General features: G+C 67.8%; 104 protein-coding genes and 1 tRNA gene (1 of these 105 only partly in view). 57 read left to right on the top strand and 48 right to left on the bottom strand.

The window, feature by feature from the left end; genetic code table 11:
* Window positions 1-95: 95 nt before the first annotated feature.
* On the bottom strand, window positions 96-1,229 hold the full coding sequence (locus J2848_RS27050) for an ABC transporter permease (protein WP_149229734.1): 1,134 nt from the start codon (window positions 1,227-1,229) through the stop codon (window positions 96-98).
* 36 nt (window positions 1,230-1,265) lie between these two features.
* Window positions 1,266-3,059: an ABC transporter transmembrane domain-containing protein gene (locus J2848_RS27055; protein ID WP_170306977.1), complete on the bottom strand. Its 1,794-nt coding sequence runs from the start codon at window positions 3,057-3,059 to the stop codon at window positions 1,266-1,268.
* A gap of 233 nt (window positions 3,060-3,292) precedes the next feature.
* Here J2848_RS27055 and rpmE point away from each other — a divergent pair, with 233 nt between their 5' ends.
* Window positions 3,293-3,517: a 50S ribosomal protein L31 gene (gene rpmE, locus J2848_RS27060; RefSeq protein ID WP_012974887.1), complete on the top strand. Its 225-nt coding sequence runs from the start codon at window positions 3,293-3,295 to the stop codon at window positions 3,515-3,517.
* 90 nt (window positions 3,518-3,607) lie between these two features.
* Here rpmE and J2848_RS27065 read toward each other — a convergent pair whose 3' ends face one another.
* On the bottom strand, window positions 3,608-4,036 hold the full coding sequence (locus J2848_RS27065; RefSeq protein ID WP_098739216.1) for a DUF1465 family protein: 429 nt from the start codon (window positions 4,034-4,036) through the stop codon (window positions 3,608-3,610).
* Window positions 4,037-4,301: 265 nt separating this feature from the next.
* On the opposite strand from J2848_RS27065, the gene J2848_RS27070 reads away from it, so the two are divergent.
* The gene (locus J2848_RS27070; protein WP_149229732.1) at window positions 4,302-4,784 is read left to right on the top strand and encodes an Hsp20 family protein; all 483 of its coding nucleotides are present in this window, start codon (window positions 4,302-4,304) and stop codon (window positions 4,782-4,784) included.
* 102 nt (window positions 4,785-4,886) lie between these two features.
* On the opposite strand, the gene J2848_RS27075 is transcribed toward J2848_RS27070, so the two are convergent.
* The 3 genes from J2848_RS27075 to J2848_RS27085 all read right to left on the bottom strand — a co-directional run bounded on the left by J2848_RS27075 (window position 4,887) and on the right by J2848_RS27085 (window position 6,684).
* Window positions 4,887-5,420 (bottom strand): PDC sensor domain-containing protein, encoded by a 534-nt coding sequence (locus tag J2848_RS27075; protein WP_246193656.1) that lies wholly within the window; start codon window positions 5,418-5,420, stop codon window positions 4,887-4,889.
* Window positions 5,421-5,650: 230 nt separating this feature from the next.
* Complete coding sequence (locus J2848_RS27080) at window positions 5,651-6,313, bottom strand: hypothetical protein (RefSeq protein WP_149229730.1); 663 nt, start codon at window positions 6,311-6,313, stop codon at window positions 5,651-5,653.
* A gap of 281 nt (window positions 6,314-6,594) precedes the next feature.
* Window positions 6,595-6,684, bottom strand: a tRNA-Ser gene (locus tag J2848_RS27085).
* A 208-nt stretch (window positions 6,685-6,892) separates the two neighbouring features.
* On the opposite strand from J2848_RS27085, the gene rplU reads away from it, so the two are divergent.
* The 5 genes from rplU to J2848_RS27110 all read left to right on the top strand — a co-directional run bounded on the left by rplU (window position 6,893) and on the right by J2848_RS27110 (window position 10,797).
* On the top strand, window positions 6,893-7,210 hold the full coding sequence (gene rplU / locus J2848_RS27090; protein ID WP_012974890.1) for a 50S ribosomal protein L21: 318 nt from the start codon (window positions 6,893-6,895) through the stop codon (window positions 7,208-7,210).
* A 55-nt stretch (window positions 7,211-7,265) separates the two neighbouring features.
* Complete coding sequence (gene rpmA, locus J2848_RS27095) at window positions 7,266-7,553, top strand: 50S ribosomal protein L27 (protein ID WP_014248601.1); 288 nt, start codon at window positions 7,266-7,268, stop codon at window positions 7,551-7,553.
* A gap of 148 nt (window positions 7,554-7,701) precedes the next feature.
* Complete coding sequence (gene obgE / locus J2848_RS27100; protein WP_149229729.1) at window positions 7,702-9,009, top strand: GTPase ObgE; 1,308 nt, start codon at window positions 7,702-7,704, stop codon at window positions 9,007-9,009.
* Window positions 8,999-10,138, top strand: coding sequence for a glutamate 5-kinase (gene proB, locus J2848_RS27105; protein ID WP_149229728.1), 1,140 nt, complete (start codon window positions 8,999-9,001; stop codon window positions 10,136-10,138). Before obgE ends, proB begins: the two co-directional genes overlap by 11 nt.
* Window positions 10,135-10,797, top strand: coding sequence for an HAD family hydrolase (locus J2848_RS27110; RefSeq protein WP_149229727.1), 663 nt, complete (start codon window positions 10,135-10,137; stop codon window positions 10,795-10,797). Before proB ends, J2848_RS27110 begins: the two co-directional genes overlap by 4 nt.
* 22 nt (window positions 10,798-10,819) lie before the next feature.
* Here J2848_RS27110 and J2848_RS27115 read toward each other — a convergent pair whose 3' ends face one another.
* The 9 genes from J2848_RS27115 to J2848_RS27155 all read right to left on the bottom strand — a co-directional run bounded on the left by J2848_RS27115 (window position 10,820) and on the right by J2848_RS27155 (window position 20,397).
* Window positions 10,820-11,398 carry a hypothetical protein gene (locus J2848_RS27115; protein ID WP_149229726.1) on the bottom strand — a complete coding sequence of 193 codons (579 nt, stop codon included), beginning with the start codon at window positions 11,396-11,398 and terminating at the stop codon, window positions 10,820-10,822.
* A 121-nt stretch (window positions 11,399-11,519) separates the two neighbouring features.
* Complete coding sequence (locus tag J2848_RS27120; RefSeq protein ID WP_149229725.1) at window positions 11,520-12,695, bottom strand: divergent polysaccharide deacetylase family protein; 1,176 nt, start codon at window positions 12,693-12,695, stop codon at window positions 11,520-11,522.
* A 15-nt stretch (window positions 12,696-12,710) separates the two neighbouring features.
* On the bottom strand, window positions 12,711-14,147 hold the full coding sequence (locus J2848_RS27125) for a S41 family peptidase (RefSeq protein ID WP_149229724.1): 1,437 nt from the start codon (window positions 14,145-14,147) through the stop codon (window positions 12,711-12,713).
* Entirely contained in the window at window positions 14,148-15,542 is a 1,395-nt protein-coding gene (locus tag J2848_RS27130; protein WP_149229723.1) for a murein hydrolase activator EnvC family protein, read from the bottom strand.
* A 204-nt stretch (window positions 15,543-15,746) separates the two neighbouring features.
* Window positions 15,747-17,306 (bottom strand): 2,3-bisphosphoglycerate-independent phosphoglycerate mutase, encoded by a 1,560-nt coding sequence (gene gpmI, locus J2848_RS27135; RefSeq protein WP_149229722.1) that lies wholly within the window; start codon window positions 17,304-17,306, stop codon window positions 15,747-15,749.
* 90 nt (window positions 17,307-17,396) lie between these two features.
* Window positions 17,397-17,855, bottom strand: a complete 459-nt coding sequence (gene rlmH, locus J2848_RS27140; RefSeq protein ID WP_149229721.1) for a 23S rRNA (pseudouridine(1915)-N(3))-methyltransferase RlmH — start codon at window positions 17,853-17,855, stop codon at window positions 17,397-17,399.
* A 49-nt stretch (window positions 17,856-17,904) separates the two neighbouring features.
* Complete coding sequence (rsfS, locus tag J2848_RS27145; RefSeq protein ID WP_012974900.1) at window positions 17,905-18,351, bottom strand: ribosome silencing factor; 447 nt, start codon at window positions 18,349-18,351, stop codon at window positions 17,905-17,907.
* Window positions 18,348-19,052 (bottom strand): nicotinate-nucleotide adenylyltransferase, encoded by a 705-nt coding sequence (locus J2848_RS27150; protein WP_376992699.1) that lies wholly within the window; start codon window positions 19,050-19,052, stop codon window positions 18,348-18,350. The genes rsfS and J2848_RS27150 overlap by 4 nt, the downstream gene beginning before the upstream one ends.
* 70 nt (window positions 19,053-19,122) lie before the next feature.
* Window positions 19,123-20,397, bottom strand: a complete 1,275-nt coding sequence (locus tag J2848_RS27155; protein WP_149229720.1) for a glutamate-5-semialdehyde dehydrogenase — start codon at window positions 20,395-20,397, stop codon at window positions 19,123-19,125.
* A gap of 165 nt (window positions 20,398-20,562) precedes the next feature.
* Between J2848_RS27155 and J2848_RS27160 the strand changes: the two genes are divergently transcribed.
* The 15 genes from J2848_RS27160 (at window position 20,563) to J2848_RS27240 (ending at window position 35,798) form a co-directional block, all read left to right on the top strand.
* Window positions 20,563-21,306: a sulfite exporter TauE/SafE family protein gene (locus J2848_RS27160; protein WP_149229719.1), complete on the top strand. Its 744-nt coding sequence runs from the start codon at window positions 20,563-20,565 to the stop codon at window positions 21,304-21,306.
* 20 nt (window positions 21,307-21,326) lie between these two features.
* Entirely contained in the window at window positions 21,327-21,848 is a 522-nt protein-coding gene (locus tag J2848_RS27165) for an RNA pyrophosphohydrolase (protein WP_149229718.1), read from the top strand.
* Between the two features lie 185 nt (window positions 21,849-22,033).
* Window positions 22,034-22,348: an STAS domain-containing protein gene (locus J2848_RS27170; protein WP_149229717.1), complete on the top strand. Its 315-nt coding sequence runs from the start codon at window positions 22,034-22,036 to the stop codon at window positions 22,346-22,348.
* On the top strand, window positions 22,333-22,710 hold the full coding sequence (locus J2848_RS27175; RefSeq protein WP_149229716.1) for a response regulator: 378 nt from the start codon (window positions 22,333-22,335) through the stop codon (window positions 22,708-22,710). Before J2848_RS27170 ends, J2848_RS27175 begins: the two co-directional genes overlap by 16 nt.
* A 34-nt stretch (window positions 22,711-22,744) precedes the next feature.
* Window positions 22,745-25,063, top strand: a complete 2,319-nt coding sequence (locus J2848_RS27180; protein WP_149229715.1) for a chemotaxis protein CheA — start codon at window positions 22,745-22,747, stop codon at window positions 25,061-25,063.
* 9 nt (window positions 25,064-25,072) lie between these two features.
* Window positions 25,073-25,615 (top strand): chemotaxis protein CheW, encoded by a 543-nt coding sequence (locus J2848_RS27185; protein ID WP_149229714.1) that lies wholly within the window; start codon window positions 25,073-25,075, stop codon window positions 25,613-25,615.
* A 70-nt stretch (window positions 25,616-25,685) separates the two neighbouring features.
* Window positions 25,686-28,235 (top strand): methyl-accepting chemotaxis protein, encoded by a 2,550-nt coding sequence (locus J2848_RS36015; protein ID WP_149229713.1) that lies wholly within the window; start codon window positions 25,686-25,688, stop codon window positions 28,233-28,235.
* A gap of 19 nt (window positions 28,236-28,254) precedes the next feature.
* The gene (locus J2848_RS27200; RefSeq protein WP_149229712.1) at window positions 28,255-29,169 is read left to right on the top strand and encodes a CheR family methyltransferase; all 915 of its coding nucleotides are present in this window, start codon (window positions 28,255-28,257) and stop codon (window positions 29,167-29,169) included.
* 3 nt (window positions 29,170-29,172) lie between these two features.
* Window positions 29,173-29,835, top strand: a complete 663-nt coding sequence (locus J2848_RS27205) for a chemotaxis protein (RefSeq protein WP_149229711.1) — start codon at window positions 29,173-29,175, stop codon at window positions 29,833-29,835.
* Window positions 29,836-29,838: 3 nt separating this feature from the next.
* On the top strand, window positions 29,839-30,906 hold the full coding sequence (locus J2848_RS27210) for a protein-glutamate methylesterase/protein-glutamine glutaminase (RefSeq protein WP_149229710.1): 1,068 nt from the start codon (window positions 29,839-29,841) through the stop codon (window positions 30,904-30,906).
* Window positions 30,907-30,987: 81 nt separating this feature from the next.
* Entirely contained in the window at window positions 30,988-32,136 is a 1,149-nt protein-coding gene (locus tag J2848_RS27215) for a methyl-accepting chemotaxis protein (RefSeq protein ID WP_149229709.1), read from the top strand.
* A gap of 53 nt (window positions 32,137-32,189) precedes the next feature.
* Entirely contained in the window at window positions 32,190-32,495 is a 306-nt protein-coding gene (locus J2848_RS27220) for an STAS domain-containing protein (RefSeq protein ID WP_149229708.1), read from the top strand.
* Window positions 32,496-32,524: 29 nt separating this feature from the next.
* A complete protein-coding gene (locus tag J2848_RS27225) occupies window positions 32,525-33,310 on the top strand; it encodes an ATP-binding protein (protein WP_149230426.1) in 786 nt (261 codons plus the stop codon).
* Window positions 33,307-34,584: a response regulator gene (locus J2848_RS36020; RefSeq protein WP_281288533.1), complete on the top strand. Its 1,278-nt coding sequence runs from the start codon at window positions 33,307-33,309 to the stop codon at window positions 34,582-34,584. The genes J2848_RS27225 and J2848_RS36020 overlap by 4 nt, the downstream gene beginning before the upstream one ends.
* Entirely contained in the window at window positions 34,581-35,798 is a 1,218-nt protein-coding gene (locus tag J2848_RS27240; RefSeq protein WP_149229707.1) for a PP2C family protein-serine/threonine phosphatase, read from the top strand. The genes J2848_RS36020 and J2848_RS27240 overlap by 4 nt, the downstream gene beginning before the upstream one ends.
* 92 nt (window positions 35,799-35,890) lie before the next feature.
* Here the strand turns inward: J2848_RS27240 and rpsD are convergent, their stop codons facing one another.
* The gene (gene rpsD, locus J2848_RS27245; RefSeq protein ID WP_109443111.1) at window positions 35,891-36,505 is read right to left on the bottom strand and encodes a 30S ribosomal protein S4; all 615 of its coding nucleotides are present in this window, start codon (window positions 36,503-36,505) and stop codon (window positions 35,891-35,893) included.
* 238 nt (window positions 36,506-36,743) lie between these two features.
* On the opposite strand from rpsD, the gene J2848_RS27250 reads away from it, so the two are divergent.
* The 4 genes from J2848_RS27250 (at window position 36,744) to J2848_RS27265 (ending at window position 40,152) form a co-directional block, all read left to right on the top strand.
* Window positions 36,744-37,880, top strand: coding sequence for an NAD(P)/FAD-dependent oxidoreductase (locus tag J2848_RS27250; RefSeq protein WP_149229706.1), 1,137 nt, complete (start codon window positions 36,744-36,746; stop codon window positions 37,878-37,880).
* Between the two features lie 162 nt (window positions 37,881-38,042).
* On the top strand, window positions 38,043-38,519 hold the full coding sequence (locus tag J2848_RS27255; protein WP_149229705.1) for an Hsp20 family protein: 477 nt from the start codon (window positions 38,043-38,045) through the stop codon (window positions 38,517-38,519).
* An 84-nt stretch (window positions 38,520-38,603) separates the two neighbouring features.
* Entirely contained in the window at window positions 38,604-38,825 is a 222-nt protein-coding gene (locus J2848_RS27260; protein ID WP_149229704.1) for a DUF1150 family protein, read from the top strand.
* Between the two features lie 250 nt (window positions 38,826-39,075).
* A complete protein-coding gene (locus tag J2848_RS27265; protein WP_149229703.1) occupies window positions 39,076-40,152 on the top strand; it encodes a hypothetical protein in 1,077 nt (358 codons plus the stop codon).
* A 23-nt stretch (window positions 40,153-40,175) separates the two neighbouring features.
* Here J2848_RS27265 and J2848_RS27270 read toward each other — a convergent pair whose 3' ends face one another.
* From J2848_RS27270 to J2848_RS27285, 4 genes are all read right to left on the bottom strand, one after another.
* Window positions 40,176-40,376: a hypothetical protein gene (locus tag J2848_RS27270; RefSeq protein ID WP_246193655.1), complete on the bottom strand. Its 201-nt coding sequence runs from the start codon at window positions 40,374-40,376 to the stop codon at window positions 40,176-40,178.
* A gap of 105 nt (window positions 40,377-40,481) precedes the next feature.
* Entirely contained in the window at window positions 40,482-42,506 is a 2,025-nt protein-coding gene (locus tag J2848_RS27275) for a methyl-accepting chemotaxis protein (RefSeq protein ID WP_149229701.1), read from the bottom strand.
* A gap of 176 nt (window positions 42,507-42,682) precedes the next feature.
* Window positions 42,683-42,886 (bottom strand): hypothetical protein, encoded by a 204-nt coding sequence (locus J2848_RS27280; RefSeq protein ID WP_149229700.1) that lies wholly within the window; start codon window positions 42,884-42,886, stop codon window positions 42,683-42,685.
* An 80-nt stretch (window positions 42,887-42,966) separates the two neighbouring features.
* Complete coding sequence (locus J2848_RS27285; protein WP_246193654.1) at window positions 42,967-44,424, bottom strand: DNA recombination protein RmuC; 1,458 nt, start codon at window positions 44,422-44,424, stop codon at window positions 42,967-42,969.
* Between the two features lie 147 nt (window positions 44,425-44,571).
* On the opposite strand from J2848_RS27285, the gene J2848_RS27290 reads away from it, so the two are divergent.
* Entirely contained in the window at window positions 44,572-45,180 is a 609-nt protein-coding gene (locus J2848_RS27290; RefSeq protein WP_149229699.1) for an NUDIX hydrolase, read from the top strand.
* Window positions 45,181-45,189: 9 nt separating this feature from the next.
* Here J2848_RS27290 and J2848_RS27295 read toward each other — a convergent pair whose 3' ends face one another.
* Window positions 45,190-46,407 (bottom strand): ChaN family lipoprotein, encoded by a 1,218-nt coding sequence (locus J2848_RS27295; RefSeq protein WP_246193653.1) that lies wholly within the window; start codon window positions 46,405-46,407, stop codon window positions 45,190-45,192.
* 280 nt (window positions 46,408-46,687) lie between these two features.
* Here J2848_RS27295 and J2848_RS27300 point away from each other — a divergent pair, with 280 nt between their 5' ends.
* The gene (locus J2848_RS27300) at window positions 46,688-47,425 is read left to right on the top strand and encodes an SDR family NAD(P)-dependent oxidoreductase (RefSeq protein ID WP_098739178.1); all 738 of its coding nucleotides are present in this window, start codon (window positions 46,688-46,690) and stop codon (window positions 47,423-47,425) included.
* A gap of 48 nt (window positions 47,426-47,473) precedes the next feature.
* On the opposite strand, the gene J2848_RS27305 is transcribed toward J2848_RS27300, so the two are convergent.
* On the bottom strand, window positions 47,474-48,637 hold the full coding sequence (locus J2848_RS27305) for a pyridoxal phosphate-dependent aminotransferase (protein ID WP_149229698.1): 1,164 nt from the start codon (window positions 48,635-48,637) through the stop codon (window positions 47,474-47,476).
* A gap of 46 nt (window positions 48,638-48,683) precedes the next feature.
* A complete protein-coding gene (locus tag J2848_RS27310; RefSeq protein ID WP_246193652.1) occupies window positions 48,684-50,111 on the bottom strand; it encodes a gamma-glutamyltransferase in 1,428 nt (475 codons plus the stop codon).
* Here J2848_RS27310 and J2848_RS27315 point away from each other — a divergent pair.
* The 4 genes from J2848_RS27315 (at window position 50,110) to J2848_RS27330 (ending at window position 54,600) form a co-directional block, all read left to right on the top strand.
* Complete coding sequence (locus J2848_RS27315) at window positions 50,110-51,453, top strand: M48 family metalloprotease (RefSeq protein WP_246193651.1); 1,344 nt, start codon at window positions 50,110-50,112, stop codon at window positions 51,451-51,453. The genes J2848_RS27310 and J2848_RS27315 overlap by 2 nt on opposite strands.
* A gap of 172 nt (window positions 51,454-51,625) precedes the next feature.
* Window positions 51,626-53,071, top strand: coding sequence for an esterase-like activity of phytase family protein (locus tag J2848_RS27320; protein ID WP_149229696.1), 1,446 nt, complete (start codon window positions 51,626-51,628; stop codon window positions 53,069-53,071).
* Between the two features lie 127 nt (window positions 53,072-53,198).
* Window positions 53,199-53,966, top strand: coding sequence for a DsbA family protein (locus J2848_RS27325; protein ID WP_149229695.1), 768 nt, complete (start codon window positions 53,199-53,201; stop codon window positions 53,964-53,966).
* A gap of 13 nt (window positions 53,967-53,979) precedes the next feature.
* Complete coding sequence (locus J2848_RS27330) at window positions 53,980-54,600, top strand: HAD family hydrolase (RefSeq protein WP_149229694.1); 621 nt, start codon at window positions 53,980-53,982, stop codon at window positions 54,598-54,600.
* Window positions 54,601-54,609: 9 nt separating this feature from the next.
* Here the strand turns inward: J2848_RS27330 and J2848_RS27335 are convergent, their stop codons facing one another.
* The 5 genes from J2848_RS27335 to J2848_RS27360 form a co-directional block, all read right to left on the bottom strand.
* On the bottom strand, window positions 54,610-55,278 hold the full coding sequence (locus J2848_RS27335) for an MT-A70 family methyltransferase (RefSeq protein WP_149229693.1): 669 nt from the start codon (window positions 55,276-55,278) through the stop codon (window positions 54,610-54,612).
* Window positions 55,279-55,405: 127 nt separating this feature from the next.
* On the bottom strand, window positions 55,406-56,128 hold the full coding sequence (locus tag J2848_RS27340; RefSeq protein ID WP_246193648.1) for a Crp/Fnr family transcriptional regulator: 723 nt from the start codon (window positions 56,126-56,128) through the stop codon (window positions 55,406-55,408).
* Window positions 56,125-56,742 (bottom strand): YgjV family protein, encoded by a 618-nt coding sequence (locus J2848_RS27345; protein WP_149229692.1) that lies wholly within the window; start codon window positions 56,740-56,742, stop codon window positions 56,125-56,127. Before J2848_RS27345 ends, J2848_RS27340 begins: the two co-directional genes overlap by 4 nt.
* A 428-nt stretch (window positions 56,743-57,170) precedes the next feature.
* The gene (locus J2848_RS36025) at window positions 57,171-57,734 is read right to left on the bottom strand and encodes a cold-shock protein (RefSeq protein ID WP_042695755.1); all 564 of its coding nucleotides are present in this window, start codon (window positions 57,732-57,734) and stop codon (window positions 57,171-57,173) included.
* Between the two features lie 255 nt (window positions 57,735-57,989).
* Window positions 57,990-59,096, bottom strand: a complete 1,107-nt coding sequence (locus J2848_RS27360) for an alkene reductase (RefSeq protein ID WP_149229691.1) — start codon at window positions 59,094-59,096, stop codon at window positions 57,990-57,992.
* Window positions 59,097-59,294: 198 nt separating this feature from the next.
* Between J2848_RS27360 and J2848_RS27365 the strand changes: the two genes are divergently transcribed.
* Together J2848_RS27365 and J2848_RS27370 are read left to right on the top strand one after the other, a co-directional pair.
* Complete coding sequence (locus J2848_RS27365; protein WP_246193646.1) at window positions 59,295-60,074, top strand: histidine phosphatase family protein; 780 nt, start codon at window positions 59,295-59,297, stop codon at window positions 60,072-60,074.
* Window positions 60,075-60,084: 10 nt separating this feature from the next.
* Window positions 60,085-61,002 carry an NAD(P)H-hydrate dehydratase gene (locus J2848_RS27370; protein WP_246193645.1) on the top strand — a complete coding sequence of 306 codons (918 nt, stop codon included), beginning with the start codon at window positions 60,085-60,087 and terminating at the stop codon, window positions 61,000-61,002.
* 3 nt (window positions 61,003-61,005) lie between these two features.
* Here J2848_RS27370 and J2848_RS27375 read toward each other — a convergent pair whose 3' ends face one another.
* Window positions 61,006-61,746, bottom strand: a complete 741-nt coding sequence (locus tag J2848_RS27375) for a ribonuclease T2 family protein (RefSeq protein WP_149229690.1) — start codon at window positions 61,744-61,746, stop codon at window positions 61,006-61,008.
* A 165-nt stretch (window positions 61,747-61,911) separates the two neighbouring features.
* Here J2848_RS27375 and aat point away from each other — a divergent pair, with 165 nt between their 5' ends.
* Together aat and J2848_RS27385 are read left to right on the top strand one after the other, a co-directional pair.
* Window positions 61,912-62,565, top strand: coding sequence for a leucyl/phenylalanyl-tRNA--protein transferase (aat, locus tag J2848_RS27380; RefSeq protein ID WP_149230418.1), 654 nt, complete (start codon window positions 61,912-61,914; stop codon window positions 62,563-62,565).
* Between the two features lie 133 nt (window positions 62,566-62,698).
* Entirely contained in the window at window positions 62,699-64,255 is a 1,557-nt protein-coding gene (locus J2848_RS27385; RefSeq protein ID WP_149229689.1) for a hypothetical protein, read from the top strand.
* On the opposite strand, the gene J2848_RS27390 is transcribed toward J2848_RS27385, so the two are convergent.
* From J2848_RS27390 to J2848_RS27405, 4 genes are all read right to left on the bottom strand, one after another.
* A complete protein-coding gene (locus J2848_RS27390; RefSeq protein WP_149229688.1) occupies window positions 64,153-65,262 on the bottom strand; it encodes an anhydro-N-acetylmuramic acid kinase in 1,110 nt (369 codons plus the stop codon). The genes J2848_RS27385 and J2848_RS27390 overlap by 103 nt on opposite strands.
* 39 nt (window positions 65,263-65,301) lie before the next feature.
* Window positions 65,302-66,165 carry a phytanoyl-CoA dioxygenase family protein gene (locus tag J2848_RS27395; protein ID WP_149229687.1) on the bottom strand — a complete coding sequence of 288 codons (864 nt, stop codon included), beginning with the start codon at window positions 66,163-66,165 and terminating at the stop codon, window positions 65,302-65,304.
* 217 nt (window positions 66,166-66,382) lie between these two features.
* Window positions 66,383-66,847 carry a thioredoxin-dependent thiol peroxidase gene (gene bcp / locus J2848_RS27400; protein WP_149229686.1) on the bottom strand — a complete coding sequence of 155 codons (465 nt, stop codon included), beginning with the start codon at window positions 66,845-66,847 and terminating at the stop codon, window positions 66,383-66,385.
* A gap of 45 nt (window positions 66,848-66,892) precedes the next feature.
* The gene (locus J2848_RS27405) at window positions 66,893-69,913 is read right to left on the bottom strand and encodes a bifunctional [glutamine synthetase] adenylyltransferase/[glutamine synthetase]-adenylyl-L-tyrosine phosphorylase (protein ID WP_149229685.1); all 3,021 of its coding nucleotides are present in this window, start codon (window positions 69,911-69,913) and stop codon (window positions 66,893-66,895) included.
* A 99-nt stretch (window positions 69,914-70,012) separates the two neighbouring features.
* Here J2848_RS27405 and J2848_RS27410 point away from each other — a divergent pair, with 99 nt between their 5' ends.
* Window positions 70,013-73,741 carry a YhdP family protein gene (locus J2848_RS27410; RefSeq protein ID WP_149229684.1) on the top strand — a complete coding sequence of 1,243 codons (3,729 nt, stop codon included), beginning with the start codon at window positions 70,013-70,015 and terminating at the stop codon, window positions 73,739-73,741.
* Between the two features lie 35 nt (window positions 73,742-73,776).
* Here the strand turns inward: J2848_RS27410 and tyrS are convergent, their stop codons facing one another.
* Window positions 73,777-75,045: a tyrosine--tRNA ligase gene (gene tyrS / locus J2848_RS27415; protein WP_149229683.1), complete on the bottom strand. Its 1,269-nt coding sequence runs from the start codon at window positions 75,043-75,045 to the stop codon at window positions 73,777-73,779.
* A gap of 412 nt (window positions 75,046-75,457) precedes the next feature.
* On the opposite strand from tyrS, the gene bfr (J2848_RS27420) reads away from it, so the two are divergent.
* The gene (bfr, locus tag J2848_RS27420) at window positions 75,458-75,940 is read left to right on the top strand and encodes a bacterioferritin (RefSeq protein ID WP_149229682.1); all 483 of its coding nucleotides are present in this window, start codon (window positions 75,458-75,460) and stop codon (window positions 75,938-75,940) included.
* 14 nt (window positions 75,941-75,954) lie between these two features.
* Window positions 75,955-76,434, top strand: coding sequence for a bacterioferritin (gene bfr / locus J2848_RS27425; RefSeq protein ID WP_149229681.1), 480 nt, complete (start codon window positions 75,955-75,957; stop codon window positions 76,432-76,434).
* 36 nt (window positions 76,435-76,470) lie between these two features.
* Here bfr (J2848_RS27425) and parA read toward each other — a convergent pair whose 3' ends face one another.
* Window positions 76,471-77,115, bottom strand: coding sequence for a ParA family partition ATPase (gene parA, locus J2848_RS27430; protein WP_149229680.1), 645 nt, complete (start codon window positions 77,113-77,115; stop codon window positions 76,471-76,473).
* A gap of 114 nt (window positions 77,116-77,229) precedes the next feature.
* Here parA and J2848_RS27435 point away from each other — a divergent pair, with 114 nt between their 5' ends.
* The 4 genes from J2848_RS27435 to J2848_RS27450 all read left to right on the top strand — a co-directional run bounded on the left by J2848_RS27435 (window position 77,230) and on the right by J2848_RS27450 (window position 82,001).
* Window positions 77,230-78,225 carry an L-threonylcarbamoyladenylate synthase gene (locus J2848_RS27435; RefSeq protein ID WP_149229679.1) on the top strand — a complete coding sequence of 332 codons (996 nt, stop codon included), beginning with the start codon at window positions 77,230-77,232 and terminating at the stop codon, window positions 78,223-78,225.
* Window positions 78,226-78,332: 107 nt separating this feature from the next.
* Complete coding sequence (locus tag J2848_RS27440) at window positions 78,333-79,751, top strand: FAD-binding oxidoreductase (RefSeq protein WP_149229678.1); 1,419 nt, start codon at window positions 78,333-78,335, stop codon at window positions 79,749-79,751.
* Between the two features lie 153 nt (window positions 79,752-79,904).
* Window positions 79,905-81,311: a 3-isopropylmalate dehydratase large subunit gene (leuC, locus tag J2848_RS27445; protein WP_149229677.1), complete on the top strand. Its 1,407-nt coding sequence runs from the start codon at window positions 79,905-79,907 to the stop codon at window positions 81,309-81,311.
* Between the two features lie 135 nt (window positions 81,312-81,446).
* Window positions 81,447-82,001 carry an NADPH-dependent FMN reductase gene (locus J2848_RS27450; protein ID WP_149229676.1) on the top strand — a complete coding sequence of 185 codons (555 nt, stop codon included), beginning with the start codon at window positions 81,447-81,449 and terminating at the stop codon, window positions 81,999-82,001.
* A 21-nt stretch (window positions 82,002-82,022) separates the two neighbouring features.
* On the opposite strand, the gene J2848_RS27455 is transcribed toward J2848_RS27450, so the two are convergent.
* The gene (locus tag J2848_RS27455) at window positions 82,023-83,333 is read right to left on the bottom strand and encodes a branched-chain amino acid ABC transporter permease (protein WP_149229675.1); all 1,311 of its coding nucleotides are present in this window, start codon (window positions 83,331-83,333) and stop codon (window positions 82,023-82,025) included.
* 86 nt (window positions 83,334-83,419) lie between these two features.
* Window positions 83,420-84,439: an aspartate-semialdehyde dehydrogenase gene (locus J2848_RS27460; RefSeq protein ID WP_149229674.1), complete on the bottom strand. Its 1,020-nt coding sequence runs from the start codon at window positions 84,437-84,439 to the stop codon at window positions 83,420-83,422.
* Window positions 84,440-84,638: 199 nt separating this feature from the next.
* Between J2848_RS27460 and J2848_RS27465 the strand changes: the two genes are divergently transcribed.
* Entirely contained in the window at window positions 84,639-86,249 is a 1,611-nt protein-coding gene (locus J2848_RS27465) for an ABC transporter substrate-binding protein (protein ID WP_149229673.1), read from the top strand.
* Between the two features lie 33 nt (window positions 86,250-86,282).
* Here the strand turns inward: J2848_RS27465 and J2848_RS27470 are convergent, their stop codons facing one another.
* Complete coding sequence (locus J2848_RS27470) at window positions 86,283-86,888, bottom strand: cysteine hydrolase family protein (RefSeq protein ID WP_149229672.1); 606 nt, start codon at window positions 86,886-86,888, stop codon at window positions 86,283-86,285.
* An 85-nt stretch (window positions 86,889-86,973) separates the two neighbouring features.
* Here J2848_RS27470 and J2848_RS27475 point away from each other — a divergent pair, with 85 nt between their 5' ends.
* Together J2848_RS27475 and J2848_RS27480 are read left to right on the top strand one after the other, a co-directional pair.
* Complete coding sequence (locus J2848_RS27475) at window positions 86,974-87,846, top strand: LysR family transcriptional regulator (protein WP_149229671.1); 873 nt, start codon at window positions 86,974-86,976, stop codon at window positions 87,844-87,846.
* Between the two features lie 159 nt (window positions 87,847-88,005).
* Window positions 88,006-88,872 (top strand): alpha/beta hydrolase family protein, encoded by an 867-nt coding sequence (locus J2848_RS27480; protein WP_246193643.1) that lies wholly within the window; start codon window positions 88,006-88,008, stop codon window positions 88,870-88,872.
* Between the two features lie 6 nt (window positions 88,873-88,878).
* Here J2848_RS27480 and truA read toward each other — a convergent pair whose 3' ends face one another.
* From truA to def, 3 genes are read right to left on the bottom strand one after another with little or no spacing between them, the layout of a single operon-like run.
* Window positions 88,879-89,616 carry a tRNA pseudouridine(38-40) synthase TruA gene (truA, locus tag J2848_RS27485; protein WP_149229669.1) on the bottom strand — a complete coding sequence of 246 codons (738 nt, stop codon included), beginning with the start codon at window positions 89,614-89,616 and terminating at the stop codon, window positions 88,879-88,881.
* A gap of 5 nt (window positions 89,617-89,621) precedes the next feature.
* Window positions 89,622-90,569: a methionyl-tRNA formyltransferase gene (fmt, locus tag J2848_RS27490; protein WP_149229668.1), complete on the bottom strand. Its 948-nt coding sequence runs from the start codon at window positions 90,567-90,569 to the stop codon at window positions 89,622-89,624.
* A gap of 17 nt (window positions 90,570-90,586) precedes the next feature.
* A complete protein-coding gene (def, locus tag J2848_RS27495) occupies window positions 90,587-91,099 on the bottom strand; it encodes a peptide deformylase (protein WP_149229667.1) in 513 nt (170 codons plus the stop codon).
* Window positions 91,100-91,248: 149 nt separating this feature from the next.
* Between def and cobS the strand changes: the two genes are divergently transcribed.
* The 3 genes from cobS to J2848_RS27510 are packed head-to-tail and all read left to right on the top strand — an operon-like array spanning window position 91,249 to window position 93,279.
* On the top strand, window positions 91,249-92,049 hold the full coding sequence (cobS, locus tag J2848_RS27500) for an adenosylcobinamide-GDP ribazoletransferase (RefSeq protein ID WP_246193641.1): 801 nt from the start codon (window positions 91,249-91,251) through the stop codon (window positions 92,047-92,049).
* Entirely contained in the window at window positions 92,046-92,690 is a 645-nt protein-coding gene (locus J2848_RS27505) for a histidine phosphatase family protein (RefSeq protein WP_149229665.1), read from the top strand. Before cobS ends, J2848_RS27505 begins: the two co-directional genes overlap by 4 nt.
* 52 nt (window positions 92,691-92,742) lie before the next feature.
* Window positions 92,743-93,279: a pyridoxamine 5'-phosphate oxidase family protein gene (locus J2848_RS27510; protein ID WP_149229664.1), complete on the top strand. Its 537-nt coding sequence runs from the start codon at window positions 92,743-92,745 to the stop codon at window positions 93,277-93,279.
* Between the two features lie 109 nt (window positions 93,280-93,388).
* On the opposite strand, the gene J2848_RS27515 is transcribed toward J2848_RS27510, so the two are convergent.
* From J2848_RS27515 to mtgA, 3 genes are all read right to left on the bottom strand, one after another.
* Complete coding sequence (locus J2848_RS27515) at window positions 93,389-94,756, bottom strand: DEAD/DEAH box helicase (RefSeq protein WP_149229663.1); 1,368 nt, start codon at window positions 94,754-94,756, stop codon at window positions 93,389-93,391.
* Window positions 94,757-95,049: 293 nt separating this feature from the next.
* Window positions 95,050-95,574 (bottom strand): flagellar basal body-associated FliL family protein, encoded by a 525-nt coding sequence (locus tag J2848_RS27520; RefSeq protein WP_149229662.1) that lies wholly within the window; start codon window positions 95,572-95,574, stop codon window positions 95,050-95,052.
* A gap of 88 nt (window positions 95,575-95,662) precedes the next feature.
* Complete coding sequence (gene mtgA, locus J2848_RS27525; protein ID WP_149229661.1) at window positions 95,663-96,337, bottom strand: monofunctional biosynthetic peptidoglycan transglycosylase; 675 nt, start codon at window positions 96,335-96,337, stop codon at window positions 95,663-95,665.
* A gap of 111 nt (window positions 96,338-96,448) precedes the next feature.
* On the opposite strand from mtgA, the gene J2848_RS27530 reads away from it, so the two are divergent.
* Window positions 96,449-99,214 carry an ATP-dependent DNA helicase gene (locus J2848_RS27530; protein ID WP_149229660.1) on the top strand — a complete coding sequence of 922 codons (2,766 nt, stop codon included), beginning with the start codon at window positions 96,449-96,451 and terminating at the stop codon, window positions 99,212-99,214.
* A gap of 37 nt (window positions 99,215-99,251) precedes the next feature.
* Here the strand turns inward: J2848_RS27530 and J2848_RS27535 are convergent, their stop codons facing one another.
* The 3 genes from J2848_RS27535 to J2848_RS27545 all read right to left on the bottom strand — a co-directional run bounded on the left by J2848_RS27535 (window position 99,252) and on the right by J2848_RS27545 (window position 104,849).
* Window positions 99,252-100,805: a methyl-accepting chemotaxis protein gene (locus tag J2848_RS27535; RefSeq protein WP_246193639.1), complete on the bottom strand. Its 1,554-nt coding sequence runs from the start codon at window positions 100,803-100,805 to the stop codon at window positions 99,252-99,254.
* Between the two features lie 696 nt (window positions 100,806-101,501).
* On the bottom strand, window positions 101,502-103,637 hold the full coding sequence (locus J2848_RS27540; RefSeq protein ID WP_149229659.1) for a putative bifunctional diguanylate cyclase/phosphodiesterase: 2,136 nt from the start codon (window positions 103,635-103,637) through the stop codon (window positions 101,502-101,504).
* Between the two features lie 264 nt (window positions 103,638-103,901).
* Window positions 103,902-104,849: an AEC family transporter gene (locus tag J2848_RS27545; protein WP_149229658.1), complete on the bottom strand. Its 948-nt coding sequence runs from the start codon at window positions 104,847-104,849 to the stop codon at window positions 103,902-103,904.
* A 140-nt stretch (window positions 104,850-104,989) separates the two neighbouring features.
* On the opposite strand from J2848_RS27545, the gene J2848_RS27550 reads away from it, so the two are divergent.
* The 4 genes from J2848_RS27550 to cimA all read left to right on the top strand — a co-directional run bounded on the left by J2848_RS27550 (window position 104,990) and on the right by cimA (window position 109,930).
* On the top strand, window positions 104,990-105,415 hold the full coding sequence (locus J2848_RS27550) for a tellurite resistance TerB family protein (RefSeq protein ID WP_098739139.1): 426 nt from the start codon (window positions 104,990-104,992) through the stop codon (window positions 105,413-105,415).
* A 29-nt stretch (window positions 105,416-105,444) separates the two neighbouring features.
* Window positions 105,445-106,332, top strand: coding sequence for an NAD(P)-dependent oxidoreductase (locus J2848_RS27555; protein ID WP_149229657.1), 888 nt, complete (start codon window positions 105,445-105,447; stop codon window positions 106,330-106,332).
* 152 nt (window positions 106,333-106,484) lie between these two features.
* Entirely contained in the window at window positions 106,485-108,161 is a 1,677-nt protein-coding gene (locus J2848_RS27560) for a methyl-accepting chemotaxis protein (RefSeq protein ID WP_149229656.1), read from the top strand.
* A gap of 167 nt (window positions 108,162-108,328) precedes the next feature.
* Window positions 108,329-109,930 (top strand): citramalate synthase, encoded by a 1,602-nt coding sequence (gene cimA, locus J2848_RS27565; RefSeq protein ID WP_149229655.1) that lies wholly within the window; start codon window positions 108,329-108,331, stop codon window positions 109,928-109,930.
* A gap of 82 nt (window positions 109,931-110,012) precedes the next feature.
* Here the strand turns inward: cimA and hisN are convergent, their stop codons facing one another.
* Window positions 110,013-110,831 (bottom strand): histidinol-phosphatase, encoded by an 819-nt coding sequence (gene hisN, locus J2848_RS27570; protein WP_149229654.1) that lies wholly within the window; start codon window positions 110,829-110,831, stop codon window positions 110,013-110,015.
* Between the two features lie 175 nt (window positions 110,832-111,006).
* Between hisN and J2848_RS27575 the strand changes: the two genes are divergently transcribed.
* From J2848_RS27575 to J2848_RS27585, 3 genes are all read left to right on the top strand, one after another.
* Window positions 111,007-112,041, top strand: coding sequence for an ABC transporter substrate-binding protein (locus tag J2848_RS27575; protein ID WP_211103048.1), 1,035 nt, complete (start codon window positions 111,007-111,009; stop codon window positions 112,039-112,041).
* A gap of 117 nt (window positions 112,042-112,158) precedes the next feature.
* Window positions 112,159-113,166 (top strand): ABC transporter ATP-binding protein, encoded by a 1,008-nt coding sequence (locus J2848_RS27580; protein WP_149229653.1) that lies wholly within the window; start codon window positions 112,159-112,161, stop codon window positions 113,164-113,166.
* Window positions 113,163-114,021 carry the 5' portion of an ABC transporter permease subunit gene (locus tag J2848_RS27585; protein WP_149229652.1) on the top strand. 830 nt of this gene lie beyond the right edge of the window, so only the first 859 of its 1,689 coding nucleotides appear in the window; the start codon lies at window positions 113,163-113,165; its stop codon lies beyond the right edge, outside the window. Before J2848_RS27580 ends, J2848_RS27585 begins: the two co-directional genes overlap by 4 nt.

Raw genomic sequence — 114,021 nt, forward strand, 5'->3', positions numbered from 1 at the left:
AGGAGGCTGCCGGATGGTACAACCGGACGGACAGGCGCAGGCTTGGCCCATCCGGGCAATCCAATGGGGGGTGCGCCCCCGACGGTTCTTGCTGTTCAGTCCAGCGTCTGGCGATAGCGTTTCAGCGCCACCACCGTCACCACCGTCAGGAACAGCGCCAGCGCCAGCACCTCGGTCGCGATCTCCGCCAGCCCGTTCCCTTTCAGCAGAATGCCGCGGACGATGCGCAGGAAGTGGGTCAGCGGCAGGATCTCGCCCACCGCCTGCGCCCAGCCGGGCATGCCGCGGAAGGGGAACATGAAGCCGGACAGCAGCATCGACGGCAGGAAGAAGAAGAAGGACATCTGCATCGCCTGCAACTGGTTGCGCGCCAGCGTGGAGAAGGTGAAACCGACGGCCAGATTGGCGGCGATGAACAGGATCAGCACGGCGGACAGCAGGCCCAGGCTGCCGACGATCGGCACGTCGAACAGCAGCCGCGCCGCCACCACGATCAGCAGAACCTGGACATAGCCGACGACGACGAAGGGCACGATCTTGCCCAGCATGACCTCGAACGGCCGCACCGGCATGGCCAGCAGGTTCTCCATCGTCCCGCGCTCCCGCTCGCGGGTGACGGCCAGTGCGGTCATCATCACCATGGTCATGGTCAGCACCACGCCCATCAGCCCCGGCACCACATTGTACTGGGTGATGCCTTCCGGGTTGTAGCGGCGGTGGACGCGCAGTTCCACCGGGTCGGGACCGGTGCGCAAGCCCACCAGCGGCCCGGTCAGATCGGGGTTCAGCGCCTGCCGGGCGATGGCGGTCAGCGCCGACAGGGCGTTGCTGGTCGCCGCCGGATCGGTGGCGTCGGCCTCCACCAGCAGGACCGGGCGGGTGCCGCGCTGGAGGTCACGGGCGAAGCCGGTGGGGATGGTGACGGCAAATTGCACCTCGCCCTCCGCCAGCAGCCGGTCGATCTCACCCTCCGACCCCGCGGTGCGGGTGACGGCGAAATAGCGGGAATTCTCCATCGCCGCGACCAGCGTCCGGGCGAAGGGGCTGGAGTCGGCGACCAGAACCGCGGTCGGCAATGCCTTGGGGTCGGAATTGATGGCGAAGCCGAACAGGATCAGCTGCAGGATCGGCACCCCCACCATCATGGCGAAGGTCAGCCGGTCGCGCCGCATCTGGATGAATTCCTTCACCATCACCGCCATCAGGCGGCCTGCCGATATCCGCGCCATCGCACTGCCTCACAGGGCCGGGGTATGCGCAAGACTCTACGCCACCCCGTCCGCCCGGTCGAACTGCAACGCCGCCAGCCTTGCATAGAGCCCGCCCTGCGCCACCAGCTCGCCATGGGTGCCGGTCTCGACCACGCGGCCCTGGTCCATCACCACGATGCGGTCGGCGTTCAGCACCGTCGCCAGCCGGTGGGCAACGATCAGCGTGGTGCGGCCATGCATCAGCCGGTCGAGCGCGTCCTGCACCATGCGCTCGCTCTCGGCATCCAGCGCGCTGGTCGCCTCATCCAGCAGCAGCACCGGCGGGTCGCGCAGGATGGCGCGGGCGATGGCGAGCCGCTGGCGCTGGCCGCCCGACAGCCGCACGCCCTTCTCGCCGAGGAAGGTGCCGAACCCCTCCGGCAGCGCATCGAGGAAGTCCAACGCGTGGGCGGCCTCGGCGGCGGCGCGCACCTCGGCGTCCGACGCATCGGGCCGGCCGTAGCGGATATTCTCCCAGGCGTCGGCGGAGAAGACCACCGGGTCCTGCGCGACGAGGCCCAGGCGACGCCGCACCGCCACCGGATCGGCATCGCGGACATCAACGCCGTCGAGCCGCACCGAACCGGCCTGCGGGTCGTAATAACGCAGCAGAAGCTGGAACACCGTCGACTTGCCGGCCCCCGACGGACCGACCAGGGCCACCCGCTCGCCTGGCTTGACGTCCAGCGAGAATCCCTCCAGCGCCGCCCAGTCCGGGCGCGAGGGGTAGTGGAAGCGGACATCGTCGAAAGACAGCGCCCCCGCCGCCGGGCTGGGCAGCGACTTCGGCACGGCCGGCGCGCGGATCTCCGACTCGACAGCCAGCAGGCTGAACAGCCGTTCGGTGGCGCCAGCGGCGCGCTGGAGGTCGCCGATCACTTCGCTGATGGCGCCGACCGATCCGGCGACGACCACCGAATAGATGACGAAGGCCGACAGCTCACCCGGCGTGATGCGCCCCGCCACCACGTCATGACCGCCGATCCACAGGATGATGCCGACGGCGCCGAACACCAGGACGATGACGATCACGGTCATCACCGCCCGCACCCGTACCCGGCGGATGGCGACGTCGAAGGCTTCCTCCACCCGCTTGCCGAACAGGGCGCGGTCGATCGCCTCATGGGTGAAGGCCTGGACCGTGCGGATGGCGGCCAGCGTCTCCTCGACGAAGGAGCCGATGTCGGCGATGCGATCCTGGCTGTCGCGCGACAGTTTGCGCACCCGTCGGCCGAAAAAGATGATCGGCGCCACCACCAGCGGCACCACCAGCGCCACCAGCCCGGTCAGCTTGGGCGAGGTGATCAGCAGCATGCCGGTGCCGCCCAGGAACAGCAGCGCGTTGCGCAACGCAATGGAGGCTGACGAGCCGACGACCACCTGCAACAGCGTGGTGTCGGTGGTCAGGCGCGACAGGATCTCGCCGGTCTTGGTCGTCTCGAAGAAGCCGGGCGACAGGGTCAGCACATGGTCGTAGACGGCGCGCCGGATGTCGGCGACCACCCGCTCGCCGATCCAGCTGACCAGATAGAAGCGTCCATAGGTGGAGGCCGCCATCAATGCGATCACCCCCAGCAGCACCAGCAGCGCCCGGTCGAGCAGCGAGGTATCGCCACCGGCGAAGCCCTGGTCGATCAGCACCCGCATCCCCTGCCCCATCCCGAGCACGGTGCCGGCGGCCACGGTCAGTGCCACCATGGCACCCAGGATGCGCCATTTGTAAGGAAGCAGGAACGGCACCAGCCGGCGCAGGGGACCGAGGTCGCGGCGGCGGGCGTCCGCCTCGCCACGGGCGGAGGCGGCGATCATGTCGGGGGAGGGTTGGCGAGCCACGCGGTTCCCGCTTGTCTGTTGGGGTTATTGATGCGGATCGCTGGCATATAGCGCGGTGCGGTGACGCCAACAAGGCGACGGACAGGCGAAACTCCTCGTAAAATGGCCTTGGAACCCGTCGCAGACTCCCCGGATGAGCCTTGATTCCGGGGTTGCACCGGCAGAAGTGTTTTGGTATAGACGCCGCTCGCTTTGCAGGAACCCCGGCCATGAAGACTGACATCCATCCCGACTATCACGAGATCACCGTGGTCATGACCGACGGCAGCTCGTTCACGACCCGCTCCACCATGGGCAAGCCGGGCGACACGCTGCGCCTCGACATCGACCCGAAGTCGCACCCGGCCTGGACCGGCGTGCAGAAGCTGCTGGACACCGGCGGGCAGATCGCCAAGTTCAACAAGCGCTTCGCGAACTTCGGCCTCAAGAAGTAAGCGTTACCGCACTTCTATCCTGCCGATGCGAAAAGGGCGTCCGACTGGTTCGGACGCCCTTTTCGTTTGCGCGCACCCAGTGGCTGCCTTTTACCCCACCGCCGCCGCTGCGGCCTCGCGCTCCACATCGGCGCGGACCATGGCGTCGAGCCGGTGGACGCGCATGTACAGGCTGTGGCTGCGCTCCAGCAGGCTGCGCAGGCCGGACGGCAGCTCCTCGTTGTCGGGGCCGCTGGGGTCGGAACAGATCTCGCCGCCGGACAGGGCGAAATCCTCGCTTGCCGCCTGCTCCTTCGACATCTCGCCGGCATGCACGGCCTTCTGCGCCAGCAGCCACGCCATCACCTGGGTCAGACGGCTGGTCACCCGCATCGATTCGTAGGAGATTTGCAGACGAACCTGCGGCGGCAGCTTCCGGTGTTCGGCCGCATCATGATAGGCAATGTAATTCCGCGCCTCGATCAAGAGGGCCATGGTCTCGTCGTAGGGACCGTTGAAGAAGAAGGTGTGCGAAGTCATGGTCGTCGGCCCCCTCCCGCGGACTTACGGCCCTAGCGTGAGCCTTGCCGCAACTGATTAACAATTGGTGACTGGACGGTTGCCAGCAACCCCAGGCGGGGTCTCGCCGGGCTTCGTGCGGCCGCCCTCTTGAACAGGGAAAAGCGTCGATTATCTCTCGCTCGTCAGGCGGATGCCCATACGGGGTCCGCCTCCAACCCCACCCTTAGAGGACCGACCAGACCGTGGTCCTCGACGGCCGTATCGCTCTTTCGGAGGATATGTCATGCGTAGCTACGACCTTTCGCCGCTGTTCCGTTCCACCGTCGGTTTCGACCGCCTGTCGCGTCTGCTGGAGACCGCGACCACCGGTGACGAGGCGGCTTCCTACCCGCCCTACAACATCGAAAAGCTGAGCGAGGATTCGTACCGGATCACCATGGCCGTTGCCGGCTTTGGTCTGGACGACCTCAACATCGTCGCTCATCAGAACTCGTTGACCGTCACGGGTAAAGCTAAGAAGGACGAGCCGGCCGGCCAATTCCTCTACCGGGGTATCGCCGGCCGCGCGTTCGAGCGCCGCTTTCAGCTGGCCGATTTCATCAAGGTGACCAGCGCGTCTCTTCAGAATGGCCTTCTGCACATCGAGCTGGCGCGCGAGGTACCCGAAGCGATGAAGCCGCGGAGCATTCCGATCATCACCGCCGCCGGCAACCAGTCAGTGGAGGTCGAGGCGCCCGCTCCGGCTTTGACCCAGCAGGCGGCCTGATACCCTGACGCGGTCCGTCCGCTCCCGATGCGGACATGAGAACGGCGCCCCGGACCATCCGGGGCGCCGCCTCATTTGCCGAACCGCCGCTATGCGCGGCGCCTATTGGCCCAGCTTCGCGGCGTCCAGGACGATCATCGCGACGCCGATCTTCTGCTTGCCGGCCGGGTCCAGCACCGGAACACTGGCTTCGGTCAACATGGCGCCGGTCTTATCGTCCTTCTCCGGGTCGGTCAGGTAGAGATCGGCATTGCCGGTGAAGACCTTCTGCCATTTCGGCTCGTCGCCCTGCCAGAAGTCGGAGGTCCCCGCAGTCTGGCCGACATTCAGGCCGTGGTCGTCCATCAACAGGATTTCGACGATCCGGCCGTTGCTGTTCGCCACGATCTGCTTCAGCTGTTTGGACACCACATTGGACGAGACCTCGTCGAAGGCCGGATTGGCGCCTCCCGCCTTGGCCGCCGCCTTCCACTGGTTGTCCATCTCGTCGATCTTGGCCTGGGCGATGCCGGCATTCCTGGTGTTCTGCGATTTCACCGCCCCGACCACCGCCGGATCGGTCAGCCAGGGCTGGGCCTGCTGACTGACCGACTTGCGCACCGCTCCTTCTAATGCCGGGTCCGCGGCGGACGCCATGGAGAGCGTGCCCCCGCACAGAAGGGAAACTGCACAGCCGGCAAGCCAATATCGAGTCTGCGTCATGTGGTGTCCTCCCAGTCGTTTGGCCCATTCACGGGCGGGGCGATGGTCGGACTCCCGATGCCGGCGCCACAGCATCGGGCCTTGTTTTTCCGTCAAACGGAAGATCCGTAATGCGGATCAAATGCCGGATATCGGCTTGGTCGGCGTTTCGGCCCGGCAGAGCGTTATTGACGTGGAAAGCTGTCCGGCGGTGCCAGCACCCACTCGGCATAGCCGGCGCGCAGCAGCTCATAGGCAGCAACCAGCCCGGCCGCCCCGGCATAGGCGGTGACCAGCACCTGCTCCGGCGATACCTGCGCTCCCAAGACGATCAGCAGAGCGCCCAGAAAAGGCCCGCCCAGCAGGAACGCCGCCAGCCATAACGGTTCGGCCGACAGCCAGGCGTTGAGCACTGCGCGGGTCCGTTGCGACAGGCGCAGCAGCCCGCCGGCCTTGGCGTCGAGCGCTTCCAGGCTGCCGGCGCGCAGTTCCGCCAGTCGCCGGCCGCCGCCGTCGATGAAAACGACCTCCACCTTCATGCCATGGCGGCGGACCGACGCGCGCACCGAGTCGCCGAGTCGCGTTTCCAGCAGGATCGCGTTGCCACCCAAAGCCGGCAAGGCATCGCGCACCTCCTCCGGCGGTTCACCCCATTCGCGGAGCGCCGTCAGGATGACGCGGGGATCGTCGCAGGGAATCGCATCCATATGAATCACCCGCCCCTGCGGCGCCGTCACCCTCAGGATCAGCACCTGCTCCGCGGGATCATGGGTGCCTTCGACCCGCAGCCCGCCCTCGACGACATAGGAGAACCGTAGGCACCCGTCGTGGCGGCTGAGCGTGTTCATGGCGGCACCCCTCCGGTCGCATCCCTGGCGGATCGCTCCGAAGGGATTTGGGCGTTGGCATCGACATGACCAACAAGCCAGCCGGGGGAACGGCCATCGCGACGGGACGGAGAAAAAGGGGATGCCCAACCGGAAAAGGCGGGGCGGCCAAGACAGCGGTGTTAAAGACAGCTGCGCTCAAGACAGGAGCAGCCGGGACAAAAGCGGCCAGAAGGCGGATAAGAAAAAAGCGCCTAGCCGATCCGGCTGGCGCTTCCAATTTACTCTCCCGTGAGAGAGAATGGCGGATGGGGGGAGATTCGAACTCCCGATACCCGTGAGGGTATGCCGCATTTCGAGTGCGGTGCATTCAACCGCTCTGCCACCCATCCGCTGCCCCGTTTGGCGGGGTGGGCGGAACCTATATAAACGCCTCCGGCCGTGCAAGCCTTTTTTGCAGAAAAATGCGAAGCTTTTCGGCGGCATCCCTGTTGACTCTCGGGCCACCTTGAGTATAGATCGTCGCTCCCATGAACGGGCTTGCGCATCGAACGGTGGGCGAGAAGCCCGCCGTTTGTTTTGACATAGGCAGTGACGACAATGTTTGCAGTGATCCGCACCGGCGGCAAGCAGTACAAGGTCGCCAATGGCGACGTGATCCGTGTTGAGAAGCTCGAGGCCGATGCTGGCGCCTCCATCACGCTCGATGACGTGCTGATGGTCGGCGACGCAGGCAACACCACCATCGGCACCCCGACCGTGGCCGGCGCCTCGGTCGTCGCCGAGGTCGTCGCCCAGGATCGCGGCCCGAAGATCATCGTCTTCAAGAAGAAGCGCCGCCAGAACTATCGCCGCAAGAACGGCCACCGCCAGGACCTGACCGTCCTGCGCATCACTGGCATCAACGGCGCGGCCTGATCCGGGTCTTCCGGTCAGGCTTCCAGGCGCATCTTCAGTTTAGGAGCAACACCCCATGGCACACAAAAAGGCAGGCGGCTCGTCCCGCAACGGCCGTGACTCCGCCGGTCGCCGTCTCGGCGTGAAGCGTTTCGGTGGCGAGAACGTCATCTCCGGCAACATCATCGTCCGTCAGCGTGGCACGAAGTTCCACCCGGGCGAGAATGTCGGCATCGGCCGCGACCACACCCTGTTCGCGATGGCCGACGGCCAAGTTTACTTCAAGCACAGCTCGAACGGCCGCACCTTCGTGAACGTCGTTCCGGCCAACGACCAGGAAGTTCCGGCCGTCGCTGCCGAGTAACCTCTAAGGTCGTTGCGCGGCCTGTGTCGCAGGCCTGCACGCTTGTGGGATAAAGTCGGGGGGCCGGGCGACCGGCCCCCGATTTTCGTTTTGATTCCGGTGCTGTCCCGCTGCCGGTTTTTCTTCCGTTTACGGGCAGGGTTCCCCGATGAAGTTTCTCGATCAGGCCAAGGTGTTCTTGAAGAGCGGTGACGGCGGCCCCGGTGCCGTGGCGTTCCGCCGCGAGAAATTCATCGAGTTCGGCGGTCCGGACGGCGGCGACGGCGGCCGCGGCGGCGACGTGATCATCGAGGCGGCGGACGGCCTGAACACGCTGATCGACTATCGCTACAAGCAGCATTTCAAGGCGCAGCGCGGCCATCACGGCATGGGCAGCAACCGCAACGGCGCGCGCGGCGAGGATGTCGTCCTGCGTGTGCCGGTGGGGACCCAGATCCTCGACGAGACTCAGGAAACCGTGCTGTGCGACCTGACCGAGGCCGGTCAGCGCCGTGTCTTCCTGCGTGGCGGCGACGGCGGCCACGGCAACGCGCACTTCAAGACGCCGACCAACCGCGCCCCCCGCAAGTTCCATCCCGGCTGGCCGGGGCAGGAGCAGTGGGTATGGCTGCGGCTGAAGCTGATCGCCGACGCCGGCCTGCTGGGATTGCCCAATGCCGGCAAGTCGACCTTCCTGGCGGCGACCACCGCGGCCAAGCCGAAGATCGCCGATTACCCCTTCACCACGCTGGCCCCCAACCTGGGCGTCGTCCGCGCCGGTGACGAAGAGTTCGTCATCGCCGACATCCCCGGCCTGATCGAGGGCGCGCATGAAGGCCATGGGCTGGGCGACCGCTTCCTCGGCCATGTCGAACGCTCGCGTATCCTGCTGCACCTGATCGATGGCACCGCCGACGATGTCGTCGCCTCCTACCGCACGATCCGCAACGAGCTGGTGGCTTATGGTGGCAACCTTGCCGACAAGCTGGAGGTGATCGGGCTGAACAAGGCCGACGCCCTGCTCGACGAGGAGATCGAAGAGAAGAAGGCGGCATTGGAGGAGGCATCGGGCGCCGAGGTCATGGTGCTGTCCGGCGCCACCGGCCAGGGCGTGAAGCAGGTGCTGTATCGGCTGCTGACGGTCATCAAGGAATCCAAGGCGGAGGAACCGGAGGTCATCCACGCCCCCGCGACCCGGTCCATCCCGCGCCCGCCGGTCGGCCAGAAGCTGCCCGACGACGGCGAGATGCAGTGGGACGATGAAACCGGCGAGTGGGTCGGCGGCGAGGAAGACAATCTCGAGGCCGAGGACTTCGAGGAGGATGACCTCGAAGAAGCCAGCCTCGAAGAGGGTGAGGACCTGGACAGCGAAGAGCTGGACGGCGACTCGGACGAGGCTCTTGACGGCGATGAGCCGGAGGGCGAAGAGGACGGTTCGGACGACGATACGGACGGAACCTCCCGCCATGGCGCTTGACGCCCCTACCCTTCTCGAATCCCGCCGGCTGGTCGTGAAGATCGGCTCGGCCCTTCTGGTCGACGGGGAAACCCGGCAAATCCGCCGGGACTGGCTCGACGCGCTGGCCGACGATGTCGCCGCCTGCCGCAAGCGCGGGCAGGAGGTGGTGATCGTCACCTCCGGCGCCGTCGCCTGCGGGCGGGAGCATCTGGGCCTCGTCGGCCGGGCGCTGAAGCTGGAGGAGAAGCAGGCGGCCGCCGCCACCGGCCAGATCCGCCTTGCCCACGCCTACCAGGAAACGCTGGCCCGCCACGACGTCACCGTCGCCCAGGTGCTGGTGACGCTGGAGGACACGGAAGAGCGGCGGCGCCACCTGAACGCCCGCAACACCATCGACACCCTGCTGAAGCTGGGTGCGGTTCCCGTCATCAACGAGAACGACACGGTCGCCACCGCCGAAATCCGCTTCGGCGACAATGACCGACTGGCCGCCCGCGTGGCGCAGATGGTCAGCGCCGACACGCTGGTATTGCTGTCGGACATCGACGGCCTCTATACCGCCGACCCGCGCAAGGACCCGGACGCCCGCCACATCCCCACCGTGCGCGAACTGACGCCGGAGATTGAGGGCATGGCCGGCGAGCCCCCCCCCGGCTACAGCAGCGGCGGCATGGTGACCAAGATCGCAGCGGCGCGCGTCGCCCTGTCGGCCGGTTGCCGGATGGTCATCGCCAAGGGCAAGCGCATGAACCCGCTTGCGGCGCTGGAACGGCGGCCGGAGGATGGTGGAGCGCTCTGCACCTGGTTCCTGCCGTCGGCCGAGCCGACCAGCGCCCGCAAGGCATGGATTGCCGGCCATGTGAACGCCACCGGCGTGCTGCTAGTCGATGATGGCGCCATGCGGGCGCTGTCCCACGGCGCCAGCCTGCTGCCGGCCGGCGTCACCGCCGTGCAGGGCGAGTTTGACCGCGGCGACGTGGTGATCGTCCGCACCCAGGAGGGACGCGAGGTCGCCCGCGGCCTTGTCGCCTACAGCGCCGACGACGCCCGCAAGATCCTGCGTCACAAGAGCACCGAGATCCCGGAAATCCTGGGCTATCAGGGGCGGGACGAGATGATTCACCGCGACGATCTGGTGGTGCGGTGACCGCCATCCTTCCCCTTGACCGTCTCCCGATCCGCGCGATTCTATGGGACATCGACGGCACGCTGATGGACAGCGAGCCCTGGCACCAGCAGATCACCGTCGATGTCTGCCGCGGCTATGGCCATGAGCTGAGCGAGGAGGACTGCCGGCAGATGCACGGCGTCGCCTTCCGCGAAATTTACGCCGCCTTGCACGCCCGCCGCCCCTTCCCCATCGACCTGCACGCCTGGGCCGACGAGATCAACGCCCAATATGTCGCCCGCGTCGATCAGGTGCGCCCGCGTGAGGGCGCCTTCGCCCTGGTGGAGGCCTTCGCCGCCCGCGGGCTGGCGCAGGCCTGTGTGTCGAATGGGGGGCGCATGATCGTCGACGCCAACATGCGCGCCATGTCGATCCCACATTTCCGCTTCAGCATCGCCCGCGAGGATGTCGCCAACGGCAAGCCCCATCCGGAGCCCTATCTGCTGGCAGCGAAGATGCTGGGCCTGCCGCCGGAAGCCTGCGCGGTGATCGAGGACAGCCCCACCGGCGCCCGCAGCGCCAAGGCCGCCGGCATGCTGACCATCGCTTGGCCCCAGCACCCCGCTATTGTGTTCGACGCAGTCGACCATCTGGTGGAGGACCCGGGGGCGCTGGATTGGGATGCGCTTTGCGGGTGAGGAGGCGGCGCTGAATGCCCCTTCAGTCCCACGTCCACTTCGCCATCTGCGGGAACGGCGCCAGACCGTTATCGCCCATGTAGGCGAACATCCCGGCATAGCCTGTGAATCCCGCCTGCGCCAGATTGATCAGGCCGAAATGGGTCCCCTGCTCGATCCAGGCCTGCATCGGATGGGTCCCCTCATACTCGTGGTACTGGTAGGAGCCAGGGAAGAACAGGCATTCCTGCGGCAGGCCAAGATGCTGAACCGCCGCATAGGACCAGGCCTGCGACATGAACTCGCCCTGACGGGCGGCCCGGGTCAGAAGCGGGTCGGCGACGCCGTCGCGCGCGGTCTGTTCGGCAAGGATGTTATCGATGTCCGTCTGAACGTTGCGGTTCAGCAGCGGCCAGTACTGGCGCGGCATGACGATGATATGCCCGGCCTCGTGCAGCAGGTCGCCCGGCCCCTTGAGGGTCTCCGGATCTACATGGATCGCGCCGGCATGGATGTTCACGCCGGGCAGGAAGCCGTCGCGCCCGCCCTCGCCGTATTCCACCTGCATGCCGATGCCGCGCAGGAAGGCGACGATGGGGTCCAGCGCTTCGGGGTGATACATCCGCCCTCTCCACAATTTCGAAAGTTGGCGAAGATATTCTCGCAACGGACGCAGTCAGGCAAGGCGCACACGCACAGCCGCCCGACACGCGTTGTCGCATCCGACGTATCGGGCAGAGACGCTATTTCTGGATATTGACCACCGCCGACACCGGGGCCAGCGCAATGCCGCGGTCGGCCAGCGCCGTCAGCCAAAGATTGAGACGCTCGATCGTGGTCGGATAGGGAGAGGCGAAACCGACGGCCGCGCCGTTGGTCTTGGCAAGCTCTTCCAGCTCGCGCAGCTGGTCGTCGATGGCGCCGCGCGACAGGTCGCGGTCGATGACGCGGTCGCCCAGCGCCCGCGGCACTCCGGCTAGATTGGCGAGCGGACCGGCGACGCTCTTGGGATTGGCGCGGGCATCGACGAGAAGCAGGCCACGGGCTTTCAGCGCGTCGATCACCGGCTGCATCGCCGCCGGGTTGGCGGTGAATTTGCTGCCGGTGGTACTGGTGATCCCGACATAGCCCACCGCCTTGCCCAGCGACCATTCCAGCCGCTCGACGTTGCGGTCGGGCCCAAGCATGGTCAGCAGCGCATTGGGGCCGGGATCGTCGCGCGGGTAGTTCAACGGCTCCATCGGCACCGACAGCATCACCTCGTGCCCCTTGGTCCGGGCCCGCTCGACCCAGTCGTCCAGCCGCTCGGCATAGGGCAGGAAAGCCAGCGTGATGCCGGGCGGCAGCTTCGCCAGCGCATTGCCGGTGGTGACGCCGCTGAGCCCCAGGTCGGACATCACGATGGCGACGCGCGGCCGCTTGTCGGTCACCGGGAAAGGCCGGGCATAGACTTGCCACGGCTTGCGCCCGTCCTGGGCGATGCGTGGCAGCGGCCCGTTGCGGCTATCCTCGACCAAGCCCGGCACCGGCGCGGGGACCAGGGTCACCGCCGCAGCCTGGGCGCCCGGCAGCGGCAGCGGAGCAGCGTCGGTCGGCACCGGCGGCGGTACCGCCGGGGCGGCGAGCTTGGGCTCCGGCGGCGATGATGGCGGCAGCGGAGCAACCGCCACCGTCGTCGACGGAATCGACGCCTGCCAAGCCTCCCGCGTCGCAGCACCGTTCAGCGCCAGCCAACCTGCCAGCCCGGCATAGACGACCGTCACCAGGACGACGGCGCCCAGCAGGGGCTTGGAGAGCGGCTTGCGCGGTTCTCCCGCCGAATCGTCTCCGTTGCGGCGGAAACGGCGCAGCCAGCCGAATCCGGGGCGCAGGCCCCGGACGCCGAACCGCAGACGACCGAGCAGGGCAGGAGCCTTCACCGTCGATTGCTCCGGTCAGCGCGCCGCGGAGCGCTGCTGGAACAGGGCGACGCCGCGCAGCAGATCCAGCGCGCGGGCGAGCTGGAAGTCGAAGGGAGGTTCCGCCCCCTCCGCCGCAGCGCCCTCTGCCGGAGCGGGTGCTGCACCCGGCGCGGCCCCCGGAGCTGCACCGGGTGCAGCAGGAGCCGCACCGGCGCCCGGACCCGGAGCGGGAGCCGCGGGATTCGGGGCGGCCGGCGTGCCGGGAGCGGCCGGGTTGGTGGTGGCCGGACGCGGCGCCTTGTTGGCCGCGTCGGGGTTGACCAGCGCCCCCTTCAGATCGGCCTCGCGGCGGCGGACGACGTTCCTGTCCAGATCCTCCACCTTGGCGACATGCACCTCGATGTCCGGGGTGATGCCGAGCTGCTGGATCGAGCGGCCCGACGGCGTGTAGTAACGCGCCGTGGTCAGCCGCATGGCGCCATGGCCGGGCAGCGGGATGATGGTCTGTACCGATCCCTTGCCGAAGCTCTGGGTGCCCATGATGATCGCGCGCTTGTGGTCCTGCAGCGCGCCGGCGACGATTTCCGAGGCCGAGGCAGACCCGCCGTTGATCAGCACCACCAGCGGCATGCCCTTGATCAGGTCGCCCGGCTTGGCGTTGAAGCGGGTGCCCTCCTCGGCACGCCGGCCGCGGGTCGACACGATCTCGCCCTTCTCCAGGAAGGTGTCGGAGACCGAGACCGCCTGATCGAGCAGGCCGCCCGGGTTGTTGCGCAGATCGAGCACGAAGCCCTTCAGCTTGTCGCCCAGCTGCTGCTGGATCGAGGAGATCGCCTTCTCCAGCCCGCTCTGCGTCTGCTCGTTGAAGCTGGTGATGCGGACATAGCCGATGTCGCCTTCGGTGCGGAAGCGGACCGACTGCACCTTGATGACGGCGCGGGTCAGCGACACGGTGAAGGGCTCGCCCGCCTCGCCGCGGCGGACGGTGACCTTCAGCTCGCTGCCGACGGGGCCGCGCATCTTCTCCACCGCCTCGTTCAGGCTGAGGCCCATCACCGCCTCGCCGTTCAACTGGACGATCAGGTCGCCCGGCTGCAGGCCGGCGCGGAAGGCCGGGGTGTCGTCGATGGGCGACACGACCTTCACCAAGCCGTTCTCCATCGTCACCTCGATGCCCAGCCCGCCGAACTCGCCACGGGTCTGGACCTGCATGTCCTGGAAGCTTTTCTTGTTCAGATAGCTGGAATGCGGGTCGAGCGAGGTCAGCATCCCGTTGATCGCCGATTCGATCAGCTGTTCGTCGGTCACCGGCTCGACATACTCGGCGCGGACGCGCTCGAAGACGTCGCCGAACAAGTTCAGCTGCCGGTAGGTATCCGACGAATTGCTGGACTGCGCGGTGACGGTGGCGACGCCGGCGCCCAGAAACACCAGAGCTGCCGCCGTTGCGGCGCGCTTGAACATCCTCATCTACCCTTGTCCTTTCCCCTCCGGGGCGCCGAACCCGCGTTGCGGATTGATCGGCTGGCCGTTTCGTCGCAGCTCGAAATAGAGATCCGGATTGCCGTCCGGCGGCATGACCGCCAGCGGTTCCCCGCTGGCCACCTTACGCCCGACGGCCGTTTCGATCCGGCCCAAACCCGCAATCAAACTATGATATCCGTTGCCGTGTTCCACGATCAAGATGAGGCCATAGCCCTTGAACGGGCCGGCGAACACGATGGTGCCACCGCGCGGCGCCACCACGGCCGCTCCGGCACGGGTCTGGACCGTCACGCCACGGCTGGTCGCGCCATAGCGGTCGGCCTCGCCGAAGCGGGTCGTCAGCTTGCCGGCGGCCGGCAGCACCATGCCGGCGACTGCGGGAGGGCCATCGGGAGACTTCGCGGCCAGCTCACGCTCGCGCGCCGCCTCCCTGGCGGCCTCGTCCTTCGCCCGCTTTTCCTCGGCGGCCTTCTGTTCGGCGATCTTCTGCTCCGCCGCGCGCAGTTCGGCCAGCTTGCGTTCGGCCTCCTTGCGCTCGGCTTCCTTCTGGGCGGCGAGGCGGCGTTCGGCCTCGCGCTTTTCCGCTTCGCGGCGGGCAGCCTCCTTGCGCTCCGCCTCACGCCGTTCGGCTTCGCGACGGGCGGCGGCCTCGATGGCGGCACGGCGTTCGGCCTCGACCCGCTCCATCAGCTGGCGCAGGTCGGTGGCTTGACCCGACAGGTCCGCCATGCGCTGGCCGACCTGGACGCGCTCCTCCTCCGTCTGGCGCGACAGCTCCTCGCGCCGGGCGATCAGGCGGTTCATCTCGTCCTGCTTTTCGGTCAGCGCCACCCGCGCCGCCAGCGCTTTGGAGCGTTGGTCGACCAGCTTGCCGCGGGTGTCGGCCAAACCAGTCAGCGCCTGGGCCAACGCATCGGCCCGCGCCTTCAGCGCCGGCACGGCGTCACGCAGCAGCAGGGCGGAGCGCAACGTGTCGACCGGGCTTTCCGGCCGGGCCAGCGCAGCCTCGGGCGGGATGCGGGCCAGCCGCTGGAGAGCGGCAAGCAGGGTGGCGATCTGCTGGCGCTCGGCGTCGAGGCCAGCGGACCGCTCGCGCTCTTCCGCCTCGAGCGCGGTGAGCGACTCTTCCAGTTGATCGAGCGTCTGCTCCTGCCCGCGCGCCTGATCGGCCAGCGCAATCAGCCGGCCGCGCAGGGTGTCGAGTTCGGTCTGGAGCGCCTGGGACTGGCGCTCCAACTGCTGCTGGCGCTGCTTGCCGGTCTGAAGCTGCTGCTCGACGCGCTTGAGCGTGTCCTTGGGAGCTTCACTCTGGGCATTCGCCGGCTGGGCCAGGATCAGGCCGGCGATAACGACAAAGCCGGCGAGGATACCCTCTCCCATCCCGGATACCATTCCCCAGGCAGATACCCTCTCCCCCCCGGGGAGAGGGCTGAGTGAGGGGGATTTGTGGCGAGATGTAAGTCGATATGCAGGACCAAGCGCCGGAATTCCTGTGGCTCCACGCCACGCGCGCCCCTCACCCCGACCCTCTCCCCGGGGGGGAGAGGGGGCATCAAGGGCAAAGGGCACGCCCCACGCCATCCGTTACTCCGCCGCTGCGCGGGCGGCGGTGCGGACCAGCAGGTTGCGGCCGGTCATCTCGGCCGGCTTCGGTAGGCCCAGCAGATCGAGCAAGGTCGGAGCGATGTCGGCCAGCCGGCCGCTGTCGATCCGGGCGCCGGCCGGGCCGTTGACCAGCACCAGCGGCACCTTGTCCAGCGTGTGGGCGGTGTGCGGGCCGCCGGTCTCCGGGTCCTTCATCAGCTCGCAATTGCCGTGGTCGGCGGTGATCAGCATGGCGCCGCCGGCACGGCGCACCGCGGCCTCCACCTGACCGACGCTGGCGTCGACCGCCTGCACCGCCTTGATGGCGGCGTCGAGCATGCCGCTGTGGCCGACCATGTCGGGGTTGGCGAAGTTCACGACGATCAGGTCGTACTTGCCGGAATCGATGGCGCCGACCAGCTTGTCGGTCACCTCGCCGGCCGACATTTCCGGCTGGAGGTCGTAGGTGGCGACCTTCGGAGACGGCACCAGGATGCGGTCCTCGCCCTCATAGACCCGCTCCTCGCCGCCGTTGAAGAAGAAGGTGACGTGCGGATACTTCTCCGTCTCGGCGATGCGCAGCTGCTTCATTCCGGCCTCGGAAACCACCTCGCCCAGCACTTTGGTCAGGGTTTTGGGCGGAAAGATGGTGGTCATCAGCTTCGCCAGCGCCGACGAATATTCGACCATGCCGACCACAGCGGCCAGCTTCACCCCATCGACGGGGAAGCCGTCGAAATCCTTCTCGACATAGGCGGCCAGGATCTCGCGGGCGCGGTCGGCGCGGAAATTCGCCATCAGGATGGCGTCGCCGTCCTTCATGCCGGCATAGTCGCCGATCACCGTCGGCAGGATGAACTCGTCATGCTTGTCGGCGGCATAGCTCTGCTCGATCGCCTGGATCGGGTCGGCGGCATGCTCGCCCTCGGCCTTGGTCATCGCCGCATAAGCCTTGGCGACACGGTCCCAGCGCTTGTCGCGGTCCATCGCGTAATAACGGCCGATAACGGTCGCCACCTCGACCCCCGGCAATTCGAAGACATCGGCCATGAACTCAGCGACCTGATCCTTGGCGCTCTGCGGCGGCACGTCGCGGCCATCGGTGAAGGCGTGGACCGCCACCGGCACGCCTTCGCGCGACAGCACGCCGGCCAGCGCCGCGATGTGATCCTGGTGCGAGTGGACGCCACCGGGCGACAGCAGCCCCATCAGATGGACGCGCCCGCCGGTCTTGTGCATCTCCTTGACCAGATCGTTCAGCGCGGCGTTGCGCTCAAGCTCGCCCTCGACGATGGCGTGGTCGATCATCACGAGATCCTGCATGACGACCCGGCCGGCGCCGAGATTCATGTGCCCGACCTCGGAGTTGCCCATCTGGCCCTTCGGCAGGCCGACCTCCTCCTCGCTGGCGTCGAGGAAGGCCGTCGGTTCGGCCGACCACAGGCGGTCCCAGTTCGGGGTATCGCCCAGCGCGATCGCGTTGTCCGACCGCTCCTCGCGATAGCCCCAGCCGTCCAGGATGCAGAGGACGACGGGGCGGGGTCGGTTGGTCTCGGTCATCGCGCTTACCTTTCTCGAAAGGTTGTGGTCTCGGAGTTTTGTGTTTTTCGGCTCCGGCGCTTTTCCGCGCGCCGGATGCGACGCTCGGTATCAGGATCTGTGATAGGGGTGGCCGGCAAGAATTTGTTGGGCGCGATAGAGTTGCTCCGCAAGCATGCCGCGCACCAGCATGTGGGGCCAGGTCATCGGCCCGAAGGCGAGCAGCAAGTCGGCCCGCGCGCGCACCGCGTCGCCATGGCCGTCGGCACCGCCGATCAGGAAGGCAAGGTCGCCGGCGCCGCGGTCGCGCCAGTCGCCGATTTTGGCGGCGAAGGTCTCGCTGGGCAGCGCCTTGCCGCGTTCGTCCAGCGCCACCACGATGGCGCCGGCCGGCACGGCGGCGAGCAGCAACTCCGCCTCCTGCCGTTTCAATTCGTCGGAGGAGAGGCGTTTCTTCACCTCGACCTCCTTCAGGGTGAAGGGCCAGCTGAGCCGTCCGACATACTCGTCGAACAGGTCGCGGGTCGGTCCACCCCGCGACCGCCCGACAGCGGCGAGCCACAGACGCATGATGCGGCCCTCCGCCGTCGTTTCCGCCCTTGTTTCCGCCCTCTGCCCGTCAGGCGCTCAGCCGCGCCGTGCCCGACGGCGTCGGCAGCTCCAGACCCCACATCTTCTCGATGTTGTAGAAGGTCCGGACTTCCGGCTTGAACAGGTGGACGATCACGTCGCCGGCATCGACCAGCACCCAGTCGCACTGGGTCATGCCTTCCATCTCGACGCCGCGGACGCCGGCCTGCTTCAGCTTTTCGGCCAGCTTCATGGCCATGGCGGCGATGTGCCGCGTGTTGCGGCCCGACGCCACGATCATGTAATCGGCGAAGGTGGTTTTCCCGGCGAGATCGATGACGGTCACGTCATCCGCCTGGTCGGCGTCGAGCGACGCCTGGATGAGCGCCTTCAGGTCCTGCGGTTCCAGGATCTGGGGAACGGCGGCTGGCCGCGGAGCGGTCGCGGCCGTTTCGGTGTGCGTGGTGATGGCTCCAACCTCTTGCAACGGTTTCACGACCCGGCGGCCCGTGCCTGCCGGATCGCCGTCGCCGAGGCCGGGTGCAAGGGGTTGCGTAAGAACGCCCAGGCCGGCCGCCTGCGGCGCGCCAGCCCTTTGACCCCAGACACCGACACCCGCCGACGGGTGTAACGCTGGGCGGCCTTGCCGCTCAACGCACCAAGAGAATAGGTGGGGCGAGCGAAAACCGCAACGGCCACCGAGTCGAAGATTCGAGTCCAGTGCATCCAGCGCGGAATTTGCCGCAGATTGTCCGCCCCCATCAGCCAGACGAAGCGGGTCTTGGGGAAGCGGCGCTGAAGCTTGGCCAGCGTGTCGGCGGTGAAGCGGGTGCCGAGCGCCGTCTCGATCGCCGTCACCTCGATCCGCGGATGGGCGGCAACGGCCCGCGCCTCCTCCAGCCGCTCAGGCAGGGAGGCCATACCGGCGGCGGACTTCAACGGGTTCTGCGGACTGACCATCCACCAGACACGGTCGAGGCCGAGCGTCTTCAGCGCAAACAGGCTGATGTGACGATGCCCGGCATGGGCCGGATTGAACGACCCGCCGAGAATGCCGACGGTCAGCCCGGCATAGAGCGGACCGGAATAGAGGTGGGGGGCTTTTTCGAACCCGGACCTCAGCCCGAAGCGCTTCCCCTCTCCCCCCCGGGGAGAGGGTTGGGTGAGGGGGTTCCGTTTGCCGGACGATCCTCGCAATGCATCCCCCTCACCCTGCCCTCTCCCCGGGGGGGAGAGGGTTCCGGGTGGACGGGAGAGGGACTGATCCTTAAGGCCGCGTCTGGCCATCGCCGCGCACGACATACTTGTAGCTGGTCAGTTGTTCCGCACCCACCGGGCCGCGGGCGTGGAACTTGTCGGTGGAGATGCCGATCTCCGCCCCCATGCCGAATTCGCCGCCGTCGGCGAACTGGGTCGAGGCGTTCCACAGCACGATGCCGCTGTCCACCCGCGACAGGAACCGCTCCGCAGTCGCCGGATCCTCGGTCAGGATGGATTCGGTGTGGTGGGAGCTGTGGGCGTTGATGTGGTCGATTGCCGCATCCACCCCATCCACCACGCCACAGGCGATGATGGCGTCGAGATACTCGGTGTCCCAATCCTCCGGCGCCACCGCCGTCACCCGCGGATCGGCCGCCCGGGCCGCCGCATCGCCGCGCACGGCGCAGCCGGCATCCAGCAGATCCTTCACCAGAAGCGGCAAAGCCTTGTCGGCAATGGCGCGATCGACCAGCAGCGTCTCGGCGGCACCGCAGATGGAGGTGCGGCGCATCTTGGCGTTCAGCACCACCTTGCGCGCCTTCTCCAGGTCGGCGGCGGCATCGACATAGACGTGGCAGTTGCCGTCCAGATGCTTGATGACCGGCACCCGGCTCTCGTCGGCGATGCGCTGGATCAGCGATTTGCCGCCACGCGGAATGATGACGTCGATGTAGTCGCGCATCGTCAGCATGTGGCCGACGGCAGCGCGGTCGGTGGTCGGCACCAGTTGGATCGTCGCCTCCGGCAATCCGGCCTCGCGCAAGCCCTGGGCCAGACAGGAGGCAATGGCGCGCGACGAGCGGATGCTCTCCGACCCGCCGCGCAGGATGGCGGCGTTGCCCGACTTCAGGCAGATGCCGCCGGCATCTGCCGTCACGTTGGGCCGGCTTTCATAGATGATGCCGACGACGCCAAGCGGCACGCGGACGCGCTGGATGCGCAGGCCGTTGGGCCGTGTCCACTCCGCCAGCACGCCGCCGATGGGATCGGGGAAGTCGGCGATATCCTCCAGGCCCTTGGCCATCGCCTCGATGCGCTTGTCGTCCAGCATCAGCCGTTCGCGCAGGGGGCCGGACAGGTCGCGGGCGTTCGCCATGTCCTCGGCATTCGCGGCCTTGATCTCGGCGGCGCGGGCGCGGATGGCCGCCGCAGCCGCCCTCAGCGCCCGGTCCTTCGACGGTCCTGGCACGGTCGCCAGCGCGGCCGCGGCGGCGCGGGCGGCGCGGCCGAGGGCGATCATCTGGTCGTGCAGGGCGTCGGTGGTATCGAGCAGGGCGGACATGGAGGTCTCCGGACACTCTATCCGTTGAAGGGACGACGACCTTAACGAATTGTTCGGGGTTGCGAAAGCCGTGCGGTTGTGGGACTTCGGCGTTGCGGTATGGGCGGGCGTGTGCAAAACGCAATGCGCCGATCAAGCCGGGGCAAGGTTTTCGAGTAGGGTGACATGCTGACGCTGCTGCTGATCGTCTCCGCCTTTTTCGCGGGCGTGCTGAACGCCGTGGCCGGGGGCGGCAGCTTCCTGACCTTCCCGGCGCTGATCCTCGCCGGCGTGCCGCCGCTGAACGCCAACGCCACCAGCACCGTCGCGGTATCGCCCGGCGCGCTGGCCAGCGCCTTCGGCTACAGGCGGGAGTTGGGCCGCATCCGCGAGGTGCACCTGCCCTCCTTCCTCGGCATCAGCCTCGTCGGCGGCCTTCTGGGCGCGCTGCTGTTGCTATGGACGCCGCAGCGGACCTTCGAGGTCATCGTGCCGTGGCTTCTGCTGTTCGCGACGCTGCTGTTCGCCATCGGCCCAACCGCCTCGGCCTGGGTCCGGCGGAACTTCACCATCGGCCATGGCACGGTGCTGGCGGTCCAGTTCCTGATCGCGATCTATGGCGGCTATTTCGGCGGCGGCATCGGCATCCTGATCCTGGCGACGCTCGGCGTCTTCGGCCTGACCGACCTCCACGCGATGAACGGGCTGAAGTCGCTGGTCTCCGGCTGCCTGAACGCGGTGGCGGTGGCGGCCTTCGTCGCCGGCGGGGCCGTTTATTGGACGGAGGCGCTCATCATGCTGGTCGCCGCCATGGCCGGCGGCTATGCCGGCGCCTCGGTCGCCCGCCACATCCCGCCGCCGGTCCTGCGCAAGCTGGTGATCCTGGTGGGAGCCGCCATGACCGTCTATTTCTTCCTCACCAAGACCTGACCCCAACGGAGCCCACCGGCATGACCTCCACCATCGACCGCACCCCTATTGACCGCCCCTCTATTGATCGTGGGGCCCTGCCCTACCGCCCCTGCGTTGGGATCATGCTGCTGAACGACCGCGGCGAGGTGTTCGTCGCCAGGCGCTGCGGGTCGGAGGCCGACTGGCAGATGCCCCAGGGCGGCATCGACGAGGGCGAGGATGCCCGCAGCGCCGCCTTCCGCGAGCTGGAGGAGGAGATCGGCACCGCCAAGGCGGAGTTCATTGCCATGACCGCCGCCCCCCACCGCTACGACCTGCCCGACGAGCTGCTGGGGAAGGTGTGGAGGGGCCGCTGGCGCGGGCAGGAGCAGATGTGGATGCTGGCCCGCTTCACCGGCGCCGAATCCGACATCCGGCTCGATACCGGGCATCCGGAATTCGACGCCTGGAAATGGGTCGATGCGGAAGATCTGCCGGGCCTGATCGTCGCCTTCAAGCGCCCGGTCTATGAGTCCGTCCTGGCCGAGTTCCGCCCGCTGATCGCGCCCTCGAAGGGCTGACCGCTCCCGCCGGGCGCCAGCCAATCCGCCATGTCCCATTTTTGATTGCGGTTATCCCCAACTTACGGCCTCCACCCCCGCCGTCCGAAGCTTGCGGCTTAACGAATCCTTGAGACGCAGTCTGGCAACGTCGCTGCTGCAACCGCAATGCGCAAGAATGTGCCTGCCGTAGACGGAGGGGTGGCGTGTCGCTGATCAAATGGACGGAGGAGGAAGACGGCCGGATCCGCCTGGGCCTGCCGAGCGACCTCGACTTGCCCATGGCGCAACCTCTGCTGGACAGCCTGCGTGCCGCCTTCAAAGCCTCGGCGGACGTCATCGTTCAGGCCGACGCGGTGGAACGCATCAGCGCCGCCTGCATCCAGGCGCTGGTCGTCGCCGCCCGCGATGCGGCCGAGCGCGGGGTCGCCTTCGCCCTCGCCACCCCGTCCGAGATCCTGTCCGAAGCGTGCGAGGATCTGGGACTCGCCGCCTGGCTGAAGCAATGGAGCCGAGCGTGAAGAAGAAAGTGATGACGGTGGACGACTCGCGCACCATGCGCGACATGGTGTCCTTCACCCTGCGCGGCGCCGGCTATGACGTGGTGGAGGCCGCCGACGGCCAGCAGGCGATGAGCGCCATCGCCACCACCACGGTGGATCTGGTCATCACCGACCTGAACATGCCGGTGATGGATGGGCTGACCCTGATCCGCAAGCTGCGCGCCATCCCGGCCCACCGCACCCTGCCGATCCTGATGCTGACCACCGAAGCGGACGAAAGCAAGAAGTCCGAAGGCCGCGCCGCCGGCGCCACCGGCTGGATCGTGAAGCCCTTCAACCCCGACAAGCTGGTGTCGGTGGTGCAGAAGGTCTGCGGCTGACCGCAAGCCGCCAGAGTCAGGGAGGGGTGCAGCCGTGGACGATCTCAGCCGTTTCAAGCAGACCTACTTCGACGAAAGCGCCGAACTCCTGGCCGTCGCCGAGGCCGGGCTGCTGCGCCTCGCCCCCGGCGAGGTTGATATGGACGAGGTCAATGCGATCTTCCGCGCCGTCCACTCGATCAAGGGCGGCGGCGGCGCCTTCGGCTTCAACGACCTCGTCGCCTTCGCGCACGAGTTCGAAACGGTGATGGACGGCGTGCGCAACGCCGAAATCCCGGTCACCACGGAACTGGTCGACACGCTGATCCGCGCCAACGACGTGTTGGCCCGCCTGCTGGCCCACGCCGCCGACGAAACCGATGCACCGGCCGGCACCACCGACGAGTCCGTCGCGGCGCTGCGCCTCTTCCTGGACAAGGCCGGGGAGCCGGCAACGGACGAGGCCCCCGCCGCCCCATCGCCCGTCGTCTCGCCAGCCGCCACGCTCTACCCCGACGACGAGGATGACGAGGCCGGCATCTTCGGCGACGCGCTGGCCGCCATCCAGGCCGCGCGCGACGATCAGCCGGCACCCGCCTCCGGCGGCCCGATCCCCGAGGGGAAGGTCCGGTGGACGATCGTCTTCCGCCCGAAAGCCGAACTGCTGCTGTCGGGCAACGAGCCGACCTACATGCTGCGCGCCCTGCGCAGGCTGGGCGAGGCGGAGGTGGTCTGCCACCTCGACAAGCTGCCCTCGCTGCGCGATCTCGATGCCGAACTGCTGCACCTGTCCTGGACGGTGACGCTGCTGGCCGACCCGCAGGTCGACCGTGCCCAGATCGACGACGTGTTCGAATTCGTCGCCGACGACTGTGACATCCGCATCAGCGCCGAAGCCCCGCCACCCGCGATCATTCCCCCGGCGGCCCCCGTCCCGGTTCTTCAATCGTCCCCTGTCCCGACCGTCGCCCTGCCGGAACCCGTCGCCGCGTCGTCGCCAGCCACCCCGGTCGCCACCACGTCGGGCTCGGCGAAGCCCGGCGACGGCGCCAAGCGCACGAATGGCGGCGCCGCGGGCGGCGACCATACCGGCCCGACCACCCACACCATCCGCGTCGACCTCGACAAGATCGACCGGCTGGTCAACATGGTCGGCGAGATGGTCATCACTCAGGCGATGATCGCGGAACATCTGCGTGACCTGCCGCCCGGCCAGTTCCAGGAACTGCTGGAGGGGCTGGAAGGCCTCGCCCAGCACACCCGCGAACTGCGCGAGAGCGTGATGTCGATCCGCGCCCAGCCGGTCTCCAGCGTCTTCTCCCGCATGCCGCGGCTGGTGCGCGAATGTGCCGCCATGACCGGCAAGGAGGTGATGCTGATCACCTCGGGCGAGACGACGGAGGTCGACAAGACGGTGGTGGAGAACCTCGTCGACCCGCTGACCCACATGATCCGCAACTCCATCGACCATGGGCTGGAAAGCCCGGAGGAGCGGGAACGCGTCGGCAAGCCGCGCGCCGGCACCGTGCATCTGTCCGCCGCCCACCGGTCGGGCCGCATCGTGATCGAGGTGACCGACGACGGCCGGGGCATCAACCGTGCCAAGGTGCTGTCCAAGGCGATCGAAAAGGGGCTGGTGCAGCCCGGCGCCAGCCTGTCGGACGAGGAGATCGACAATTTGATCTTCCTGCCCGGCTTCTCCACCGCCGATCAGGTGTCGAATCTCTCCGGCCGCGGCGTCGGCATGGACGTGGTGCGGCGGAACATCTCCAGCCTGGGCGGGCGCATCGGCGTCTATTCGACGCCGGGTGAGGGTTCGCGCTTCGTCCTGTCGCTGCCGCTGACGCTGGCGGTGCTGGACGGCATGGTGATCTCGGTGGGAGAGGAGCGCTTCGTCCTGCCGCTAACCAACATCGTGGAAAGCCTGCGGCCGAAGCCGGCCGACCTGCACGGGCTGGTCAACAAGTGCGACGTCATGATGGCGCGCGGCGAATATGTCCGGCTCGTCCATCTGCACCGGCTGTTCGGCATTCCCAAGGCCATCGACGACGCCACCAAGGGGCTGGTCGTGCTGGTGGAGACGGAGGACGGCTCCCGCCTCGGCCTGGTGGTGGACGAGGTGCTGGGCCAGCAGCAGGTCGTCATCAAGAGCCTGGAAGCCAATTTCCGCCGGCTGGACGGCGTGGCCGCCGCCACCATCCTGGGCGACGGCCGGGTCGCCCTGATCCTCGACGTGGCGGGCCTGCGCGAAATGAGCCGCCACGGTGCCGCCACCGGCGGCAACACCCAGGGTGCCGGCAACAGCACTCCGCCCTCCCCGTCCCTGCCCGCCCCGACGGACAGGACCGGGCAGCGTCAACGCCAAACGGTTTGAGGTCCAGCGATGAGCAGTTCCACCGCAATCGCCCCCGTCGGCTCCCGCACCGATCTCCAGTCCGCCGGCGCCGCGAACGGGAGCGAGGAGCAATATGTCACCTTCACGGTCGGCAGCGAGGAGTATGGCGTCAACATCCTGGCCGTGCGCGAAATCCGCGGCTGGACGCCGGAAAGCCGCCTGCCGAACCTGCCCGACTATGTCCGCGGCGTCATCAACCTGCGCGGCATCATCATCCCGATCTTCGATCTGCGGGCCCGCTTCGGCGGCGGCCTGACCCAGGTGACGAAGCGCCATGTCGTGGTGGTGATGCAGGTGGGCGAGCGCACCCGCGGCATCCTGGTCGATGCCATTTCCGATATCCTGGCGATCGGCCATGACGCCATCAAGCCGCCGCCCGACGTCGACAGCGGCCTGATCGACGCCGAATATCTCAGCGGCCTCTACACCGCCGAGAACCGCATGGTGACCCTGCTGAACGTCGGCAAGCTGTTCGCGGGCGAACATGTCGACCAGGACCCCGCCGCCCGCACCGCGCTGGAGCCGACCTGATCCAGACCGGCGCAGGCCAACGGCAGGCAGACCGCACGAGAAGCCATAAAAATAAGAGGGAACGTCACCGATGGCCACCGACGGTACGATCGCCAAAGCCGGCACCTTCCTCAGCAACATGCGCATCGCCAAGCGGCTGTGGCTGGTCTTCGGCCTGCTGCTGATTCTGATCGCCACCCAGTCCGGCATCGGCATCTATGGCCTGGACGGGCTGGACCGCCGCATCGATAGCGTTATCGCATCAGGCGATCTCGCCGTCTTCGCCAAGGATCTGGAAAGCCGCCTGGGGGCGGAACGGCTGCAGAGCCGCGAATACATCAATCTCGGCTCGACCGAGGCACTAGACCGGCTGCGCGTCCTGCGCGGTGAGTTCGAAACGGCGATGGCGGAGCGGCAGGCCAGACTGAAGGCCTCCCCCCAGGCTGCCGCCTTCGCCGACCTAAACGGCCTGCACGGCGCCTACCACGAGAAGTTCGATGCGGTGCGCACCGTTCGTGACCGGGCCGACCGGACGCTGCACGAGCGCATGGATCCGCTGGGCGCCCAGGTGACCAAGCGGCTGGAAGAGGTGGTGGCCGCAGCCGACTCCTCCGGCGACAAGGACGTGGCCTCTAGCGCGCAGGAGGTGGAGAAGCGTTGGCTGCTGACCCGCTTCAACGCCAACCGCGCCATCGGCCTGCGTGATTCCGCCGCAACATCCCAGGTCGAGGCCGAAGGCAAGACGATGAGCGACGGCATCGCCCGGCTGTCCGTCCTGCTGCGCAGCAACGCCGGCCTGTCCCTGGCGTTGCGGGAGGTCGACGTCCGCGCCGCCGAATACCGCGCCGCCTTCCGCGAGGTCGTCGCCGCCAATGACGAGGCCAAGCGCCGCACCGACGACCTCGCCGCCGCCGCCACGGCGATCAACCGCGCCATCGACGGAATCGTTGCCGCCATCGCCGCCGGCTCCAGGGCGATCGAGGAGGAAGCGGGCCGCGAGGCCAGCTTCACCATCCGCCTGACGATCGGGCTGGGGCTGCTGTCGCTGGTGATCGGCATCGTCGCCGCCAACCGCATCGCCGCCTCGATCATCGGGCCGGTCACCGGCATCCGCCGGGTGATGGCCGAACTGACCGAGGGCAAGCTGTCGGTCAGCGTTCCCCACACCGGCCAGCAGGACGAGCTGGGCGACATGGCCCGCGCCGTCGCCGCCTTCAAGGACGAGGCGGTGGAAGCCCTGCGCTCCCGCATCGCGCTGGAACGGGTGTCAGCCAACATCATGATGGCCGACACCGACGGCCGCATCCTCTACGCCAACGACGCGATCATCGGCATGTTCCGCAATGCCGAGGCCGACCTGCGCATCTCGCTGCCCGGCTTCGATCCCAACAAGCTGGTCGGGCAGAATTTCGACGTCTTCCATCGCGATCCTACCCACCAGCGCCGCCTGCTGGCCGACCTGACCCAGACCCACCGCGGCTGGGCCAGGACCGGCCGCCGCAGCTTCCAGGTCATCGCCAACCCGGTGGTCAGCCGCCGGGGCGAACGGCTTGGCACCGTCGTCGAATGGCGCGACCTGACGGAGGAACTGGCGATCGAGAAGGAGATCGGCGCCATGGTGGAAAACGCCGTGCGCGGCGACTTCACCCATCGCATCGCGCTGGACGGCAAGACCGGTTTCTTCCGGCTGGTCAGCGAAGGCATCAACCGCCTGTCGGAGAACATCGCCGGCGTCACCGAGGAACTGGCTTCGGTGCTGGAGGCGCTGTCGCGCGGCGACCTGACCAGCCGCATCGACAAGCAGTATGAAGGCGTGTTCCAGCGGCTGAAGGACGATTTCAACGGCACGGTCGCCCGCCTGTCGGAGATCGTGCAGCGCATCGACCACGCCGCCGACTCCATCGCCGTCGCCAGCCGCGAGGTGGCGGAAGGCAGCATGGACCTGTCGGAACGGACCGAACAGCAGGCCTCCTCGCTGGAGGAGACCGCGGCCAGCATGGAACAACTCGCCGCCACCGTGCGCTCCAACGCCGACAACGCCCAGCAGGTCAACGGCTACGCCGCCGAGGCGCGCAGCGCGGCCTCGCGCGGCGGGCAGGTGGCGACCAGTGCGGTTGAGGCGATGCGCCGGATCGAGCAATCGTCGCAGAAGATCTCCGACATCATCGGTGTGATCGACGAGATCGCCTTCCAGACCAACCTGCTGGCGCTGAACGCAGCGGTCGAGGCGGCTCGCGCCGGCGACGCCGGGCGCGGCTTTGCCGTGGTGGCACAGGAGGTGCGGCAGCTCGCCCAGCGCTCCGCCCAGGCGTCGAAGGAGATCAAGTCGCTGATCCTCGACAGCGGCGGGCAGGTGCGCGATGGCGTCGACCTCGTGCGGTCGGCCGGCAGTTCCCTGACGGGGATCGTGTCGGGCATCGGTCGTGTCGCCGATCTGGTGTCGGAGATCGCGCGGGCGACCGCCGAACAGGCGTCGGGCCTGGACGAGGTCAACATCGCCATCGCCCAGATGGACGAGATGACCCAGAAGAACGCCGCCCTGGTGGAGGAAAGCACCGCCGCCGCCCGCTCGTTGGAGGAGCAGGCCGACCAGCTGCGCCACCAGATGACCTTCTTCACCCTCGATCGCAAATCCGCCTGACGATGCCACCGGTGCCGCGATGACCGACCGCTCCACCGCTCCGACGACCGAACCGGAGACACTGCGGCGCACCCTCCCGGCCGCGGTGTTCGGCGGCGCTCGCGAGTTCCATTTCGAGCGGCACCATTTCGACCTGATCGCCGGTCTGCTTTATCAACTGGCCGGCATCGCGCTGGCGCCGCACAAGGCCGAAATGGTCTATGCCCGGCTTGCCCGCCGGCTGCGCGAACTGCGGCTGCCCGACTTCGACGCCTATTGCGCCCTGCTGCAAAGTGACGATGTAACGGACGAGATCGGCTTCCTGGTCAATGCGCTGACCACCAACCTGACCAGCTTCTACCGTGAATCGCACCATTTCGACTTCCTCGCCTCCACCGTCCTGCCGGAGCTGCGGGCGCTGAACGCCCACCAACCGAAGCCACGGCTGCGGCTGTGGTCGGCCGGCTGCTCCTCGGGGCCGGAGCCCTACAGCATGGCGATGGTGCTGGTCTCGACCATGGGGGCGGAACTGCGCCGCTGGGATGCCCGCATCCTCGCCACCGACATCGACACCCACATGGTCGAGACCGCCCGGCGTGGCATCTACCCGCTGTCGGGCGCCACCGGCATCCCGCCACAGGTCCGCCAGCGCTTCACCACAGACACCCGGCTGGAGGGAGAGCCGGTGGTGGCGATGGGCGAGGAGCTGAAGCGCCTCGTCACCGTCAAGCCTCTGAACCTGCTGGAACATTGGCCGATGTCCGGCCCGTTCGACGCGATCTTTTGCCGCAATGTCCTGATTTATTTCGACCGCCGCGGCCGGATGCAGGTGATAGAAAACTTCGCCCGGATGCTCCGCCCTGGCGGGTATCTGTTCCTCGGTCACTCGGAGAGCCTGTATGGCGTGTCGAACCTGTTCCGTCAGGCCGGTCCGACCATCTACCGGAGGGATTGAGCGATGAACGCCTCTCCCCTCCCCCATGACGAGCCGGCCCCCGCCGGGTTCTCCCGCCGCATGGGCAGCGGGCGCTATTTCAACCGGGAATTCAACGCCGACACCATCAAGATCGGCCTCGGTCAGCAGGCGGTCAGCGACCGCCCCGACCTGATGATCGCGACGACGCTGGGCTCCTGCGTAGCGGCCTGCATCCATGATCCCGTCAGGAGGATCGGCGGCACGAACCATTTCATGCTGCCCGACCTGCCGGCGAGCGAGCTGGAAGGTGCGGGCATGGCCGCACGCTACGGCTCGGTCGCGATGGAACGGCTGATAAACGCGCTGCTGGCCGCCGGTGCAGAACGCCAGCGCCTTCAGGTCAAGCTGTTCGGCGGCGGCCGCGTCATCGAGTCGAGCTACGACATCGGTGGGCTGAACAGCCGCTTCGCGCTGGATTACGTGCGGACGGAGGGGCTGACGCTGGCCGGCCATGATCTGGGCGGCGGCTTTGCCCGGCGGCTGCATTATTTCCCGCACAGCGGCCGAGCACTGCGCCGCCTGCTGCGGCCGGAGGCGGCGGCCGACACCGTCAGGCGCGAGCAGCGTTTCATCCGCCTCCCGAGCCAGCTACCCGAGGAGGGCGAGGTCGAACTGTTCACGCCCACCGATCCGGGAGGGAGCTGACCGATGCCCAGGCCGATCCGTGTCGTCATCGTCGACGACAGCGCCCTGATGCGCGAAATGCTGAAGGACATCCTGACCCACGAGGCAGGGATGGAAGTGGCCGGCGTCGCCCGCGATGCGTTCGAGGCGCGCGAGGTCATCAAGGCCACCAACCCCGACGTCATCACGCTGGACGTCGAAATGCCGAAGATGGACGGCCTGTCCTTCCTGGAGAAGATCATGACCCTGCGGCCGACGCCGGTCATCATGGTCTCCTCCCTGACCAGCGAAGGGTCGGACGCCGCCATCCGCGCGCTGGAACTGGGGGCGGTGGACTGCGTCGCAAAGCCCGGCGGTTCCGATGGGCAGGGCTTCGAGGCGACCGCGATGGAGCTGGTCTCCAAGATCCGCGTCGCCGCCACCGCGAGGCTGACCATGCGCCGCCCGGCCGCCGCCCATGGCGTCCTGCCGACGCCGCGCCGGGCCGGGTCGGGCAAGCGGCTGATCGCCATCGGCGCCTCGACCGGCGGGGTGGAGCGCATCCGCGACGTGCTGGCCGCCATGCCGGCCGACTGTCCGCCCATCGTCGTCACCCAGCATATGGGGCCGAGCTACGTTCCCAGCTTCGCCGCCCGGCTCGACCGGCTGTCGGCCCCGACCGTGCGGGTGGCCGCCCATGGCGATCGGCCGGCCCAGGGGCTGGTGCTGATCGCCCCCGGCGACCGCCATCTCGCCATCATCCGCGACACCGCCGGCTTCGTCTGCCACATCCAGGACACCCCGCCGGTCAGCGGCCACCGCCCGTCGGTCGACGTGCTGTTCGCCTCCGTCGCCAAGGCGGCCGGCAGCAACGCCGTCGGCGTCATCCTGTCCGGCATGGGCCGCGACGGCGCCATCGGCATGAAGGCGATGCAGGAGGCCGGCGCCTTCACCATCGGTGAACAGGAGTCGAGTTGCGTCGTCTATGGAATGCCGCGTGCCGCCAGGGAGGCCGGTGCGGTCGCGGTCGAACTGCCGCTCGCCCAAATCCCCGCCGAAATGCTGCGCGCCTTCGACGCCGTCGGCGAACGCCCCCGCACCGCCCCGACCTGAGCGGGCATCCGAACCCAGTTTTCCCGGGCCCAGTTTTTCTGGGCAGAGTTTCCCCGGGCAGAGTTTCCAAGGAGCACCAGCATGTTTAACCCCGCTGCCCACGACGCCGTCCAGACCGGCCTTGCGATTGCCGCGCCCCAGGACGTCTCCGCGATGCCGGACGGCGCCGCCAAGGTCGCGGTCACCGCGGAGCTTCTGTCAACCTGGCTCGGCTTCGCCGACGTGCAGCGCCGCACGCTCGACGTCGTGCAGGGGGAGCTGACGCGCACCTCGGAGCATGTGGAGACCTCCACCCTCGATCTGTCGGAACGCTTCCGCGAACTGGCCCAGAAGGCGCTGGAGCAGTCGGAACGGGTGGCCCAGATCGTCGCCATGGCCGGGTCGGTCGATCTCGACGGCGAACGGGTGCCACTCGACACGCTCGTCGTCGGCATGCAGGACGTGATCACCGACATGGTGACCAACATCGTCACCCTGTCGCGCCATGCCATGAGCATGGTCTATCTGCTGGACGACGTGCAGAAGGACGTGGCAGAGCTGGAGAAGTCGATCGGCGACATCGACGGCATCAACCGGCAGACCAACTTCCTGGCGCTGAACGCCACCATCGAGGCCAGCCGTGCCGGCGAGGCCGGGCGTACCTTCGCCGTGGTGGCGCAGGAGGTGCGGCACCTTTCCCGCTCCACCGGCGAACTGGCCGAACGCATGCGCAGCAAGGTCACCGCAGTGGTGAAGGGCGTGCGTAACGGCCACGACATCCTGCGCCAGATCGCCAACACCGACATGTCGCCGCAGATGCTGGCCAAGGAGCGCGTCGACAAGACGATGGACAGCCTGGTGGCGCAGACCACCCATTTCCAAGCGGTGCTGGAGACGGCCGCCTCGGTGTCGTCGGACATGTCCTCCACCATCGCCCACGTCATCACCGGCATGCAGTTCCAGGATCTGACCAAGCAGCGGATTGAGGCGATCAACGACAGTCTCGCCATCATGAGCGCCGGACTGGGAGAACTGGAAACCCAAATCCGTGCCCAGGTGCCCGCCGGCATCGGCACACGCGAGCCGCAGGAATGGCTGAATCAGCTGATGGGACGTTTCACGTTGAGCGAGATGCGCGAGCGCTTCGTGCGCAGGCTATTGTTGGAAGGCACGGCACTGGATGAAAATGGCGTGCTGGACCTCGATGCCGCAGGGGGAGGCAGCGCCGGCGGTGATATTGAACTCTTCTAGCGCGGTACAGCCGCCGTCTGTACACTAAACCACCTTTGCGGAAAGACGGGCCTATGGATTACGGCATAGAAGTCCGCGATCAGGAAGCGGTCATTCGCCTGCGTGGTCGCCTGACCTTCAACGACCACGCGAAGTTGCGGATCCTGATCGGCGAGATGGGGCAGAACAAGCTCAAGCGTCAGGTGCTCGACCTGTCGTCGCTCGAATTCGTCGATTCCGCCGGCATCGGCATGCTGCTGATCGCGCGGGAGGAGATGGACCGTGCTGCCAAGCAGTTCGTCCTGCGCGGCGCCACCGGACAGGTCAAACGGGTGCTGACCGTGGCACAGATCGCCAAGATCGTCCCGATCGAGGACTGATCCCGGTGATCGACGGGACAGCCCAGCACATGGCCCAGGACACGGCCCGGCCCACCGGCTGCCGCATCCACTTCGCCGGTCTTCTGGCCCCGGGGCTGCCGGCCGAACAGCGGAACGAGCTGGCACAGGCGCTGCGGCTGTCCCCGACAGCGGCCCCCCCCTGTCCGGAGGATCGGCCGGCGCCGCTGGTCGCCCTGCTGACCGGAAGCGAGGCGGGCACCGGCCCGGACCTCGACGCACTGTGGCTTCCCCCCGTCGCCGCCTGGATCGAACCACCGGCCGGCACCGCCCTATCCGAACCTGTCATCCAATTGGCTGAAATGCTGGCGGAAGCGGCCGGCAACGACCTCTACCTGAACCTGACCACGGCCACCGCGCACGACCTCCAGCTTGGCGGTCGGCTGCTGGCCGCTTTGAACGCCCGCCATCCGCTGACCGGAGACCACCGCGACGACGTCGAACTGGCTCTGCACGAGGCGGTCAGCAACGCGCTGGTCCACGGCAACCTGGGCGTCGCCGGCATGAAGGAACTGAGCGCCCGGGAACTGGAGCGGTTTTCCCGCGATCTGGGCGCCCGTCTGGCCGACCCGGCGCTGGCGGCCCGGCGCATCGCCATCGCGATCCGGATAGACCCGGCGGAGGACAACCGGCCGCTGGCGACTGTGGAGATCAGCGACGAGGGCGCCGGTTTCACCCCAGGCCCGCGCACCAGCACCGGTGCATCGGGACGCGGCCTGGACCTGATCGCCGGCATCTCCGCAGGGTTGGAGATCGAGGATGGCGGCCGCCGCATCCGCATGAGGTTCCGGCTGTGAGCGCGGAAGGGTGGCATAGTCCCGACTGCCAAGCGGCATCCTCCCTGGCTGCCGGCCCTTCGGCTGCCGGGCTGGCCGATGTGCAGGGGTCCGATGGTCCCCCCTGTGAATGCCGGCTCCCCGACTGCACCGTCCTGGACTGCCCGATCCTGGTGGTGGACGACACCGCCTTCAACCGCGCTCTGATCGGTGCCATCCTGGCCGAGGCCGGCTTCCGCCGGGTATCCTTCGCCGCCGGGGGGCCGGAAGCGCTGGCGATGATCGAGGCCGCCCTCCCCGACCTGCTGATCCTGGACATCATGATGCCGGGAATGGACGGGTTCGAGGTCTGCCGCCGCCTGCGTGCCATGCCGGAGACGGCCGACCTGCCGATCCTGGTGCAGACTGCGTTGTCGTCGGGCGAGGACCGAAACCGTGCCTTCGCCGCCGGCACAACCGATCTGGTGTCCAAGCCGCTGGAACGCACGGAGCTGCTGGCCCGCGTGCGCGTCCATCTGGAAGACCGGCTGCTGATCCGCCGCCTGCAGACCTATCGCGCGCGGGTGGAAGCGGAGCTGTCCATCGCCCGGTCGATGCATGAGCATCTGCTGCCGACCCCGGCGCAAAGTGCCGTCGCGGCCGCCGCCGCCGGTTGCCGGCTGCGCGCCCACAGCGTGATCTCTCCCCATCTCGGTGGCGATCTGTGGGGGCTGCTGCCGCTGGGGCGGCGGCGTTTCGGCGTCTATCTGCTGAACGTCGCCGGCCGCGGCGTCTCGGCGGCGCTGAACGCCTTCCGGCTGCACACTCTTCTGCAGGAGTTGGGTCCCGTCCACGGCGAGGATGCCGCCGCTCTGCTGACCGCGCTGAACGACCGCGCCGCCGGGCTGTTGGCATTGGGGGAAAAGGCCACCATGACCTACGGTGTGGTGGACGGTGAAGCCGGACGCTTCATCCATGCCTCGGCCGACGGGGCGCCGCCAATGATCCTGGGCAATGACGGCGGACCGGCGTTCGGTTCGGCCACCGGCCTGCCGATCGGCATCGTGCCCGGCACCCGCTATCGCAGCGAAGCGATGACTCTGCCGCGGGGCGGCGTGCTGGCGCTCTACTCCGTCGCGGTGCTGGAGGCGCTGGACGCCGGCGGGACCGGGATCGGGCTCGGCTGGATGATCGCCCGCGCGGTGGCGGAGGGAGAAGGCTTCGACGCCGTGGTCCGCTCGCTGGGCTTTGCCCTCGGCCAAGTCAGCGGCGACGACCACACGCTGCTGTGGATCGAACGGGAGGCGGCAGGATGAGCGGATCCCCGCCGCCCGGCCTGCTGCCGATCGAGACGCGCGATGCCTTCGATGGGTTGGCCGGCGCCCGCGTGCTGATCGTCGACGACAACCGGATCAACCGGCACCTTCTGCTGGCTCTGCTGGAACGCGGCGGCATCACCCTGATCGAACAGGCGGAGGACGGGCAGGACGCGCTGGTCCGGATGGAACGCTTCAAGCCCGACCTCGTGCTGCTCGACCTGATGATGCCGCAGATGGACGGGTTCGAGATGTGCCGGCGTCTGCGCACCGACCCGCGCTGGAAATCACTGCCGGTTCTGGTGCAGTCCAGCCTGAACCGGGCGGAGGATCGCGCCCGCGCCTTCGCCGCCGGCGCGACCGACTATGTCACCAAACCGGTCAACGCGGTGGAACTGCTGGCACGCGTGCGCATCCACCTGCGCAAGCGCGCCATGCTGCGCGACCTGGAGCAGTATCACAGCCGCACGGAAAGCGAGCTGAAGCTGGCCCGCGCCATGCAGGCAAGGATGCTGCCCGGCCCCGACCGGCTAACGGAGCTGGAGACCGCCAGCGGCATCGCCGTGCAGGCCCACTTCGCGCCCTCCTCCGAACTGGGTGGCGACTTCTGGGGAATCGAACGGCTGCCCGACGGCCGGGTCGCCGTCTATCTGGTCGATTTCTCCGGCCATGGCGTCGGCGCCGCGCTGAACACCTTCCGGCTGGATGCCATCTGCCGCCAGATCGGCAGCACCGACCTGAGCCCGGCGGAATTCCTGGGGGCGGTGAACCGCCGGCTGTGCGGGCTGCTACCCTGCGGCCAGTTCGCCACCATGCTGACCGGCCTGATCGACCCGATGGCCGGAATGTTCCACTATGCCTCCGCCGGATCGACGGCACCGATGATGTGGTGTCCCGGAGACGAGGCGCCACGATTGGGCGACGGCAGCGGCCTGCCGCTCGGCCTGCTGTCGTCGGCCAGTTACGACAGCCGCAAGCTGCCGATGCCACCCGGCGCCCGGCTGTTCCTCTATTCCGACGCCGCCATCGAAATCCCGATCGGCGGCCGGGAGAGCCATGAGGTTCTCGACGAATACGGCCTCGCCACCCTGCTCGCCCGCCACCTGCACGAATCCGACGACGCTGGCCTGCTGTCCGGCCTGCTCGACGATCTGGCAGCGACGGGCCCCATCGACGACGACCTGACGGCACTGCTGCTGACGCGGCGGCGGTAGCGGCGGTCCGATACATCTGATAATCGGCACCCCGAAAGCAAAAAGGCCGCCCCCGAGGGGGCGGCCTTTCGCGTTCGGCAGGAGCCGACCGATCAGCGCGAGTAGAACTCGATGACCAGGTTCGGTTCCATCTGGACCGGATACGGAACGTCGGCCAGCAGCGGGGCGCGGACGAAGCGGCCCTTCAGGGCGCTACCGTCGACTTCCAGGTAGTCGGGGATGTCACGCTCGCCGGAAGCGGAAGCTTCCAGGATCAGCGCCATCTGCTTGGACTTGGCGCGCACCTCGACGGTGTCGTTGTCCTTGATGCGGGCCGAAGCGATGTTCAGGCGGCGGCCGTTGACCAGGATGTGGCCGTGGTTGATCAGCTGACGCGCGGCGAACGGCGTCGGCGCAAACTTCATGCGGTAGACCACGGCGTCCAGACGGCGCTCCAGCAGGCCGATCAGGTTCTCGCCGGTGTCGCCCTTGCGGCGGACGGCCTCGGCATAGATGCGGCGGAACTGCTTCTCGCCGATGTTGCCGTAGTAGCCCTTCAGCTTCTGCTTGGCCATCAGCTGCAGACCGTAGTCCGACGGCTTCTTGCGGCGCTGGCCGTGCTGACCCGGGCCATACTCGCGCTTGTTCAGCGGGCTCTTGGCGCGGCCCCACAGGTTGACGCCAAGGCGGCGGTCGATCTTATACTTGGACTCTTGACGCTTGCTCATAACTCTCACGCCTCGTTGGACACGAGTTGATGTTGTCCCGGTAGTTCCGTCCGCCCTGTTCAGGCGGCGGACGGGGCGTCAAAGATTGCGCGCGCCCGCTTTCCCAGGAGGTGAAGGCGCGCACAATACCCATTGGCGCGGCCGAGTCAAGAGCGACGGCATGTCCGGAACCCCTTGCGCGCTTCACCCTATTGCGCTCCCCTTCCCGGCACCGCAAGCGGCAGGCAGGAATGACGCGATGGAACGGGTGGAGTGCGTGGTCGTCGGGGCGGGCGTGGTCGGTCTGGCGGTGGCGCGCCGGCTGGCGCAGGCCGGGCGCGAGGTGATCGTGCTGGAGGCGGCGGACGCCATCGGCACCGGCACCAGCTCGCGCAACTCCGAAGTCATCCATGCCGGCATCTATTATCCCACCGGCAGCCTGCGCGCCCGCCTGTGCGTGCCCGGCCGCGACGCGCTCTATGATTACTGCGCCGCCCACGGGGTGGAGCATCGCCGCATCGGCAAGCTGATCGTCGCGACGGAGGAGGCCCAGCTGCCGAAGCTGGCGGCCATCCGCGCCCAGGCCGCCGCCAACGGCGTCACCGACCTGACGGAGATCGATGCCGCCACCGCGCAGGCGTGGGAACCCAACCTGCGCACCGTCGGCGCCCTCCTGTCGCCCTCCACCGGCATCATCGACAGCCACGGGCTGATGCTGGCCCTGCTGGGCGACGCGGAGGAGGCCGGGACGATGCTGGCCCTGCTCAGCCCGCTGCTGCGTTCCCACCGCACCGCGGGCGGCTTCGAGCTGGAGGTCGGCGGGGCGGAGCCGATGCGCATCGCCTGCACCACGCTGGTCAACGCCGCCGGGCTGGGCGCCTGGGCCGTCGCCCGCGGGCTCGAGGGGCTGGACGCCACCCATGTGCCCCCGCGTGTGCTGGCAAAGGGCAACTACTATGCGCTGGCCGCCGGCCGCTCGCCCTTCTCGCGGCTGGTCTATCCGGTGCCGGTGGAAGGCGGTCTGGGTGTCCACCTGACGCTGGACCTCGCCGGACAGGCCCGGTTCGGCCCCGACGTGGAATGGCTGGGCGATCTGAAGGGTGCTGTCGATTACGCCGTCGATCCCGCCCGTGCCGACTCCTTCTACGGCGCGGTGCGCGCCTACTGGCCGGGGCTGCCGGATGGCGCGCTGGTCCCGGCCTATTCCGGCGTGCGCCCGAAGCTGAGCGGGCCGGGGCAGCCGCAGGCCGACTTCCTCATCCAGGGGCCGGGTATCCACGGGGTGGACGGTCTGGTCAACCTGTTCGGCATCGAATCGCCCGGCCTGACCTCCTGCCTCGCCATCGCCGACGCGGTGGCCGTGGAGCTTGGCGAGACGCCCGAGATATTCGCCTGAGATCGTTAACCATTCCCGAGGCGCACAGGGTTCTTGACCGCGACCGCGGCTCTCCCAATCTATAGGCATGGCGGCGCCGGCGGATGCTGGGCCGCCGATCCGCCGGGCGCCGGAAACGGGCCCATCTTCCGCAACTCGCTCCCGTCGTGAGGAGGATGCGTCGTGACGACTCGCCTTTCGCTCTTCAACAGCCCGCTGCTGCTCGGCTTTGACCAGTTCGAGCGGACGCTCGACCGGATCGCCAAAAATTCGGCCGAGGGCTATCCCCCCTACAACATCGAGCAGATCGGCGACGATGGCCTGCGCATCACGCTCGCCGTGGCCGGCTTCACCTCCGAGGACCTGTCGGTCCAGATCGAGGACAACCAGCTCGTCATCCGCGGCCGCCAGACCGACGACAAATCGCGCGTCTACCTGCACCGCGGCATCGCAGCGCGGCAGTTCCAGCGCAGTTTTGTCCTGGCCGAAGGGATCGAAGTGGTGGGCTGCTCGCTCGACAATGGGCTGCTGAACATCGACCTGACCCGCCCAATGCCGGAGCCCAAGGTCCGCACCATCAAGATCGAACAGCCGAAGAAGAGCGCCGGCGGTGCCATGCCCCGCACCATCGACGTGTCCGCCGACGGCCGGGACGACTGATCCCTCCCTTCCCTTCTTGCCTGCCCCCCCGAGACTCTGCACGCGCGGCCGCCCATGACGGGGAGCCGCCGGGAGACCATGACCATGATGAACGATACCCACAGCCAGCTGCGCCAGCTGTCGACCCAGGATTTCGCCAGCTTCGGCCTGGGCGACGTCGCCTATGTCCGCCCGGTGGAGATGGACGGCACCGCCGCCTTCGCCATCCACGCCGCCGACGGCACGCCGCTGAGCGTCGTCGCCGACCGCGAACTGGCCTTCGCCGCCATCGTGCAGAACGACATGGAGCCGGTCAGCGTCCACTGACGCGCCCATTCCCTTGCCCCGGAGCCCGGACGGCCATGGCTCCGGGGCAAGAGAGTTCGGAAGCCGTCGGGCATCACCGGAATCGGCATATCCGGTTGCACTGGAGCAGTTTCAATCTCTGGTTCCGTTTTGTCACTTTTCCGTTGCAGCGCGCGGCATCTCGATCCTTGTCAGCCCTGACTCCTGTTGTAAGGTGCGCTCTGCGATAATCATGGACGCAAGACGCGACAAGGCATCGGGAGACGGTCGGGTGGACGGCGGGGCAAGCGATACGGCGGTGGACACAAAGACCGCCGCCGAGACGGAACAGCGCAAGGCGTGGGACGATGAGGCCCGCGATTCCCTTCACATCCTGCCGCTATCGTCGATCCCGCTAGAAACCCCAGGCCTGCAGCATGCCCGTCTGATCAAGAATGTCCGGCTGCAGACCGTTGTGGAAATGTTCCGTGACGCCCAGACCGGCAGCGGACAGGTATCCCCCCGCCACATCCCGGCTTACTTCGAATCCTACAAGGACGAGGTCGAGCGCGATCTGGTGAAGCTGGAGAAGATCGGCGCGGCCTCCAGCTTCGACGTTTATTCCTCGCGGATCGAGCTGAGGCGGTTGAATATCGACGTCAACAACGTCGAATCGCTGACGCTGTCCGACCGCAAGAAAGCCGAACTGACCAGCTACATGCGGGTCTTCACCCGCCCGCTGATGGAATATGTCTATGGCACGGAGGAGCTTCAGGTCGCCGACGTGACCGACATCATCCAGCTGTTCGCCAACCCAAACCGGGATGAGGCCCTGCGCAACCTGCGCATGATGGCCGATCGGCTGGACATCGGCCTGACCGATATTCCGAAATTCCTCGAGGAGTATGGCGACATCTTCCTGTCGCTGGCCTATTTCCGCAAATGCCTGGACGAGATCGTGCCGGAGGTCCAGCGTTTCGTCGGCTGGATGGGCGAAATCCGCAGCTCGGCCGAGGTCAAGCGCGATTCCCGCCAGATGCGCATGCTCGACGAGATCGCCCGCGACCTGACCGACATCGCAACCTCCATCACCGGCCGGTTCGAGAGCTTCGACAACCGGTCGAAGGATTTCTGGAGCGACATCAACGCTGACACCTTCCGGTCGATCCGCGAGCTGATCTCCTCCCACCATGTCACCATCGGCGGGGTGCTGTGCGGTCTGGCGGTGAAGATGAATTTGTGGAAGCACCGCTTCGCCCGCGGCGGCGGCGGTCCCAACCGCCGCATGGAGTTCGTGAAGTCGGAGATCCTGCCCGGCCTGTCGCACATCAAGGCGCTGGAGCAATCGGCGCGGACGGGACACCTGTAGACGCCCTGGCTGTCCCCACGCGTTCAATCCATCGACAGCATTTTCCCCACGCCATTGTCCAACAGGATGGTGGCGAACAGCGTCAGGATCGGGACCAGGAACATCAGCCCGATGACACAGCGTACGACCAGATCCTTGCGCCGGGCGGAACGGCAGAGCGGACAGTCGTTGGGGCCATGCCCGTAATCGGACCCGCAATAGGGACAGACGGTGGTGTCGACCATGGCAGACGGGCTTTCAGAACGGGCCGGCGGCCCAGGAACCGACGCCATTCTGCCCCCGGCCGCAGCCGAACCGTCATGAAATCCCTGTCATTGTTAAGGCTTTTCTTACGCAGCCCTCTCCAGCGGAACCAGACCCGCGACGCTGCGGCCGAACTGCGCGGCGAAGCGGTCGCGGTCGGCACCGGCCAGGGTGAAGGTGACATGCAGGCGGCCGGCACCGCTGCGGTCCAGCGCTCGCACGACAGCGGGGACAGGCTCCAGCCCCGGCAGGGCGATGCGTAGCGCAGTCTCTTCCGCCAGTCCGGCCCATGCCTCCTGCGGCAACCCGCTGAGTTGGGCGCCACCTTCGGAGGCATTGTCGACCGTCACCGGCAGATCGCGCCCGCCGACCGTCAGCCGGCCGGGACGGTTCAGCGGATAACGAGGAGCGGACCGACGGTTCACCTCCGGCGTCGCCGTGCGGATCGCCTCGATCAGCACACGGCGGAGCTGGTCGATGCTGGTGGCGACGCGGGTAGACAGGGCGTTGACCTCGCTGGCGCGTTCGCCGGTGGAGGTCGCTTCCTGGGAGACGGCGGCGATGCGGGTCGCCACCTCCTGCGCGGCGTTGGAGGTCTGGACGACGTTGCGGGCGATTTCGCCGGTCGCCGCCTCCTGCTCCTCGATGGCGGCGGCGACGGTGGCCGACACGGTTTCGACGCCACGCACCCGCTCGGCGATGGCGCGCACTGCGTTCACCGCCTCGGCCGTGGTCGCCTGGATGGCGGCGATCTGGCTTTCGATCTCGTCGGTGGCCCGCGCGGTCTGGCCGGCCAGTTGCTTCACCTCGCTGGCGACGACGGCGAAGCCCTTGCCGGCCTCCCCGGCCCGGGCCGCCTCGATGGTGGCGTTCAGTGCCAACAGGTTGGTCTGTCCGGCGACGTCGTTGATGAGGTTGGTCACCTCGCCGATGCGGGTCACCGCCTCGGCAAGGCGCTGGATGGTCTCTTCCGCCCGGACCGAGGCGCCGACGGCGTCGCCGGTCATCGTCGTGGCGGTGCCGATCTGGGTCGCGATCTCGCGGATGGAGGCGCTGAGCTGTTCCGACGCGGCAGCAACGGTCTGGGCGTTCGACAGCGCCTGAGTCGCGGCGGCGGCGACATTCTGGCTGTTGTCGCTGACCGCACGGGCCGATTCGGCCATGCGGGTGGCGTTGCCAGCCATCTGGCTGGTCTGGCTGGCCACCACGTCGACGGCGTTCGATGCCTCGGTCTCCACGGTTTCGGCCATGCGCAGCAGGGCTGCCTGTTTTTCGCGTTCCGACCGCTCGCGCTCTTCCTCGCGCAGGCGGCGCAGGCGCTCGGCCTCCTCCGCATTGTCCTTGAAGACCCGCAAAGCCTGAGCCATCGCGCCGATCTCGTCGCCGCGGTCGGCACCGGGGATGGCGACGGTCAGGTCGCCCTGCGCCAGGGTCCGCATCGCCACCGTCAGTTCGCCCACCGGCCGGACCACCCGGCGCCGGATGCCGAAGACGCCCAGCACCACGACCGCCAGCACCAGGGCGGAGACACCCCACACCGCGGCCATGAACAGGTCTTCACGGCCGGCGGCATAGACCTCCGTCTCGCTGTTGTAGCGGTTGGTCTCCTCGACGATCCGATCGACGACGGCACGGTGGGCGGCATAGGCCTCGGCGATGATCGCGTAGGAGGCGCGGGCCGCCGCTTCGTCCTTGCGGGCCAAAGCCGGCAGGAACTTCGTCTCGACCTCGGTCCAGAAACGCATCACCGGGGCATGCGAGGTCCGGGTCAGTTGATCGAGCAGGGACGGCTCGAAGCTCTCCTTCAGCCAATACTCGTGCCGCTCGTCATAATCCTTGCGCAGTTGCGCCAGCCGCGCCCGGCGCTGATCGACCAACGCCGGGTCGTTCATCGCCAGCGTCGCCTCCAGATAGGCTTCGATCACATATTCGGGCGGCGGCAGGATGTCGGCGATCAGATCCTTGCCCAGCACGATGCGCTGGTAGATCGGCCCGCCCACCTTCAACTCGCGGATCGCCAGTGCACCGGTAACGACCACCGCCAGGAAACCCAGCGTGACCACCACCCCGAACAGGTTGGTAAGCGCGGCAATCCGGAGGTTTTTCAGCATGATGCAACCCCTGCGCAAAGACGACAGCATAAGGTTGCTTCTCAAAATAAGCCTAATATGACAAGTAAAAAAATTGCTCTGCTATAGAGTGTTACAGAAATGATATTTCTCTGTGCGCTTTGCACGTGGATTGTGCAGAGCCTGCGTAAGGACCGACCAAGGTGCTGGAAACAATCTTAGGTCAAGACCAAGGTGCCGACCCAGCCGACCAGGGCCAAAATCACCAGCATCACCAGCAGCGCCACGATGACGGCATTGGTGCGGCGAATCGACCGGCAGCGCGGGCATCCCTCCTCGTCGGCGGAATAGCGGTGGGCGCAGCGGTCGCAACGCATGGTTTGATCGGTCGTAGTCTGGCCGGTTGCTGTATGGTCAGTCATCGGCGGTTTCCATGGTTCGGAGGCTGTAAGGCCGCATGGATAGCACGCTGGCGCCCCTGCATCCATCGATCGACGACCGGTCAATCCGCCGCAGTCGTCTCGACCGGCGGCACCGCGCGCAGTTCCGTCGCCTGTAGGCGACGCGGGCTGTGGTCCAGCGGTTCCAGCAGCGGCATCTCCGCCCCGTCCGGTGCGGCATGCAGGTCGCGGAAACGGCGCGCGCTGACCAGCACCCGCGATTCCAGCGTCCCGACTGCGTTGTTGTAGCAGCCGACGGCCTTGTCCAGCTGCCCGCCCAACCGTTCCATATGGCTGCCAAGATCGGACAGCCGTTTGTACAGCTCGGCGCCCAACGCGCTGATTTCGCGGGCATTGTCGGCCAGCCGCTCCTGCCGCCAGCCATAGGCGACGGCGCGCAGCAGCGCGATCAGTGTCGTTGGTGTGGCAAGGATCACGCGATGGTCGATACCGGCCTCGATCAGCGCCGGGTCCTGCTCCAGCGCCGCGGAGAAGAAGTTCTCGCCGGGCAGGAACAGCACGACGAATTCCGGGCTGTCGTCGAACTGGTCCCAGTAACCCTTGGTGCCGAGCTGCTTCATATGGTCGCGCACATGGCGGGCATGGCGGGTCATGCCGTCGCGCCGGGCTCCGTCGTCAGCCGCCTGGATGCCGTCCAGATAGCCTTCCAGCGGTGTCTTGGCATCGACCACGATGGTTTTGCCGCCGGGGAGCGTGACGATCAGGTCGGGACGCAGGCGTCCGGCATCCACCGACACCTGTTCGACGAAGTCGCAATGGTCGAGCATTCCCGCCATCTCGCAGACCCGGCGCAGCTGGATTTCGCCCCAGCGCCCGCGCGCCGCCGGTGTGCGCAGCGCCCGGACGAGGTTGCCGGTCTCCGCCCTGAGCGCGCTTTGGGTCTCCACCAGCGACAGCACCTGCTGCTTCAGCCCTTCATAGGCGCCGGCCCGCGTGCTCTCCAACTCGCGGATCTGGCGGTCCATGGCTTCCAGCGTCTGCCGCACCGGATCGACGATGGCGGCGATGGCGGTCTGGCGTTTGTCCAGATCGCCCTTCGCCTGCTCCTGGAAGCCGGCCAGCGTCTCCCGCGCCAGATCGAGGAAGCTGCGGTTGTTCTGGTGCAGCGCCTCCGCCGACAGGGCCTTGAAGCTGTCGGCCAGCGCCGCCTGGGCGCGTTCCAGCAGCGCCATCTTCTCCGCCGCCGCGGTCCGTTCGGCTTCCAGCCGGGTGGAGAGCTGGGCATGACGTTCGCGGGCGTCGGCGACCTCGCCATGCAGGCGGGCGATCTGATGGTCGCGCGCCTCGATCTCCTCACGCAGGTCGTCTTCGCTCCGTTCGGCAAGGTCGAGACGGGTGGCGAACTCGGCATGCAGCGCGGCTGCCGCCGCTTCGGTCCGGCCGGCGGCGGCGCGCAGCACCGCCCAGGCGACGGCGGCGCCCAGCAGCAGACCGACCGCCAGCCCGATCGCCAGCGATACGCCGTCCACCACCATCCCGTTGACCAGGAACTGCGTCACCCCAAATCCCCTCACCACTGGAATGGGAGCAGCCTATCGGAACGAATCGCGAATTGGAACAGGGCGCGAACGCGTGGTGGATCACGCCGGTCCGGCTTTCGCTTTCTCCGCTTGCCCAACCAAGGATACGGCGCCATATCGGAAGCCATGCCGAACGATACGCTCCCCAACCATACGCCCCCCGACGACAAGTCCCCCGATTGCGGCCCAAATTGCGGCGGCCCGCGCGTCCGAGCCATCCCGCCCGGCGAGGACCGCGAACGGCTGATGTGCCCCGATTGCGGTTATATCGCCTATCAGAACCCGCTGATCGTGGTGGGGGCGGTGGCGACCTGGGAGGATGGCCGCATCCTGCTCTGCCGCCGCGCCATCGAGCCGCGCAAGGGTTACTGGACCCTGCCCGCCGGCTATATGGAGGAGCGTGAGAGCACCCGCGAGGGCGCCGCCCGCGAAGCCTGGGAGGAGGCGCGGGCCCGCATCGACATCGACCACCTGCTGGCAATCTACGACATCCCGCGCATCAGCCAGGTCCAAATGATCTTCCGCGCCCGCCTGCTGTCCCCCGACGTGGAACCCGGCCCGGAAAGCCTGGAGGTCGGCCTGTTCGAGTGGAAGGACATTCCCTGGGCCGAACTCGCCTTCCCCACCGTCATCTGGGCCTTGCGCGAGCATCATGAGCGCCTCGGCCGGTCAGACTGCGCCCCGGCGCTCAACCCCACACCGGATGCGCTGGCCCGGTGGGAGAAGATGCTGTAGGGGCAGGGTCTACTTCCCCTCCACCGGAAACTTCGCCACCAGTTCATGCTCCGCCCCGTCGCGCCGGATGGTCAGCGGCAGCCAGGTGCCCGGCGCCTGACGGCGGATCACCGCGACCAGATCGGCAGGCGCGCGCACCGGCATGCCGGCGGCGATCAGGATGCGGTCGCCACTGCGCAGGCCCGCCGCCGCGGCCACGCTGCCGCTGCTGACCGATCCCACCATGATTCCCTCCGGCCCCGGGTCCAGTTGCACACCAAGCTTCGGCCGCTGCGGCTCCGCATCCTCCCGTTCCGGTCCCAGACCGAACACCGCGTCGGCGATACGGCCGTCCAACTCGTCGCAATCGCGGTCGGCGTCCCAGGGCAGCAGCACGGCGGAGTCGCCGATGCCGAGGTCCGCCAACTGGTGCGGAACGCCGTCGCGGCGGGCAACATGCCCCTCCCCCAGGATGCCGACCACGCTGCGACCGGTGGTCCCGCGGGTTTCGGCGATCTTCTCCGCCATCGCGCGGTCCCAGACACCCTGCGCCTCGATGAAGCGCTTGGCCGCACTGTCTGGCGCATCGGCCGGGGCGGCGGAGCGGGCCTCCGACCGATCATGCGCCGCCAGCGTCTCGGTCAGGCGGCTGCGGTAGGCCTCCGTCGGGGCGGCAGGCGTGCCGACACCCTCACGCTCCGCCTCCGGGATGGTGGACCAGCCGTTGCGGGCGGTGCGGCCGATCAGCGACCGCTCCACATTCAGCGCCACCACCGGCAGCCGGTGCAGGCGGGCGAATTGCAGGATCGGCAGGTAGAATTGCGGGTCGAAGCCCCAGACCGTGCGCCAGTCCGTCGCCTTCAGGAACTCGCCCTCCGTCATCTCTCCCGCCACCCAGCGGTCGAGCACCGGTTGCAACCGGCGCGGCAGCATCTCCATCCCTATCGCAAGGTCGGGATTCAACGCGTGCAGCCCGGCCAGGGTGTGGAGTTGCCAGCGATGGTGGTCCGCCTTGTCATGCTGCTCCCCCAGCAGGACCACCGGCGCCTCGGCAAGGCGGCGCAGCAGCGGGACCGGCTCCACCGCCGCGCCGGTGCCGTCGGCCCAGACGCCGGGGGATACGCAGGCCACCCGCGCGGCCTCCGCGGCCCAGCTGACCGAAGCGGCCAGGGACAGTGCGGCAACGGTCAGCAGGGCGATGCGGCGGCGAAGACGCGACGCGAAGGGACGGAAGGGCTGGCGCGACAAGGGCTGGCTCCGTCGGTGCGGGGATTCGCCAAGGTTGGCGCTGCCGGGCGCAACGTCAATGGACAAGGCCGGCTGTTGCGTCGTTCGGCCGCGCCTGACGCAAGCCAGAAGCCCGGCATACTGCCGGATGACAGGCGGTGCAGCGGCGGGTAGGATCGCCGCAGGCGGTGGACCACCGGCGGATGAGGGACCCTCGATGCCCCCATCCGGAACTCCCAAGGCCGTTCCCAGGGCGTCCGCTTTCCCCGCTGACCGCAATCATTCGTGAAGCGCAGCCCCCATGCCGCACCGCAAAGTCGTCATTCTCACCGGCGCCAGCCGTGGTATCGGACACGCCACCGTCACCCGCTTCAGCAACGAAGGCTGGCGCGTGATCTCCTGCTCGCGCGAGGACGTGCCGGCCCATTGCCGCCGCGATCCCAACTGGACCCACCACATCCCGGCCGACCTGTCGGACCCCGCCAGCCGCGCCGCCTTCGTGGAGGAGGCGAACAAGGCGCTGGACGGCGCACCGCTGCACGCCCTGATCAACAACGCCGGCATCTCGCCCAAGACGCCGATCAAGGAGCGGCTCGGCTGCCTGAACGGCTCGATCGAGGGCTGGCACCGGGTCTTCGAACTGAACTTCTTCGCCGCCCTGGTTCTGGCGCGCGGCTTTGCCGCCCCGCTGTCGCGGGCGAAGGGGGCGATCGTCAACGTCACCTCCATCGCCGGCCATTCGGTGCATCCCTTCGCCGGCTCGGCCTATTCGACCTCGAAGGCGGCGCTGTCCGGCCTGACCCGCGAAATGGCGGTGGAGTTCGCCGAGATCGGCGTCCGCGTCAACGCCGTCGCCCCCGGCGAGATCGAAACCGCTATGACCGGCCCGGAATATGACGTGCTGATCCCGCGCATCCCGCTGAAGCGCATGGGCACGCCGGAGGATGTCGCCGCGGTGATCTTCTACCTGTGCGGCCCGGACTCGGCCTATGTAACGGGGACGGAAACCTTTATCACCGGCGGTCAGCATCTGTTCTGAAGAAAATCGGGAGCGGGATACTGCAACGCCCCGCTCCCGATCGCCTAATTACCTCCCCGCCCGCCAGTCGATCAGCCGCCGCGCCGCCTCGGCGATGGTCGCCTCCGACCCGGCGAAGCTGAAGCGCAGGAAACGGCGGCCGCGGGCGGTGTCGAAATCGATGCCGGGGGTGCAGGCGATACCCGTCTCCTCCAGGATCCGCTTCGCCAGCGCCTCGCTGTCGTCGGTCATATCCGACACGTCGGCATAGATGTAGAAGGCGCCGTCGGCCGGGGCCATCTTGGTGAAGCCGGCCTTCGGCAGTTCCTCCAGCAGCAGCGCACGGTTGCGGGCATAGCGGGCGACATGGCCGTCCAGCTCCTCCGTGCAGTCGAAGGCGGCGACCGCCGAGACCTGACTGAGGGTCGGCGCCGAAATGAACAGGTTCTGTGCCAGACATTCGACCGACCGCAGCAGGTCGTCCGGCACGATCATCCAACCCAGCCGCCAGCCGGTCATCGAGAAATATTTGGAGAAGCTGTTGACCACCAGCGCCTGATCATTCACTTCCGCCGCGGTGACCGCGTCGGTCCCATAGGTCAGGCCATGGTAGATCTCGTCCGACACCATGCGCACGCCGTTGGCACGGCACCAGTTGGAGAGCGCGGTCAGCTCCTCCCGGCTCAGCATCGTGCCGGTCGGGTTGGCCGGGCTGGCGACGATCAGCCCCTGCACCGGCTCGTCCAGCGCTTCCAGCAACTCGATGGTCGGCTGGAAGCGATGCTCCAGCCCGGTCGGCAGCTCGACCGGGATCACGCCGGCCGCGGTCAGGGTATGGCGGTAGGCCGGATAGCTGGGCGAGGCCATCGCCACCCGGTCGCCCGGATCGAACGCGGCGAGGAAGCCGAGCTGGAAGGCGCCCGACGAGCCGGTGGTGACGACCACGCGGCACTCCGGCACCTCGACGCCGTAGCGGTCCTTGTACCATTTGGCGATGGCCGCGCGCAGCGGCGGGATGCCGAGCGCGCCGGTGTAGCCCAGCGGGTCCGTTCCGACCACCGCAGTGGCGGCCGCCTGCACCACGCCCTTCGGCGCACCGCTGGAGGGCTGCCCCACCTCCATATGCAGGACCTCCAGGCCGGCGGCCTCACGCTCGGCGGCGGCGCGCATCACCTCCATCACGAAGAAGGGCGGGATGGCTCCCCGCTTGGAAACCTTGGGCTGCTTGCTCATGATCGTCCGTCTCTGATTCTTTTGGGCGGGCCGTTTTCCTGCGGCATCAGTCCCGCTTGCGTTCGCTTTCCACCGTCAGCGCAAGGCTGCCGGCACGCGGGTCGTTCGCCGCCTGGCAATAGCGGATCCCGTTCTCGGTCGACACCCGGCAGCCGACGAAGCTGACCCGGCCGGGGATGGATTGCGGACGGGCCGCCTGGATCTGCGGGGCGGTGGAGGTCTCCTCCAGACCCGACGGCAGGGCGACCGACAGCAGCGCCGCCGGGCCGGCAGCCGGACCGTCGTCACCGTTGGCGGTGCCGACCCCGGCGAACAGGGTGCGGCCGATGATGGAGTTGGCGATCAGCGCCGGCGCGCCGAAGTCGCCGCGGTCCACGCCCTGGGCCACCAGCATGCCGGTGCCGGGGATGCCGCGGCCGGTGCCGAAGGGTGCCCCCTGGGTGAAGGCGCAGGCGGCACCGTTCTCGTCCGGATCGATCACCATCACCCCGGCCCCTGCGGCGACCGGGCCTTTGCCGGTGACACCCAGCAGTTGGGCAGCTCGGGTGGCGCGTTCGGCCGGCGGCAGCGAGGCCACTGCCTTCCAGGCCTGAACCAGGGCGGTACCGGTTTCCGGCTCGCTCATGTCGGGCACATGCAGGTCGGTGATGTCGAAGGGCACGGTCAGCGTGCCGCCGACGCGCGGCTGGTAGGCGCGCAGCTGCGCCGGGTCGATGCCGGCGCCCTGGGCGACCGTCGCGGCGAGCGGCCCGTTGTAGAAGGCGCCCACTCCCTGGCGGCGCAGGACCGACAGGGTCGCGGCCAGTTCCGGCTGGCCGACCACCGCGCCGACGGCGGGGGTGCCGCCGCCAAGGAAACGGCGGCGCACGTCCGAGTCGGCAGCGAGCCGCCCGCCGAAGGCACCAAGATCCTGCACCAGGGCGCGGCTGAGGCCGGGGGAGAACTGAGCCAGCTGTTCGGCCGGGGCGACGACCTGCTCCCACCGCATCGAACCGGACGCTGCCTGGACCGCATACAGGCCGCGCGCCATCGTCGGCATGGCAACACCGCCGGCTCCCACCGGACGCGGCAGGAAATCGACGGTGCGGGCCTTCTTCGACGCGGCATCGAACAGCACGCAGACGCCGCCGCCGGCCAGCCCGACGCGCGACGGCAGGCTGGCGGCCATCGCCAGCGCCATCGCCGCCACCGCGTCGCCGGCCTTGCCGCCCTGGGCGATGATGTCGCGCCCCACGCCGGCGGCATAGGGTTCGTCGGCGACGACGAAGCTCTGCACGGTGGCGTCGGTCTTGAACTTGGTATTGACGCAGCCCGCCAGCAGTGATGCAGCTATGGCAACCGCGCCCAACCGTTGCCAGATTTGCAAGCGAGTGTGTCGCGGACTCCGCCGGTCGCGCGCGGGGGTCCGCTGTTCCAAGCCGGAGGTCGTCACGGTGCGCAAGCCCAGCAGGCTGGTTTCGGTCGTCGCCATCATGTCCGTATGTCTGATGTCGCTGGTGTGGGGAGCGCCACCGGCGAGCGCGCAGCGCCGGTCGGAGATGCAAATCCTCAGCGACGCCGAGACGGACCATATCATCCGCAAGATGGCCCGGCCAATCTTCCAGGCAGCCGGCATCGATCCGGAATCGGTACAGATCCTGCTGATCAACGACCCGACGGTGAACGCCTTCGTCGCCGGCGGGCAGAACATCTTCATCCACACCGGGCTGCTGCTGGACGTCGACAACGCCGACCAGCTGCTGGGTGTCATCGCGCACGAGACCGGCCACATCGCCGGCGGCCATCTGGTGCGTGGGGCGGAGGCGATGGACAATGCCTTCCTCGCCTCGCTGCTCGGCATGGGGCTGGGCATCGCCGGCGGTCTGGCCTCGCGCAATGCCGGTGCCGGGGCGGCCGGCGTCATGCTGGGCCAGCATCTGGCGGAGCGGAACTACCTGTCCTTCTCCCGCACGCAGGAGGCCTCGGCCGATCAGGCCGGCCTGTCCTTCCTGGAACAGTCGGGTATCTCCGCCAAGGGGATGGAGACCTTCCTGGAGAAGCTGGGCGTCAACGATCCGCTGATGAACGACCGTGATGCCGGCTATCGCCTGACCCACCCGCTGACGCGCGAGCGCATCGACGCGGTGAAGGCTTTCGTCTCCCGCTCCCGCTACAGCAATGCCCAGTTGCCGGCGGCGACGGAGGCCGATCTGCGACGGGTCCAGGCCAAGCTGTACGGCTATCTCGATCCGCGCGGTGCCTTGCAGCGCTACAAGGCGAACGACCCGTCGCCCGCCGCCCGCTATGGCCGCGCCTATGCCTATTTCCGCCAGGGCGACATCAAACAGGCGACGCCGCTGGTCGATGGGCTGATCGCCGACGAGCCGAAGAACCCCTACCTCTACGAGATGAAGGGCGACCTGATGCTGCAGACAGGCCGGGCGCCGGATGCGGTGGCCCCCTATCGAAAAGCGGTGGAGATGGCTGGTTCCGATGCCGGAACGATCCGCGTCTCCCTCGCCCACGCCCTGCTGGAGCAGCATGACCCCCGTCTGGCCGACGAGGCGCTGAAGAATCTCCAGATCGCCTCCAAGGGCAAGGCGCAGTCGGCCTTCCTGTGGCGGCTGACCGCGCAAGCCTGGAGCATGAAGAAGAACGACGGCATGGTCGCCTACGCCACGGCGGAGGAAGCGCTTGCCCGCGGCGACATGCCGATGGCCAAGGCCCAGGCGGAGCGGGCGGAAAAGCTGCTTCCCACCGGATCGCCCGGCTGGCTGCGCGCACAGGACATCCGCGGCCAGACCGGCGGTGCCGGTGGCGACAAGCCAGAGCGCTGAGTGGCCGGAGCGCTAAGTGGCCGGCGCTTTGATCATATGACTAAAGCATCCTTCTGGTAACGCAACGGTCATCGAACCGTCCCGGCCACGTCATCGCCGCTTGCTATTCCGCGGACATCGAGCGCGCTTATCCTCAAACGGGCGCGCAGGTTCCGTCCACGGAGTACACCGCATGCCGTCCGCCCGTCTCCTGTCCTGGCACCTGAAGTCCCGGCGTCTGCCATCGGGGCGCAGCGCCCTGCTCGCCACTGCAGCGCTTCTGTCCGCCAGCCTGACCATTGGTGCGGCCCACGCGCAGGACCAGCAGGCCAAGCGCTATCCCGCCACGCTCGCCGGCCATGCCGTTCTGCCAGCCAACACGCTCGTGCAGGCGCCGGCCGAGGCCGGTCCGCTGTTCGCCACCGCCGGCAAGTTCACCAATGCCGACCGCAAGCGCGTGGACGCCGTGGGCACCATCCGCGCCACCTCCTTCGTCGCCGACCCCAAGGCCCCGCGCGAGACGGAGATCATGCTGCCGGTCGCGGGGCAGGCGGTGCAGGGCTTCTCCGCCGTCGTGCCGCAGCCCAATGGCGAGTTCCTGGCGCTGACCGACAATGGCTTCGGCAGCAAGGTGAACTCGGTCGATGCGCTGCTGATGGTCCATCGCGTCAAGCCGGACTGGCAGAGCGGCGCCATGCAGCGGCTGGAAACGATCTTCCTGCGCGATCCCGACCGCAAGATCCCCTTCGCCATCGTCAACGAGAACACCACCAGCCGCTATCTGACCGGCGCCGACTTCGACCCCGAATCACTGGTAATCCAGCCCGACCGCCTGTTCATCGGCGATGAGTTCGGCCCTTATATCCTGGAGCTGAGCCGCGACGGCGTGGTGATCGCGGTGCATGAGACGGTGATCGACGGCAAGCCGGCCCGCTCGCCCGACCATTACCGCAACAACGGCCTGCCGGCGGTGCCGGGTGCGGTCAGCTTCGAGGTCCGCCGCTCCCGCGGGTTCGAACCGATGGGCGTGTCGCCGGACGGCAAGACGCTGTACCCGTCGCTGGAAGGCCCACTGTGGAATGCGGCCGCCAACGCCTTCGAGAACAAGGACGGCCGCGTGTACACCCGCATCCTGGAATTCGACGTCGCCAATCGCACGTACACCGGCAAGTCGTGGAAGTACAGGCTGGAGGACAACGCCAACGTCGTCGCCGACATGGCGATGATCGACGCCGGCAGCGCCCTGGTGATCGAGCGCGACGACACCACCGAAGGGGCGAAGACCCAGGCCTGCCAGGGCGAGGCCAAGCTCGACTGCTTCAACGCCCCGGCCGCCTTCAAGCGCATCTACAAGATCGACATCGCCGGGGCCGACGCCGAGGGCTTCGTCCGCAAGGTCGGCTACATCGACCTGACCGACATCGCCGATCCCGACCACAAAGCCCGCGCCGGTCAGGCGCCGGAAGGCCGCTTCGTCATGCCCCATCTCGGGCCGGAGGGGGTGAACATCGTCGATGCCGATCATATCGTCGTCGTCAACGACAACAACCTGCCCTATTCCACCGGCCGGACGATCGGCAAGGCCGATGGCGACGAGATGGCGCTGCTGTCGGTGGGCGAGCTGCTGCACGCCCGCTGATCACGTGGCCCAGCGATCACGTGAAGGTGAGGTCCGGACAAGCGCTTTGCACTTGTCCGGACCGGATTGTCGGTCCAGTGTGGGCGGCCTTCGGCCCAATGTCCTTCGTGTTTCGGAGACCGTCCACATGCGCCCCGCCCTGCCGTTCCTGCGTTCCGCCCTGCTCGCCCTGCCCGTCGCGGCGCTGGTGCTGTCCGCCGCCGCCCCGGCCCATGCGCAATCGGCCAGCTTCGACAGCAGCCAGAAGGCCGCGATCGAGAAGATCGTCCGCGACTATCTGATGGAGCATCCGGAGGTGATCCTCCAGGCCGTCGAGGCCATGCAGGAACGCCAGAAGACCGCCGAGGCCGAACAGGCCCGCAAAGCCCTGGCGGAGAATAAGCAGGAGCTGCTCCGCAACCCCGCCGACGTGGTTATCGGCAACCCGCAGGGCGACGTCACGGTCGTCGAGTTCTTCGATTACCAGTGCGGCTACTGCAAGGCGGTGCAAGCCGACACCCAGTCACTGATCAAAGGCGATCCCAAGCTGCGCTTCGTGCTGAAGGAATTCCCGATCCTGGGGCCGGCGTCCCTGATCGCCTCCAAGGCGGCGCTCGCGTCCCGTGGGCAGGGCAAATATGTCGAATTCCACAATGCCCTGATGGCCCAGCGCGGCCAGTTGGACGAGGCCGTCATCATGCGGTTGGCCAAGTCGGTCGGGCTCGACACCGACCGGCTGAAGAAGGACATGGAGTCGCCAGACGTACTGAAGGTGATCGCCGCCAACCAGGCGCTGGCGGAGAAGCTGAACATCCACGGCACCCCCGCCTTCGTCTTTGGCGACGAACTGGTGCCAGGCGCCATCAAGCTGGACGACATGAAGCGGCTGACCGACGCCGCCCGCGCCAAGGGCTGAGGCAGATTGTTTGATGACCGGAACGACTGAGCCGTCCGTCGTCGTCTTCGATGTCGGGCAGGTGCTGATCGAATGGGATCCGCGGCATCTCTACCGCGAACTGTTCGACGGCTATGAAGACCTGATGGAGGATTTCCTCGACCGGGTCTGCACCCCGGCCTGGAACCTGGAGCAGGACCGCGGCCGTCCCTGGAAGGACGCGGTCGCCCTGCTGACCGAGGAACATCCGGACTGCGCCGAACTGATCCGCGCCTATGACGACATGTGGGAACGCATGGTCCCCGGCCCGATCCCCGGCACGCCGGAGATCCTGGCGGAGCTGAAGGCCCGCGGTGTTCCCGTCTATGCCATCACCAACTTCTCGGTCGACAAGTTCGAACTGACGCGCAAGCGTTTCGACTTCCTGAACGGCTTCGACGGGATCATCGTTTCGGGTCAGGAACAGCTGGTGAAGCCCGATCCGGCGATCTACCGGCTGCTGATGGACCGTTACGGTCTCGAACCGAAAGACTGCTACTTCATCGACGACAACCCTGACAATGTCGAGGCGGCCAAGTCTGTTGGCATGTCGGCGCACCTGTTCCTGGGCGCCGAGGCCCTGCGGCGCGATCTGGAAGCGCTGGAGTTGCTGTGACGCGGTCCCCTATTCCGCCGCCGCCTCGCGGTCAGTGGCGGAGTTGAAGGCGTAGGTCTTCCAGGTCGGCTCATAGCTGTCGTCGGCCTGGTTGCCCCAGACCGACCAGTTGGGCCGGGCGCCGCGGGCAAACATCTCCAGATAGGGGCCAGGGCTGCAGGACTCGATCAGTTCATACTGTTCGTCGGGCTTGCGGCTGTGCTCGCGCTTGCGGCTCTCGATCAGGTTGACCTGGGTGCGGCCGGGCGGCAGCGTCCGGGCCTTCTTGCCACGGACGCCAAACAGGATCAGTTCGGTCACATTGCGGAAGTAGAACCCCACTCCACGCCCGTCGGACCCGCCATCCTTGCGCACCTTGTGCCAGATCAGGTTGGTCTTGTACTCGAAGCCCCAGCTGCGCATCACCTGCAAGCCTTCCGGCAGCAGGGCGTTGGGAACCCAGAGATAGAGGTGGGCGGTCGGGGCAACGATGTCGGCCACCGGCAGGGCGCAGATGTCCTCCACGGTCATAGTGCCATAGCGCGACAGGCGGCGATGCTCCGGCGCCATCTTGCCGGTGCGGTTGACGAAGCGCCAGGGCGGGTCCGCCATCACGGTGGCGAAGCGCCGGTCACCGGCGAAAGCCACCAGATCCTGCGCCGGATCCGATGCCGTCGCCACCGTCTTGCTGTCGCCCATCACTGCCTCGAAATCCTGAACAAATAGGGTACCGGGAGGGGTGCAAACTCGCACGGGGGGACAGCGCCGTCAATCCGGTCTGAACCGCAGAGCTGATGCTGTCACAGGCGCCGGTGATGCGATCCCGTCACTCCTCCTCGCCGGCTTCGGCCATGGCGCGCAGGGAGGCGCGCTCGGCGACGCTGACGGTCAGGCCTTGGGTTTCCACCCCTACTGCCCGCAGCTTGGCCAGCGCCCGCGACAGGGTTTCCGGCTGCATGCCCAGGCGGCGCGCGATCAGCGCCTTGTCGAAGGGAAGCTGGAACTGCGCCGGGCCGTCGCCCGGCGGGCAGACGCGCATCAGGAAGGCGGCGACCCGCTGTGGCGCCGGCTGGACCTGAAGCTGTTCGATCTGCGTCACCAGATGGCGCAGGCGGACCGACAGCGACCCCAGCATGCCGAAGGCGATGCGGTCGTCCTCGCGCAGGCAGCGGGCGAATCCGTCGGCGGTCAGGGTCAGGACGCGGGCGTCGGTCACCGCCTCCGCACAGACCGGGAACTTGCCGTCGGCGAACATGGCGGCCTCGGCGAAGCTCTCCGCCGGGCCGATGACATGCACGACCGCCTCCGTCCCGTCGCGGGTCAGGCGGTACAGCTTCACCCAGCCGTCGAGCAGGACGAAGAAGCGGTCGGCAGGCTCGTCCTGAAGGAACAGGGTGGTGCCGCGCGACACCGGCCGTACGATGGCGACACCGCCCAGCAGGGACACCGCACGGTCGGTCAGCTTGGCGAACAGCGGGATCGCGCGCAGTGCGGTGGCGTCTTCCGACGACAGATTCGAATGCGACAGGTTCGAATGGTTGACGGTCATGACAGCTTCGCCTCCCCGCTCGCCGACGGAATTGATGTTGCCAGAGGTGCTGGTTGAGGCGGTGCCATCCCGGTACCGCGCAGCAGCATCCAGGCATTGACGACGATCCCCGTCACGTCCGAGATCATCCCCGGCACCGATCCCACCAGACTGTTGTGCACGAACCAACAGGGCAAAGCCACCAGCATGGTGCCGCGGAAGCGCGCAACCTGCGTTTGATAGCGGGCAAGGCTGATCAGCGCCATTCCCGCCGCGGCGAAGGCCGACGGCAGACCGGTCCAGGTGACGGCCATCACCGCGGCGATCACTGGCAGGATCAGCAGATAGACGATGCGGAAGGCCGGCCGGCCACCAACCGCCAGCGCCGCCACCACCTGAAGCGCAGCCAGCCCATTCAGCGCCGCCGCGGTCGGGGCGCCCACCATGGCGAAATGCAGGGCGAAACACACGCAAGGTACCAGCTGCATCAGCAGCATGGCGGTGCGACTGCGGAAGAACGGCCAGAGCATGCCGCCGAGCGTGCCGCAAAAGCCGAGCAGCTGCGCCACGGACCATCCATCACCCTGAACCACGCCCTCAACCGCCGAAAGCAGGTCGGTCAGCAGCTCGCTCATACCGGATCGCGCCTTCGACAGCGTGGGACAGCGGACAGGAAAACAGGAAGCCGGGTTGGAAAAACCGGCTTATTTAACGGCATTGGGAACAGCGCCGGCCGCCCCGGAGGGCGGCGCCAAGGAGCAGGCATAGCGCAAGAAAACAGAGCGGAAGACACACGCAACGAACAGCCGGGCCATGCTGGAGCCACAGCCGGATCACTCACGAGCCAGGACCGCAAATGCAGTAGAACTAAAGACAGGAACGCACGGCGCACCCCCGGGAAGGGATGCACCGTGCGCTGAAAGTCCGGACTCTCACCGGGAAGCCCGGAGCCGACGCGGCTCGGGGCTTCGTCAGGCTTTCCAGCCAAGCGGAGCCAGCCGGTGCGGCGTGCGTCCGGAGAGGACGAACGCCTTGCGGCCGAGGCCCGGGTAAACCCGGAACCTTACAGGTACTCGACCTTGCCCGCTTCCGGACCCTTCTGGCCCTGGCGAACGGTGACGCGCACCTGATCGCCTTCCTGAAGGGTCTGCATGCCCGAACGGCGCAGCACGTTGACGTGGACGAAGACGTCCTTGCCACCAGTGCTGGGCGTGATGAAGCCAAAGCCCTTGTCGGCATTGAACCACTTCACGGTGCCGTCGACTTCTTCGCCACCGGCACCGCCGGCATCGTAGCCGCCGCGGTCATAGCCGCCACGGTCGAAGCCGCCGGTCGTCCGCGGACGGGCCGAACGCTGAGCGGTCGACGTATCGACCGTGTGGATGGAGGCCACCTGCGGACCCTTCGGCCCACGGGCCAGGTCACAGGTGATGGTGGTGCCTTCGTCCAGCGCGTCGTAGCCGGCGGCCTGAACCGCGGAGACGTGCAGGAAGGCGTCGGGCGAACCGTCCTCAGGCGACACGAAGCCGAACCCCTTGGTGGGGTTGAACCACTTCACGGTGGCGGTGACGTTGGACTTGGTGATCTCGGGAGCGCGGAAGCCCTGGCGGGGCGGGCGGTCGAACATGTGTCTTCAAGCTCATAGAGTGTGCCGAATGTCTTTTGTCACAGGGATCCGGTCCCAGGTCAAGCCTTCCAAAGGAAAGATGGCCGAATCGCCGTTAATTGCCTCACCCCTGGCTCACGCTTCCCTGCCTGCCGGCGTCCCGATCGAGCGGAAGCGGCACCGAAGTGCCGCTCCACCCACTGCTTCCGGCACCCCCGTACCGCTTCCGCCCGCGCGACTCGGAAGGTTTTTGCACGCCCCCCGTGCGGCGGCGCCTCAGGCTGCCGACTGGCTCAACGTGGGATAGTCGGTGTAGCCGTGACGATCACCACCATAGAAGGTCTTCTGGTCCGGCTCGGCCAGCGGGGCGTCGATGCGCAGCCGTTCCACCAGATCGGGGTTGGCGATGAAGGGCCGGCCGAAGGCGATCACGTCGGCATGGCCGCCGGCTGCCGCCTGGATCGCCATGGCGCGGTCATAGACGTTGTTGGCCATGTAGCGGCCCTTGTAGAGCCCGCGCAGTTCGGCGAGATCGCCGCCGAATCCGGGATGCGGGCCGCGGGTCACCCCCTCGATCATGTGCAGATAGGCAAGCCCGTAGTCGTTCAGCTGCCGGATCACCGGGCTGAAGGTGCCAATCGGGTCGCTTTCCTGGGCGTCGTTGGCCGGGCTCAGCGGCGACAGGCGGATGCCGACACGGTCGACCCCCGCCTCCGCCACCACGGCATCCAGCACCTCGAACAGGAAACGCGCGCGATTCTCGACCGGGCCGCCATAGGCGTCGGTGCGCTTGTTGGTGCCGTCGCGCAGAAACTGGTCGATCAGGTAGCCGTTGGCAGCATGCACCTCCACCATGTCGAAGCCGGCAGCCAGCGCGTTTCGGGTGGCACGGCGGTAATCCTCGACGATGCCCGGCAGTTCCGAGGCGTCGAGCGCCCGCGGAGTCGGGATGTCCTTGAAGCCGTCGACGGTGAAGGCCTTCACGTCCGGCTTCACCGCCGACGGGGCCACCGGCAGGGCGCCGCCGGGTTGCAGGTCGGGGTGGGAGATGCGGCCGACATGCCAGAGCTGGAGGCACATATGCCCGCCCTTGGCATGGACGGCATCGGTGACCAGTCTCCAGCCCGCCACCTGCTCGGCGCTGTGGATGCCGGGGGTATAGGCATAGCCCTTGCCCTGCGGCGAGATCTGCGTCGCCTCGGCGATGATCAGGCCGGCGCTGGCGCGCTGGGCATAATATTCGGCATTCATCGCGGTCGGCACGCCGGTGGCGTTGTCGGTGCGGCTGCGGGTCAGCGGCGCCATGGCGATGCGGTTGGGCAGGGTGTAGCGCCCGATCGTCACCGGCTGGAACAGGGGGGCCGCGTCCTGGCTGTCCGTCATGTCCGATCCATTCTGTATGGGTGAGAACTGGACAGGAAAGAGTGGCCCGCCATAAGCACCCGGCAAGGCTTCGTTGCACCGCAGCAACCGGATGAGAAGCATGGCTGCCATACCGTGCCCGGCGTCCCGGCGGGACCTTTCCGGGCCTCCGGCGGTTATTCCCGACACAATCCTCCACCGGAAAAAGCGGGATCGCCGATGCAGCACGCGCCGATGCAGCACCCTTGGCCCGAGCGCCTCTGGATCGTCCGCCATGGCGAGAGTGCCGGGAACGTCGCCCGCGACGCCGCGCATGCCGCCGGACTCGGCAGGATCGACATCGCCGAGCGCGACGTGGACGTTCCGCTCAGCCCGCTGGGCGAGCGGCAGTCCGACGCTCTCGGCCGCTGGTTCGCCGCCATGCCGGCGGTGGAACGGCCCGACGTGGTGCTGACCTCACCCTACCGGCGGGCAATGCGGACGGCGGAACGGCTGCACCAGTCGGGCGGGCTGCCGGTCCATCCTAACGACTTCGTCATCGACGAGCGGCTGCGTGAGAAGGAGTTCGGCGTGCTCGACCGGCTGACCACCGCCGGCATCCGCCAGGAATTCCCCGAACAGGCCGAATTCCGCCGCCTGCTGGGCAAGTTCTATCACCGCCCGCCGGGGGGTGAGAGCTGGTGCGACGTGATCCTGCGGCTGCGCAGCGCGCTCGACACCGTCAGCCTGCATCATGGCGGCCGGCGGGTGCTGATCGTCGGGCATCAAGTGGTGGTGCTGTGCCTGCGCTATCTGCTGGAGAACCTGACGGAGGAGGAGATCCTCGCCATCGACGCGGCCGGCGACGTCGCCAACTGCTCCGTCACCGAATACCGTTTCGACGCCCAGGCCGGGCCACGCGGCGGGCTGCTGCTGCACCGCTACAACTTCGTCGCCCCGCTGGAGGAGGCCGGCGCCCCGGTCACCGCCGAGCCGGACGCGGCCGTCGCCGCCCGCTGAGGAGACGCGATTGGACGCCGAGGAAATTCCCGTCACCGCCGAGCTTCTGCGCGGCATGCCCCTGCCCCAGCCGGACGGCGACGGCGACAAGGAAACCCGTGGCCGGGTGCTGGTGCTGGCCGGCAGCGTTCCGGTTCCGGGCGGTGCGCTGCTGGCCGGGATCGGTGTGTTGCGGGCCGGCGCCGGCAAGCTGCAGGTCGCCACCGCCGCCAGCATCGCCCCGCACCTGGGCCTCGCCCTGCCGGAAGCCCTCGTCGCCGGCCTGCCCGAGACCGCCGATGGCGGGATCGCGCCCGAGTCGGCCGAGGCACTGGCCGAGCGCGCTTCGCGCTGCGATACCGTGCTGATCGGCCCGGGCATGATGGACGAAGCGGCGGTCGCCAACCTGACCGCGGCGCTGCTGACCCGCCTGGAGGCGGGACAGGAGGGGCCACGGTTCGTGCTGGACGCCGGTGCGCTGGCCGGGCTGGGGCACGACCCGGTGCCACTGCACCGGCATGAGGGCCGTCTGGTCATCACTCCCCATGCCGGCGAGATGGCCGGGCTGCTGGGCTGCTCCCGCGACCGGGTGGACGCCGACCCGCTCGGCTGTGCGCGGCAGGCGGCAGAACGGCTGAAGGCGGTGGTGGCGCTCAAGGGAAGCTGCACCCGCATCGTCGCCCCGGACGGACGGGCCTGGGCCTATCGCGGCGGCACGGTGGGGCTGGCGACCTCCGGTTCCGGCGACACTCTGGCCGGGATCGTCGCCGGCCTGCTGGCCCGCGGCGCCAGCCCGGAGCAGGCCGCCATCTGGGGCGTCTACCTGCACGGCGAAGCCGGCAACCGCCTGACCCGCCGCATCGGCCCACTGGGTTTCCTCGCCCGCGAACTCCTGGCGGAAATCCCTGCAGTGATGGCGGCACTGGCGAGCGAGGCGGACGACCGCTGAAGCTCACCGCACCGGAGCACTTACAGGGGCAGGGGCAGGGGCAGGCGGCAGCGCCGGGGCGGCCGGGGGTGTTGCGGCACGGCGCGGCTGCGACGGGGCCACATCCGCCGACAGCGCGGCATCGCGGTCGCGGCAGCGGTCGACCACCTTCTGGCCGCAGGCGACGAAGCCCAGGTCCTTGTTGAGGCAGACCCGCACCTCCGACACGTCGCGGCGGGAGCAGACGACCGCCACCCCTTCCGCGGTCAGACCGGGATTGGCATCCAGGAACAGCCGCTCCACCTGCGTCGCCGGTACGGTCGGGCCGGGCGCCTTCAACGACTCAGGAATCGCCACCTTTGCCGCGGCACCGCGCAGCTTGGCAAAATAGTCGGTGGCGTTCAGGCCGGAGCAGGTCCCGTGCTTGCGCCATTCATGCATCATCAGCCCGACGCTCGGCATCACCGGCATGGTCTGGTCCACCACCGTCTTGGGCAGGTTGCGGTCGCGGGTACAGGTGGCGGGATAGCTGCCGTCATTGTATTGCGGCCACAAGCCATGGACGACGAAGCCGTATTTCCGGTCGCCGCACTGATCGGGATCGGGTCCGTTCTTGTCGCGGGCGCAATAGGTCGGCGTCCAGGACAGCGACAGGATGTAATAGTCGAAGTTGCCCGGCTCCGCCCGCCTCTGCGCCCAGGAGGGGCTTGCGGTGAACAGTCCGGCAACCAGAGCGGACAGGATGGCGACGGCGGCGCTTCGCATGACGGTCTTCCCCCAGGGCTATGCTTCCCTGCGTTGCATACCATGGAAGGATGTTTCTGTCGCGGGGTCTCGACACCGGTACCACCCGGTCAGATATCACTTGGCCGAAACTCCTTCTGCCGAACCTTTGCGCGTTCCGTTCCTCCAGAGGGTATAGTGACCGGCATGTTCACCCTGTCCGCCCCGATTCTGCTGCGCGCCTATGCCGCCGGCATCTTCCCGATGGCCGAGAGCGCCGAATCGCGGGAGCTTCACTGGTTCGACCCGGAACGCCGCGGCATCCTGCCGCTGGACGGCTTCCACGTGGCGCGCAGCCTGCGCAAGACGCTGCGCCGCTGCCCGTTCGAGCTGCGGTTCGACACCGCCTTCCGCGCGGTGATCGAAGGCTGCGCCGAAGCGACGGAGGACCGGCCGAAGACCTGGATCAACGACGACATCGTCCGCCTCTATGGCGATCTGTTCGACACCGGATACGCCCACAGCGTGGAATGCTGGCGCGACGGCCGGCTGGTCGGCGGGCTCTATGGAGTGTCGATCGGCGGCGCCTATTTCGGCGAGAGCATGTTCAGCCGCGAGACCGGGGCCAGCAAGGTGGCGCTGGTCCATCTGGTTGCCCGGCTGCGCGCCGCCGGCTTCGCCCTGCTCGACACCCAGTTCGTGACAGAACATCTGAGCCGATTCGGCGCCATCGAGATCCCACGCACCGAGTACCGCCGCCGCCTTGCCGCCGCAATGGAGCGCAAGACCGATTTCCGCGGCGTCGACCAGCAGGCGGCGCTGGCCGACCTGCTGGAGACGGCCGGCACGCCGCCTGCCTGAACGGACATCCTGCCGCCGGGGGGTATGCCGGAAGCGTCGCCCCGCGCTCCCCCTCTACCACACCCGATCCATTGTGCGTTGCAGCGACGGCGGCCATCCTCCGCGCATCCACCGCCATGGCTGGAAGGCGCCCATGCGCTTTTGGAACAATTCCCGGGTTCTACCCACCCTTACCATCATGCTGGCGGGAGCCCTGATCGGCGCACCGCTGTTGATGCTGAACGGCTTCCCACTGACCTTCGACGACACGCCGGGCTATCTGGAGCCGGCCTTCAACATCCTGCACCATGCCGCCCAGCCGGCCTGGACGACCCCACCGGACCTGTCACCGCACGGCCCCTCCTCGGCCAACATCTTCTTCCTGCGGCCCTTCGGCTACATGCTGTTCCTGCTGCCCTTCGTCGGTGGCTGGGGCGGCTGGGGCGTGTGGCTGATCCCGCTGGGCCAAGGTATCCTGGCGGCGGCGGTCCTGCGGGCGGCCCTGACCACGGCGGGTGCGCCGGAGCGGCCTGGGCTGTTCCTCGGCATCGCCGCGGTGCTGGGGCTGACCACCAGCCTGTCGCTGCACGTCGCGACAATCATGCCGGACTTCCTCACCGGATTGGTGATCCTGCTGGTCTATGTCGTCGTCATGCGCTGGCTTGCCTTCACCGTCATGCAACGGCTGCTGACCGTCGCGGCGCTCACCGGCATGATCGTCTGCCACCTCAGCCATCTGGCAATCCTGGGCGGGATGGTCGTCCTGCTCGGGCTCTGGGCGCTGTGGCACGACCGCGCGATGCTACGGTCGCTGGCCTGGGGGGTGCTGTTGCCGATGGTGCTGGCGGTCGGGCTGCTGACCGGCTCCAACCTGCTGACCGCCGGCCGGCCGGTGCTGTCCGAAAGCTCCCCCGTCTTCCTGCTGGCCCGTCTGATCGGTGACGGTCCGGCGCGCGACTATCTGGCGGAGGCCTGCCGCAGCCGCGATTACCTGCTGTGCGGCAGCCTGGACAGTCTGGACCGCAGCGCGCCGGGCTATGTCACCTCCGACTATTTCCTCTGGCACCCCGACGGCGCCCGCCGCCGCTTCGGCGACCAGCCGCGCTTCGTGGCCGAGGCGGCGGAGATCGCCCACGACACCATCGCCAGCCGTCCGGCCGCGGTTGCCGAACATGGGCTGACGAATGCCGCCGGCCAGTTCGTCGAGGTCCAACCGGACGACACCCTGAACGATCCCGTCAAGCCGCTGACCCGCCGCCTGTTCAGCCGCTTCCCCGCTGCGGTCTATGCCGCCTTCGACCAATCGCTGCAAACGCAGGGGCGTTTCCCCCGCGACGGGCTGGCCCTGGTCCAGGACCTATCGCTGTCGCTCGGCGTGCTGGGGCTCGCCACGCTGGGGCTGGGGCGCTGGCGGCGGGTCGACGGGCGGGTACGGATGCTACTCCTGGTGATCGGGCTTGGGCTGACGCTGAACGCCGTCGTCACCGGCGGGCTGTCGGCCGTCCATGACCGCTATCAGAACCGCGTGATCTGGCTGGTGCCCTTCGCCGCCTTGGTCCTGCTGACGACGGCCCGCAGCCGAGACGCTCTGCCTGCCGGCCGGAAAAATCAGGCGACGGGATGGAACAGGCCGCCGCGCATGGGCACCGGCACCCCGGTGGTCGCCGGCAGGCTAAGCGGCAATCCCAGCCTGCTGCGCACGGCGAGATAGCCAAAGGCCTGCGCCTCCAACGCATCGCCATCCCAGCCGACGAGGTCGGCCGGCTCGACCGGCACGCCCAGCCGATCTGCCAGCATCGCCATCAGCGTGGCGTTGTGCCTCCCGCCGCCGCAGACCAGCCAGCGCACCGGCGGGGCCGGCAGGTGGGAGACGACACGGGCAACCGACTCGGCGGTGAAGGCGGTCAGGGTGGCCGCACCGTCCTGCGGCGACAAGGCAGCCACCGGGGCCGGGTCGAAGGCGTCGCGGTCCAGCGACTTGGGCGCCGGGCGATCGAAATAGGGATGGGCCGTCAGGGCGGCCAGAGCCACAGCATCGACTCGGCCGCTTGCCGCCAGCGCACCGCCGGCGTCGAAGCGGCCGAGCCCGTGGCGCAGCACCCAGTCGTCGATCAGGGCATTGCCCGGCCCGGTGTCGCAAGCGACGACCTCCGCCTCCCCCTCCGCCGATCCCGGACCGATCCAGCTCACATTGGCGACGCCACCGATGTTGAGGACGGCGAGCGGACGCGGCAGGTCATGGGCCAGTGCGCGGTGAAACAGCGGGACCAGCGGCGCCCCCTGTCCGCCCACGGCCACATCGGCGCTACGGAAGTCGTTGACCACGGCGATGCCGGTCACGGCAGCCAGCCGGGCGCCGTCGCCGATCTGGCAAGTCAGGCGCCGGTCCGGGTCGTGGTGGATGGTGTGGCCGTGGAAGCCGATCAGCTCGACCGCCGCCGCCGCGAGGCCCGCCTTGTCCAGCAGGCGGCGCACCGCACCGGCATGGGCATCGGTCAGATCGCGCTCGACCGCCGCCACCGGTCCGGACCGGTCCGCCCCGCCAAGGCAGCCGCGCAGCCGGGTCCGGAAGCCGTCATCATAAGGGATGGTCAGGAAGTCCAGCGCCTCCACCCGGTCGCGCCCGTCGGTGCGCAGCAGGGCAGCGTCGATGCCGTCCATCGACGTGCCGCTCATCAGGCCGACGACCGTGCGCAGCCCTTCCTTCGCTTCCATCATCCGTTCCGCATCCCCTGTGACGATGCGGTCCACTCTAGCTCAGCTGATCCAGAGCTGCAGCATCAGCCGCTCGCGGCTGGCCGGCGGGGTGGCGCGATGGTAGCAGGAAGTGTCCTCGATGAAGCCTGTGCCGGCCGGCCCCTCCACCACCAGGATGCGGTCGCGGGCAAAGTGGGTGAACAGCTGCTCGTCGCGGGCGTTGGCCGATCCCATCAGCATGCGCAGCGACTTGCCATGATGGCTGCCGCGGACCAGCGCATGCTCCCCGGCGCCCGGTCCGACATCGGTCAGGTAGAACTGGGCCGAACAGAAATGGAAGTCGTGGACGTCGAAATGCCAGTCGATGGTCTGCCCCAACTGGCGGCGCTCGTCATCGGTGGCGTCGGTGACGAAGCTCCAGAACAGGCGCGGGATGATCTTGGTGGCGGGAAAGCCCAGGAAAGCCCCGGCACACTCCATCAGCAGCGGATCGCGGCAGACCCGGCGCACTGCCGGGCAGTCCAGCGGATCGGGGACGATGCCCATCACCGCGGGCGACCCGTCCTCCAGCCGGCCCTTGCGGACATTGTGGCGATAGAACATGCGGTCGTCGCGCAGCCGCCGCTGCAGGGGGGAGTGGGTGGCGAACTCCACCATCTCCTCCACCATCGACCAGGGCAGGTCGAAGCCGAGCGCGATCGAGTCGCGCCGCAGGTCGGCCAGAGCGCGGTCCACCGTCTGACCGGCGAACAGGGTGGCCGGCAACGGCGGCAAGGCGATGGGCGGTCCGGCCGGCGCCCGCTGGCGCGACCGCGGCGACAGGCGGCGCAGGGCACTGTAGCCGCGCCGCACCGTTTCGAACCGGCCCAGCGCATAGTGAAGTTCACCGGCGACGAGGCGCCGGGCAATGTTCGCAACGTTCATGGCGTGTGCATCCCTGGAGGCAGCCGAAGGACCAAAACCGCGGTGGGTTGCGCGGCCTCTGGTGCCGGAATGCACGAAGTGTAGGCAGGTTTGGGGCGATTCTAAAAATACCCTTCGGGCGTACGCCCACACGCCGGGGGAATAGCCGGGCAGGCAGAGCGTCTTTCCCCTACGGTCCATGCCGGGAGAAAAAGGCGCCCCACCCTCCCGTTCAAGGTTACAGCGCCTGCACGGCCTTCAGCACCGCGGCGACATGGCCGGTGACCTTCACCTTGCGCCAGACGTTGCGCACCACGCCGTCCTTGTCGATCAGGAAGGTGGCGCGGTCGATGCCCATGTACTTGCGGCCGTACATGCTCTTCTCGACCCAGGTGCCATAGGCCTCGCAGACGGCGCCGTCGGTGTCCGACGCCAGCGTGAAGGTCAGCTCGTGCTTCGCCTTGAACTTGTCGTGGCTGGCGACGCTGTCCTTGGAGACACCGATCACCACCGCATCGACGGCGGAGAAGTCGGGCAGCTGGTCACGGAAGCCGCAGGCCTCCGACGTACAGCCCGACGTGTCGTCCTTCGGGTAGAAATACAGGACCACCGGCTTGCCGCGCAGGGCCGACAGCGTGACGCTGCCCCCACCATCGGTCGGCATGGTGAAATCCGGGGCGGGCGTTCCGACGTCTACGGTCATGGCTGCTCGAATGTCCTTCTACTTGCCGGCAGGGGAAACGAGTCCTCAGGCCGGGGGCGTGGTGGTGGGTGGGGCCAGACGGCTTGCCGGCTCCTCGACCAAGGCCTTGAAATGACCATGGGCGCGGGCGGCGACGGCACGGATTCTGTGGTCCAGCTCCGGGAAGTCAACACCGCCAGGCTCACGCTCGTCAGGAAAGGCTGCGCGGACCAGCCCGGCCAGCAGGCTGGGCGACACCTGGTTGGGGTCCAGCACCCCGGCGGTGGTCAGCCGCAGGAAGCCCTGCACCCGCCGCCACAGCCGCAGCGTCGCTTCCAGGTCCTCCGCCACGTCGCCAGCCAGCGCCCCGGTCCGGGCAGCGCATCCCAGCGCCTTGGCGGTGCCGATGTGCAGGATGTCCGGACGCTCGTGACCATGGCGCAGTTGCAGGTACTGGGCGATGAACTCGATGTCGATCAGGCCGCCGCGGGCGTATTTGACGTTCCAGACATTGGTCGTCCCGAACTCCTTCTCGATTCGCCGCCGCATGTCGGCGACATCCCACAGCAGCCGGTCGGCATCGCGCGGCGCGGTCAGGACGGAACGGATCGCCGCCGACACCCGCCCGGCCAGTTCCACGTCGCCGCCGATCACCCGGGCACGGGTCAGGGCCATATGCTCCCAGGTCCAGGCGTCGGTGGCCTGATACTTGGCGAAGGCGTCCAGCGAGGTGGCGAGCGGCCCGGCATTGCCCGACGGGCGAAGCCGCATGTCGACCTCGTAGAGCCGTCCGTCGCCCATCGGGGCGGTGATGGCGTTGGTCAGGCGCTGGGTCAGCTTGATGTAATACTCGTTGGGCGACAGCGGCTTGGCGCCGTCGGACAGGAGAGGGCCGGACAGGCGCGGGCCGTCGCCGGGCGCCACGTCATAAATGACGATCAGGTCGATGTCGGACGTGATGGTCAGCTGCCGGCTGCCCAGCTTGCCCATCGCCACCACCACCCAGGAGCCTCCGGGGATATGGCCGTGGCGCTGGGCGAACTCCTCCTCCACCCGGCGGGCGAGGTCGGGAACGACGATGTCGGCCAGATCGGCCAGGAAGGCACCGCAACGGTCGCCGTCGGTGATGCCACGCAGGATGTGGACCCCGGCGCGGAAGCGCTGGTCGTTGGTCCAGCGCCGTGACAAGGTCAGGGCATCCTCGAAATCGCGGGCCGCCGCCATCACCCGGGCATGGTCGTCGGCCAGCCCGTCCTCCTTGCCCGGCAGCGTATCGAAGAAATCGGGCGACAGCACGGCGTCGAGCAGCGACGGGTTGCGCGACAGGGTGTGCGCCATCTGCGGCGCAATGCCCATGATCTCCGCCACCAGTTCCAGCAGCCAGGGATTGGCGACGAACAGGGAGAACAGCCCGACGCCGGCCGGCAGCTTGCCGAGGAAATCGTCGAAGTTCATCAGCGCCGAATCGGGCGCCGGGGTCTTTACCAGCGCGTTCAGCAAGGCGGGGGTCAGCTCCGTCAGCAACTCCCGCGCCCGGCCGGACCGTGTGGCGCGGTAGCGGCCGCGATGCCAGGCCGACACCACGCTGATGACGCGGGCCGGGTCGGCGAAGCCCATGCCCTTCAGCGTCTCCACCGTGCCGGGATCGGGGTCGGTGCCGGTGAAGACCAGATTGCCGGGACCCGACAGCGACGGCGCCTCCTCGAACAGTTCGGCATAGCGGTCCTCGACCTGCCCCAGCGTCGCCAGCAGCTCCGCCCGGAAGGCGGCGGGGTCGTCATAGCCGAGGAAGGTCGCCAGATGCGCCACGCCGGCATCGTCGGCGGGAATACGGTGGGTCTGCTGGTCGTCGATCATCTGGATACGATGTTCGACACGGCGCAGGAAATGATAGGCCCCGGCAAGCTCCTCCACCGTCTGCGGCGGCACCCGGCCGACGTCGCGCAGCGCCTCGTTCGCCATCAGCGTCGGAGCGATGCGCACGCGCGGGTCGCGCCCGCCGAAGATCAGCTGCTGGGTCTGGGCGAAAAACTCGATCTCACGGATGCCGCCGCGGCCGACCTTGATGTCGTGGCCGTTGACCGTCACCTCGCGGTGGCCCTTGTGGGCGTTGATCTGGCGCTTGATCGAATGGATGTCCTGGATGGCGGCGAAATCCAGGTTGCGGCGCCAGACGAAGGGCTCCAGGAAGCGGAGGAAGGAGGCCCCCGCCTCGGGATCGCCGGCGATCGGGCGGGCCTTGATCATCGCCGCGCGTTCCCAGTTCTGGCCGACACTGCCGTAATAAATTTCGGCCGCGGAGACGGAAACCGCCAGCGGCGTGGCGCCCGGATCCGGCCTAAGCCGAAGGTCGGTACGGAAGACGTAGCCGTCCTTGGTCCGTTCATCCATAATGCGGACAAGATCGCGTGCGAGCCTGATGAAGGTTCGCGCGAGGTTGTCCGGCTGGGGCGTCTGCACAACAGCGTCGTCGTACAGGACGATCAGGTCGATGTCGCTGGAATAGTTGAGTTCGCGCCCGCCAAGCTTACCCATGCCCAAAACGATCAGGCCCGAACCGACCCACGGTCGCTGCGGATCCGGCAGCGTCAGCGTCCCCGCCTCCCCGGCGCGGCGCAGCAGGAAATTCGCGGCCAGCTGGACCCCCGTCTCCGCCAGTTCCGACAGGGCGCCGGTGACGCGGAACAGCGGCCACGCCCCCACGATGTCGGCCAGCGCGATCAGCAGCGCTGCCCGCCGCTTCGCCACCCGCAGGCCGGCCATCAGCCGGTCCATCGATTTCTCCTCGCCATGCTCGGCGTGGAGCGAGGCGATCAGCGCGGCGAAGGTGGCGTCGAACCCGTCCTGCATTGTCCGGGCGACGAAAGGCAGTTCCCGCGTCAGGCCGTGGCCGAGATACGGGCTGTTGCCGCACACTGCCTCGATCAGCGCCCGGCCTGTTTCCGAATCGGCGAAGGCTTCCGCCCAGGCGCGGGTCTCCGGCTCCGCCGCGGCAGCCTGCTGGCGCCAACGATCCATCCCCAGCGCCGCCTGCGCGCTGTCGAAAGGCTTCGGCAAGGGGCTTGAGAACGCGATGGTGCTCGGCATGACGGCGGTCTTTCCTGCTCAAAACATGTGCAGAAAGCTGCACGTGTCGGACAGGAAGGTCAATCGGGCCGATTCTGCCACTCTCCAGGCCAGTGCCCGATGATCCGGCGCACCGCGAAGATTCTCGGCCTGACGCTGACCGGGATCGGCGCCGTAGCGCTGGCGGCCGGCGGGCTGTTCGCGTGGCGGCTGTCGCAGGGGCCGGTGGCACTCGATCCGCTGATCCCCTATGTCGAACGGGCGCTGAGCGACCGCGACGGCCGGTTCAACGTCGACATCGGCGAGCTGGTGCTGTCGCTGGAGGAGGAGGACGGGCTGGAGACCGCCGGCCGCCGTCTTGACCTGCGCGCCCGCCGGGTGCAGGCATTGAACGCCGACGGGGCGGAACTGGCCGCGGTGCCGGAAATGGGCATAGGCTTCTCTATCCCGGCGCTGTTCCGCGGCACGCTGTCGCCGACCCGCCTGGATCTGGTCCGGCCGCGACTGTCCATCCTGCGCCGGGCTGACGGCAGCCTCGCCTTCGACGTGCGGTCCGACGCCGGGTCCGCGCGCAAGTCCGATGATGGCGGCCCCGACCTGATGGACGAGGCGCTGGACAGCCTGCGCCGCCCGCCCGACATCGACCGGCCGTTAGGGCTGCTGCGTCGGCTGTCGGTGACGGGCGCCGACCTGCGGGTCGAGAACCGCATGCTCGACCTCGCTTGGCACGCCACGCGCGCCGACGTGGTGCTGACCCGCGACGCCCAGGGCGCCCAGGGCCGTGCCCGCGTGACTCTGGACCTCGGCAACACCGGAGGAGCGGCACCACAGCGGGCCGTGACCATCTCCGCCGCCGGCCGCTACAACATCGCCGACACCACCAGCGACCTGACGATGTCCGTCGACGGGCTGGAGCCGGCGGCGCTGGCGGAGTTCGGCCCGGCCCTGGCGCCACTGTCGGCGGTAAAGCTGCCGCTGTCCGGCACGGTCTCGGCGCGGCTCGATGACCGCTTCGAACCCCTGAATGTCGACTTGAACCTACGCGCCGGCGCCGGCACCGTCGCCCTGCCCGCCCTGCGGCCGGAGCCGGTCGCCGTACAGAGCCTCGCACTACGCGGCGCGTTGGATGTGCCGGGCCGGCGTCTGCGGGTCGAGGATCTGTCGCTGAAGGCGGTGTCCCCGGACGGCAGCGAGCCTCTGGCGCTGAGCGGCCAGGGCCAGCTGGCCGATACCGACCGGGGCCGCGACCTCCAGGCCCGCCTGTCGCTGACCGCCGGCGGACGCACCGCCGGGCTGGAGTTGTCTGGGCAGCAGGGGCCGGGCGGGGATGGCCGGGCGACCGCAAGGCTGACCGGCTTCACCCCCGCCGCCATCGCCAACCTCGCCCCGCTGCTGGAGCCGCTGAAAACGGCGGAGCTGCCGCTGTCGGGAACGGTGGAGCTGGCTTTCGATCCGTCGCTCCAGCCGACCGCCGGCAAGGCCGACATCGTGGCCGACCGCGGCCGGTTGCTGCGGCCCGACCTGTTCGAAGGGCCGGTTCCGGTGGAATCGGCCCTGCTGCGCCTGCATGGCAACCGCGACCGCATCGAGCTAGACGGCTTCAGCGCCGTTCTCGGCGAGGCTGGCGGGCCGCAGCCGCGGCTTGAGGCCACCGCCACCGCCCAGCGCCAGGGCGACCGCATGGTGGTGGAGACGCAGGCGACCGCCCGCGGCGTCGCGCTGGACGAGTTGCGTCGCTATTGGCCCATCGTCGCCGGTCCAAACGCGCGCGAGTGGGTGACCCGAAACCTGTCGCATGGAGCAGTGACACAGGCGCGAGCGGAAGCGGCGCTCTCCGTGCCGCTCGACGGGCAAGGGCAACCGTCGGGAGAGCCGGAGACGACGCGCTTCCTCGCCACCATCGCCGGCGAGGACATCAGCGTCCGCTATTTCCACAACCTGACGCCGGTCACCGGTGCCGCGGTGGAGGCGACGACCGACGGCAAGACCTTCACCGTGCTGACCAAGGGGGGCCGGATCGCCGATGCGAAATCGGGTGACATCGAGGTCGGCGACGGCAAGGTGGTGATCGGCGGGCTCGACATCGGCAAGGAGACGATGGACATCCGCCTGCCGGTCCAGGGGCCGGTGCGTTCCATCCTGACCCTGATCGACATGCCACCGTTGGGCTATCCCACCAAGTTGGAGATGGACCCGAAGCGCACCCAGGGCACGGCCGAGGCGCAGCTGCATTTCGCCTTCCCGCTGCTGGCAGACCTGAAAGTGGAGCAACTCGACCTCGACGTGACCGGCAAGCTGCACAAGGTGGGGGTGGAGAAGGTGGCGGCCGGGCTGAACGCCACCGACGGCGAGCTGTCGCTGGCGCTCGACCTGAAGGCGATGCAGATCAAGGGCGCCACCAAGCTGGACGGCATTCCCGTCACCATTGATTGGAACGAGTCCTTCGACAGTGCCGCCAAGGGCCCGCGCACCCGCATCGCGGTGAAGGGCGACGCCACCGCCGACGACCTGCGCGCCCACGGCATCGATCTGGAAGACCGGGTGCAGGGTCCTTTCGGCGCCGATATCCTGTTCACGGTCGACCGCAAGCACAAGCTGCTGCTGACCGGCAACCTGAACCTGGAGAAGACCAGGCTGTCCATCGGGGAACTCGGCTGGGCCAAGCCCGCCGGCAAGCCCGGTACCGGCAAGCTGACTCTGGAATTCGACAAGGACCGGCCCACCCGCATCAGCAACCTGACGGTCGATGCCGGGGGGCTGAAGTCTGTCACCAATCTGGAACTGGCCGACGGCGGCAAGCGGGTGGCGCGGGTGCAGACCCCCAGCTTCAAGCTGGGCCAGACCGACCTGCGTGCAGACCTGACCGTGCTGCCGCCCGCCAAGCCCGGCGGCCCGGCCGGCGGTTATGCCGGCACCATCACCGGCACCAGCCTGGACGCCCGCGGCCTGACCGGCAAGACGCCGTCGGGCGAAGGCGCGGTGACGCCGCCGCCGAAACAGCCGCCGTCTGCCGCCGACGACAGCCGCAAGACTCCGCTGGACGTCGCCATCAAGTTCGACTCGGTGGTGTTCGGCGACGGCCGGCGGTTGCGGCAGGTTGGGGGAACCATGCGGCGGGACGCCACCGCCTGGACCCTGCTGGACCTCACCGGCCGCAGCGAGGGCGGTGGCGTGTCGCTGAAATGGCGGCCGGGGCCGCAGGGTGTCTACGACCTCGCGATCACCGCCGAGGATCTGGGTTCGGCCCTGCAGGCGATGGACCTGAACGATCGCATGCGCGGCGGCCGGCTGACCCTGACCGGCCGGTCGGCGGAGCCGCGGGCCGATGCCGCCATCGTCGGCAAGGCGGAAATCCGCGACTACACGCTGATCGACGTCCCGGCATTGGCGCGCATCCTGAACGCCATCTCGCCATCCGGTTTCGCCGAGCTGCTGGGCGGCGGCAAGGGCATCAATTTCGGCCGCATGTCAGCGGATTTCCGCAAGGAGGGTCGCCTGCTGACACTGAAGGATCTGCGCACGTCCGGCTCGGCGCTCGGCCTGACGCTGGAGGGGCAGATCGACCTGGAGACGGAAACCGCCAACCTCCAGGGCACCATCGTCCCGGTCTATGGCCTGAACCGCCTGATCGGTCAGATCCCGCTGCTGGGCGACGTGCTGAGCGGCGGCGAGGGCCAGGGCATCTTCTCCGCCACCTGGCATGTCCAGGGACCGCTGTCGGATCCCGACGTGTCGGTCAACCCATTGGCCGTGCTGGCCCCCGGCTTCCTGCGCAACCTGTTCTTCCTGGGCGGCGACGGCACGCCGATGCCGGACACCAAGGCACCGCCGGAAGCGCACACGCGGTAAGGGGGCGCATTTCCGGCGCCCCGCTCACCTCTTCCTCACCCCACCTTCACCAGCGCATGCCGCTTCTTGCCGGCGCTGAGCTTCACCACGCCGTCTGCGTTCAGATCCGCCACGGTCGCCTTGGCCGTCTCGTCAGCGATCGGACCGTCGTTCAGCTTGGCCCCACCGCCCTTGATCAGGCGGCGCGCCTCACCCTTCGACACGGCCAGACCGGCCGACACCAGCAGGTCGACCACCGGCAGGCCGGCTTCCAGATCGGCGCGGGCGACCTCGATGCTGGGCAGCCCCTCGGCGGCCGCCCCTTCCTCGAAGGCGCGGCGCGCGGTCTCGGCCGCCTCCAGCGCCGCCGCCTCGCCGTGGGCGAGCTTGGTCACCTCGTTGGCCAGGATCTTCTTGGCCTCGTTGATCTCCGCACCCTGGAGGCTTTCCAGCCGGGCGACCTCGTCCAGCGGCAGTTCGGTGTAGAGGCGCAGGAAGCGGCCGACGTCGGCATCCTCGGTGTTGCGCCAGTACTGCCAGAAATCATAGCTGCTGAGCTTGTCGGCGGTCAGCCACACCGCACCCGCCGCCGTCTTGCCCATCTTGGCACCCGACGAGGTGGTCAGCAGCGGCGTGGTCAGGCCGAACAGCTCCGCCCCATCGGTGCGGCGGCCGAGTTCGACGCCGTTGACGATGTTGCCCCACTGGTCCGACCCGCCCATCTGCAAGCTGCAGCCGTGGCGCCGCTTCAGCTCCACGAAGTCATAGGCCTGGAGGATCATGTAATTGAATTCCAGGAAGGTCAGCGGCTGCTCGCGCTCCAGCCGCAGCTTGACCGACTCGAAGGTCATCATGCGGTTGATGGTGAAGTGCCGGCCGATGTCGCGCAGCAGCGGGATGTATTTCAGCTCGTCCAGCCAGTCGGCGTTGTTCACCATCACCGCGTCGGTCGGGCCGTCCCCGAAGGTCAGGTAGCGGCCGAAGATGCGCTTGATGCCCGCCATGTTGTTGGCGATGACCTCGTCGGTCAGCAGCTGGCGCGCCTCGTCCTTGCCCGACGGATCGCCGATCTTGGTGGTGCCGCCGCCCATCAGGACGATCGGCTTGTGGCCGGTCTTCTGCAGCCAGCGCAGCATCATGATCGGCAACAGGCTGCCGACATGCAGGCTGTCGGCGGTGCAGTCGAAGCCGATATAGGCGACGATCGGCCCCTTCTGCGCACGCTCGTCCAGCGTGGCGAGATCGGTGCACTGGTGGATGAACCCGCGATCCTGAAGAGTGCGCAGGAACTCCGAGGAGGGGGCCGAGGGGGTGGTCGTCGTCATGGCCGCAATCCGGCTGTCGTTGGAAAGAAGGGCGAGGCCCACCGGGTGGTGAGGGCGGAGAAATCCCGCGGTCTGTTACCACGGAACGGCCCCTGCCTCAATGCGGCGGCCCCGATTGCCATGGCTGGAACCAGGGCGCGGACCGGCCTGTTCTGCTGCTCAAGCATCGCTGCGCCGCCGCAAGTCAAAACCCGCAACGCCAACCGGGGAATTCACCGGAATCCTCCCTTATCGCAATTGACATTGATTCGCAAAACAGGGATCCGGCCCTGGCTGTATTTTAGGCAGCCATCATCCGTCCCAACTGATAGTGACTATCAACTACATCTTTGTTTCAATTGGAGATTTTTATTGTGCGAGTCCTTCGGCTGTGCCAAGGTGCGACAAATCGTCTATTTCGGAGTATCGCACCATGCAAGGCGATCAAGGGGTACTGGACCGTTTGAACAAGCTGCTCACCGGTGAACTCAGTGCCGCCGACCAGTATCTGTCCCATGCACGCAGCATGGAGGACATGGGCCTCAAGGCACTGAGCGAACGCATCTCGCACGAGCGGGTCGAAGAGCTGGAGCATGCCGACAAGCTGATCCGCCGCATCCTGTTCCTGGAAGGCACGCCCGACGTCGCCAGCCGCGACCCGCTGCACATCGGCAAGACCGTGCCGGACATGCTGCGCAACGACCTGAACCTGGAATATGAGGTGGTGGCCGCCCTGAAGGAGGCAATCGCCTATTGCGAGCAGGTGAAGGATTACGACACCCGCCGCATTCTGCTGGAACTGCTGGTCGACACCGAGGAAGACCACGCCCACTGGCTGGAACAGCAGCTTGGCCTGATCGACATGCTCGGCGTGCAGAATTACCTGCAGTCGGCCATGGGCGGCTTCCCGAGCTGAGAGGAGGACGGATCATGAAGGGTAACAGCGACGTCATCACCCAGCTTCAGATCGTCCTGAAGGACCAGCTGACGCAGATCAACCAGTATTTCCTGCACGCCCGCATGTTGAAGAACTGGGGCGTCAAGGCGCTGGGCAAGTGGGAATATCACGCCTCCATCGAGGTGATGAAGAGCGCGGACGAGATCATCGAACGCATCCTCTTCATCGAGGCGATCCCCAACCTCCAGGATTTGGGCAAGCTGCACATCGGCGAGGATGTGCCGGAGATCCTGTCCAGCGACCTCAGCGCCGAGCGCGAGGCCCGCGACCGCATCGCCCATGCCATCGCCGTGTGCGAGGAAAAGGCCGATTACGTGTCGCGCGACGAGCTGTCCGAGCTGCTGGAAGAGTCGGAGGAGCGCATCGACTATCTGGAAACCCAGCTGAGCCTGATCGACGACATCGGTCTGCCCAACTACATCCAGTCGGCGATGGGCGAGTTCAAGGACTGAGGTCGGGGGGCAAGCTCTTCTTGCCCCCCGCCCCCCTCAGACCCGCCCCAGAATCTCCTCCGCCAGCGCCTGCATCTCCGCCGCCGCCTGGGTTTTGCGCGCGGCCTCCGTCACCGACAGGCCGGTCATCAGCGTGCCGGCATAGGCGGTGCGGTTGCCGACCTGGGCCGACGCCAGCTCCACCGCCGGCGGGGCGACCAGTTCATGCACCTTGGCAACCAGTTCGTCGGCGATGCGGGCGCGCGGCGGCACGCGGTTCAGCACCAGCAGCAGCCGGCGCTTCTCCTGTGCCGCCAGATCGATGGTCGGATGCACCGCCCACAGATCCATCGGGCTCGGCTGCACCGGCGCCACCACCAGCGTGGCGGCGCGCACCGCGATGCGGGCTTCGGTCTGGGCATGGGGCGGGCTGTCGACCACCACGATGTCGTGACTGCGCGCCAGTTTCTCCACCTCCGCCTGGGTACGCCAGCCGGTGATCTGCACATGGGTGAAGCCGGGCTGGCCGCCGGTGGCCTCCGCACGGACGGCATGCCAACGGGTCAGGCTGCCCTGCGGGTCGATGTCGACGGTGGCGACCTTGTGGCCGAGCTGTGCCCAGGCGATGGCAAGATGGGCCGCCAGCGTGGTCTTGCCGGCGCCGCCTTTCTGCTGCGCCACGGTGAAGACCTTGCCCGTCATGCCCGCACCCATCATGTTGTGTTCGGTGATTGCGCATCCCCCTCATAACCTTGGGCATGGCACCGGTGCAACCGCGCGAATTGACACCGGAGCCGCACGGGCTAGAAAGACGCCGTGACCGACCATTCCGCACCCGACACCGGTGAAAAGCGCCCGGCGCTGATCCCGACCACCCCCGCCGGCATCGCGCAGGCGGGCGAACTGCTGCGCGCAGGCCGTCTGGTCGCCTTTCCGACCGAGACGGTCTATGGGTTGGGCGCCGACGCCACCGACGACCGCGCCGTGGCCGCCATCTTCGCCGCCAAGGGCCGGCCGCAGTTCAACCCGCTGATCGCCCACGTTCCGGACCTCGCGTCCGCCCAGTCCTGGGGCCTGTTCGACGACCGCGCCCACGATCTGGCGACACAGTTCTGGCCGGGTCCGCTGACGATGGTCGTGCCGCGCCCGGCGAATTCCGCCCTGTCGCTGCTGGTCAGCGCAGGGCTGGACAGCATCGCCATCCGCGTGCCCGGCCATCCAGTGGCCCAGGCCATCCTGCGCACCGCCGGCAAGCCGATTGCAGCTCCCAGCGCCAACCGCTCCGGCGCCGTCAGCCCGACCACGCCGCACCATGTGCTGGAAAGCCTGGGTGACCGGGTTGACGCCATCGTCACCGGCGGCAAATGCATGGTCGGTCTGGAATCCACCGTCATCGACCTGACCGGCCCCGAAGCCGTGCTTCTGCGTCCCGGCGCCGTGCTGCCCGACGAGATGGAACGGCTGATCGGTCCGGTCCGCCTGTCGGCCGGCGACCCGACCGCGCCGAAATCGCCCGGCCAGCTGGAAAGCCACTACGCCCCCAACGCCGCGGTGCGCCTGAACGCCTCCTCGGCCGAGGAGGACGAGGCGTTCCTGACCTTCGGTCCCGACCGCTTCGTCTTCGGCGGCACCACGCGGCTGAACCTGAGCCTGGAAGGCGACCTCAACGAGGCAGCCGCCAACCTGTTCTCCCACCTGCGCAGCCTGGACCAGAGCGGCACCCGGCGCATCGCCGTGATGCCGATCCCGGAGGTGGGGCTGGGGCTGGCGATCAACGACCGCCTGCGCCGCGCCGCCGCCCCGCGCAGCTAAATCCTGGGGTGGCGGCTGGTCTGCGCAACAGGTGCATGGAAATGGGGGCGGCTAGATTGTAGAAGTGTCGCGCTTCACTGCGCCAACCTTCTGCCGGACTCCGCGCCATGACCACCATCGCCGCTGCCCTCGACCAGATCCGCGCCATCGTCGGCCCGTCCGGCATCCTCACCGACGCCGCCGACATGGCCCCCTACCTTGCGGAGTGGCGCGGGCGCTTCAAGGGCAACAGCCCGGCGGTGGTCCGCCCCGCCAGCACCGGGGAAGTGGCGGCGGTCGTCAAAATCTGCGCCGATGCCGGCATCCCCATCGTGCCCCAGGGCGGCAACACCAGCCTCGTCGGCGGCTCGATCCCCTATGAGGAGGGGCGCGAGATCGTTCTCAGCCTGTCGCGCATGAACCGAATCCGCGACATCGACACGCTGAACTACACCATGACGGTGGAGGCCGGCGTGGTGCTGACCAGCATCCAGGAGGCCGCGGCCGACGCCGACCGCCTGTTCCCGCTCAGCCTGGGGGCGGAGGGCACGGCGCAGATCGGCGGCCTGATCTCCACCAATGCCGGCGGCATCAACGTCCTGCGCTATGGCAACACCCGCGATCTGGTGCTGGGGCTTGAGGTGGTTCTGGCCGACGGCCGCGTCTGGGACGGCATGCGCCGGCTGCGCAAGAACAACACCGGCTACGACCTGAAGAACCTGTTCATCGGCGCCGAGGGCACGCTGGGCATCGTCACTGCCGCGGTGCTGAAGCTGTTCCCGCGGCCGCGCCAGTCGATCACCGCCTTCGTCGCCGTGCCCAGCCCGGCCGCCGCCATCGAGCTGCTGGCCCGCCTGCGCGCCGCCTCGGGCGACGCCGTCTCGGCTTTCGAGCTGATGTCGCGCCGTTGCCTGGACTTCGCGCTTCGCCATGTCACCGGCACCATCGACCCGCTGTCGGAGCCTTCGCCCTGGTATGTCCTGACCGAACTGACCGCCGGCACGCAGTCCGACGCCTTCCAGGAGACGGTTGAAACCGCACTTGGCGAGGCGTTCGAGGCCGAACTGGCGACCGACGCCACGCTGGCCCAGTCGGACGCCCAGGCCAAGCAGTTGTGGTTCATCCGCGAGGCGATCGTCGAAGCGCAGAAGTTCGAAGGCGGCTCGATCAAGAACGACGTGTCTATCCCGGTGTCCCGCGTCGCCGAGTTCATCGAACTGGCCGAGGCGGCGGTGGCGCAGGCCTGCCCCGGCATCCGTCCGACCCCCTTCGGCCATGTCGGCGACGGCAACATCCACTTCAACCTCAGCCAGCCCGAGGGTGCCGATACCAAGGCCTATCTCGACCGCTGGGACGAGATCTGCCACGTGGTGAACGAGGTGATCTTCAAGCTCGACGGCTCGATCTCCGCCGAGCATGGCGTCGGCCGCTTCAAGAAGGACGAGATGCCGGCCATCAAGGGTCCGGTCGAGTTCGACATGCTGCGTGCCATCAAGGCGACGCTCGACCCCAAGGGCCTGCTGAACCCCGGCAAGATGCTGCCCTGACCACCCCCTCACCGGCCGGCCGCGTCATAATATTGCGGGGGACAGGCTTGCGGCGACAGACGTAGCGCGATGCTTGTCCCCGGCACGACACAAGGCTATGGTGCGGCCTCCGTTTCTTCTGCGCCTGTCGTACCGCGAGAGAGAGTTTTTCCGATGTCCAAGCCGCGCACTCTGTTCGACAAGATCTGGGACAGCCACGTCGTGCATCGCCAGGACGACGGCACCTGCATCCTCTACATCGACCGCCATCTGGTCCATGAAGTGACCAGCCCGCAGGCGTTCGAAGGACTGCGCGTCGCCGGCCGCAAGGTACGGCGTCCGGAAGCCACTCTCGCCGTGCCCGACCACAACGTCCCCACCACCGACCGCTCCAAGGGCATCACCGAAGAGGAGAGCCGGATCCAGGTGGAGACGCTGGACAAGAACGCCCGCGACTTCGGCGTCCGCTATTTCCCGATGGACGACGTCCGCCAGGGCATCGTCCACATCGTCGGTCCGGAACAGGGCTTCACCCTGCCCGGCGCCACCATCGTCTGCGGCGACAGCCACACCGCCACCCACGGCGCCTTCGGTGCGCTGGCCTTCGGCATCGGCACGTCGGAGGTTGAACATGTGCTGGCCACCCAGACCCTGCTGCAGAAGCCGGCCAAGAACATGCTGATCCGCGTGGACGGCAAGGTGAACCCGGGCGTCACCGCCAAGGACATCGTGCTGGCCATCATCGGCAAGATCGGTACCGCCGGCGGCACCGGTTATGTCATCGAATTCGCTGGCGAAGCCATCCGCGACCTGTCGATGGAAGGCCGCATGACCGTCTGCAACATGGCGATCGAAGGCGGCGCCCGCGCCGGCCTGATCGCCCCGGACGAGAAGACCTTCGAGTATGTGAAGGGCCGCGCCCTGGCTCCGAAGGCCGGCGCCTGGGAGCAGGCCGTCCAGTACTGGAAGACGCTGCCGTCGGACGAGGGCGCGGTCTATGACGCCACCGTCGTGCTGAACGCCGCCGACATCGCCCCGCAGGTCACCTGGGGTACCAGCCCGGAAGACGTGCTGCCGATCACCGCGACCGTGCCGAACCCGGCCGAGATCGCCGATGCCGGCAAGCGCGCCGCCGTCGAGCGCTCGCTCGCCTACATGGGCCTGACCCCCGGCCAGCCGCTGACCGAGGTGAAGGTGGACACCGTGTTCATCGGCTCCTGCACCAACGGCCGCATCGAAGATCTGCGTGCCGCCGCCGAGGTCGCCAAGGGCCGCAAGGTCGCCGAGGGCGTGCGCGCCCTGGTGGTTCCCGGTTCGGGTCTGGTCAAGGAGCAGGCCGAGGAAGAGGGTCTGGACAAGGTCTTCACCGAGGCCGGTTTCGAGTGGCGCGAGCCCGGCTGCTCCATGTGCCTGGCGATGAACGCCGACCGTCTGGCTCCGGGCGAGCGTAGCGCATCGACCTCCAACCGCAACTTCGAAGGCCGCCAGGGCCGCGGCGGCCGCACCCACCTCGTCAGCCCGGCGATGGCCGTGGCGGCGGCGGTGACCGGCCATCTGGCCGACGTGCGCGCTCTGGCCTAAGCGGACAGGGTCTATCAAACGACATGTAGTCGTTATGCGGGCGGGAGTGCTGACACTCCCGCCCGTTTTTCGTTCGGCCTCGACCCGCCGTGAAGACAGCGAGCGTAAGGTCAAGTGAAGGAGACGAGCCGAATCATGCGGGTGCTTGCGATCTCCGGCAGCCTGCGCGCCGCCTCCACCAACAGCGCGTTGCTGCGGGCCGCCGCCGCTGCGGCATCCGAAGGTGTGACCGTCACGGTCTTTGCCGGGCTCGACGGATATGGTGTCGGCAGCCTGCCACCGTTCAACCCGGACGAGGACGGCGACCCTGCCCTGCCGGCGGTAAAGGCCTTTCGTGAGGCACTGACCGCGGCCGATGCAGTGGTGATCGCTTGCCCGGAATACGCCCATGGTGTTCCCGGAGCCTTGAAGAACGCCTTGGATTGGGTGGTGGCCAGTGGGGAGATGGTGGACAAGCCGGTTGCACTGCTGCACGCCTCGCCGCGCTCGACCTACGCACGGGAGGCATTGACCGAGATTCTGACGGTCATTTCAGCCCGATTGATCAGTGAAGCCAGCGTCACGGTCCCTCTGATGGGGAAAACCTTGGACGAAGCCGCAGCGACTCTCGCACGCCCCGAGAGCGTTGCGGTGTTGCGGAACGCTCTTGCCGCCATCGAAGTCGCCGTAGCTGCCGGCACAGCGCATTAGGAATTACCCGTTTCAGGCCGTTCAATCCCCCCTCCCCCGTGCCTGCCCCATTAGCCCCTGCGGCCGATAAATCAGGAACATCGTCAGCAGCCCGAACGCCACGATGTCCTTGTAGGCGAGTGCGAAATAGGCCGACCAGAAGGTCTCCACCAGTCCCAGCAGAGCACCACCGAGCATTGCCCCCGGCACCGAGCCGATGCCGCCGACCACCGCCGCGGCCAGCGCCTTGAAGCCGATCAGGTAGCCGGTGAAGAAGTTCACCCCGCCGTAATAGAGCGCGATCACCGCACCCGCCGCCGCGGCCAGCCCGCCGCCGATGGCGAAGGTCGCCGCCACCGTGCGGTTGACGTCCACCCCCACCAGTTCCGCCGCCGCGATGTCGTCGGTGCAGGCGCGATGCGCCCGGCCGAAGGCGGTGCGCTGCATGATCCCCCACAAGGCCGCATAGAGTCCGCCGGTCAGTGCCAGGATCGCCAATTGCGCCATCAGCGCGGTGACGGTGAAGGCGCCGTCGCTCAACAGGGTGAAGCGCTCGGTCAGCACCGGCGCCGGCCACCAGTCGCGGGCGCCGTGCAGCAGCCGCACCCCCTCCTGATAGGCGATGGACAGCCCGACCGCGACGATCAGCGGCGTGTGGCTGCGCACCCTGCGCAGGCGGCGGAAGACCAGCCGGTCCATGGTCCAGCCCTGCACCGCAGTGAAGCCGATCACCAGCACCAGCACACCGAGCAGGGCCGGCGGCCATGTCGCCCAGCCGGCCATGCCCAGCCCGGCCGCCGCCATCGCCGTCAGCATGGCGCCGACCATCGTCAGTTCCCCCATTGCCAGATTGATCTGGCCGAGGATGGCATAGACCAGCGTGTAACCAAGGGCGAGCAACCCATAGACGCAGGCGACGGTGGCGGCGTTGATGATTTGCTGGACCAGGAACAGGACCGGCGTCCAGCGTGTCGGCTGCAGCCTTTCGGCCTCCACCACGCCGCCGATGGCGTCGCGCGGCGGCTTGATGCGCAGCCATTGCTGCAACATCGCGAAGCGGATGTCGGTCAGCCAGCCGTTGCGGTCGGTCGCCACCGCCGCCAGGGTCCGCCGCCCCTCCTCCATCGAGGTGCCGGCGAAGCGGCAGGCGATCCAGTGGGGCTGGCTGCCGCTGCGGTAATCGACGCGCAGCACCCGCTTGTCCTCGGCGTAAGAGCGGGTGGACAGGTCGGTGACGGGACCGGAGTCGAAGGCAGGAATCAGTTTCCGGCAGAGCATGTCCTGGTCGGCATCGACGCCGCACCCGGTGAGCATCAGCAGGACAAGGCACAACAGCGGCAGGATGCGCAGCACGGAACCGCCCGGTCAGGTGGGATGGTTCAGCCTACCGACAATTTGGAAGGGTGGGAAGCGCCGCCGATCCGCCCCCACCCGTTCCCTCACTCCACCATGTAATCACGCACCAGCAGCTCGGCGATCTGCACGGCGTTCAGCGCGGCACCCTTGCGCAGGTTGTCGGCGACGCACCAGAAGGACAGGCCGTTCTCCACCGTGATGTCGTCGCGGATGCGGCTGACGAAGACCGGGTTGTCGCCGGCGATTTCCACCGGAGTGACATAGCCGTCGCCGGTCTGCTGGTCGACGACCGAGACGCCGGGGGCGGCACGCAGGACGACGCGCGCCTCCTCGGCGCTGATCGACTCCTCCGTCTCGATGTTGACCGACAGGGCATGGCCGATAAAGGTGGGTACACGGACGCAGGTGGCTGCGACCTTGATCTTGGGATCGAGGATCTTCTTGGTCTCCACCGTCATCTTCCACTCTTCCTTGGTGGAGCCGTCCTCCATGAAGGCGTCGATGTGAGGGATGACGTTGAAGGCGATCTGCTTGGGGAAGACGCTCTTGGCGACGGGATCGTTGACGAAGATGGCGCGGGTCTGGGTGAACAGCTCGTCCATCGCCTCCTTCCCGGCGCCCGACACCGACTGGTAGGTCGAGACCACGACACGGCGGACCTTGAAGCGCTCGTGCAGCGGCTTCAACGCCACCACCATCTGGATGGTGGCACCGTTGGGGTTGGCGATGATGCCGCGCTTGCGATAGCCGATGACCGCCTCCGGGTTCACCTCCGGTACCACCAGCGGTACATCTGGATCCATGCGGAACTGAGAGGTGTTGTCGATCACCACGGCCCCGGCCGCCGCCGCGCGAGGCACATGGACGGCCGACACCTTGGCGCCGGGAGACGACAGCACGATGTCCACGCCATGGAAGTCGAACTTGTTGAGATCCTGGACCTTGAGGATGTCATCCTCGCCATAGGACACCTCCTGGCCGATCGACTTTTCGGAGGCCAGAGCGATGACCTTGTCGGCCGGGAACTTCCGCTCGGCCAGCGTTTGCAGGATCTCGCGCCCGACATTGCCGGTGGCGCCGATGACCGCGACGGTATAGCCCATGACGGTGGTTTCCTTCTGCCGAATGTCCGCGAAGACAAGAATGGTGCCGGGGGGCGATAGGAGCTAGGCGCTTTCCCTGCGAATTGCAACCCGTCCCACATAAAACCTGCCCTCCGGCCGGGTTGACATACCAGGGAAGGCGGCGGGAAGATTCCAGGCCTCAACAGTGCCCGAACGGGCCTCCAGGGAGACTTCACGGATGACCAGCTTCAAGCGCGGCCTCATTGCGCAGACGGTTCTTGGTGCCGCCGCTCTCGCCCTCGCCGGTTTCGCCGCCCCCGTCCTCGCCGACACGCCGAAGGACGCTCTGGTGATGGCGTGGCAGTTCGACGACATCGTCAGCCTCGACCCCGGCGAGATCTTCGAGCTGTCGGGGGCCGAGTACAGCGCCCAGGTCTATGATCGGCTGGTTCATTTCGACGTCAACGACGTCAGCAAGATCGAGGGCGAGGCGGCCGAAAGCTGGACCCTGTCGCCCGACGGAAAGACCTTTACCTTCAAGATGCGCGACGGCATCGCCTTCCATTCCGGCAATCCGATGACGGCCGAGGATGTGGCGTGGTCCTTCTCCCGCGCGGTGAAGATGAACAAGGGTCCGGCCTTCATCCTGACCCAGTTCGGCCTGACGCCCGAGAATGTCGACCAGATGGTGCGCGCCACCGACCCGAAGACGCTGGTCTTCACCACCGACAAGGTCTATGCGCCGACCTTCGTGCTCTACTGCCTGACCGCCGACATCGGGTCGATCGTCGATTCGAAGCTGGTGAAGAGCAAGGAGAAGGACGGCGATTTCGGCGCCAACTGGCTGAAGACCAACTCCGCCGGCTCCGGCCCCTTCATCCTGAAGCAGTGGAAGGCCAGCGAGCTGCTGACCTTCGACGCGAACCCGAAATACTGGCGCGGCGCGCCGAAGCTGAAGCGCGTGCTGATCCGCCACATCCCGGAACCGGCGACCCAGCGCCTGCTGCTGGAGAAGGGCGACGTCGATATCGCGCGCAACCTGAAGCCGGAGCAGTTCGAACCGCTCAAGTCCAGCGACACCGTCCGTCTGGTCCAGGCGCCGAAGGGCACGCTGTGGTATCTCAGCCTGAACCAGAAGAACGCCGCCCTGGCCAAGCCGGAGGTGCGCGAAGCCTTCAAGTATCTGGTCGACTATGACGCCATGGCCGGGACCATCATGAACGGCATCGGCGCCGTCCATCAGGCCTTCCTGCCCAAGGGCTTCCTGGGTGCGGTCAACGACAACCCGTACAAGTACGATCCGGCCAAGGCGAAGGAACTGCTGACGAAGGCCGGCTATCCCGACGGCTTCACCGTCAGCATGGATGTGCGCAACACCAACCCGACCCAGGACATGGCTCAGGCGATCCAGGCCAGCGCCGCCAAGGCCGGCGTGAAGATCGAGATCATCCCCGGCGACGGCAAGCAGGTGCTGACCAAGTACCGCGCCCGCAACCACGAGCTGATGATCCAGCAATGGGGGGCCGATTACCAGGACCCGCATTCCAACGCGGAGACCTTCGCCTCCAACCTCGACAACAGCGACAATGCCAAGTCCAAGCCGCTGGCCTGGCGCAATGCCTGGGACATTCCGGAGCTGACCAAGAAGACCGCCGCTGCGGTCGAGGAACGCGACGCCACGAAGCGCGCCCAGATCTACCAGGAGCTGCAACGCTCGGTCCTGGCCGATTCGCCCTTCGTCATCATGTTCCAGCAGACCGAGATGATCGCCGAGCGCAAGAGCATCAACGGCCTCGTCTGGGGTCCGAGCTTCGACACCAACTTCTACTGGAAGGCCGAGAAGAAGTAAGGGCGCGGGGGGCGTTCGCCGCCCCCTCCCCGGTCATCCCCAGGTGCGCGCATCCTCCACCACCATGGCGAGGCTGTCCGACAGGCCGGTCAGCACGCCACGCTGGATCTCGGTCGCCGGCACCACGCCGCCCTTGCCGTCCGGCAGGTCGCGGGTGGCGGTGGCCGAGGCCACGACCGTCACCCGCCAGCCATGATCCACCGCCGACCGGGCGGTGCTGCTGATGCAGTTGTGGGTCATGAAGCCGGCGATGATCATCTCGCTCCGCCCGCTGTCGCGCGCCACCGCCTGCAAGTCTGTCCCGGCAAAGGCGTTGGCGAGCTTCTTCACGATCACCGGCTCGCCATCGCGTGGGGCGACCGCCGCAATGATCTCCGCCATCAGCCCGGTGGGGTCGAACACCGGCGCGCCCGCCGCGGTGTGATGCACAATATGGATCACCGGCACGCCATTGGTCCGGGCCAGGACCAGCAGTTCCGTCGCCCGCTCCACCGCCGTATCGACGCCAGACAGGCGCAGGGCGCCGTCGGTGTATTCCCGCTGAAAATCGATCAGAACCAGCACCGCCTTGTCCAAGGGGGCGGGAGTGGTCGGCACGCCGACGATCTGGCGCAATGTCCGGGCAGGAAGAGTCGTCATCACTGGATGCTCCGCTGTCGCTGAAGGTTGATGAAGACCATCCTCTCCCGTTCACCGATGCGCAGCCATCCGCTATGCTTGCACGATGACTGTTCAAAAATTCACAGGCTCGCTCGATTGGGACGACCTGCGCGTCTTTTTGGAACTGGCGCGGGCCGGCAGTCTGTCGGCGGCGGCGCGTGCCCTGCGGCTGAGCCATGCCACGGTCGGGCGCCGGCTGGCTGCGCTGGAGAGCGCACTCGGCCACAGCCTGATGGAGCGGCGGCCCGACGGCTATGTCCTGACCGAGGAAGGTGAGAGCGTCCGCGCGCTCGCCGAGGCGATGGACGAGGGGGCGCAGGCGATCCGCCGCCGTGAAGGCGATTCCGCCGGCCTCAGCGGCACCGTGCGTCTGACCATGACCCAGGCTCTGGCCGACGTCTTCCTAATCCCCCGGCTGGCACCGCTACGTGCGGCCAATCCGGCACTCGATCTGGAGATCATTGTCGATAACCGCACCCTCAGCCTCGCCCGGCGGGAAGCCGATCTGGCGATCCGGCTGGCCCGGCCACAGCGCGGCGATCTGGTCGGGCGGCGGCTGGCGACGCTGGGCTACGGGCTCTATGCCGCGCCGGACGCGCCCGACACGCTGATCGCCTATGACGAGTCGATGGCGGAACTGCCGGAGGCCTTGTGGCTGGACCGCCATGGCGGCGGCCGGCGCGTCGCCTTCCGGTCCAACAGCGTGCAGGGCCAGCTTGCGGCGGCGGTCGCCGGCTTCGGCATCGCCTTCCTGCCCTGCATGCTGGCGGACGGCGTGCCAGGACTGAAACGACACCCGCTGCCCGGCCCGCCGCTGACGCGCGAGGCGTGGCTGCTGGTCCACCGCGACCGCCGCGAAGTCCCGCGGGTGCGGGCGGTGATCGAGCATCTGGTGGCGGTCTTCACCGTTGAACGGGTGCGGCTGGAGGGCCATTGACGAGGCTTTGCAACCCGAGCGGCATTTCATCAATCGTCACTGCAACGGTTTTTCCCCGCGATGTCACTCCGCCATCTGTGTCTGGCCGGCTTCGCCATAGCGGCGGCGCTTCCCGCACACGCTCAATCCCGCCCCAATGAAGAATATTTTACCAATAAGGTGGTCGCCGCTGGGAAAGCCATCACCCGTAACCAATGCGCCGAACTGGAGGCGCTGGAAACCGCCAGTTGGGTGGAGGTGAACGGCCGGGGCGAATGCCTGCGCTATTATGCGGCCGGTCTGAAGTCGGGCACCAACCCGATTGTCGCAGCCTGGATGCATGGCGACGTCATGGGCTCCAAGCCGGAGCAGATCGGCCATCAGGAGGGGCTGAGCGTCGCCGGCATGATCGAACAGGAGCGGGCACTGTCGGAGCACTTCGGCGTGCCCTTCATCTTCCTGGCCCGTCCGGGAGCCTATGGCAGTTCCGGCAAATTCTGGACCACGCGCCATACCCCGCGTGAGGCGGCCCTGATGAACGCCCATATCGACCTGCTCAAGAAGCGCTATGGCATCGGGCAATGGTCGCTCGGCGGAAGCAGTGCCGGAGGCACGCTGACGGCCGAGTTCCTGGCCCGCCGCAGCGACCTGAAATGCGCCGTCATCTCATCGGGAGCCTCCGCTTACGAAGCCTATCTCCAGGCGCATGGCGTCAAAACCCGTTTGGCCAAGCCGGAGACATGGTTCGACCCCTACCGCTCGCTCGAACGGGTCCCCAAGGACCCGGCGCGCCGAATCTTCGTCATCGGCGACCCGCGGGAAACGAACGTGCTGTTCCACACCCAGCGCCTTTATTTCGACGGCTTGGCGGCACGCGGGCACAAGGCTTGGCTGGTCCCTCTCGAACGGGCCCGGCCGCCCCGCTTCCACAGCTTGGTGGATTTCGGCGAAACCGCCACCGGTCTCTGTGCTCAGGGTGTCGAGACGGACAAGCTGTTGCAGACGCTCCAATCCATGCCCGAGCAGCCGGAGCGGATCAGCAACTGACCCGCTTCAGTAACGCGCCGCCATGAAATAGAGCCCGTCCGGCGGGCAGGTCGGCCCGGCCTTGGCCCGGTCGCGGGCTTCCAGCGCACGGCGGACGTCGTCAACGCCCCATTTGCCGGCGCCCACCAATTCCAGCGTCCCCACCATGTTGCGGACCTGATGGTGCAGGAAGGAGCGCGCGGCGGCATGGACGCGGATTTCGTCGCCCTGGCGTTCCACAGCCAGCCGGTCGAGCGTCTTCACCGGCGACTTGGCTTGGCACAGCGCCGCGCGGAAGCTGGAGAAATCATGCTGTCCGACCAGGACCTGCGCCGCTGTGTGCATCGCCTCCGCATCCAGCGGGCGGGTGACGTGCCAAGCACGGCCGGATTCCAGCGCCAGCGGCGCCCGGCGGTTGACGATGCGATAGACATAGGCGCGGCCGGTCGAGGTCAGGCGGGCGTGGAAGTCCTCGCCCACCGCCTCCACCTCCAGCACCGCGATCGGCGCCGGCTTCAGGTGGAAGTTCAGGGCGTCGCGCAGCTTCAGCCCGGTGAAGGGCTTTTCCAGGTCGAAATGGCAGACCTGCCCCAGCGCATGCACCCCGGCATCGGTGCGGCCGGAGCCATGGACCCGCACCACCTCGCCCGACAGGCGCTGCACCGCCTCCTCCAGGCTCTGCTGGACGGAGGGGCCGTTGTCCTGGCGCTGCCAGCCGACGAAGGGACGGCCGTCATACTCGACGGTCAGTTTCCAGCGCTGCACGGCGGTCAATCCGCAACGGCTTCAGAGGAAACGGGCTGCCCGACGGCCAGCGCGAAGCCGCGCAGGAAAGCCGCCCCATCGACCGGCGCCTTGCCCGGACGCTGCACCTTGGTCAGCCGAACGGCCCCGTCGGCGCAGGCGACCGTCAGCCGGTCGTCCAGCAAGGTGCCGGGGGCGCCCGCGCCGGTCGCCGGTTCGGCGGCCAGAACCTTGATCCGCTCGCCATTGGCGGCGTCGAACCAGCAGCCGGGCCAGGGCGTCAGCGCGCGGACCTGCCGCTCGACATAGGCGGCAGGCTTCGTCCAGTCGAGCCGGCCGTCCTCGCGCGTCAGCTTGGCGGCGTAGGTGACACCCTCTTCCGGCTGCGGCATGGCAGTGAGGGTGCCGGCGGCCAGACCTTCCAGCGCCGGGACGATCATGCGGGCGCCGAGCACGGCCAACTCGTCATGCAGGCCGGTGGCGGTGGTGGCGGGGGTGATCGCCACCGCCTCTTTCGACAGCATGGCGCCGGTGTCGAGCCCGATGTCCATCTGCATGATGGTGATCCCGGTCTCGGCATCGCCGGCCAGAATGGAGCGCTGGATCGGCGCCGCCCCGCGCCAGCGCGGCAGCAGCGAGCCATGCACGTTGACGCAGCCCAGCCGCGGCGCGTCGAGGATCGGCTGCGGCAGGATCAGGCCATAGGCGGCGACCACCGCGGCATCGGCCTTGAGGTCGGCGAACTCCGCCTGGGCCTCGGCATTGCGCAGGCTTTTCGGCGTGCGCACGGGAATGCCGTGCTCCTCGGCGAAACGGTGGACGGGCGATTTCTGCACCTGCTGGCCGCGGCCGGCCGGGCGCGGCGGCTGGCTGTAGGCGCAGACGAGCTGATGCCCCGCCTCGATCAGCGCGGCAAGGCTGGGCACGGCGAAATCCGGCGTACCCATGAAGACGAGACGGAGCGGGGTGGTCATCTTTGAATCGAGGCGGGTCAGGCCGTCGCCTTCTGCATCTTCTGGACCTTCTTCAGCAGGATGTTCCGCTTTAGCATAGACAGATAGTCGACGAACAGGACACCGTTCAGATGATCGATCTCATGCTGGATGCAGGTGGCGAGCATCCCGTCGGCCTCGATCTCCTGCGGCTGGTTCTTTTCGTCCAGATAGCGGACGCGGATGCGCTGGGGACGGGTGACCTCGGCATACTGCTCCGGCACCGACAGGCAACCCTCCTCGCACACCGCCTTCTCATCGGAAGACCAGACGATTTCCGGGTTGGCGAGGCGGATCGGGTTCGGCGGCTCGCCCTTCTCATGGACGTCGACGACGATGACGCGGTCGAGCACGCCGACCTGCGGAGCGGCCAGACCGATGCCGTTGGCGTCGTACATGGTCTCCACCATGTCGTCCATCAGCTTGACGACGCGCGCATCCACTTCGGCGACGGGTTGCGCCTTGCGCTTCAGGATCGGATGCGGGGCGACGAGGATCGGAAGACGGGCCATGGGTGCTCGATGCTGGTAGGGGGAGTTCAAACGGACAAAGTAGGCGGGCCGGGTGTTCCGGTCAAGGAATCGGACCTGTGCGAACGGTATGGAACCGCCCGCCTTGCAGGGTTGCGCCGGACGCCGGTTGGGCGTAGTCGATGCCGATCATGCGTGACGCGACCACAGCCCCCACCCCTTCCCCCCGCTGGACCCAGGATGCCGCCCTGGCCCTGGTGTTCCTGACCCGCCTGCCCTTTCCACCCCTTGGTCCGCTCAACGGGCCGCTCGCCGAAGGCACGTCAGCGCGGGCAATGGGGTGGTTTCCGCTGGTCGGCGCGCTGGTCGGACTGGTGGGTGGCGCGGTGTTCGCCGCCGCCGCCGCTCTGCACCTGCCACCGTTGGCGGGTGCGCTGCTGGCGCTGGCGGCAACGGTCCGGATGACCGGCGGCCTGCATGAGGATGGCGCGGCCGATGTCGCCGACGGCTTCGGCGGCGGACGCGATCCGGCACGCAAGCTGGAGATCATGCGCGACAGCCGCGTCGGCAGCTATGGCGTGCTGGCACTGGTCTTCTCGGTCGGCATCCGTGCGGCGGCGCTGGCAGCCCTGCCGGTGCCGGCGGCGGTCGCGGCGATGGTCGCGGCAGGCGCCCTGTCGCGCTGCGGGCTGGCGGCGATGGCGCGCGTCCTGTCCCCGGCCCGGCGCGACGGGCTGGCTGCGGCACAGGGCAAGCCGGCGATGACGACGGTGCTGCTGGCGCTGGTGTTCGGCATCGCCGTGGCTGCGGCAGTCCTTGGCGGGCTGGCCTTGCCCACGCTGGCGGCCTCGCTTCTGGCGGTGGCCGCGGTGGCGACACTCGCCCGAAAACAGATCGGCGGGCAGACCGGCGACGTCTTCGGCGCGGCCCAGCAGGTGGCGGAGGCCGCGGTGCTGCTGACCCTCTCCGCCCTAAATGGAGCAGCGGCATGAGTGCGGTGAGCCTCACCCCCCTGACCGTCACCCGCTGGTGGCTGATCCGCCATGCGCCGGTCCACAATCCGGACAATGTCATCTGCGGGTCGAGCGACCGCGAGGCCGATACCGGCAACCGCGCCGCCGCGGCGGCACTGGCGGCCAACCTGCCCGCCGACGCCCTGTGGCTGACCAGCCCTCTACGCCGCAGCCGCCAGACCGCCCAGGCGCTGTGGAGCCGGAACCCCCGCCTTGCCGACACAGCCGTGGTGGAGCCGGCTTTAGCGGAGCAGGATTTCGGCGCGTGGGAAGGCGTCAGCCACGACACCGCCGCCCTGCGTGACGCCGAGACCGCTGCCCGCTTCTGGCGCGACCCGGCCCGCCACGCCCCACCCAGGGGCGAGAGCTTCGCCACGGTGATGGAGCGCACGGCAAAGGCGCTTCGGCGGCTGACGGAACTCCACGCCGGACGCGACGTGGTTGCGGTGATCCATGCCGGCACCATCCGCAGCGCGCTGGCGCTGGCGCTGGATCTGACACCGGAAGCGGCGCTGCGCCTGCGGATCGACCCCTGGTCGCTGACCCGGATCGACCACTACCACGCCGGGACAGGGTCCTGGTCTGTCGGGGGAGTGAATCAGCAGTCCGGAACTTTCTGACCGCTTCGGGCGTTCCCCAGTCTCCGTTGGGCTACCGAACGAGAGGCAGACCATGGTCCATAGCACCACCGCCGGCCACAGCCCCGACCAGGGCCCCGATAAGGGTGAAGTCAAGAAGCTCTGGGAGATGATGAAGGGCGTTCAGGTCGCGATGATGACGACGCTGGACGACAACGGCCGGCTGAACTCCCGTCCGATGGCGACGCTGTCCCATGCGGGGTTCGAAGACGGCACTCTGTGGTTCTTCACCCACGCCCATTCCGAAAAGGTGGCGGAGATCGACCGCCACTGGCGCGTCAACCTCGCCTACTCCAATCCCGACAAGCAGGATTACGTATCCGTCTCCGGCATCGCCGAGGTCGTGCGCGACCGCGACAAGATTCGCTTCCTGTGGCGCGACATCATGACCACCTGGTTCCCCCAGGGTCCGGACGACCCGGAGGTCGCGCTGCTGAAGGTGTCGGTCGATCAGGCCGAATATTGGGACAGCCCGTCCAGCACCATGGTCTACGCCTACGGCTATGTGAAGGCGAAGCTGACCGGCCAGTCGCCCGATCCCGGCGACAATGCCAAGATCGCGTTCCAGTAAGGCGCATCCGAAAAATGCGGGCTTGAAATGAAACGCCCTCCCTGCCGACCGCAAGGCCGGCAGGGAGGGCGTTTCATTCAAGGCGTAGAAGCGTCAGGGGCGCTGCTTGTTACCAGCTCTTCGCCCGGGCCGCCGGCTTGCCGTTGCCGTGGGCTTCACGGCGGGCATGGCCATGGTCCGGACGGGCGTCGCCGCGGTGGTTGTCGTTGCGGGCATAGTCCGGACGCGGGCCGCGCGGGGCGTGCGGACCCTTGGACTCGCCGTTGCGGTGCCACGGCTTGCCGCCGCCGCCCGGACGACCGTTGCGACCGGCCGGACGGCCGGCGCCGCCGGTGGTGAAGGGGCGCGTCGGCTCCAGGCCGGGCACCACATGCACCTCAAGCGTCGCCTTCGTGTAGCGCTCGATGCGGACCAGGGTCTCGCGGTCGGCGCGGGCGGCGAAGGAGATCGCGACGCCCGAAGCGCCGGCGCGGCCGGTACGGCCGATGCGGTGGACATAGTCCTCCGCCGAGCGCGGCAGGTCGAAGTTGATGACGTGGGTGATGTCGCGCACGTCGATGCCGCGGGCGGCGACGTCGGTGGCGACCAGCAGGCGGACCTGGCCGGTGCGCAGGCGCTGGAGCGTACGGTTGCGCTTGGTCTGGTCCATGTCGCCGTGCAGGGCGGCGGCAGCATGGCCGGCGGCGCTCAGCTCCTCGGCCAGCGTGTCGGCATCACGCTTGGTGGCGGCGAAGATGATCGCCTTGCCGACCTCTTCCTGGGCGGCGAAATGCTGCAGCAGGCGGCGCTTGTGGTCGAGGTCGTCGGCATGGTGCAGGCGCTGCTCGACATTCACCGAGGTCGCCTGGCTTTCGACGGCCACGCGCTCCGGGTTGCGCAGCAGGTTGCCGGCGAGCTGCGCCATGCGGCGGTCCAGCGTCGCGGTGAACAGCATGGTCTGACGCGTCGGCGGGCAGCACTTGGCGATGGTCTCGACATCGTCGAGGAAACCCATGTCCAGCATGCGGTCGGCCTCGTCGAGGATCAGCACCTCGACCTCGTCCAGCGCGATGCGGCGGCGGGCGACGTGGTCCAGCAGGCGGCCCGGAGTGCAGACAAGAACGTCGACCGGGCGCGACAGCAGGCGCAGCTGCTCGCGGTAGGGCATGCCGCCGACCACGTCCACGATGTTCAGCTTCATGAACTTCGCGTATTTGCGGGCGGCGTCGGTGACCTGCTTGGCCAGCTCGCGGGTCGGGGCCAGCACCAGCACGCGCGGGGTGGCGGCGCCGTTCAGCGGCAGCTCGGCGGTGCGGGTCAGCGCCGGCAGCATGAAGGCGGCGGTCTTGCCGGTGCCGGTCTCGGCGGTGGCGAGGATGTCGCGGCCCTGGAGCGCCGGCGGAATGGCGGCGAGCTGGACCGGAGTCGGAGTGGTGTATTCGAACGCCTCGAGGGCCTTCAGGACGAGCGGGTGCAGGCCGAGTTCGGAAAACGACAAGTCGGATCAACCTTCTCTAAGCAACACGGCACGACCCCGCGCGCCCCGATGGCGGGCGTGGGACATACCGGCGGACTCGCCGGGAGGAGGTCGATAGAGGGAGAGGCGTCTATCCGATGCAGCGGCCAGAGCGTCCCTAGAACACCGGGACGTTTGCCCCCTAGGGGGTTGCCGTTGCGCAATCACAGCGCGTCTCGCTCAAGAGACGCGCGAGCCTCCAGCGATCAAGACGCCCTACATAGGCTATTGCGCCGCACAAGACAAGGCCCATCGCCGATGGAGCCCCGCGTCGGTCACTTGACGACCATGCGTTCGATGTAGATGTCGCGGAACAGGCCGGTCCCCGCCTCGCGGTTCACGGCCTCCTTGATGCGCGCCTTCAGGAAGTCAGCGGAGCCGGGGCCGGTAAGGGTTTCGCTGTCAACCCGACTGACGGTCTGGAACAGCCGGTCGGCGATGCGGTCCTGATAGCGCAGGATGCGGTCGGGCTCCACCTTCGGCGCCAGCACCAGCGAAACCTGCATTTCCACCGCTCGCGATGCGCCCAGCGGCACCTCGATCGCCGGCAACTGGGCCAGCCGTGGCTTCGGCCCCATGCGCGTCTCGATCCGCCGCTGCTCGAGGATACGGTCCACCGCGATACCGCCGCCATAGGCGAGCCCGGCCAGCGTGAACAGAGCGATCAGGACGACGATCAGCAGGCGGGTGGGATGCGCCGGTTCCGGTTGAGTTTCATGATGGTGCGCCAGTTCGTCCCGCAACGGGTCGTGAGGCGGGGTCGAGAACAGGTTTCCGTGCAAGGTGCGATGCGTGGCCATGGTCGGCCTCCTGCGGGCCGGTCGGCGGGAGCAAGGAGGAGTATAGCGCGGTGGCGGTTAAGATTCCGTGGAGGGTGGTGCCCCCACCTCATCGCACACAGTCCGCCAGCCCATCGCGCCGCACCACCGCCATCCGCCGTTCGATCACCCCGGCCCGACGGGCGACATAGGCGCTGGGCCGGGAGGGCGACCAGTTGCGCGGGCTGGGCAGCACCACCGCCAGCAGCGCCGCCTCGCGCCGGGTCAACGCCGCGGCGGATTTGTTGAAGTGGTGCCGGGCGGCGGCCTCGGCACCATAGACGCCGTCGTCCCACTCCACGATGTTCAGATAGACTTCCAGGATGCGGCGCTTGCTCCACAGGCTTTCGATCAGCAGGGTGAACCAGGCCTCCGCCCCCTTGCGGGTCCAGCTGCGGTCAGGCCACAGGAAGGCGTTCTTGGCGGTCTGCTGGCTGATGGTGCTGCCGCCGCGCAGGCGCTTGCCCTCCTCGTTGTCCTCGAACGCACCCTCGATGGCCGCCCAGTCGAAGCCGCCATGGCCGCAGAAGCCGGTGTCCTCCGACGCGATCACCGCCTCCACCAGGGCCGGCGAGATACGGTCCAACGGTTCCCAGTCGCGCGACAGGCCGGAGCCGCCCAGCGCCCGGATCAGCATCAGCGGCGTGGCCGGCGGCGGCACGACCCGATAGAGCGCCGCCCACAGGATGGTGAAGGCCGTCAGCCCCGCCACCCCGATCAGCGCCCAACGCAACAGTCTCCGCATAAAGTCCCGTCTCCGCTCCGCTCCCCGGACTTCCCTCAATGGGGGTGAAGCGGCGGCCCGTCAACATCCGGCGCTCGCTTTGGGACGGTCGCCCGCCATATAGTGCCGCCGATGGACCTGACCGCCGATCCCACCCCGATGCACAGCCTCGACGACGCGCCCGCCATGGTGGCCGGCGCGCGCCGCGTCGTGTCGCTGACGCTCGACGGCGAGGTGGAGGAGCTGTCGCTGACCGCCGCAGCCTCGAAGGTACGCCGCCAGCCGCCGCTGGTCTGCCATGCCCGCGCCTTTGCGCGCCGGCTGGGGATCGACGGCTTCCCGGCCTTCGACGTGCTGGAGCTGTTCGCCTTCGTCCACCCCGCCCGCTTCTGCGTCCCCACCCCGCGCGGCATCGCCGAGGCGCTCGACCTGCCTACCCCAGAGTGCCACGAAGCGGAGGCGCTGGCCCTGCAACGCGCCGTGCGCCGGCTGCTGGGTGACCTGGGGGCCGCTGGACGCGAGGAATCCTCCGACCCCGTCGCCTTCGCCTGGGAGATGGGCCGCGCCGGCTGGCCCTGGGCGCCGGCGGTGCTGGCCGCACTCGGCAGGCCCGATGGGCCGGAGAAGGGCGCCGCCCGCTCGGGCCTGCGCGTCTGGACCCGCATCAAGGAGTGGGAGGAAGGCGCTCCCCCGCCGCCACCCGCGCAGAATCCGGTGGACCCGGAGGAGGCGCGCCGCCGCCTCGCCGCCATGCTGTCGGCCAACGTGCTGGGCAAGGTGGCGGAACCGCGGCCGCAGCAGGCCGATTACTCCAGTGCCGTGTCCGCCGCCTTCGCCCCGCGCCAGTTGCCCGACACCCCGAACGTCGTGCTGGCGGAAGCCGGGACCGGCGTCGGCAAGACGCTGGGCTATCTGGCGCCGGCCACGGTGTGGGCGGAGAAGAATGGCGGGACGGTGTGGATTTCCACCTACACCCGCAATCTCCAGCACCAGATCGACGGCGAGCTGGACCGGCTCTATGCCGACCCGGCGACCAAGGCCCGCAAGGTGGTGCTGCGCAAGGGCCGCGAGAACTATCTATGCCTGCTGAACCTGGAAGAAGCGGTGCGCGCCATGCCCTTCCAGCCGCACAACGCCATCGGCGTCGGGCTGATGGCGCGCTGGTCGGCGGCGACGCGCGATGGCGACATGACCGGCGGCGACTTCCCCGGCTGGCTGGTCGACATCGCCGGGCGCGGCCCGACCATGGGGCTGGCCGACCGCCGCGGCGAGTGCATCTATTCCGCCTGCGACCATTACGCCCGCTGCTATATAGAGAAGAGCGTGCGCCGCGCCCGCCGCGCCGACATCGTCATCGCCAACCACGCGCTGGTGATGGTGCAGGCAGCCCTCGGCGGCGGCGAGGAACCGACGCTGCCCAGCCGCTACGTCTTCGACGAGGGGCACCATGTCTTCGACGCTGCCGACAGCGCCTTCGCCGGCCATCTGACCGGCCGCGAGACGCAGGAACTGCGGCGCTGGCTGCTCGGCGCCGAGGAGACCGGCCGCAGCCGCGCCCGCGGCCTGAAGCGCCGGTTGGAGGACATCGTCGCCAATGACGAGGAGGCCCTGCGCCACCTCGACGACATCCTGATCGGCGCCCGTGTGCTGCCCGGCGATGGCTGGTCGGCGCGTCTGGCCGCTGACAACCCGCAGGGACCGACCGAACGCTTTCTGCTGCTGGCGCGTCAGCAGGTCTATGCCCGCACCGCCGGCCAGGGCGGCCCCTACAGCCTGGAGGCCGACAAGGCCTATCCGGTGGATGGGTTGCTGGAGGCGGCGGCGGAACTTGAACAGGCGCTGGTCCGCCTGTCCGAACCGGTGGAGGCGCTGGCCCGCCGGCTGGCCCAGCGGCTGGAGGATGAGAGCGCCGAGTTGGATTCCGACCAGCGCCGCCGCATCGACGCGCTGTCGCGCAGCCTGCACCGCCGGGGCACCCTGACGGTGGAGGCGTGGCGCGCCATGCTGCGCACCCTGCCGACCGAAACGCCCTCCCACTTCGTCGACTGGTTCGCGGTGGAGCGGATCGACGGCCGCGACGTCGATGTCGGGCTCTACCGCCATTGGGTCGATCCGACCGTTCCCTTCGCCGAGGCGCTGGCCGGCCCCGCCCATGGGCTGGTGGTGACCTCCGCCACGCTGACCGATGGCACCGGCGATGTCGGGCAGGACTGGCGCGCGGCGGAGGACCGCTGCGGCGCCAGCCATCTGCCGGCCCCGGCGATCCGCGCCCAGGTCCCCTCCCCCTTCGACTACCCGAACCGCACCCGTGTCTTCGTCGTCAACGACGTGCGCAAGGACGATCTGGGACAGGTGGCGGCGGCCTACAAGTCGCTGTTCCTGGCGGCGGGCGGGGGAGGGCTCGGCCTTTTCACCGCGATCAGCCGCCTGCGCGCCGTGCGCGACCGCATCGCCGAGCCGCTGGATCAGGTCGGCATTCCGCTCTACGCCCAGCATGTCGACCCGCTGGACGTGTCGACCCTGATCGACATCTTCCGCAACGAGGAGCATGCCTGCCTGCTCGGCACCGACGCGGTGCGCGACGGGGTGGACGTGCCGGGCCGCTCGCTTCGCCTGATCGTCTTCGACCGCGTGCCCTGGCCCCGCCCCGACATCCTGCACCGCGCGCGGCGCGATGCCTTCGGCCGCCGCCGCTACGAGGACATGATCACACGATTGCGCCTGAAGCAGGCCTTCGGCCGGCTGGTGCGCCGCGCCGACGACACCGGCGTCTTCGTCCTGCTGGACCCGATGATGCCGAGCCGGCTGGCCGGCGCCTTCCCGGACGGGGTGGAGATGCGGCGGGTCGGCCTGAAGCAGGCGGTGGAGGAGACGGCGGAGTTCCTGCGGGGTTGGTGACGCCGCGGGAGGCGGGGCGAGCCCGCCCCCCGCTTTCTTACGCCGCGCGGACGGATGCCAGGAAATCCTGGACTTCCCGGCTCAGGCGTTCGGCGTTTTGCGACAGCTGACCTGCGGAGTCGAGCACCTTGCCCGCGGCGTTTCCAGTCGCCTCGGCGCTCTGCGTCACGCTGCCGATGTTGCCGCTGACCTGTTGCGTGCCTTGAGCCGCCTGCTGGACATTGCGGGAGATTTCCCTGGTGGCGCTTCCCTGCTCCTCGACCGCCGAGGAGATGGTGGTGGAGATCCCCTGAATCTGCTCGATGATGTTGGAGATGCTCTGGATGGCGGCGACAGTGTTGCGGGTCTCCTCCTGAACGGCGGCGATCTGCTGGCTGATGTCCTCGGTGGCGCGGGCCGTCTGGTTGGCCAGGCTCTTGACCTCGCTGGCGACGACGGCGAAGCCTTTGCCGGCCTCCCCCGCACGGGCCGCCTCGATGGTTGCGTTCAGAGCCAGCAGGTTGGTCTGGCCGGCGATGTCGTTGATCAGGCTCACCACCTCGCCGATGCGGTCGGCCGCCGCCGTCAGCTTGCGCACCAGTTCGTTGGTGTTGGCAGCCTCGACCGACGCCGTGTTGGCGACGCGGGCGGATTCGGCAACCTGCCGGGCGATCTCGCCGATCGAGGAGGACAGCTCCTCGGTGGCGGCGGCGACGGTCTGGACATTGGCCGAGGTCTGCTCGGCGGCAGCGGCGACGGTGGAGGCGGCGGCCGTCGATTCGTCGGCCACCAACGACATCGTCTGCGCGGTGCTCTGCAACTCACCCGACGACGACGAGACCGCCGTTACCATGCCCATGACCTTCTGCTCGAAATTATCGGCCATCCGGTTCATGGCACGCTTCTGCTCCTCGGCGGCCTGGGCCTTCTGGGCCTCCTGCTCCTGGCGCAGCCGCTCGACCTCCAGGGCGTTGGTCTTGAACACCTCGACCGTGCGGGCCATCGCGCCGATCTCGTCATGGCGGGCGGTGCCCGGCACCTCGGCGGCCAGATCGTTGCCGGCCAGCCGCTCCATCACCCCGCGCAGGGCATTGACCGGCCCGGTGATGCCGCGCCCGATCAGCCACGCGGTCAACGCGCCGAGCAACGTGCCGACCAAGCCGGCGACGATCGCGGCAGAGGAGGCCCAATCGATGCGGCTGTTGATGTCCTTCGCCGTGTCGGTATTGAGACGCTCGACAAAGGCGCTGGCCGCGTTGTTGGCTTCGGCATAGCGCTTGGCGCCGGCATTCACCTCGGCGATGGCCTTCTGATACTCCGGCGAGGCGCCATCGACGCCCTTGGCCTTCAGGTCGTTGAAGCTGCGGGCCTTCGCCTCGAAATCGACGACCGAGTCCTCGAACGCCTTGACCAGCCTGTGCCCCTCGTCGGTGACGAGCATGTTCTGAACGACCTGCAACTGGGCGCGGGCCTGGGCGAACGCCTCGTCACGGCTCTTAAGATAGCCGGCGTCGCCGGTGGCCGCATAGCTCCAGGCCATGACGCGCCCCTGCCTGACGCTTAGGTAGGAGTCCTTCATGCCGATCACGACCGCGGATCGCTTCTGCGACAACGCGGCATAGTCCCCAAGACTCTCGAACTGGGACATTGCGAAAGCCGCGAGGGCGATGATCAAGGCAACCAGAAGCCCAAACCCCACCATCAGACGAGCGGAGATGTTCAACCTAGCAAGCACCGTTCTTCTCCACGTTCAGAGAGCTTGTCATTCTTCGCGTCAGGCCAAGGGAAACCAAAGTCACCGACGGTCTCTATCCGCATCTGCAAGTTGGAAGCGCTGGAAATGCCGGCTCTTGCAGAGCGCGTACACTGTGCCGGAAATATATTAATGTACGGATAAGCGCGAAAGCTCCTGCCACGTTCATAATGCAATGCTGCAATAAATTTGAGTCCATCTCGTTTGATATAAAATTACAAATTTTCCAGCCGCGCTTTTGAAGGATAACAACCGTTCCAATCATTATAGTTCCGTGTCTTAATGATTTTAAAGTCGACTTTCCAAAATTCTTCTTTCAGCAAGACAGTCCACTGCTCCGGACCAATACGAACGGGACCATCGCCCGCTCGCCAAAGGCATGGCCTCCCGAACGGCATGACGGGAAGACCGGAAAGGTCCGCGTCGGCACATCTCCGCCGGACTGGAGCTGGTCCCGGCAACCCGTTTCAGGCCGGGATTTGGGGCCATCGCGATGCCTTGCTCCGCTGAAGATCGATGACCGGGGGCTTTGCCCGCGATCTCTACCCGCTCCCACTATGACCCGATGAGCGCAAGCTCCGGATCGCTCCACTGCCGGCCACGCAGGAACGCAGCAGCCTCCTCGATCGGAACGGGCCTGCCCACCAGATAACCCTGCAAGAGATCGCAGCCGTTGGCTTTCAGGAATTGGCACTGCTCTTCGGTCTCCACGCCCTCGGCGATGGTTTCGAGCTTCAGGCCACGCGCCAACAGGATGATGGTTTCCACCAAGCGTGCCGCCGCTTCGCTGCTGCCGGCATCAACGATGAAGGAGCGGTCGATCTTAAGCGTGTGGAACGGGTAGCGTAGCAGGTAGCTCAGCGACGAATAGCCCGTGCCGAAATCGTCGATGGACAGTCGGACGCCGAGACCGCACAGCGCGCTCAAGGTGTTGGCGATCTCCGGAGCCTCATCCATGATCACGCCCTCGGTGATCTCCAGCTCCAGCCGTTCCGGCGGCAGGCCGCTCGCCGCCAGCGCCCGAGTCACCGCCTCCCTGAAGCACGGGACGCGCAGCTGGCGCGGCGACACGTTCACCGCAATGCGCGGAGCACAGCCGGGCACCGTCAGAATCGAAGCCGCCTCGCGCGCGGCGGTGTCGATCACCCAGTCACCGATCTCGCCGATCAGGCCGATCTCCTCGGCAACAGCGATGAACTGGCCCGGTAGGATCAGGCTGCCGTCAGGCTGGCGCCAGCGCAGCAGGGCTTCGAAGGCGACCGGCGTTCCGGTGTCCGTCGCCACGACGGGCTGGTAATGCAGCAGGAATTCGCCGCGCTGAGCGGCACCGCGCAACCTGTTCTCCAGGGACAGGCGGCGCTGCACCCGTTCGTTGATTTCGGCGGTGTAGAACTCATAGCGGCTGCGCCCCTGCTCCTTCGCCCGGTACAGGGCGAGGTCGGCGTTGCGCATCAGCTCCGGCCCGTCGGCCCCATCGGTCGGGTAGAGGGCGATGCCGATGCTGGCGGTCGCGAAATGGTCGTGGCCGTTGATCGAGAAGGGACTGGAGAAGGCCCTCACCACCCGTTCGGCCACCTCGCGGGCGGCCACGTTGCTGGCGATGCACGGCAGTATGACGAGGAACTCGTCGCCGCCCATGCGCGCCAGGGTGTCGCCCTGTCGGATGGACGACCTGAGACGTTGCGCAGCCTCGCACAGCAATGCGTCGCCGGCCTCGTGGCCGAGGGTGTCGTTCACGTTCTTGAAATGGTCGAGGTCGATGAACAGCAGCGCGCTCGGCACCCTGTTGCGGCGGGAGTTCGCAATGGCCTGTTCCAGACGGTCGCGTGTCAGGAGCCGGTTGGCCAGACCGGTGAGCTCGTCATAATGGGCCTGCCGGTACAGTTGCTCCTCGAAAGTCTGGCGCAGGGCGATGTCGCGTTCCAGGGCCTCGTTGGCACCGGCCAGCTCGCGGTTGGCGGCGTAGAGATCGCCGGACATGTCGTTGATCGAGCGCACCAGCTGATCGAGTTCGTCGGGATGCTCCCGTTTCGGACGGTCCAGGGTCAGCAGGGGCGGGGCCGCCCGGACATCATGCTGCCGCAGATAGTCGGCCATCGCCATCAGATGGCGCGTCACGAGGCGGTGGAATATGAAGAGGATGAAGGCCGAAACCAGGAACGTCTTGATCGCCTGGCTGACCAGGATCACCTCCGCCGTTTCGAGCAGGCGGCCATAGACACCGGTCAGGGTTGCTTCCACCCGCAGGACGCCGATCACCTGCGGTCCGTTCATGGTCATGCGCGTCAGCGGCATCTCCGCCGCCAGGACGGATTGGACCTGAGGCTGGCCAAGCGTCACCACCAACGGCTTCCTGCCGCCCGCGACGATCTCCCGAACCTCCGCCATCCGGATGTCGGGCAGGCGCATGATGCCGTCAAGCACCAGATACAACTGGTCGCTGTCGAATTGCCACAGACTGCCGCCAAGGCTCGGAACGGTGCTGAGTTCGATATCGCGGAAGCGGGCGTGGATGCCTTCCACCTCGCGGCGGAAATCGAAATAGAGCTGCACCAGTGTCGAAACCAAGGTGACGAGGGAGCTGAACAGCACGATCGACGCCAGCACGCGCATGGCGATCCCGGCGCGCAACGGCGTCGAACTGGTACGATCCCCCTGCGCCGCAGCGACCTGCTCCGCTCCCTCCACCATGAACGATCCCCGTTTGCGCCCTGGATCAAGGGTACTCCAAGCGGAAGGACGGGGGAATAAGGGGCAAGACTGATTCGATCAGGCCGTCGGCAGACCTGATGTCAAACAAGAGTCAGAGATTCACTGCCGAGCGGAACTCGAAGCTTCGACGGAATCAATACAGACGGATTTTTACAGGTTGCTTGTGCTGACAATCGACTTTTTAGACATAATGGAAAATTCTGAAGGCACAGCTTGAGAAAGTCGCAACTCACAAAAATCCGATCAACCTCCGGGCGCATACACCGCCAGCAGCGCCGACAGAGTGACGACGCTCAGCACCGTCGACACCAGGATCGCCGAAGACGTGCGCTCCACATAGGTCTGGTACTGGGTCGCCACCACGAAAGTCAGGGCGCCGGTCGGCAGGGCCGCCAGGATCACCGCACTGCCGCTCCAGAAGGGGTCCATCGGAAACAGGGTCTGCGTCAGTGCCCAGGCCAGCGCCGGGTGGACCAGCAGCTTCAGCGCGCTGATCCACCCCGCTTCCGCCAGCCCGGCGGTCAGCCGCTGCGAAGCCAGGAACAGGCCGATGGCGAAGAGCGCGCAGGGTCCCGCGGGGGAGCCCATCAATTCGCAGAATGTGGCGATCGGCTTCGGCACCGCCACGCCGGGCAGCAGCGCCGACCAGGCGAGCCCGGCGGCGGTGGACAGGATCAGCGGGTTCTTCGCCAGCGCCCGGCCGACGTCGCGCAGGGCCTTGCCCAGCCCGCTGCCGTGGCTGTTGGCAAACTCCATCCAGATCACGGCGATGCCGACCATGATGGCGCTCATGATGACGGTCGCCAGGATGGTGGGGGCGAGACGGTCCGGACCGAAGGCGGCCAGGAACAGCGGAATTCCCATGTAGCCGGTGTTGGAGAAGGCGGAGTTCAGCCCCTGCATGCACTGGATCTGCGTGCGCTCCCGATAGACGAGACGACCGATAACCGCCCCCAGCACGTACACCAGCAGCATCGACCCCAGAAAGGCGCCGATGAAAGGACCGTTGAAGATTTCAGGGATCGACCGTCTGGCGGTGCCCAGGAACAGCACCGGCGGCAGCGCCATCCAATAGACGAACTTGTTCAGCGCCTCCGACGAGGCGGCCCCCAGCAGCTTCGACTTCCCGGACAGGAAACCGGCCAGGATGATGGCGAATACGGGAAAAGCGACATTGAGGACGACGTTCATGGTGCGCGACAATAGGCAACGCCAACCGTCGCGTCGAGCGGCCGACTCCTCCGCTCCCGGCATGGCACCCTTGACGCGGCACCGGCGGCGTTCGAGATTGCCGACCTTACACGCGACCACTCCCCAAGGGAGACCGCCCCATGAGAAAGCCGACCGATTCCATGATCGACCACCACAGCGCACTCATCTACGTCATGGTCCTGGTGTCCGCCTGCGACGGCGACATGACCGACCTTGAACTGGAAGCCATCGGCGAGAATGTGCGTTACCTGCCGATCTTCAAGGATTACAGCGGCGATCAGGTGATGGCCGCTACCCGCGAATGCACCGCCATGCTGTCCGACAATGACGGGTTGGACACCGTGCTGACCATCATCGAACAGGCGCTGCCGTCCAAGCTGCGCGAGACCGCCTATGCGGTGGCCTGCGACATCGCCGCCGCCGATCCCAAGGCCTCGCAGGAGGAACTGCGCATGCTGGAGTTGATCCGCCACCGGTTGGGGGTCGACCGGCTGTGCGCCGCCGCCATCGAACGCGGCGCCCGCGCCCGTCATATGCGCCTGTGACTTTGTCCAATTTCCGTGAAAGCCTCGACATGACCGAAGACACCATCCGCCCCGACCTCGCCGGCCAGCGCATCGGCTTCATCGGGCTTGGCCTGATGGGCAAGCCGATGGCCCGTGCGCTCGCCCGTGCCGGCGCGGAGCTGGTGGTGACCAGCCGCAGCCCCGGCCCGGTCGCCGAACTGGCGGCGGAGGGCATGATCGCCGCCACCGGCTCCGCCGCCGTCGCCGGACAGGCCGAGACCGTCATCCTGATGCTGACCGACACCAAGGCGGTCGAAACGGTGGCCGAGGCGCTGCTGCCGGGCTTGCGTCCCGGCCATCTGGTGATCGACATGGGCACCACCGCCGTTGCCGCCACCCGCGCGCTGGCGGAGCGCGTCGCCGCCGCCGGGGCGGAGTGGCTCGACGCCCCGGTTTCCGGCGGAACCGTGGCGGCCGAGGCCGCCGTCCTCACCATCATGGCTGGCGGCACAGACGCCGCCTTCGCCCGCGCCCTGCCGGTGTTGCAGGCGATGGGCCGGCGCATCACCCATGTCGGGGCCAGCGGTGCCGGCCAGATCGCCAAATCCGCCAATCAGGTCATCGTCGCCCTGACCATCGGCGCGGTGGCGGAGGCGCTGGCGCTCGCCAAAGCGGCTGGTGCCGATCCGGCGAAGGTGCGCGACGCCATCCGCGGCGGCTTCGCCGAATCCCGCATCCTCGACCTGCATGGCGGCCGCATGGTCAGCGGCGATTTCACCCCCGGCGGCCGCGTCACCACCCAGGTCAAGGATTTGCGGCAGGCGGAGGAGCTGGCCCAGCAGTCCGGCATCGACCTGCCGACGCTCGGCCTGTCGCTGGAGCTGTTCGAGATGCTGGTCGAACAGGGCGACGGCGCGCTGGACCATTCCGCCCTCTACCGCCTGTTCGCCCGCTGATGCCGCAACCCGCAAGGGCCGGTCACCCGCGAATAGTCCTTTAGTATGAAGGGCAAAACTTAAGGGCTGACCCTGATTGCCGCTCTCTTGGGCATAACCGCATAGTCACTGAAGATGTGACGATTCAGTGACAGCGGAAACGGAGACGGCGAATGACGATAACCCTGCGGGCCACCTTGATCGGGGCTCTCGTCATTCTGGGAGGCATGCTCGGGCTCGAAGCCCTGAACTCCATGACGGCCCTGCGGTCGGCGAATGAGCGGATGAAATCGGTCTATGAGGACCGCGTCGTGCCCTTGCGCGATCTCAAGATCATTTCTGATGCCTATGCCGTCCTGATCGTCGATACGTCCCACAAGCTGAGGTCAGGCGCACTGTCCTGGCCGGACGGCGCCGCTTCGCTGCGCAAGGCCCAGGCGACGGTGCAGGAGCGTTGGACCGCCTATACCGCCACCAGCCTGACCGCGAATGAGGCGAGGTTGGTGACTCTGGCCCGTTCGGCAATGGACGGGGCCGACGCCGCGGTGGCAACCCTGCTGCGGATTCTCGATGCCCAGGACAAGGCGGCACTCGACCGTTTCGTCGTCCAGGATCTCTATCGGAACATCGATCCGGTGACCGATAAGGTGAGCGCCTTGATCGACCTTCAGGTCACGGTCGCCGACGACGACTTCAAGGATTCCCAGCAGCTCTATCTGCAGGAAACCTGGCAGTCCTGGCTTCTGCTGGCCATCGCGGCGGTGCTGCTAGCCACCGGTATCGGAGTCGTGGTTCGTCGTGTCATCTCCCCGCTCCGGCAGATGACCGAGGAGATGGATCGCTTGGCCGCGGGCGACGTGTCGGTCACGGTGGCGGCGGCCGGACGCCGGGACGAGATCGGCCAGATGGGCCGCGCCGTCGCTGTCTTCAAGGACAATGCCATCGCCAAGCAGCGCATGGAGGCCGAGCAGGAGCAGGCGAAGAAAGCCGTCGAGGTCGAACGACGCCGCATGATGGCCGAACTGGCCGATCGGTTCGAGCTGGCGGTGCAGGGCGTGGTCGCGCAGGTGGGATCGGCCGCCGGACGGCTGACCGCCAACGCGCAGTCGCTGTCGGGACTGGCGGAACAAAGCCGCACCCAGGCCGCCGCGGCGGCGGGCGCCAGCGAGCAAACCTCCGCCAACGTGCAGACCGTCGCCGCCTCGGCCGAGGAGATGGCCGCCTCCATCGGCGAGATCACCCGGCAGGTCGGCAACACCGCCGACGTCGCCCGCCATGCCGCCGAACGGGCCGGCCGCACCGACGCCACCATCCGCCAGTTGGCCAACCACGCCAAGGCGATCGGCGACGTCGTACAACTGATCAACGCCATCGCCAGCCAGACCAACCTGCTGGCCCTCAATGCGACCATCGAGGCGGCGCGGGCCGGCGAAGCGGGCAAAGGCTTCGCTGTCGTGGCCGGCGAGGTGAAGAGCCTCGCCACCCAGACCGCCAGGGCGACCGAGGAGATCGCCAGCCAGATCGGCAACATGCAGGGGGTCACCGGCGAGGCGGTGGAAGCCATCGCCGAGATCGGCCGGACCATCGACGACATCAACCGCATCGCCGCCTCCGTCGCCGCCTCCATCGAACAGCAGGACGCGGCCGCGCGAGAGATCGCCCGCAACGTCCAGCAGGCTGCGGTGGGGACGGAGGAAATTTCCTCCAACATCGTGTTGGTGCGCCATGCGGCCGACGACACCGGTGTCGCCGCCCAGGACGTGCTGGGTGCTGCGCAGACGCTGTCGAACGATGCCGACCGGCTGTCAGGGGAGGTCGAGCGTTTCATACGGCAGGTGCGGGCCGCCTGATCGGCGGCACGACTCCGGCCACCAATCCCTTCCGTTGCGGCAAAGCCCCGCTTTCCGCAAGTTTCTTGTCAAAACGGTTGAGGATAAGCGCCGCATCGTCCATTCTCCCGGCTTTCCACAGGGTGGCAAAGCACTGCCAACCCCTTTGTCCCACAGGTCAGGCGGCGATGACGGGCGAGCGCATCTATCTCTACGACACCACGCTCCGCGACGGGGCGCAGACCCAGGATGTGGATTTCTCGGTCGCCGACAAGATCGCGATTGCCAAGGATCTGGACCGGCTGGGCATCGACTATGTCGAAGGCGGCTGGCCGGGCGCCAACCCGACCGACGACCAGTTCTTCGCCGAGGCGCCGGAACTGACGCGCGCCATTTTCACCGCCTTCGGCATGACCCGCCGCCCCGGCCGCAGCGCCGCCAACGACCCGCAGTTGACGGCGCTGGCGCAGTCGCGCGCCAAGGCGGTCTGCATGGTCGGCAAGAGCTGGGACTTCCATGTCGATGTCGCGTTGAACATCCCGCGCGAGGAGAATCTCGACCTGATCCGCGACAGCATCGCAGCACTGCACGCCGCCAAGGGCGAGGCGCTGTTCGACGCGGAGCATTTCTTCGACGGCTACAAGCGCAACCCGGCTTATGCCGTGTCCTGCATCAGGGCGGCGTTCGAGGCCGGCGCGCGCTGGATCGTGCTGTGCGACACCAACGGCGGCACCCTGCCGCACGAGGTCGATGCCATCATCCGCGAGGTGGTGGAGACGCACGGCATCCCCGGCGATCGCCTGGGCATCCACTGCCACAACGACACCGAGAATGCGGTGGCCAATTCGCTGGCCGCGGTGCGGGCTGGCGCGCGCATGGTCCAGGGCACCATCAACGGGCTGGGCGAGCGCTGCGGCAACGCCAACCTCGTCTCGCTGATCCCGACGCTGATGCTGAAGATGGGCTACGAGACCGGCATCCGGCGCGAGGATCTGCATCTCCTGACCCAGCTGAGCCGCGCCTTCGACGACCGGCTGAACCGCGCGCCCAACCGCCACGCCCCTTACGTCGGCGCCAGCGCCTTCGCCCACAAGGGCGGGCTGCATGTCTCGGCGGTGGAGAAGGACCCGTCCTCCTACGAGCATGTCACCCCGGATGCCGTCGGCAACCGCCGCCAGATCGTCATGTCCGACCAGGCCGGCCGCTCCAACCTGATCGTGCGGCTGCGCGACATCGGCATGGCGGTGGATGCGAAGGACGAGCGCCTTGCCGGCCTGCTCGATCTGGTGAAGCAGCGCGACAGCGACGGCTACGCCTACGACACCGCGGAGGCCAGCTTCGAGCTTCTGGTCCGGCGCGAACTGGGCGAGGTGCCGCGCTTCTTCGAACTGCTGCGCTTCCACGTCACCGACGAGCGCCGCTACAACGCGGTCGGCAAGCTGGTGGTGGAATCGGAGGCGGTGGTGCGCGTGCGCGTCGGCGACGCCGTGCGGATGGAGGTGGCCGATGGCAACGGCCCGGTGCATGCGCTCGACGTCGCCATGCGCAAGGCGCTGGAACCGGCCTATCCGGCGCTCGCCAAGGTCAGCCTGTCCGACTACCGGGTCCGCATCCTGGCGGCCAAGGACGGCACAGGCGCCATGCCGCGCGTGCTGATCCGCAGCGCGCGGACCGACGGTGCCGAATGGTCGACGCTGGGCGTGTCCACCAACATCATCGAAGCCTCGATGGAAGCGCTGGTGGACAGCTACACCTACGCCCTGATGAAGAGCGACGCGACTCCGGTGTAAGGGCCGGTCTGAGGGCCGGTCTGAGGGCCGGTCTGGGAGCCGGCAGCCCCCAGTCCCCTTCTCCAGGCCCATCCAGACCGGCTTACGCCGTTGCCCGCGCGATGGCGGCGATCGTCTCGGCATGCAGGTCGGCCGTCGCGGCGGCCACCACGCGCCCATCCGATTCCATGGTCAGGGGTTTGCCCTCCCAATCGGTGATGACGCCGCCGGCCCCTTCGATCACGGGCTGCATCGCCAGATAATCGTAGGGCTGAAGCCCGGCTTCGATCACGAGATCGATATGGCCGGAGGCCACCAGCCCATAGATGTAGCAGTCGCCGCCGAAGCGCCGTGTCCGCGCCTGCCGGCTTACCGTTTCGAACACCCGCAGCCCCGCCTCGTCGAAGGCATCGGGCGAGGTCGTGTAGACCGTCGCATCCGCCAGCCGACGGCAATCGCGGGTGCGGCAGGACTGCTCTTGCCCACCACCGTCGGTATAGAGCGTCGGGGCGCCCGCCCGCCCCGTCCAGCGCTCGCCCAGCACCGGCATGTCGATGACCCCGACCGCCGGCACGCCCCGCTCCAACACCGCCAGCAGCGTGCCGTAGACCGGCCAGCCACTGATGAAGCTGCGCGTGCCGTCGATGGGATCGATCACCCAGACGATCTCCGACTCCGTCCGGTCGCGCCCATGCTCCTCCCCGAAGATTCCGTGGTCCGGAAAGCGTTCCGCGATGCGGCGGCGCAGGGCGGTCTCCACCTCGCGATCGGCGACCGTCACCGGGCTGTCGTCCGGTTTGGTGTCGATGGCGACCGGGGTACGGAACCAGCGGCGGGACAGTCCGCGCGCCTCGTCCGCCAGGATGGCGGCGAATCCGGCCAGTTCCAGCCTTCCCTCCGCCATGGTCGTCGGATCCCTCATGATCTGGCTCATCGTATGCCTTGTTTTTATGCTGCTGCGTAAATGCACGCCATCTGTGCAATCATGGTAGACACAAACGCACAGAAGTGCAAACTTCCACTTAAATCCACGGCGAACAAAGCTTCGCCACCGGCCAGCGGCCGGGGAACGGCATCCGGAACAGAGGGGATTGGCGATGGTAGAATTTGCTGGGATCGAGTTCTGTGGGAAGTCGTTGGCGGCCGGGACGTTCCTGATCGCAGCGGCGGCGATGCCGGCCATGGCCCAGGCCGGAAGCGTGACGGTCTACACGGCGCTGGAAGAGGATGAGATCGCCGATTACGTGGCGGCGGCGAAGAAGGATCTGCCGGACATCGACCTGAAGGTGCTCCGCCTGTCCACCGGCGATCTCGGCGCCCGCATGCTGGCGGAGGCCGCCAATCCGCAGCATGACGTGATCTGGGGCTGGGCCGTCACCAACATGCTGGATCCGCGGGTGATGGCGCTGGTGGAACCCTATGCCGCCAAGGGTGGGGACGCGCTGCCGGCGGCCTACAAGGATGCCGGCGGGCGCTGGTTCGCCGCCACCGGCTACATGGCGGCCTTCTGCGTCAACACCGAACTGCTGAAGGCGAAGAACCTGCCGGTTCCCGCCTCCTGGAAGGACCTCGCCAACCCGGTCTACAAGGGCGAGGTGGTGATGCCGAACCCGGTGTCGTCGGGCACCGGCTACCTCCAGATCGCCGCGATCCTGCAAGGCCAGGGCAACGAGAAGGGCTGGCAGTTCCTGAAGACGCTCGACGGAAACGTCGCCCAATACATCAAGTCCGGCTCCAAACCCTGCAAGTCGGCCCGCTCGGGCGAATACGCCATCGGCACCTCTCTCGCCTTCGCCGCCATCAAGTCGGTGGAGGAGGGCTTCCCGATCAAGATGGTCATTCCGACCGACGGCGCCGGCTATGAGCTGGAGGCGTCGGCCCTGATGAAGACCTCGAAGAACAAGACCGACGCCAAGCGCTTCCTCGACTGGACCCTGTCGCCGGCAGCCGCGACGCTCTACACCAAATACAAGGAGATCGTGACGATCCCCGGCGCCCCGGTCGCCAAGGCGGCTCAGGAGGCCGGCCTGCCGGCCGATCTCCAGAAGGTGCTCTACCCGATGGACTTCGCCAAATCCGCGACGGAACGCGACGCCATCCTCCAGACCTGGCAGGGCAGCATCGGCCGGTAAGGCCGGCGGCGTCCGCGTCCCCCGCTTCCGGCCTTTCCGTCGGGATGCGGGGGCACCGGCGCCTTTTTTTTCCCCGCGTCCCGCCCCTCTCCCTTTCCCGTTCCAGATGGCCGCGCCATGGATTTGCAGATCAAGAATCTCCTGAAGACCTTCGACGGCTTCGTCGCTCTCGACCGCATCACCCTGAACGTGGAGGAACGGGAATTCGTCTGCCTGCTGGGGCCGAGCGGTTGCGGCAAGACGACCCTGCTGCGCATCATCGCCGGGCTGATGCCCTATGACGCCGGCGAGCTGCTGATGGGCGGACGGGACCTGGGCGCCATCCCGGCACGCGACCGTGGCTTCGGCATCGTCTTCCAGTCCTATTCACTGTTCCCCAACATGACGGTGGCGCAGAACATCGGCTACGGCCTGAAAATCCGCAAGGCGCCGCGCGACCGCATCGCGGCGCGGGTCGGCGAGCTTCTCGACCTCATCAAGCTGCCGAAGGTCGCCGACCGCTACCCGTGGCAACTGTCCGGCGGACAGCAGCAGCGGGTGGCGCTCGCCCGCGCGCTGGCCGTCGATCCGTCGCTGATCCTGCTGGACGAGCCACTGTCGGCACTGGACGCCCGCGTGCGCGCCGACCTGCGGACGGAGATCCGCGACGTGCAGCGCCGGCTCGGCATTCCCACCATCATGGTCACCCACGACCAGGAGGAGGCGCTGACGCTGGCCGACAAGGTGGTCTGCATGAACCACGGCCTGATCGAGCAGGTGGGCACGCCGCAGGACCTGTATCTGCGCCCGCGCACCCGCTTCGTCGCCGACTTCATGGGCAGCAGCAACCTGCTGCCGACGGCCTGGGTGCGCGAGACGATGCCCCACCTGATGCCCGGCCGCCCGGACGGCGCGGAAAGCGCCTTCGAGGCCTGCGTGCGGCCGGAACGGATCGCCGTCACCCCCGCACCGGATGCCGAAGGGCGGGTAATCGACCTGACCTTCCTCGGCAACATCCGCCGGCTGCGCCTGTCCTGGCGGGGCCGGGAACTGCTGGCCGAAACCAACCGGGATCCGGGGGTGGAGCCGGGTGCGGCGGTCGATGTCTCGGTGGCGGCCGACGCCTGCGCCTGGGTGCGGGCATGACGGCCCCGTCCCTGACCCTGACGGACAAGGCCCGCCCCCGCCGCGCCAGCCGCCCTTTGGACGAACGATTGCTGTTCGGCGCCTGCGTGCTGGTGCCGGTGGTGGCGCTGGTCCTGTTCTTCCTGCTGCCGCTGGCCACCATCGTCTGGCGCAGTTTCACCGAAGAGGCCGGCGGCATCGGCGTCGCCAATTACCTGGCCTTGTTCCGCACGCCGGGCATCCTGCGCGCGACCGGCAACAGCCTGCTGGTCGGCACGGCGACAACAGCGGTCTGCCTCGTGCTGGGCTTCGCGGTCGCCTATGCGGCGCAGCGCACGCGCGTTTCCGGCAAACGTTTCGTCGCGGCGGCCCTGTCGCTGCCGCTGCTGGCGCCCTCGCTGGTGCTCGGCCTCGGCCTGATCTTCCTGCTGGGACGCAACGGGCTGGTCAGCAACCTGCTGGGCATCCGGCTGAACATCTACGGCTTTCCGGGGCTGCTGATCGCCAACGTGCTCTACGCGCTGCCGCAGGCGGTGCTGATCATCCAGGCGGCGCTGCGCCAGTCGGACGCCCGCTATTACGACGCGGCGGAGGTGATGGGGGCGACGCGGCTGCAGCAATTCCTCGGCATCACTCTGCCCAACGTCAGGTTCGGCCTGCTCAGCGCCGGCTTCGTGGTCTTCACCGTGACCATCACCGACTTCGGCAATGCCGTGACCATCGGCGGCGATTTCTCCGTGCTGGCGACCGAGATCTACAATCAGGTCACCGGCCAGATGAAATTCGGCATCGGCGCCGCGGTGGGCATCCTGCTGCTGCTGCCCACCGGCATCGCCGTCTACATCGAGCGGGTCGCCGCCCAGCGCCAGTTCGGCA

It is taken from the genome of Azospirillum lipoferum (assembly GCF_024170005.1).
Classification (GTDB): domain Bacteria; phylum Pseudomonadota; class Alphaproteobacteria; order Azospirillales; family Azospirillaceae; genus Azospirillum; species Azospirillum lipoferum.

Excerpts from the sequence above, each read along its gene's own strand:
- J2848_RS27050 (WP_149229734.1), bottom strand. The coding sequence starts at position 1,229 with ATGGCGCGGATATCGGCAGGCCGCCTGATGGCGGTGATGGTGAAGGAA.
- J2848_RS27055 (WP_170306977.1), bottom strand. The coding sequence starts at position 3,059 with ATGATCGCCGCCTCCGCCCGTGGCGAGGCGGACGCCCGCCGCCGCGAC.
- rpmE (WP_012974887.1), top strand. The coding sequence starts at position 3,293 with ATGAAGACTGACATCCATCCCGACTATCACGAGATCACCGTGGTCATG.
- J2848_RS27065 (WP_098739216.1), bottom strand. The coding sequence starts at position 4,036 with ATGACTTCGCACACCTTCTTCTTCAACGGTCCCTACGACGAGACCATG.
- J2848_RS27070 (WP_149229732.1), top strand. The coding sequence starts at position 4,302 with ATGCGTAGCTACGACCTTTCGCCGCTGTTCCGTTCCACCGTCGGTTTC.
- J2848_RS27075 (WP_246193656.1), bottom strand. The coding sequence starts at position 5,420 with ATGGCGTCCGCCGCGGACCCGGCATTAGAAGGAGCGGTGCGCAAGTCG.
- J2848_RS27080 (WP_149229730.1), bottom strand. The coding sequence starts at position 6,313 with ATGAACACGCTCAGCCGCCACGACGGGTGCCTACGGTTCTCCTATGTC.
- rplU (WP_012974890.1), top strand. The coding sequence starts at position 6,893 with ATGTTTGCAGTGATCCGCACCGGCGGCAAGCAGTACAAGGTCGCCAAT.
- rpmA (WP_014248601.1), top strand. The coding sequence starts at position 7,266 with ATGGCACACAAAAAGGCAGGCGGCTCGTCCCGCAACGGCCGTGACTCC.
- obgE (WP_149229729.1), top strand. The coding sequence starts at position 7,702 with ATGAAGTTTCTCGATCAGGCCAAGGTGTTCTTGAAGAGCGGTGACGGC.
- proB (WP_149229728.1), top strand. The coding sequence starts at position 8,999 with ATGGCGCTTGACGCCCCTACCCTTCTCGAATCCCGCCGGCTGGTCGTG.
- J2848_RS27115 (WP_149229726.1), bottom strand. The coding sequence starts at position 11,398 with ATGTATCACCCCGAAGCGCTGGACCCCATCGTCGCCTTCCTGCGCGGC.
- J2848_RS27125 (WP_149229724.1), bottom strand. The coding sequence starts at position 14,147 with ATGAGGATGTTCAAGCGCGCCGCAACGGCGGCAGCTCTGGTGTTTCTG.
- J2848_RS27130 (WP_149229723.1), bottom strand. The coding sequence starts at position 15,542 with ATGGGAGAGGGTATCCTCGCCGGCTTTGTCGTTATCGCCGGCCTGATC.
- gpmI (WP_149229722.1), bottom strand. The coding sequence starts at position 17,306 with ATGACCGAGACCAACCGACCCCGCCCCGTCGTCCTCTGCATCCTGGAC.
- rlmH (WP_149229721.1), bottom strand. The coding sequence starts at position 17,855 with ATGCGTCTGTGGCTCGCCGCTGTCGGGCGGTCGCGGGGTGGACCGACC.
- J2848_RS27155 (WP_149229720.1), bottom strand. The coding sequence starts at position 20,397 with ATGTCCGCCCTGCTCGATACCACCGACGCCCTGCACGACCAGATGATC.
- J2848_RS27160 (WP_149229719.1), top strand. The coding sequence starts at position 20,563 with ATGCTGACGCTGCTGCTGATCGTCTCCGCCTTTTTCGCGGGCGTGCTG.
- J2848_RS27165 (WP_149229718.1), top strand. The coding sequence starts at position 21,327 with ATGACCTCCACCATCGACCGCACCCCTATTGACCGCCCCTCTATTGAT.
- J2848_RS27175 (WP_149229716.1), top strand. The coding sequence starts at position 22,333 with ATGGAGCCGAGCGTGAAGAAGAAAGTGATGACGGTGGACGACTCGCGC.
- J2848_RS27185 (WP_149229714.1), top strand. The coding sequence starts at position 25,073 with ATGAGCAGTTCCACCGCAATCGCCCCCGTCGGCTCCCGCACCGATCTC.
- J2848_RS36015 (WP_149229713.1), top strand. The coding sequence starts at position 25,686 with ATGGCCACCGACGGTACGATCGCCAAAGCCGGCACCTTCCTCAGCAAC.
- J2848_RS27200 (WP_149229712.1), top strand. The coding sequence starts at position 28,255 with ATGACCGACCGCTCCACCGCTCCGACGACCGAACCGGAGACACTGCGG.
- J2848_RS27205 (WP_149229711.1), top strand. The coding sequence starts at position 29,173 with ATGAACGCCTCTCCCCTCCCCCATGACGAGCCGGCCCCCGCCGGGTTC.
- J2848_RS27210 (WP_149229710.1), top strand. The coding sequence starts at position 29,839 with ATGCCCAGGCCGATCCGTGTCGTCATCGTCGACGACAGCGCCCTGATG.
- J2848_RS27215 (WP_149229709.1), top strand. The coding sequence starts at position 30,988 with ATGTTTAACCCCGCTGCCCACGACGCCGTCCAGACCGGCCTTGCGATT.
- J2848_RS27220 (WP_149229708.1), top strand. The coding sequence starts at position 32,190 with ATGGATTACGGCATAGAAGTCCGCGATCAGGAAGCGGTCATTCGCCTG.
- J2848_RS27225 (WP_149230426.1), top strand. The coding sequence starts at position 32,525 with ATGGCCCAGGACACGGCCCGGCCCACCGGCTGCCGCATCCACTTCGCC.
- J2848_RS27240 (WP_149229707.1), top strand. The coding sequence starts at position 34,581 with ATGAGCGGATCCCCGCCGCCCGGCCTGCTGCCGATCGAGACGCGCGAT.
- rpsD (WP_109443111.1), bottom strand. The coding sequence starts at position 36,505 with ATGAGCAAGCGTCAAGAGTCCAAGTATAAGATCGACCGCCGCCTTGGC.
- J2848_RS27250 (WP_149229706.1), top strand. The coding sequence starts at position 36,744 with ATGGAACGGGTGGAGTGCGTGGTCGTCGGGGCGGGCGTGGTCGGTCTG.
- J2848_RS27260 (WP_149229704.1), top strand. The coding sequence starts at position 38,604 with ATGATGAACGATACCCACAGCCAGCTGCGCCAGCTGTCGACCCAGGAT.
- J2848_RS27270 (WP_246193655.1), bottom strand. The coding sequence starts at position 40,376 with ATGGTCGACACCACCGTCTGTCCCTATTGCGGGTCCGATTACGGGCAT.
- J2848_RS27275 (WP_149229701.1), bottom strand. The coding sequence starts at position 42,506 with ATGCTGAAAAACCTCCGGATTGCCGCGCTTACCAACCTGTTCGGGGTG.
- J2848_RS27280 (WP_149229700.1), bottom strand. The coding sequence starts at position 42,886 with ATGACTGACCATACAGCAACCGGCCAGACTACGACCGATCAAACCATG.
- J2848_RS27290 (WP_149229699.1), top strand. The coding sequence starts at position 44,572 with ATGCCGAACGATACGCTCCCCAACCATACGCCCCCCGACGACAAGTCC.
- J2848_RS27300 (WP_098739178.1), top strand. The coding sequence starts at position 46,688 with ATGCCGCACCGCAAAGTCGTCATTCTCACCGGCGCCAGCCGTGGTATC.
- J2848_RS27305 (WP_149229698.1), bottom strand. The coding sequence starts at position 48,637 with ATGAGCAAGCAGCCCAAGGTTTCCAAGCGGGGAGCCATCCCGCCCTTC.
- J2848_RS27315 (WP_246193651.1), top strand. The coding sequence starts at position 50,110 with ATGTCCGTATGTCTGATGTCGCTGGTGTGGGGAGCGCCACCGGCGAGC.
- J2848_RS27310 (WP_246193652.1), bottom strand. The coding sequence starts at position 50,111 with ATGATGGCGACGACCGAAACCAGCCTGCTGGGCTTGCGCACCGTGACG.
- J2848_RS27320 (WP_149229696.1), top strand. The coding sequence starts at position 51,626 with ATGCCGTCCGCCCGTCTCCTGTCCTGGCACCTGAAGTCCCGGCGTCTG.
- J2848_RS27325 (WP_149229695.1), top strand. The coding sequence starts at position 53,199 with ATGCGCCCCGCCCTGCCGTTCCTGCGTTCCGCCCTGCTCGCCCTGCCC.
- J2848_RS27330 (WP_149229694.1), top strand. The coding sequence starts at position 53,980 with ATGACCGGAACGACTGAGCCGTCCGTCGTCGTCTTCGATGTCGGGCAG.
- J2848_RS27335 (WP_149229693.1), bottom strand. The coding sequence starts at position 55,278 with ATGGGCGACAGCAAGACGGTGGCGACGGCATCGGATCCGGCGCAGGAT.
- J2848_RS27340 (WP_246193648.1), bottom strand. The coding sequence starts at position 56,128 with ATGACCGTCAACCATTCGAACCTGTCGCATTCGAATCTGTCGTCGGAA.
- J2848_RS27345 (WP_149229692.1), bottom strand. The coding sequence starts at position 56,742 with ATGAGCGAGCTGCTGACCGACCTGCTTTCGGCGGTTGAGGGCGTGGTT.
- J2848_RS36025 (WP_042695755.1), bottom strand. The coding sequence starts at position 57,734 with ATGTTCGACCGCCCGCCCCGCCAGGGCTTCCGCGCTCCCGAGATCACC.
- J2848_RS27360 (WP_149229691.1), bottom strand. The coding sequence starts at position 59,096 with ATGACGGACAGCCAGGACGCGGCCCCCCTGTTCCAGCCGGTGACGATC.
- J2848_RS27365 (WP_246193646.1), top strand. The coding sequence starts at position 59,295 with ATGCAGCACGCGCCGATGCAGCACCCTTGGCCCGAGCGCCTCTGGATC.
- J2848_RS27375 (WP_149229690.1), bottom strand. The coding sequence starts at position 61,746 with ATGCGAAGCGCCGCCGTCGCCATCCTGTCCGCTCTGGTTGCCGGACTG.
- aat (WP_149230418.1), top strand. The coding sequence starts at position 61,912 with ATGTTCACCCTGTCCGCCCCGATTCTGCTGCGCGCCTATGCCGCCGGC.
- J2848_RS27385 (WP_149229689.1), top strand. The coding sequence starts at position 62,699 with ATGCGCTTTTGGAACAATTCCCGGGTTCTACCCACCCTTACCATCATG.
- J2848_RS27390 (WP_149229688.1), bottom strand. The coding sequence starts at position 65,262 with ATGATGGAAGCGAAGGAAGGGCTGCGCACGGTCGTCGGCCTGATGAGC.
- J2848_RS27395 (WP_149229687.1), bottom strand. The coding sequence starts at position 66,165 with ATGAACGTTGCGAACATTGCCCGGCGCCTCGTCGCCGGTGAACTTCAC.
- bcp (WP_149229686.1), bottom strand. The coding sequence starts at position 66,847 with ATGACCGTAGACGTCGGAACGCCCGCCCCGGATTTCACCATGCCGACC.
- J2848_RS27405 (WP_149229685.1), bottom strand. The coding sequence starts at position 69,913 with ATGCCGAGCACCATCGCGTTCTCAAGCCCCTTGCCGAAGCCTTTCGAC.
- J2848_RS27410 (WP_149229684.1), top strand. The coding sequence starts at position 70,013 with ATGATCCGGCGCACCGCGAAGATTCTCGGCCTGACGCTGACCGGGATC.
- tyrS (WP_149229683.1), bottom strand. The coding sequence starts at position 75,045 with ATGACGACGACCACCCCCTCGGCCCCCTCCTCGGAGTTCCTGCGCACT.
- bfr (WP_149229682.1), top strand. The coding sequence starts at position 75,458 with ATGCAAGGCGATCAAGGGGTACTGGACCGTTTGAACAAGCTGCTCACC.
- bfr (WP_149229681.1), top strand. The coding sequence starts at position 75,955 with ATGAAGGGTAACAGCGACGTCATCACCCAGCTTCAGATCGTCCTGAAG.
- parA (WP_149229680.1), bottom strand. The coding sequence starts at position 77,115 with ATGACGGGCAAGGTCTTCACCGTGGCGCAGCAGAAAGGCGGCGCCGGC.
- J2848_RS27440 (WP_149229678.1), top strand. The coding sequence starts at position 78,333 with ATGACCACCATCGCCGCTGCCCTCGACCAGATCCGCGCCATCGTCGGC.
- leuC (WP_149229677.1), top strand. The coding sequence starts at position 79,905 with ATGTCCAAGCCGCGCACTCTGTTCGACAAGATCTGGGACAGCCACGTC.
- J2848_RS27450 (WP_149229676.1), top strand. The coding sequence starts at position 81,447 with ATGCGGGTGCTTGCGATCTCCGGCAGCCTGCGCGCCGCCTCCACCAAC.
- J2848_RS27460 (WP_149229674.1), bottom strand. The coding sequence starts at position 84,439 with ATGGGCTATACCGTCGCGGTCATCGGCGCCACCGGCAATGTCGGGCGC.
- J2848_RS27465 (WP_149229673.1), top strand. The coding sequence starts at position 84,639 with ATGACCAGCTTCAAGCGCGGCCTCATTGCGCAGACGGTTCTTGGTGCC.
- J2848_RS27470 (WP_149229672.1), bottom strand. The coding sequence starts at position 86,888 with ATGACGACTCTTCCTGCCCGGACATTGCGCCAGATCGTCGGCGTGCCG.
- J2848_RS27475 (WP_149229671.1), top strand. The coding sequence starts at position 86,974 with ATGACTGTTCAAAAATTCACAGGCTCGCTCGATTGGGACGACCTGCGC.
- fmt (WP_149229668.1), bottom strand. The coding sequence starts at position 90,569 with ATGACCACCCCGCTCCGTCTCGTCTTCATGGGTACGCCGGATTTCGCC.
- def (WP_149229667.1), bottom strand. The coding sequence starts at position 91,099 with ATGGCCCGTCTTCCGATCCTCGTCGCCCCGCATCCGATCCTGAAGCGC.
- cobS (WP_246193641.1), top strand. The coding sequence starts at position 91,249 with ATGCGTGACGCGACCACAGCCCCCACCCCTTCCCCCCGCTGGACCCAG.
- J2848_RS27505 (WP_149229665.1), top strand. The coding sequence starts at position 92,046 with ATGAGTGCGGTGAGCCTCACCCCCCTGACCGTCACCCGCTGGTGGCTG.
- J2848_RS27510 (WP_149229664.1), top strand. The coding sequence starts at position 92,743 with ATGGTCCATAGCACCACCGCCGGCCACAGCCCCGACCAGGGCCCCGAT.
- J2848_RS27520 (WP_149229662.1), bottom strand. The coding sequence starts at position 95,574 with ATGGCCACGCATCGCACCTTGCACGGAAACCTGTTCTCGACCCCGCCT.
- mtgA (WP_149229661.1), bottom strand. The coding sequence starts at position 96,337 with ATGCGGAGACTGTTGCGTTGGGCGCTGATCGGGGTGGCGGGGCTGACG.
- J2848_RS27530 (WP_149229660.1), top strand. The coding sequence starts at position 96,449 with ATGGACCTGACCGCCGATCCCACCCCGATGCACAGCCTCGACGACGCG.
- J2848_RS27540 (WP_149229659.1), bottom strand. The coding sequence starts at position 103,637 with ATGGTGGAGGGAGCGGAGCAGGTCGCTGCGGCGCAGGGGGATCGTACC.
- J2848_RS27545 (WP_149229658.1), bottom strand. The coding sequence starts at position 104,849 with ATGAACGTCGTCCTCAATGTCGCTTTTCCCGTATTCGCCATCATCCTG.
- J2848_RS27550 (WP_098739139.1), top strand. The coding sequence starts at position 104,990 with ATGAGAAAGCCGACCGATTCCATGATCGACCACCACAGCGCACTCATC.
- J2848_RS27555 (WP_149229657.1), top strand. The coding sequence starts at position 105,445 with ATGACCGAAGACACCATCCGCCCCGACCTCGCCGGCCAGCGCATCGGC.
- J2848_RS27560 (WP_149229656.1), top strand. The coding sequence starts at position 106,485 with ATGACGATAACCCTGCGGGCCACCTTGATCGGGGCTCTCGTCATTCTG.
- cimA (WP_149229655.1), top strand. The coding sequence starts at position 108,329 with ATGACGGGCGAGCGCATCTATCTCTACGACACCACGCTCCGCGACGGG.
- hisN (WP_149229654.1), bottom strand. The coding sequence starts at position 110,831 with ATGAGGGATCCGACGACCATGGCGGAGGGAAGGCTGGAACTGGCCGGA.
- J2848_RS27575 (WP_211103048.1), top strand. The coding sequence starts at position 111,007 with ATGGTAGAATTTGCTGGGATCGAGTTCTGTGGGAAGTCGTTGGCGGCC.
- J2848_RS27580 (WP_149229653.1), top strand. The coding sequence starts at position 112,159 with ATGGATTTGCAGATCAAGAATCTCCTGAAGACCTTCGACGGCTTCGTC.